117 protein-coding genes and 1 pseudogene (2 of these 118 cut by a window edge) are annotated in these 111,200 nt (G+C 74.7%); 52 read left to right on the top strand and 66 right to left on the bottom strand.

Features of this window, described 5'->3' with window-relative positions:
• The 3 genes from DQ239_RS04120 to DQ239_RS04130 all read right to left on the bottom strand — a co-directional run.
• Positions 1 to 327: the start of a streptophobe family protein gene (locus DQ239_RS04120; protein ID WP_113833018.1), read on the bottom strand. Its footprint begins 1,440 nt before the window's first position; 327 of the gene's 1,767 nt are visible here — the first part of the coding sequence; it begins with the start codon at positions 325 to 327; the stop codon falls past the left edge of the window.
• A gap of 103 nt (positions 328 to 430) precedes the next feature.
• Positions 431 to 2,110: a 2-succinyl-5-enolpyruvyl-6-hydroxy-3-cyclohexene-1-carboxylic-acid synthase gene (menD, locus tag DQ239_RS04125; RefSeq protein ID WP_113833309.1), complete on the bottom strand. Its 1,680-nt coding sequence runs from the start codon at positions 2,108 to 2,110 to the stop codon at positions 431 to 433.
• Positions 2,107 to 3,072 carry an o-succinylbenzoate synthase gene (locus tag DQ239_RS04130; RefSeq protein ID WP_113833020.1) on the bottom strand — a complete coding sequence of 322 codons (966 nt, stop codon included), beginning with the start codon at positions 3,070 to 3,072 and terminating at the stop codon, positions 2,107 to 2,109. The genes menD and DQ239_RS04130 overlap by 4 nt, the downstream gene beginning before the upstream one ends.
• 127 nt (positions 3,073 to 3,199) lie before the next feature.
• Here DQ239_RS04130 and menE point away from each other — a divergent pair, with 127 nt between their 5' ends.
• On the top strand, positions 3,200 to 4,321 hold the full coding sequence (gene menE / locus DQ239_RS04135) for an o-succinylbenzoate--CoA ligase (protein ID WP_233488722.1): 1,122 nt from the start codon (positions 3,200 to 3,202) through the stop codon (positions 4,319 to 4,321).
• A complete protein-coding gene (locus DQ239_RS04140; protein WP_113833024.1) occupies positions 4,322 to 5,194 on the top strand; it encodes a 1,4-dihydroxy-2-naphthoate polyprenyltransferase in 873 nt (290 codons plus the stop codon). It begins immediately after the preceding gene.
• A 3-nt stretch (positions 5,195 to 5,197) separates the two neighbouring features.
• On the opposite strand, the gene DQ239_RS04145 is transcribed toward DQ239_RS04140, so the two are convergent.
• Positions 5,198 to 5,524, bottom strand: a complete 327-nt coding sequence (locus tag DQ239_RS04145; RefSeq protein ID WP_113833026.1) for a DUF4229 domain-containing protein — start codon at positions 5,522 to 5,524, stop codon at positions 5,198 to 5,200.
• On the bottom strand, positions 5,517 to 5,954 hold the full coding sequence (locus DQ239_RS04150; RefSeq protein WP_113833029.1) for an Lrp/AsnC family transcriptional regulator: 438 nt from the start codon (positions 5,952 to 5,954) through the stop codon (positions 5,517 to 5,519). The genes DQ239_RS04145 and DQ239_RS04150 overlap by 8 nt, the downstream gene beginning before the upstream one ends.
• Before the next feature lie 110 nt (positions 5,955 to 6,064).
• On the opposite strand from DQ239_RS04150, the gene DQ239_RS04155 reads away from it, so the two are divergent.
• A complete protein-coding gene (locus DQ239_RS04155) occupies positions 6,065 to 6,286 on the top strand; it encodes a hypothetical protein (RefSeq protein ID WP_113833310.1) in 222 nt (73 codons plus the stop codon).
• Between the two features lie 34 nt (positions 6,287 to 6,320).
• On the opposite strand, the gene DQ239_RS04160 is transcribed toward DQ239_RS04155, so the two are convergent.
• The 15 genes from DQ239_RS04160 to DQ239_RS04230 form a co-directional block, all read right to left on the bottom strand.
• Positions 6,321 to 6,623, bottom strand: coding sequence for a hypothetical protein (locus tag DQ239_RS04160; protein ID WP_113833031.1), 303 nt, complete (start codon positions 6,621 to 6,623; stop codon positions 6,321 to 6,323).
• 126 nt (positions 6,624 to 6,749) lie between these two features.
• A complete protein-coding gene (gene ccsB, locus DQ239_RS04165; protein ID WP_113833033.1) occupies positions 6,750 to 7,721 on the bottom strand; it encodes a c-type cytochrome biogenesis protein CcsB in 972 nt (323 codons plus the stop codon).
• Positions 7,711 to 9,333 carry a cytochrome c biogenesis protein ResB gene (locus DQ239_RS04170; RefSeq protein WP_233488724.1) on the bottom strand — a complete coding sequence of 541 codons (1,623 nt, stop codon included), beginning with the start codon at positions 9,331 to 9,333 and terminating at the stop codon, positions 7,711 to 7,713. Before DQ239_RS04170 ends, ccsB begins: the two co-directional genes overlap by 11 nt.
• Complete coding sequence (locus DQ239_RS04175) at positions 9,330 to 10,145, bottom strand: cytochrome c biogenesis protein CcdA (protein WP_113833034.1); 816 nt, start codon at positions 10,143 to 10,145, stop codon at positions 9,330 to 9,332. The genes DQ239_RS04170 and DQ239_RS04175 overlap by 4 nt, the downstream gene beginning before the upstream one ends.
• A 1-nt stretch (position 10,146) precedes the next feature.
• The gene (locus DQ239_RS04180) at positions 10,147 to 10,722 is read right to left on the bottom strand and encodes a TlpA disulfide reductase family protein (RefSeq protein ID WP_113833035.1); all 576 of its coding nucleotides are present in this window, start codon (positions 10,720 to 10,722) and stop codon (positions 10,147 to 10,149) included.
• Positions 10,719 to 11,354, bottom strand: a complete 636-nt coding sequence (locus DQ239_RS04185) for a histidine phosphatase family protein (RefSeq protein WP_113833037.1) — start codon at positions 11,352 to 11,354, stop codon at positions 10,719 to 10,721. The genes DQ239_RS04180 and DQ239_RS04185 overlap by 4 nt, the downstream gene beginning before the upstream one ends.
• A gap of 73 nt (positions 11,355 to 11,427) precedes the next feature.
• Positions 11,428 to 12,798: a glutamate-1-semialdehyde 2,1-aminomutase gene (gene hemL, locus DQ239_RS04190; protein ID WP_113833039.1), complete on the bottom strand. Its 1,371-nt coding sequence runs from the start codon at positions 12,796 to 12,798 to the stop codon at positions 11,428 to 11,430.
• Positions 12,795 to 13,277, bottom strand: a complete 483-nt coding sequence (locus tag DQ239_RS04195) for a hypothetical protein (protein WP_113833041.1) — start codon at positions 13,275 to 13,277, stop codon at positions 12,795 to 12,797. The genes hemL and DQ239_RS04195 overlap by 4 nt, the downstream gene beginning before the upstream one ends.
• A 1-nt stretch (position 13,278) precedes the next feature.
• A complete protein-coding gene (hemB, locus tag DQ239_RS04200; RefSeq protein WP_113833043.1) occupies positions 13,279 to 14,280 on the bottom strand; it encodes a porphobilinogen synthase in 1,002 nt (333 codons plus the stop codon).
• Positions 14,277 to 15,821 carry a uroporphyrinogen-III synthase gene (locus DQ239_RS04205; RefSeq protein WP_113833045.1) on the bottom strand — a complete coding sequence of 515 codons (1,545 nt, stop codon included), beginning with the start codon at positions 15,819 to 15,821 and terminating at the stop codon, positions 14,277 to 14,279. The genes hemB and DQ239_RS04205 overlap by 4 nt, the downstream gene beginning before the upstream one ends.
• Positions 15,822 to 15,909: 88 nt before the next feature.
• Entirely contained in the window at positions 15,910 to 16,887 is a 978-nt protein-coding gene (gene hemC, locus DQ239_RS04210; protein ID WP_233488726.1) for a hydroxymethylbilane synthase, read from the bottom strand.
• Positions 16,884 to 18,245 carry a glutamyl-tRNA reductase gene (locus tag DQ239_RS04215; protein ID WP_113833047.1) on the bottom strand — a complete coding sequence of 454 codons (1,362 nt, stop codon included), beginning with the start codon at positions 18,243 to 18,245 and terminating at the stop codon, positions 16,884 to 16,886. The genes hemC and DQ239_RS04215 overlap by 4 nt, the downstream gene beginning before the upstream one ends.
• Positions 18,242 to 18,901: a redox-sensing transcriptional repressor Rex gene (locus tag DQ239_RS04220; protein ID WP_233488727.1), complete on the bottom strand. Its 660-nt coding sequence runs from the start codon at positions 18,899 to 18,901 to the stop codon at positions 18,242 to 18,244. Before DQ239_RS04220 ends, DQ239_RS04215 begins: the two co-directional genes overlap by 4 nt.
• Positions 18,902 to 19,147: 246 nt before the next feature.
• Positions 19,148 to 19,408, bottom strand: coding sequence for a glutaredoxin family protein (locus DQ239_RS04225; RefSeq protein WP_113833052.1), 261 nt, complete (start codon positions 19,406 to 19,408; stop codon positions 19,148 to 19,150).
• Positions 19,398 to 20,993, bottom strand: coding sequence for an AMP-binding protein (locus tag DQ239_RS04230; RefSeq protein ID WP_233488728.1), 1,596 nt, complete (start codon positions 20,991 to 20,993; stop codon positions 19,398 to 19,400). The genes DQ239_RS04225 and DQ239_RS04230 overlap by 11 nt, the downstream gene beginning before the upstream one ends.
• A 149-nt stretch (positions 20,994 to 21,142) precedes the next feature.
• On the opposite strand from DQ239_RS04230, the gene DQ239_RS04235 reads away from it, so the two are divergent.
• From DQ239_RS04235 to DQ239_RS04250, 4 genes are all read left to right on the top strand, one after another.
• Positions 21,143 to 21,928, top strand: coding sequence for a sigma-70 family RNA polymerase sigma factor (locus DQ239_RS04235; protein ID WP_113833057.1), 786 nt, complete (start codon positions 21,143 to 21,145; stop codon positions 21,926 to 21,928).
• Between the two features lie 112 nt (positions 21,929 to 22,040).
• Positions 22,041 to 23,237, top strand: coding sequence for a DUF5667 domain-containing protein (locus DQ239_RS04240; RefSeq protein WP_113833059.1), 1,197 nt, complete (start codon positions 22,041 to 22,043; stop codon positions 23,235 to 23,237).
• Positions 23,238 to 23,329: 92 nt separating this feature from the next.
• Positions 23,330 to 24,244, top strand: coding sequence for an HAD-IB family hydrolase (locus DQ239_RS04245; protein ID WP_233488729.1), 915 nt, complete (start codon positions 23,330 to 23,332; stop codon positions 24,242 to 24,244).
• A gap of 144 nt (positions 24,245 to 24,388) precedes the next feature.
• Complete coding sequence (locus DQ239_RS04250) at positions 24,389 to 25,345, top strand: DUF559 domain-containing protein (RefSeq protein ID WP_113833062.1); 957 nt, start codon at positions 24,389 to 24,391, stop codon at positions 25,343 to 25,345.
• Here DQ239_RS04250 and DQ239_RS04255 read toward each other — a convergent pair.
• From DQ239_RS04255 to DQ239_RS20275, 6 genes are all read right to left on the bottom strand, one after another.
• Positions 25,317 to 26,225, bottom strand: coding sequence for a lysophospholipid acyltransferase family protein (locus DQ239_RS04255; RefSeq protein ID WP_113833064.1), 909 nt, complete (start codon positions 26,223 to 26,225; stop codon positions 25,317 to 25,319). The genes DQ239_RS04250 and DQ239_RS04255 overlap by 29 nt on opposite strands.
• Positions 26,218 to 27,324: an NAD-dependent epimerase/dehydratase family protein gene (locus DQ239_RS04260; RefSeq protein ID WP_113833066.1), complete on the bottom strand. Its 1,107-nt coding sequence runs from the start codon at positions 27,322 to 27,324 to the stop codon at positions 26,218 to 26,220. Before DQ239_RS04260 ends, DQ239_RS04255 begins: the two co-directional genes overlap by 8 nt.
• Before the next feature lie 10 nt (positions 27,325 to 27,334).
• Complete coding sequence (locus DQ239_RS04265; protein ID WP_012854759.1) at positions 27,335 to 27,433, bottom strand: AURKAIP1/COX24 domain-containing protein; 99 nt, start codon at positions 27,431 to 27,433, stop codon at positions 27,335 to 27,337.
• Positions 27,434 to 27,716: 283 nt separating this feature from the next.
• Positions 27,717 to 28,061 carry a helix-turn-helix domain-containing protein gene (locus DQ239_RS20545; protein WP_199582610.1) on the bottom strand — a complete coding sequence of 115 codons (345 nt, stop codon included), beginning with the start codon at positions 28,059 to 28,061 and terminating at the stop codon, positions 27,717 to 27,719.
• A 334-nt stretch (positions 28,062 to 28,395) separates the two neighbouring features.
• Positions 28,396 to 29,214: a pyrroline-5-carboxylate reductase gene (gene proC / locus DQ239_RS04275; protein WP_113833068.1), complete on the bottom strand. Its 819-nt coding sequence runs from the start codon at positions 29,212 to 29,214 to the stop codon at positions 28,396 to 28,398.
• Positions 29,211 to 29,954, bottom strand: coding sequence for a hypothetical protein (locus DQ239_RS20275; protein ID WP_158544780.1), 744 nt, complete (start codon positions 29,952 to 29,954; stop codon positions 29,211 to 29,213). The genes proC and DQ239_RS20275 overlap by 4 nt, the downstream gene beginning before the upstream one ends.
• Before the next feature lie 79 nt (positions 29,955 to 30,033).
• Here DQ239_RS20275 and DQ239_RS04285 point away from each other — a divergent pair, with 79 nt between their 5' ends.
• Positions 30,034 to 30,585, top strand: coding sequence for a type 1 glutamine amidotransferase domain-containing protein (locus DQ239_RS04285; protein ID WP_233488731.1), 552 nt, complete (start codon positions 30,034 to 30,036; stop codon positions 30,583 to 30,585).
• Positions 30,586 to 30,600: 15 nt separating this feature from the next.
• Here the strand turns inward: DQ239_RS04285 and DQ239_RS04290 are convergent, their stop codons facing one another.
• Positions 30,601 to 31,536, bottom strand: a complete 936-nt coding sequence (locus tag DQ239_RS04290; protein WP_113833072.1) for a hypothetical protein — start codon at positions 31,534 to 31,536, stop codon at positions 30,601 to 30,603.
• Positions 31,536 to 32,480: a Ppx/GppA phosphatase family protein gene (locus DQ239_RS04295; protein ID WP_113833074.1), complete on the bottom strand. Its 945-nt coding sequence runs from the start codon at positions 32,478 to 32,480 to the stop codon at positions 31,536 to 31,538. The genes DQ239_RS04290 and DQ239_RS04295 overlap by 1 nt, the downstream gene beginning before the upstream one ends.
• A gap of 101 nt (positions 32,481 to 32,581) precedes the next feature.
• Between DQ239_RS04295 and DQ239_RS04300 the strand changes: the two genes are divergently transcribed.
• On the top strand, positions 32,582 to 33,385 hold the full coding sequence (locus DQ239_RS04300) for a hypothetical protein (protein WP_113833076.1): 804 nt from the start codon (positions 32,582 to 32,584) through the stop codon (positions 33,383 to 33,385).
• Here DQ239_RS04300 and DQ239_RS04305 read toward each other — a convergent pair.
• Complete coding sequence (locus tag DQ239_RS04305; protein WP_113833078.1) at positions 33,287 to 34,345, bottom strand: helix-turn-helix domain-containing protein; 1,059 nt, start codon at positions 34,343 to 34,345, stop codon at positions 33,287 to 33,289. The two genes, DQ239_RS04300 and DQ239_RS04305, sit on opposite strands and share 99 nt — an antisense overlap.
• An 81-nt stretch (positions 34,346 to 34,426) precedes the next feature.
• Here DQ239_RS04305 and DQ239_RS04310 point away from each other — a divergent pair, with 81 nt between their 5' ends.
• Complete coding sequence (locus tag DQ239_RS04310) at positions 34,427 to 34,648, top strand: hypothetical protein (RefSeq protein ID WP_113833080.1); 222 nt, start codon at positions 34,427 to 34,429, stop codon at positions 34,646 to 34,648.
• A 10-nt stretch (positions 34,649 to 34,658) separates the two neighbouring features.
• Complete coding sequence (locus DQ239_RS04315; protein ID WP_113833082.1) at positions 34,659 to 34,850, top strand: DUF3072 domain-containing protein; 192 nt, start codon at positions 34,659 to 34,661, stop codon at positions 34,848 to 34,850.
• A gap of 15 nt (positions 34,851 to 34,865) precedes the next feature.
• Here the strand turns inward: DQ239_RS04315 and DQ239_RS04320 are convergent, their stop codons facing one another.
• Together DQ239_RS04320 and DQ239_RS04325 are read right to left on the bottom strand one after the other, a co-directional pair.
• Positions 34,866 to 35,552: a response regulator transcription factor gene (locus DQ239_RS04320; protein WP_113833084.1), complete on the bottom strand. Its 687-nt coding sequence runs from the start codon at positions 35,550 to 35,552 to the stop codon at positions 34,866 to 34,868.
• Positions 35,549 to 36,754: an ATP-binding protein gene (locus DQ239_RS04325; RefSeq protein WP_113833314.1), complete on the bottom strand. Its 1,206-nt coding sequence runs from the start codon at positions 36,752 to 36,754 to the stop codon at positions 35,549 to 35,551. The genes DQ239_RS04320 and DQ239_RS04325 overlap by 4 nt, the downstream gene beginning before the upstream one ends.
• 184 nt (positions 36,755 to 36,938) lie before the next feature.
• Here DQ239_RS04325 and phoU point away from each other — a divergent pair, with 184 nt between their 5' ends.
• Complete coding sequence (gene phoU / locus DQ239_RS04330; protein WP_113833086.1) at positions 36,939 to 37,604, top strand: phosphate signaling complex protein PhoU; 666 nt, start codon at positions 36,939 to 36,941, stop codon at positions 37,602 to 37,604.
• 186 nt (positions 37,605 to 37,790) lie between these two features.
• On the opposite strand, the gene DQ239_RS04335 is transcribed toward phoU, so the two are convergent.
• The 4 genes from DQ239_RS04335 to mshA are packed head-to-tail and all read right to left on the bottom strand — an operon-like array spanning position 37,791 to position 42,007.
• Complete coding sequence (locus tag DQ239_RS04335) at positions 37,791 to 38,546, bottom strand: phosphoglyceromutase (RefSeq protein WP_113833088.1); 756 nt, start codon at positions 38,544 to 38,546, stop codon at positions 37,791 to 37,793.
• A 4-nt stretch (positions 38,547 to 38,550) separates the two neighbouring features.
• A complete protein-coding gene (locus tag DQ239_RS04340; RefSeq protein ID WP_233488733.1) occupies positions 38,551 to 40,143 on the bottom strand; it encodes an MFS transporter in 1,593 nt (530 codons plus the stop codon).
• The gene (locus DQ239_RS04345; RefSeq protein ID WP_113833090.1) at positions 40,140 to 40,673 is read right to left on the bottom strand and encodes a YbjN domain-containing protein; all 534 of its coding nucleotides are present in this window, start codon (positions 40,671 to 40,673) and stop codon (positions 40,140 to 40,142) included. Before DQ239_RS04345 ends, DQ239_RS04340 begins: the two co-directional genes overlap by 4 nt.
• Positions 40,670 to 42,007 (bottom strand): D-inositol-3-phosphate glycosyltransferase, encoded by a 1,338-nt coding sequence (mshA, locus tag DQ239_RS04350; RefSeq protein ID WP_233488735.1) that lies wholly within the window; start codon positions 42,005 to 42,007, stop codon positions 40,670 to 40,672. The genes DQ239_RS04345 and mshA overlap by 4 nt, the downstream gene beginning before the upstream one ends.
• Before the next feature lie 104 nt (positions 42,008 to 42,111).
• Here mshA and DQ239_RS04355 point away from each other — a divergent pair, with 104 nt between their 5' ends.
• The gene (locus DQ239_RS04355; RefSeq protein WP_113833092.1) at positions 42,112 to 42,918 is read left to right on the top strand and encodes an SDR family oxidoreductase; all 807 of its coding nucleotides are present in this window, start codon (positions 42,112 to 42,114) and stop codon (positions 42,916 to 42,918) included.
• A 27-nt stretch (positions 42,919 to 42,945) separates the two neighbouring features.
• Here the strand turns inward: DQ239_RS04355 and DQ239_RS04360 are convergent, their stop codons facing one another.
• Positions 42,946 to 43,992, bottom strand: a complete 1,047-nt coding sequence (locus tag DQ239_RS04360; RefSeq protein WP_113833094.1) for a UDP-N-acetylmuramate dehydrogenase — start codon at positions 43,990 to 43,992, stop codon at positions 42,946 to 42,948.
• Positions 43,993 to 44,026: 34 nt separating this feature from the next.
• Here DQ239_RS04360 and DQ239_RS04365 point away from each other — a divergent pair, with 34 nt between their 5' ends.
• Positions 44,027 to 44,935: a class I SAM-dependent methyltransferase gene (locus tag DQ239_RS04365; protein ID WP_113833097.1), complete on the top strand. Its 909-nt coding sequence runs from the start codon at positions 44,027 to 44,029 to the stop codon at positions 44,933 to 44,935.
• Here DQ239_RS04365 and DQ239_RS04370 read toward each other — a convergent pair.
• On the bottom strand, positions 44,902 to 46,167 hold the full coding sequence (locus DQ239_RS04370) for an aspartate aminotransferase family protein (protein ID WP_113833099.1): 1,266 nt from the start codon (positions 46,165 to 46,167) through the stop codon (positions 44,902 to 44,904). The genes DQ239_RS04365 and DQ239_RS04370 overlap by 34 nt on opposite strands.
• A gap of 128 nt (positions 46,168 to 46,295) precedes the next feature.
• Between DQ239_RS04370 and DQ239_RS04375 the strand changes: the two genes are divergently transcribed.
• A complete protein-coding gene (locus tag DQ239_RS04375; RefSeq protein ID WP_113833101.1) occupies positions 46,296 to 47,135 on the top strand; it encodes a fused MFS/spermidine synthase in 840 nt (279 codons plus the stop codon).
• Positions 47,136 to 47,151: 16 nt separating this feature from the next.
• On the opposite strand, the gene DQ239_RS04380 is transcribed toward DQ239_RS04375, so the two are convergent.
• The 7 genes from DQ239_RS04380 to DQ239_RS04410 all read right to left on the bottom strand — a co-directional run bounded on the left by DQ239_RS04380 (position 47,152) and on the right by DQ239_RS04410 (position 52,095).
• Positions 47,152 to 47,439, bottom strand: coding sequence for a DUF2516 family protein (locus tag DQ239_RS04380; protein WP_113833103.1), 288 nt, complete (start codon positions 47,437 to 47,439; stop codon positions 47,152 to 47,154).
• A 116-nt stretch (positions 47,440 to 47,555) separates the two neighbouring features.
• Positions 47,556 to 48,338, bottom strand: coding sequence for a hypothetical protein (locus DQ239_RS04385; protein WP_113833104.1), 783 nt, complete (start codon positions 48,336 to 48,338; stop codon positions 47,556 to 47,558).
• On the bottom strand, positions 48,335 to 48,859 hold the full coding sequence (locus tag DQ239_RS04390) for a helix-turn-helix transcriptional regulator (RefSeq protein WP_113833106.1): 525 nt from the start codon (positions 48,857 to 48,859) through the stop codon (positions 48,335 to 48,337). The genes DQ239_RS04385 and DQ239_RS04390 overlap by 4 nt, the downstream gene beginning before the upstream one ends.
• A gap of 87 nt (positions 48,860 to 48,946) precedes the next feature.
• Positions 48,947 to 49,903, bottom strand: coding sequence for an asparaginase (locus DQ239_RS04395; RefSeq protein ID WP_113833108.1), 957 nt, complete (start codon positions 49,901 to 49,903; stop codon positions 48,947 to 48,949).
• On the bottom strand, positions 49,900 to 50,457 hold the full coding sequence (locus DQ239_RS04400) for an aerial mycelium formation protein (protein WP_113833110.1): 558 nt from the start codon (positions 50,455 to 50,457) through the stop codon (positions 49,900 to 49,902). Before DQ239_RS04400 ends, DQ239_RS04395 begins: the two co-directional genes overlap by 4 nt.
• A 28-nt stretch (positions 50,458 to 50,485) precedes the next feature.
• Entirely contained in the window at positions 50,486 to 51,607 is a 1,122-nt protein-coding gene (locus DQ239_RS04405; protein WP_113833112.1) for a folate-binding protein YgfZ, read from the bottom strand.
• Complete coding sequence (locus tag DQ239_RS04410) at positions 51,604 to 52,095, bottom strand: Fur family transcriptional regulator (RefSeq protein WP_113833113.1); 492 nt, start codon at positions 52,093 to 52,095, stop codon at positions 51,604 to 51,606. Before DQ239_RS04410 ends, DQ239_RS04405 begins: the two co-directional genes overlap by 4 nt.
• Positions 52,096 to 52,133: 38 nt before the next feature.
• On the opposite strand from DQ239_RS04410, the gene DQ239_RS04415 reads away from it, so the two are divergent.
• The 3 genes from DQ239_RS04415 to DQ239_RS04425 all read left to right on the top strand — a co-directional run bounded on the left by DQ239_RS04415 (position 52,134) and on the right by DQ239_RS04425 (position 55,490).
• A complete protein-coding gene (locus DQ239_RS04415) occupies positions 52,134 to 52,982 on the top strand; it encodes an aminotransferase class IV (protein WP_113833317.1) in 849 nt (282 codons plus the stop codon).
• A 70-nt stretch (positions 52,983 to 53,052) separates the two neighbouring features.
• A complete protein-coding gene (nhaA, locus tag DQ239_RS04420; protein WP_113833114.1) occupies positions 53,053 to 54,435 on the top strand; it encodes a Na+/H+ antiporter NhaA in 1,383 nt (460 codons plus the stop codon).
• A gap of 320 nt (positions 54,436 to 54,755) precedes the next feature.
• Positions 54,756 to 55,490 carry a hypothetical protein gene (locus DQ239_RS04425; protein ID WP_233488736.1) on the top strand — a complete coding sequence of 245 codons (735 nt, stop codon included), beginning with the start codon at positions 54,756 to 54,758 and terminating at the stop codon, positions 55,488 to 55,490.
• Positions 55,491 to 55,496: 6 nt separating this feature from the next.
• Here the strand turns inward: DQ239_RS04425 and DQ239_RS04430 are convergent, their stop codons facing one another.
• The 3 genes from DQ239_RS04430 to DQ239_RS04440 form a co-directional block, all read right to left on the bottom strand.
• Positions 55,497 to 57,197 carry a DUF885 domain-containing protein gene (locus tag DQ239_RS04430; RefSeq protein ID WP_113833118.1) on the bottom strand — a complete coding sequence of 567 codons (1,701 nt, stop codon included), beginning with the start codon at positions 57,195 to 57,197 and terminating at the stop codon, positions 55,497 to 55,499.
• Positions 57,194 to 57,730, bottom strand: a complete 537-nt coding sequence (locus DQ239_RS04435; RefSeq protein WP_113833120.1) for an FABP family protein — start codon at positions 57,728 to 57,730, stop codon at positions 57,194 to 57,196. The genes DQ239_RS04430 and DQ239_RS04435 overlap by 4 nt, the downstream gene beginning before the upstream one ends.
• Positions 57,731 to 57,866: 136 nt before the next feature.
• Positions 57,867 to 58,796, bottom strand: a complete 930-nt coding sequence (locus DQ239_RS04440) for an NAD-dependent epimerase/dehydratase family protein (protein ID WP_113833121.1) — start codon at positions 58,794 to 58,796, stop codon at positions 57,867 to 57,869.
• 129 nt (positions 58,797 to 58,925) lie between these two features.
• Between DQ239_RS04440 and DQ239_RS04445 the strand changes: the two genes are divergently transcribed.
• The 4 genes from DQ239_RS04445 to DQ239_RS04460 all read left to right on the top strand — a co-directional run bounded on the left by DQ239_RS04445 (position 58,926) and on the right by DQ239_RS04460 (position 62,967).
• A complete protein-coding gene (locus tag DQ239_RS04445; protein ID WP_233488737.1) occupies positions 58,926 to 59,603 on the top strand; it encodes a TetR/AcrR family transcriptional regulator in 678 nt (225 codons plus the stop codon).
• On the top strand, positions 59,604 to 60,332 hold the full coding sequence (locus DQ239_RS04450) for a DUF4184 family protein (protein ID WP_113833125.1): 729 nt from the start codon (positions 59,604 to 59,606) through the stop codon (positions 60,330 to 60,332). It begins immediately after the preceding gene.
• Positions 60,333 to 60,485: 153 nt separating this feature from the next.
• A complete protein-coding gene (locus DQ239_RS04455) occupies positions 60,486 to 61,577 on the top strand; it encodes a right-handed parallel beta-helix repeat-containing protein (RefSeq protein WP_158544781.1) in 1,092 nt (363 codons plus the stop codon).
• A gap of 148 nt (positions 61,578 to 61,725) precedes the next feature.
• A complete protein-coding gene (locus DQ239_RS04460; RefSeq protein WP_233488738.1) occupies positions 61,726 to 62,967 on the top strand; it encodes a SpoIIE family protein phosphatase in 1,242 nt (413 codons plus the stop codon).
• 41 nt (positions 62,968 to 63,008) lie between these two features.
• On the opposite strand, the gene DQ239_RS04465 is transcribed toward DQ239_RS04460, so the two are convergent.
• The 6 genes from DQ239_RS04465 to DQ239_RS04490 all read right to left on the bottom strand — a co-directional run bounded on the left by DQ239_RS04465 (position 63,009) and on the right by DQ239_RS04490 (position 66,803).
• Positions 63,009 to 63,302 carry a DUF1416 domain-containing protein gene (locus DQ239_RS04465; protein ID WP_113833132.1) on the bottom strand — a complete coding sequence of 98 codons (294 nt, stop codon included), beginning with the start codon at positions 63,300 to 63,302 and terminating at the stop codon, positions 63,009 to 63,011.
• A gap of 8 nt (positions 63,303 to 63,310) precedes the next feature.
• Positions 63,311 to 64,138 (bottom strand): sulfurtransferase, encoded by an 828-nt coding sequence (locus tag DQ239_RS04470; protein WP_113833134.1) that lies wholly within the window; start codon positions 64,136 to 64,138, stop codon positions 63,311 to 63,313.
• A gap of 38 nt (positions 64,139 to 64,176) precedes the next feature.
• Positions 64,177 to 64,611: a DUF4395 domain-containing protein gene (locus DQ239_RS04475; protein WP_113833136.1), complete on the bottom strand. Its 435-nt coding sequence runs from the start codon at positions 64,609 to 64,611 to the stop codon at positions 64,177 to 64,179.
• 150 nt (positions 64,612 to 64,761) lie between these two features.
• Entirely contained in the window at positions 64,762 to 65,214 is a 453-nt protein-coding gene (locus tag DQ239_RS04480; protein ID WP_113833318.1) for a thioredoxin family protein, read from the bottom strand.
• Between the two features lie 37 nt (positions 65,215 to 65,251).
• On the bottom strand, positions 65,252 to 65,950 hold the full coding sequence (locus tag DQ239_RS04485) for a DUF2993 domain-containing protein (RefSeq protein ID WP_233488740.1): 699 nt from the start codon (positions 65,948 to 65,950) through the stop codon (positions 65,252 to 65,254).
• Between the two features lie 4 nt (positions 65,951 to 65,954).
• Positions 65,955 to 66,803, bottom strand: a complete 849-nt coding sequence (locus DQ239_RS04490) for a hypothetical protein (RefSeq protein WP_113833138.1) — start codon at positions 66,801 to 66,803, stop codon at positions 65,955 to 65,957.
• Between the two features lie 171 nt (positions 66,804 to 66,974).
• On the opposite strand from DQ239_RS04490, the gene DQ239_RS04495 reads away from it, so the two are divergent.
• The 7 genes from DQ239_RS04495 (at position 66,975) to DQ239_RS04525 (ending at position 73,871) form a co-directional block, all read left to right on the top strand.
• Positions 66,975 to 67,706, top strand: coding sequence for a response regulator transcription factor (locus DQ239_RS04495; protein ID WP_113833140.1), 732 nt, complete (start codon positions 66,975 to 66,977; stop codon positions 67,704 to 67,706).
• Between the two features lie 7 nt (positions 67,707 to 67,713).
• Positions 67,714 to 68,607: a mycothiol synthase gene (gene mshD / locus DQ239_RS04500; RefSeq protein WP_113833142.1), complete on the top strand. Its 894-nt coding sequence runs from the start codon at positions 67,714 to 67,716 to the stop codon at positions 68,605 to 68,607.
• Positions 68,608 to 68,810: 203 nt separating this feature from the next.
• Positions 68,811 to 69,926, top strand: coding sequence for a phosphate ABC transporter substrate-binding protein PstS (pstS, locus tag DQ239_RS04505; protein ID WP_199582613.1), 1,116 nt, complete (start codon positions 68,811 to 68,813; stop codon positions 69,924 to 69,926).
• A 104-nt stretch (positions 69,927 to 70,030) separates the two neighbouring features.
• The gene (gene pstC / locus DQ239_RS04510; protein ID WP_113833146.1) at positions 70,031 to 70,984 is read left to right on the top strand and encodes a phosphate ABC transporter permease subunit PstC; all 954 of its coding nucleotides are present in this window, start codon (positions 70,031 to 70,033) and stop codon (positions 70,982 to 70,984) included.
• Positions 70,984 to 72,060, top strand: coding sequence for a phosphate ABC transporter permease PstA (gene pstA / locus DQ239_RS04515; protein WP_113833148.1), 1,077 nt, complete (start codon positions 70,984 to 70,986; stop codon positions 72,058 to 72,060). Before pstC ends, pstA begins: the two co-directional genes overlap by 1 nt.
• 25 nt (positions 72,061 to 72,085) lie before the next feature.
• Entirely contained in the window at positions 72,086 to 72,865 is a 780-nt protein-coding gene (gene pstB, locus DQ239_RS04520) for a phosphate ABC transporter ATP-binding protein PstB (protein ID WP_113833150.1), read from the top strand.
• A 58-nt stretch (positions 72,866 to 72,923) separates the two neighbouring features.
• Positions 72,924 to 73,871, top strand: coding sequence for a GrpB family protein (locus DQ239_RS04525; RefSeq protein WP_199582616.1), 948 nt, complete (start codon positions 72,924 to 72,926; stop codon positions 73,869 to 73,871).
• A gap of 30 nt (positions 73,872 to 73,901) precedes the next feature.
• Here DQ239_RS04525 and DQ239_RS04530 read toward each other — a convergent pair whose 3' ends face one another.
• A complete protein-coding gene (locus DQ239_RS04530) occupies positions 73,902 to 75,782 on the bottom strand; it encodes an LCP family protein (protein ID WP_113833152.1) in 1,881 nt (626 codons plus the stop codon).
• A 180-nt stretch (positions 75,783 to 75,962) separates the two neighbouring features.
• Between DQ239_RS04530 and DQ239_RS04535 the strand changes: the two genes are divergently transcribed.
• Entirely contained in the window at positions 75,963 to 76,757 is a 795-nt protein-coding gene (locus DQ239_RS04535; RefSeq protein ID WP_113833321.1) for a hypothetical protein, read from the top strand.
• Between the two features lie 3 nt (positions 76,758 to 76,760).
• On the opposite strand, the gene DQ239_RS04540 is transcribed toward DQ239_RS04535, so the two are convergent.
• Both DQ239_RS04540 and DQ239_RS04545 read right to left on the bottom strand, forming a co-directional pair.
• The gene (locus DQ239_RS04540) at positions 76,761 to 77,210 is read right to left on the bottom strand and encodes a DUF2795 domain-containing protein (RefSeq protein WP_113833154.1); all 450 of its coding nucleotides are present in this window, start codon (positions 77,208 to 77,210) and stop codon (positions 76,761 to 76,763) included.
• A gap of 38 nt (positions 77,211 to 77,248) precedes the next feature.
• Positions 77,249 to 77,458 (bottom strand): DUF2945 domain-containing protein, encoded by a 210-nt coding sequence (locus DQ239_RS04545; protein WP_113833322.1) that lies wholly within the window; start codon positions 77,456 to 77,458, stop codon positions 77,249 to 77,251.
• A gap of 298 nt (positions 77,459 to 77,756) precedes the next feature.
• Here DQ239_RS04545 and DQ239_RS04550 point away from each other — a divergent pair, with 298 nt between their 5' ends.
• From DQ239_RS04550 to cysD, 8 genes are all read left to right on the top strand, one after another.
• Complete coding sequence (locus DQ239_RS04550) at positions 77,757 to 78,560, top strand: siderophore-interacting protein (RefSeq protein ID WP_233488742.1); 804 nt, start codon at positions 77,757 to 77,759, stop codon at positions 78,558 to 78,560.
• Positions 78,557 to 79,681, top strand: a complete 1,125-nt coding sequence (arsB, locus tag DQ239_RS04555) for an ACR3 family arsenite efflux transporter (protein WP_113833156.1) — start codon at positions 78,557 to 78,559, stop codon at positions 79,679 to 79,681. Before DQ239_RS04550 ends, arsB begins: the two co-directional genes overlap by 4 nt.
• A complete protein-coding gene (locus DQ239_RS04560; protein ID WP_113833158.1) occupies positions 79,678 to 80,070 on the top strand; it encodes an arsenate reductase ArsC in 393 nt (130 codons plus the stop codon). Before arsB ends, DQ239_RS04560 begins: the two co-directional genes overlap by 4 nt.
• Positions 80,071 to 80,141: 71 nt before the next feature.
• Positions 80,142 to 80,897, top strand: a complete 756-nt coding sequence (locus tag DQ239_RS04565) for a response regulator transcription factor (protein ID WP_113833160.1) — start codon at positions 80,142 to 80,144, stop codon at positions 80,895 to 80,897.
• Positions 80,894 to 82,405 carry a HAMP domain-containing sensor histidine kinase gene (locus DQ239_RS04570; RefSeq protein WP_113833162.1) on the top strand — a complete coding sequence of 504 codons (1,512 nt, stop codon included), beginning with the start codon at positions 80,894 to 80,896 and terminating at the stop codon, positions 82,403 to 82,405. Before DQ239_RS04565 ends, DQ239_RS04570 begins: the two co-directional genes overlap by 4 nt.
• Before the next feature lie 22 nt (positions 82,406 to 82,427).
• A complete protein-coding gene (locus tag DQ239_RS04575) occupies positions 82,428 to 83,138 on the top strand; it encodes a PaaI family thioesterase (RefSeq protein ID WP_113833165.1) in 711 nt (236 codons plus the stop codon).
• Positions 83,139 to 83,142: 4 nt separating this feature from the next.
• A complete protein-coding gene (locus DQ239_RS04580) occupies positions 83,143 to 83,880 on the top strand; it encodes a 3'(2'),5'-bisphosphate nucleotidase CysQ (RefSeq protein ID WP_113833167.1) in 738 nt (245 codons plus the stop codon).
• Between the two features lie 82 nt (positions 83,881 to 83,962).
• Positions 83,963 to 84,871: a sulfate adenylyltransferase subunit CysD gene (cysD, locus tag DQ239_RS04585; RefSeq protein WP_113833169.1), complete on the top strand. Its 909-nt coding sequence runs from the start codon at positions 83,963 to 83,965 to the stop codon at positions 84,869 to 84,871.
• Here cysD and DQ239_RS04590 read toward each other — a convergent pair.
• Positions 84,862 to 85,089, bottom strand: a complete 228-nt coding sequence (locus DQ239_RS04590; RefSeq protein ID WP_199582619.1) for a hypothetical protein — start codon at positions 85,087 to 85,089, stop codon at positions 84,862 to 84,864. The genes cysD and DQ239_RS04590 overlap by 10 nt on opposite strands.
• A 68-nt stretch (positions 85,090 to 85,157) precedes the next feature.
• On the opposite strand from DQ239_RS04590, the gene DQ239_RS04595 reads away from it, so the two are divergent.
• The gene (locus DQ239_RS04595; protein WP_233488744.1) at positions 85,158 to 86,471 is read left to right on the top strand and encodes a GTP-binding protein; all 1,314 of its coding nucleotides are present in this window, start codon (positions 85,158 to 85,160) and stop codon (positions 86,469 to 86,471) included.
• Positions 86,472 to 86,527: 56 nt separating this feature from the next.
• Here DQ239_RS04595 and DQ239_RS20550 read toward each other — a convergent pair whose 3' ends face one another.
• Both DQ239_RS20550 and DQ239_RS04600 read right to left on the bottom strand, forming a co-directional pair.
• Positions 86,528 to 86,695, bottom strand: a complete 168-nt coding sequence (locus DQ239_RS20550; RefSeq protein ID WP_199582622.1) for a hypothetical protein — start codon at positions 86,693 to 86,695, stop codon at positions 86,528 to 86,530.
• Between the two features lie 72 nt (positions 86,696 to 86,767).
• Positions 86,768 to 87,154, bottom strand: a complete 387-nt coding sequence (locus DQ239_RS04600; RefSeq protein ID WP_113833173.1) for an ATP-binding protein — start codon at positions 87,152 to 87,154, stop codon at positions 86,768 to 86,770.
• 187 nt (positions 87,155 to 87,341) lie between these two features.
• Between DQ239_RS04600 and DQ239_RS04605 the strand changes: the two genes are divergently transcribed.
• Entirely contained in the window at positions 87,342 to 87,746 is a 405-nt protein-coding gene (locus tag DQ239_RS04605; protein WP_113833175.1) for a hypothetical protein, read from the top strand.
• Positions 87,747 to 87,761: 15 nt separating this feature from the next.
• On the opposite strand, the gene hrpA is transcribed toward DQ239_RS04605, so the two are convergent.
• A complete protein-coding gene (gene hrpA, locus DQ239_RS04610) occupies positions 87,762 to 91,697 on the bottom strand; it encodes an ATP-dependent RNA helicase HrpA (protein ID WP_113833178.1) in 3,936 nt (1,311 codons plus the stop codon).
• 194 nt (positions 91,698 to 91,891) lie between these two features.
• Here hrpA and DQ239_RS04615 point away from each other — a divergent pair, with 194 nt between their 5' ends.
• From DQ239_RS04615 to DQ239_RS04625, 3 genes are all read left to right on the top strand, one after another.
• On the top strand, positions 91,892 to 92,404 hold the full coding sequence (locus DQ239_RS04615) for a MarR family transcriptional regulator (protein WP_199582625.1): 513 nt from the start codon (positions 91,892 to 91,894) through the stop codon (positions 92,402 to 92,404).
• Complete coding sequence (locus DQ239_RS04620) at positions 92,401 to 94,140, top strand: MDR family MFS transporter (RefSeq protein WP_113833180.1); 1,740 nt, start codon at positions 92,401 to 92,403, stop codon at positions 94,138 to 94,140. The genes DQ239_RS04615 and DQ239_RS04620 overlap by 4 nt, the downstream gene beginning before the upstream one ends.
• A gap of 123 nt (positions 94,141 to 94,263) precedes the next feature.
• A complete protein-coding gene (locus DQ239_RS04625; RefSeq protein WP_233488746.1) occupies positions 94,264 to 96,060 on the top strand; it encodes an acyl-CoA dehydrogenase in 1,797 nt (598 codons plus the stop codon).
• Between the two features lie 105 nt (positions 96,061 to 96,165).
• Here the strand turns inward: DQ239_RS04625 and DQ239_RS20280 are convergent, their stop codons facing one another.
• Positions 96,166 to 96,333 carry a hypothetical protein gene (locus DQ239_RS20280; RefSeq protein ID WP_158544782.1) on the bottom strand — a complete coding sequence of 56 codons (168 nt, stop codon included), beginning with the start codon at positions 96,331 to 96,333 and terminating at the stop codon, positions 96,166 to 96,168.
• A 263-nt stretch (positions 96,334 to 96,596) separates the two neighbouring features.
• On the opposite strand from DQ239_RS20280, the gene DQ239_RS04630 reads away from it, so the two are divergent.
• The 4 genes from DQ239_RS04630 to phaZ all read left to right on the top strand — a co-directional run bounded on the left by DQ239_RS04630 (position 96,597) and on the right by phaZ (position 101,657).
• Entirely contained in the window at positions 96,597 to 97,643 is a 1,047-nt protein-coding gene (locus DQ239_RS04630; RefSeq protein WP_113833184.1) for a YihY/virulence factor BrkB family protein, read from the top strand.
• A 245-nt stretch (positions 97,644 to 97,888) separates the two neighbouring features.
• Positions 97,889 to 99,070 carry an acyl-CoA dehydrogenase family protein gene (locus tag DQ239_RS04635; protein WP_113833186.1) on the top strand — a complete coding sequence of 394 codons (1,182 nt, stop codon included), beginning with the start codon at positions 97,889 to 97,891 and terminating at the stop codon, positions 99,068 to 99,070.
• A 72-nt stretch (positions 99,071 to 99,142) separates the two neighbouring features.
• Entirely contained in the window at positions 99,143 to 100,849 is a 1,707-nt protein-coding gene (locus DQ239_RS04640; RefSeq protein ID WP_113833188.1) for an alpha/beta fold hydrolase, read from the top strand.
• On the top strand, positions 100,833 to 101,657 hold the full coding sequence (gene phaZ / locus DQ239_RS04645; RefSeq protein WP_113833191.1) for a poly(3-hydroxyalkanoate) depolymerase: 825 nt from the start codon (positions 100,833 to 100,835) through the stop codon (positions 101,655 to 101,657). The genes DQ239_RS04640 and phaZ overlap by 17 nt, the downstream gene beginning before the upstream one ends.
• A 3-nt stretch (positions 101,658 to 101,660) precedes the next feature.
• Here the strand turns inward: phaZ and DQ239_RS21135 are convergent, their stop codons facing one another.
• Together DQ239_RS21135 and DQ239_RS21340 are read right to left on the bottom strand one after the other, a co-directional pair.
• A complete protein-coding gene (locus DQ239_RS21135; protein ID WP_255411193.1) occupies positions 101,661 to 102,206 on the bottom strand; it encodes a glycine betaine ABC transporter substrate-binding protein in 546 nt (181 codons plus the stop codon).
• Between the two features lie 142 nt (positions 102,207 to 102,348).
• Positions 102,349 to 102,729 (bottom strand): annotated as a pseudogene (locus DQ239_RS21340) (hypothetical protein); the annotation flags it as partial.
• On the opposite strand from DQ239_RS21340, the gene DQ239_RS04655 reads away from it, so the two are divergent.
• From DQ239_RS04655 to DQ239_RS04675, 5 genes are read left to right on the top strand one after another with little or no spacing between them, the layout of a single operon-like run.
• Positions 102,656 to 104,371 carry a phosphatase PAP2 family protein gene (locus DQ239_RS04655; RefSeq protein ID WP_113833193.1) on the top strand — a complete coding sequence of 572 codons (1,716 nt, stop codon included), beginning with the start codon at positions 102,656 to 102,658 and terminating at the stop codon, positions 104,369 to 104,371. The pseudogene DQ239_RS21340 and the gene DQ239_RS04655 sit on opposite strands and share 74 nt — an antisense overlap.
• Positions 104,368 to 104,937, top strand: coding sequence for a hypothetical protein (locus DQ239_RS04660; protein ID WP_233488747.1), 570 nt, complete (start codon positions 104,368 to 104,370; stop codon positions 104,935 to 104,937). Before DQ239_RS04655 ends, DQ239_RS04660 begins: the two co-directional genes overlap by 4 nt.
• On the top strand, positions 104,934 to 106,013 hold the full coding sequence (locus DQ239_RS04665; protein ID WP_113833195.1) for a lysylphosphatidylglycerol synthase transmembrane domain-containing protein: 1,080 nt from the start codon (positions 104,934 to 104,936) through the stop codon (positions 106,011 to 106,013). Before DQ239_RS04660 ends, DQ239_RS04665 begins: the two co-directional genes overlap by 4 nt.
• Positions 106,010 to 106,621 carry a phosphatase PAP2 family protein gene (locus DQ239_RS04670; protein WP_113833197.1) on the top strand — a complete coding sequence of 204 codons (612 nt, stop codon included), beginning with the start codon at positions 106,010 to 106,012 and terminating at the stop codon, positions 106,619 to 106,621. Before DQ239_RS04665 ends, DQ239_RS04670 begins: the two co-directional genes overlap by 4 nt.
• Entirely contained in the window at positions 106,621 to 107,268 is a 648-nt protein-coding gene (locus DQ239_RS04675; RefSeq protein ID WP_113833199.1) for a phosphatase PAP2 family protein, read from the top strand. The genes DQ239_RS04670 and DQ239_RS04675 overlap by 1 nt, the downstream gene beginning before the upstream one ends.
• Positions 107,269 to 107,272: 4 nt before the next feature.
• Here the strand turns inward: DQ239_RS04675 and DQ239_RS04680 are convergent, their stop codons facing one another.
• The 3 genes from DQ239_RS04680 to DQ239_RS04690 all read right to left on the bottom strand — a co-directional run.
• Positions 107,273 to 107,890, bottom strand: a complete 618-nt coding sequence (locus DQ239_RS04680) for a hypothetical protein (protein WP_113833201.1) — start codon at positions 107,888 to 107,890, stop codon at positions 107,273 to 107,275.
• Between the two features lie 294 nt (positions 107,891 to 108,184).
• The gene (locus DQ239_RS04685; RefSeq protein WP_113833203.1) at positions 108,185 to 110,866 is read right to left on the bottom strand and encodes an EAL domain-containing protein; all 2,682 of its coding nucleotides are present in this window, start codon (positions 110,864 to 110,866) and stop codon (positions 108,185 to 108,187) included.
• Positions 110,867 to 111,174: 308 nt separating this feature from the next.
• On the bottom strand, positions 111,175 to 111,200 hold the final stretch of the coding sequence (locus DQ239_RS04690) for a hypothetical protein (RefSeq protein WP_113833206.1). Its footprint extends 178 nt past the window's final position; the window shows 26 of its 204 coding nt (coding positions 179-204); the start codon falls outside the window, past its right edge; its stop codon occupies positions 111,175 to 111,177.

Below are 111,200 nucleotides of genomic sequence, written 5' to 3' on the forward strand. Positions count from 1 at the left end.
CAGCATGGCCAGCACGGAGAACCCGGCGGCCTTGAGCGCGCCCCGCCAGTCACCGCCGAGCAGGGCGTCGATCGCACCGCGCGCCGCAGGACCGCCCTGCGGCGTCGCCGACCCCCACGGGGCACCGCCCTGGCCGGGGGCCCCGTACGGGCCGCCGGCCGGCGGCCCGCCGTAGGAGGCGCCGTGCTGGACGGAGGTGGCGCCGTGCGCCTGCGGATGGGGCGCGGCCGGGGCCTGCACCGGCGCCACCGGGCTGCCGCACGAGCCGCAGAAGGCGGTGTCGGGTCCCACCGGAGCCCCGCAGGCGCCGCAGATGCGGTCCGTCATGTGTGCTCTCCCCAGAAGTGACGGCGCGCGCCGTGCTCGCGGGTCACCCTAGGGGTCCGCGCCGTCCGGGCGAGACCTCCCTGTGGACGGCGGCGCGGCGCCGTCAGCCGTGCAGGGCAGCCGCAGCGGCGGCACGGAGGTCGCGCGCGAGAGCGGCCTCCGCGCGCTGGTCGGTGCGGACGACGACCACGTGCGGTCCGCCCAGCCCCAGAGCGGCCGGCAGCTCGTCCGCCGTCGACACCCGCGTCGCGGCCCAGCCGAGCGACTCCGCCACGGCGACCAGATCGCGGCCGTGCGGCGTGCCGAACACCCGGCGGTAGCCCTCCGCGTAACGGTCCTCACCGGGCTCGAGCTGGGCGAAGATGCCGCCGCCGTCGTTGTCCGGCACCACGACGGTCAGATCGGGGACGCGCTCGCCCTCGCCGGTCAGCAGCCCGGTGAGGTCGTGCAGGAAGGTGAGGTCGCCCATCAGCGCGAACGCGGGACCGCCGTGCACGAGCGCCGCGCCGACGGCGGTGGAGATCGTGCCGTCGATGCCGGCGACCCCGCGGTTGGCCAGCACGGTCAGGTCCGCCCGCGGCACGGCGAGCCGATCGACGTCGCGCACCGGCGTCGACGACCCGAGCACCAGCAGCGCGCCGGCCGGCAGCGCGGCGACGACGTCGCGGGCCAGTCGGGCGGCGGTGAGCTCCGGCGCGGCGTCGAGCACCGCGTCGACGGTGGCCCCGGCCCGGTCGGCGGCCGCCCGCCACGAGGCGGTCCAGTCCTCGTCGGACCCGTCACCCTCGGAGCCCGCGAGGATGCGGGTCACGCGGGTGCTGCTCCGCACCGCGTCGGCCCAGCGCGGGACCGCGCTGACGGTCTCGACCGTGATCCCCGGATCGGCGAGCAGCGCGTTCACCGGCCGGGACAGCGTCGGCCGACCCACGACGACGACGTGGTCCGGGCGGTGCGCGGCCAGCCAGTCGGGAGCGCCCAGCAGGAGCACGCCGCCGCGGAGGCTGCCCGCCCAGGCGGCGCTGCTGGGCTCGGACACGACCGGCCATCGGGAGGAGCCGTCGAGTGCGGGCGCCGCGTGCGCGGGACCGTCGCCGCCGATCACCAGCGTGCGCGGGGGCAGCCGGTGAGCGGTGGCGGCGAATCCGGGCGGGGGCTGGGCCGCGGTCCACGCAGCGCCGTCGGGGCGGCCGGCCCACGGTCCGTCCAGGGCGCCGCCGTCGTCGTCCCCCGGCATGAGCGGGTCGCGCAGGGCGAGGTTGAGGTGCACCGGGCCGGGGTCGGCCGACAGCGCCCCGGTGGCGGTGATCAGCGCCCTGGCGACGACGGAGCGCCAGTAGCGGTTCTGCGCCGCCTCGCGTCCCTCCTCGGGCACGCCGACGTCGGCCGCCCACCGCACGGCACCCCCGAAGAGCTGCGCCTGCTCGATGGTCTGGTTGGCGCCGGTCGAGCGCAGCTCCGGTGGCCGGTCGGCGGTGAGCGCCAGCAGCGGCACCCCGCTGGCGTCGGCTTCCAGCACCGCCGCGTGCAGGTGCGCCGCCGCCGTTCCCGAGGTCGTGAGCACCGGCACCGGCCGGCCTGACGCCTTGGCCAGGCCCAGCGCCAGGAACGACGCCGTCCGCTCGTCGATGCGCACGTGCAGCCGCACCCGGCCGGAGCGCTCCCCGGCGGCCAGCGCCAGGGCCAGCGGCGCCGAGCGGGAGCCGGGGGCGAGCACCGCATCGGTGACGCCCCCGCGCAGCAGCTCGTCGACCACGACCCGGGCGAAGGCGGTCGAGGGGTTCATGCGGTGATCACCGCGGTCATCCGCGCGGCCCACCGCTGCTCGGTCTCCGCGTCGGCGGCCACCGCGGCCTGCCGGTCGGGCTCGGGCCGGGCGACGGGCAGGGCGCCGTCGACCGGGAGCAGCGGCGTGCTCGACACGTCCTCGGTGAACATCGCCACGGTGGCCAGGCCGCAGGCGAACGGCAGGTCCGGGAGGGCGGCGGCCAGCGCCACCCCGGCGGCGATGCCGACCGAGCTCTCCAGCGCCGACGAGACGACGCAGGGCAGGCCGTGCGCCTCGGCGACGCGCAGGGCGGCCCGCACCCCGCCCAGCGGCTGCACCTTGAGGACGACGACGTCCCCGGCCTCGCGCAGGTCGACCGCCAGCGGGTCGGCCGAGCGCCGCACCCCCTCGTCGACGGCCACCCGGACGTCGATGCGGCGGCGCAGCGCGGCCAGCTCCTCCAGCGTGGCGCACGGCTGCTCGACGTACTCCAGGCCGACGGCGGCGTCGAGCGCCCGGATGCGGGTGACGGCGGTGTCCACGTCCCAGGCCGCGTTCGCGTCGACCCTCACCGCGCCCGACGGGCCGAGGGCGTCGCGCACGGCCTCCACGCGGGCGAGGTCGTCGGCCTCGGTCTGCCCCGGCTCGGCAATCTTGACCTTGGCCGTGCGGCACCCGGACGCGGCGACGATGGCGTGCGCCCGCTCGGCGTCCACCGCGGGCACCGTGACGTTCACCGGGACCGAGTCGCGCACCGGGGCGGGCCAGCCGACGGTGGCGGCCTCCACGGCGGCGGCCCACCAGCGCCGGCTCTCCGCGACGTCGTAGTCCCAGAACGGGGAGAACTCGCCCCAGCCGGCCGGGCCGCGCAACAGCACGCCGTCGCGCACGTCGATGCCGCGGAACCGGTTGCGCAGCCGGACCGAGTAGACCCACGCGTCCGTCGACGGCCCACCGCCCGTCGCGGAGTTCGAGCTCATGGCCGACACAGTAGGAGGACCCCGCTGCCCCCCACCGCTCGCCCGCTCGCGGCGGGAGCCTGCACCGGGGCTGGACACGCCCTCTCCCGTCGGGTCCTGCCTCCCCTCCGACGTACGCTCGTCCCTCGTGGCCCGGCACCTGACCCTCGTCCCCGCGGCCGAGGTGAGCCAGGCCGACGTGCGCGCGGCGCTGGACGGCGACCGGCCGCTGGCCGTCCTCCCGGCCGGCCCGCCCGCGGCCGTCGAGGCCGCCCGCGCGGTGCTCCGGCCCGAGGTCCCCCTGGAGGAGGGCGCCGACCTCGTCGTCGTCACCTCCGGCTCCACCGGCACCGGCCGGGGCGTGCTGCTGACGGTCGACGCCCTCCGCGCGTCCGCGACGGCGACGCTGGACCGGCTCGGCGGGCCGGGCAGCTGGCTGCTCGCGCTGCCCGTCTCGGCGATCGCCGGTCTGCAGGTGCTCTGCCGCAGCGAGCTGGCCGGCCGCGAGGCGGTCGTGCTGGACAAGGGCGAGGCCCTGGCGGCGGCCCTCGCCCGGATGCCGGCCGGCGACCGCCGGTACACCGCCCTGGTGCCCACCCAGCTGGTCCGCTTCCTCGACACCGAGCCCGACGCGCTGCGCGCGTTCGACACCGTCCTGGTCGGCGGAGCCGCCACCGACCCGGCGCTGCTGTCCCGCGCCCGCGCCGACGGCGTCCGCGTCGTCACGACCTACGGCATGACCGAGACCGCGGGCGGCTGCGTCTACGACGGCACCCCGCTGGACGGCGTCCGGGTCCGCGTGACCGACGGCGGGGTGGAGCTCGCCGGCCCCGTCCTCGCCACCGGCTACCGGCTGGACCCGGCCGCCACCGCCGCCGCGTTCGAGGGCGGCTGGTTCCGCACCCGCGACGCCGGGGACCTGGACGACGCGGGCCGGCTCACCGTGCGCGGGCGGCTCGACGACGTGGTCATCAGCGGCGGAGTGAACGTCGCGCCCGCGGCGGTGGAGGCGGTGCTGCGCGAGCACGCGGGGATCGCCGACGCCGTCGTCGTGGGCCGGCCGGACCCGGAGTGGGGCCAGCGGGTCGTCGCCGCCGTCGTCCCGTCCGGTGACCGCGCCCCCGACCTGGCCGAGCTGCGTCGCTGGGTGGGCGACCGGCTGGGCGCACCGGCCGCACCCCGGCAGCTGCACGTGCTGGCCGCCGTCCCGACCCTGCACACCGGCAAGCCCGACCGCCGCGCGGTCGCCGCCCTGATCCCGGAGGTCTGAGTGGCCACCCCCGCACAGTGGCTGGCCGGTGCCCGGCCCCGCACGCTCCCGGCCGCGGTCGCGCCGGTGCTCGTCGGCACCGGCGCCGCCGCCGCGCTGGACGGGTTCCGCCCGGCCACCGCGCTCCTGGCGCTCGTGGTCGCGCTGGCGCTGCAGGTCGCGGTGAACTACGCCAACGACTACTCCGACGGCAGGCGCGGCACCGACGCCGACCGGGTCGGGCCCATGCGGCTGGTGGGCTCGGGCGCCGCGTCGCCGCGAGCGGTGCTGGTCGCCGCGATGCTCTCCTTCGCCGTCGCGGCGGTGGCCGGGCTGGTGCTGGCGGCGCTGACCAGCTGGTGGCTCGTGGCGGTGGGGGCGGTGTGCATCCTGGCCGCCTGGACCTACACCGGCGGGCCGATCCCCTACGGCTACCGGGCGCTGGGCGAGGTCTTCGTCTTCGTGTTCTTCGGGCTCGTCGCCGTCGTCGGCACCACCTACGTGCAGACCCGCACGCTGCCGGGGCTGGCCTGGGCCGTCGCCGTCCCCGTCGGGCTGCTGATCGTGGCGATCCTGGTGGTCAACAACGTGCGCGACATCGACGGCGACGCGCTCGTCGGCAAGCGCACCCTGGCGGTGCTGCTGGGCGAGGGGGGCACCCGGTGGGCGTTCGCCGGGCTGTTCGTCGTCGCGCTGCTGGTCGTGCTGGCCGTGGGCGTCGTCCGGCCCTGGGTGCTCATTACGCTGCTCGCGGTGCCACTGGGCGTGCCGCCGCTGCGGACCGTGCTGGGCGGTGGCCGCGGCCCCGCGCTCATCGCCGCCCTGGGCGGCACCGGCCGGCTCACGCTGGTGACCGGGGTGCTGCTGGCCGCCGGGCTGGCGCTCAGCGGCTGACGGTCAGGCGGGCGGCTGCTCGCCGCTGAGCCGCGAGCGCAGCTGCTCCTTCTGCGCGCGGCGGGCCAGGTTGCGGGCGACGAGCGCCTCGCTGAGCCGCTCCCGCGAGGGCCGCAGCGCGACGTAGGAGACCGGCATCGACAGCAGCAGGCCGAACAGCAGCCCGGACCAGAAGTCGAGTCCGCCGAACCACCACAGCAGCAGGGTCAGCAGGGCGAAGATGCCCAGCCGGCCGACGGTGTGCAGGACCAGCCAGGGCAGCACCTTGGGCGGCGTCGCGGTTCCTCCGGTGGGTCCGGCCGGGCTCGCCGGGGTCTCGTGCTCAGCCATGCCGGCCCTCCCACTTCGTCGACAGCACCACGGTGGTGCGGGTGCGTGCCACGCCCCTGATCCGGTTCAACGCGTTGACCGTGCCCTCGAGTGCCGGGATGTCCGCCACACGCACCTTGAGCACGTAGCCCTCGCTGCCGGCCACCCGCCAGCAGTCCTCGATGCCGGGCACCTCGCGCATCGCGGCCTCGAGGCCGGTGTCGTCGACGGAGTCGCTCTCGATCACCCCGATGAGGGCGGTGACGTCCAGGCCCACCGAGGAGGGCTCGATGACGGCGCGGTAGCCGGTGATGACGCCCGCCGCCTCCAGCTTGCCGACGCGCTCGTGCACCGCGGGCGAGGAGAGGCCGACCTGCCGGGCGAGCTCGGCGTAGCTGGCCCGGCCGTTGGCCCGCAACAGCTCGATCAGGTGCCGGTCAACGGCGTCGATGGCGTGCTCTCCGTCCTCGTGGCGGCCGGTTCCCCGGTTCGCCCGCGCAACTCGTCCGGCACCGAGTATCGCCGCGGTCGTACGCTGGGTCGGGACGAGGGGGTGTGACCATGATCTTCCTGGTGGTGCTCGTGGCGGCGATCGTCGTGATCGCGCTGGTCATGCGGGCCGCAGCCAATCCGGGCGGCCCCGGTGGAGGGCTGCGTGGCCCCCGTCCGCCCCGGCGTCCCCGGCCGCAGCGGCCCACCCGGCCGCTGGCGCCCGACGACGACCCGGAGTTCCTCCGCGAGCTCGAGCGGCGCGCCCGCAGGGACGACGGCACGCCCGCCTGATCTCCGCTCCGGCCCCGCCCGGCAGGACCGGGCGCTACGCGGCGGGGCGTGCCCCGAACAGCCGCCGCCAGCCCCGCCGGGCGGGCACGGGGGTGGTCCGCCCCGCAGGTGCGAGCACCGGATCGGCCGCGGGCTCCTGCGGGTGCGCCTCGGGCGCCGCGTCGAGGTCGCCCGGCCAGCCGACGGCTCCGCCGCCCTTACGCTCGGGCAGGGGCCAGCCCGTGCTGCCTCCGGAGTGCTCGCCGTGCGCGCCGGCGGCCGCACCGGAGCGCCGGGAGAGCGCTGCGGCGACCAGCGGGTGCACCGTCTCGTCGTCGGCCGCGGTGTGCTTACCCACGGTGACCTGCTGAGGACCTCGCTCGGGGCGCCGTCATGGCTGCATGGAAGCACGTCACCGGCGCATCCGTCACCGACACGCCGCCCCGGCCGGGCCGGGCCTCACTCTCCGTGAGCGGACGCGGCGCTACTTCCCGCCGTAGCTGTGCAGGCCGCTGGACACCAGGTTGACGAAGGTCAGGTTGAAGACCATGACGACCAGGCCCACGACGTTGACCCATGCCGCGGGGCGGCCGCGCCAGCCGGCCGTCGTCCGCGCGTGCAGGTAGCCGGCGTAGATCACCCAGGCGATGAACGACCAGGTCTCCTTCGGGTCCCAGCCCCAGAACCGGCCCCAGGCGCTCTCCGCCCAGATCGCGCCGGCGATCACCGCGAAGGTCCAGATCGGGAAGCCGAAGACGGCGGTGCGGTGCGCCAGCCGGTCGAGCACGGCCGACGACGGCAGCCGCGACACGAAGCCGGTGCCCCGCTCCTCGGCCGGCTTCGCCTCGTCCTTGCTGCGCACCAGGTACAGGACACTGGCGATGCCGCTGACCAGGAAGATGCCGAACCCGAGGATGGCGGCGGTGACGTGGATGCCGAGCCAGGCCGACCGCAGCGCGGCGACCAGGGGCGCGCCCTCGACGTAGAGGAACAGCCCGATGGCGACCATGCCCAGGACCACGGGGGCGAGCACGAAGACGCCGATGTGCCGCAACGCCGGGGAGCGCACGGCGAGCACGACGTAGGCGACGACCGAGACGAGCACGACCGCGGTCGCGAACTCGTACATGTTGCCCCAGGGGAGCCGATGCAGGGCCAGTGCGCGGCAGACCAGGACGGCGGCGTGCGCCAGGGCGGCGAGCACGGTGACGCCGATGGCCAGGGCGCCCCAGCGCTGCGCCCGGCGCTGCGCCGCCCGGTCGGCAACCTCCGCGGCGTCGTCCCCGGTGTCGACGGCGACCGAGCCGCCTCCGGCCGCGACCAGCTCGCGGGCCCGCTGCGGGCGCCGCCCGAAGGCGAGCTCCGCGCAGAAGGCGACCAGCGCGACCGAGTACAGCGCGACGGCGATCGAGAAGAAGGTGTCCGACAGGTCGAGGAGCGACTGGTCAGGAGTCACGGGGCGGGACCTCCGAGTGCGGTGCGGTGCGGGCGGCGAGCGCGGCCCTCAGGTCGTCGGTGAGGGCGGCGAAGCGGGGGGCGCTCTCGCCGCTGCCCCGCGTCAGCGAGGCCAGCGTCAGCACGGTACCGCCGCCGTCGGCAGCGGGCGCGGCCCGGGCGAAGACCCGCTCCCGGCGCAGCAGGAGCAGCGCGAGCAGCCCGGTGAGCAGCGAGATCGCCGACACCAGCACCCACACCTGGCCCGGGTCGTGCGAGTACTGCATGGCGGCGAACTCCTCGAAGCCGCCGAAGGTGATGACCGTGCCGTCCTCGAGGGTCAACGACTCCCCGACCGACAGGTTCGCCGACCCCGCCTCGACCAGCCGGCCGCGCTCGATCTGGCTGGCGTCCAGCGAGTAGACCGACTGCGGGATGCCCGAGTCCAGCCCGAGGTAGCCCTGGTAGGCGACGATCGCGACCGTCGGGTTCAGCGGCTGGGGGTTGATCGAGGTGAGGACGCCGCCCTGCACCAGCCCGGTGGGGGCGAAGAACCCCTCGAGCGCCAGCTGGGTGTCACCGCCGACGTCGGGGAGCTTGAGCGCGCCCTCGCTGGCCATCGTCTGCAGGTCCGAGGGCAGGAAGGGCACCGAGATGTCCTCGAACGTCTGCCCGTCGGGCAGGGTCACGCTGAACATCGGGCTGAAGCCGTGGCCGGTGACGTAGAGCCGGTCGCCGTCGGAGCGCAGCGGGTCGTTGACCCCGATCGTCGCCCGCCGGCCCTCCTCGCCGGGCCCGCCGTGGCGGATGTCGGCGGTGAAGGACGACGCCGTGAGGTCGGGCTCGTACTCGGCCCGGAAGTCCTCCAGCGTCACGCAGGTCGGCGACAGGTCACCGGAGTCGACCAGCGGCCCGGAGGAGTAGGTGTCGTACTGCTGGAAGGAGTTGCAGAAGCCATCGCCCTCCGTGACCAGGATGCTGCCCTCGTAGCCCCACAGCTTGCCGCCGGCCAGGCCCAGCAGGAGCGCGATCAGGGACAGGTGGAACAGCAGGTTGCCGGTCTCCTTGAGGTAGCCCTTCTCGGCGGAGAGGTCTGTGCCGCTGGACTCGGCGGAGTGGGCAGAGCCCCGGCGGACCACGCGGTAGCGCCGGACCCGCAGCTCCTCCTCCACGACGTCCAGCGCAGCCGCCGGAGCCAGCGGCGTCGACACCTGGCCGGAGTCGGGCAGCCGGAGCAGGTTGCGCGGGGCCGGCGGCGGTGCGGCGCGCAGCGCACGGGCGTGCTCGACCGCGCGCGGCACCACGCAGCCGATGAGCGAGATGAACAGCAGCAGGTAGACCGCGGCGAACCAGGGCGAGCTGAAGACGTCGAACAGGTACAGCCGGTCCAGCACCGGTGCGAGGTCCGGGTGGTCGGCGAAGTACTGGCGGACGTTGGTCTGCGACAGCGAGCGCTGGGGCAGCAGCGAGCCCGGGACGGCGGCCAGCGCCAGCAGGAAGAGCAGCACGATCGCCGTGCGCATCGCGGTGAGCCGGCGCCACCAGGCCAGCAGCCGGGCGGTCACGCGGCGGCCGGCCGAGGGGCGCGCGGGCGGCGGCGGGGCCGGGGTGGGCGCGGGCGCGGTCGTGGTCACAGCGAGCTCTCCGCGAGGCCGTTGGCCGCCAGCCAGCCCTGCAGCCAGCGCATCATGTCGGTCCACGCGCCGGTGAGCAGCAGCAGCCCGACGACGACGAGCACGGCGCCACCGAAGCGGGTCACCGCCTGCGCGTGCACCCGCAGGAAGGTCATGGCGCCGACGGCCCAGCGGGCCCCCAGCGCGACCAGGACGAACGGCACGCCGAGCCCGAGGCAGTAGGCCAGCCCGAGCAGCGCCCCACGCCCGGCGGTCGCCTCGGCGAAGGCGAGGTTCTGCACAGCGGCCAGCGTCGGACCGAGGCAGGGGGTCCAGCCCAGCCCGAAGACGACGCCCAGCAGCGGGGCGCCGGCCAGCCCGAGGGTGGGGCGCACGCTGAGCCGCTTGGTGCGCTGGAGGAGTGGCAGCCAGCCGAGGAAGCCCAGGCCGACCAGCACGGTGACCCCGCCCATCACGCGGGTGATCTCCTCGTTGTGCACGAGGAGCAGCCGGCCCAGCCCGCCGAACGCGGTGGAGATGGCGACGAAGACGGCGGTGAAGCCGAGGACGAACAGCGAGGCGCCGAGCACCATGCGGCCGCGGGGGGCGCGCTCGTCGGTGCGCACCGCCGTCGCCGTCCCGCCGGCGCCGGAGGGCGCGGCCGCCGTCGTCCGCGCTCCCGAGCCGACCAGGCCGGTGACGTAGGAGAGGTAGCCGGGGACCAGCGGCAGCACGCAGGGCGAGGCGAAGCTGATCAGCCCGACCAGCGCCGCGACCGCGGCGGCCACGAGCAGCGGGCCGTCGCTGACGAGGTCGGCGAAGGTCTCCCCCACGTCAGTCCTCCTCCGCCGTCAGCATGCCCAGCACGTCGCGCAGGTCCTGCTCCTCGACCGCTCCGGTGTACACCGCGGCGACCCGGCTCTCCCGGTCCAGCACGATCGTGGACGGGATGGCGCTGGCGGGGTAGTCCCGGAACGCCAGGGCCACCTCGCCGCGGGGGTCGGACAGCGAGGGGAACTCGATGCCGAACCGCTCCTCGAAGGCGCGGGCGAGCTGCTCGGTGTCCTTGACGTTGATGCCGAGGAACTGCACGCCCTCGTCCCGGACGTCGGCGTACACCTCCTGGAACTCCGGCGACTCCACCCGGCAGGGCCCGCACCAGGAGCCCCAGAAGTTGACGACGGCGACGTCCCCGGCGAGCTCGGCCGAGGAGAACTGGTCGCCGTCCAGCAGCGTGCCCCCGAACTCGGGGGCGGTGGCGCGCTCGTCGAGGGGGATGACCTCGCCGCGCGGGGTGCCCTCGACGAACCGGAACTCGCCGCCGTTGTTGACGTCGACGGCGTCGTCGCCCGTGCTGCAGCCGGTCAGCGCGAGCGCGCCGGCGGACAGGAGGGCCAGGAGGCGCTTCATGCGCCCGGCACCGCGTCGGAGGGGGTCGCGCCGGCGGGCTCGGCGTAGCTCAGGCCGACGAAGCGGTCGCCCTCGTAGGTCACCGAGGTGACGCTGGCCAGGGCGCACTCGCGGCGGCGGGGGTCGTGCAGGTAGCTGCGGCCCTCGAGGTGCAGCCGCACGGTCCAGATGGGCAGCTGGTGGCTGACCAGGACGGCCTCCTGGCCTCGCGCATTGTCGCGGGCGGTCTCGACCGCGGCGAGCATGCGGGCGGCGATCTCGACGTACGGCTCGCCCCACGAGGGCTGGAAGGGGTTGCGCAGCTTCCACCAGTTCCGCGGCGCGCGGAACACCCCACCGGCCCCGCCGACCACCATGCCCTCGAACGCGTTGCCCGCCTCGATCAGCCGGTCGTCGATGGCGACGGGCAGGCCGGTCGCCTCGGCGAGGGGGCGGGCGGTCTGCTGCGCGCGCTCCAGCGGGCTGGACACCAGGTGGGTGACGTCCCGCCCGGCGAACCACTCCGCGGCGGCCACCGCCATCGCCTCGCCGGTGGTCGACAGCCGGAACCCGGGCAGCCGGCCGTAGAGGACCTTGCCCGGGTTGTGGACCTCGCCGTGCCGCAGCAGGTGGACCGTCGTCCGCTCGCTCACGATGTCTCCTCGCTAGCGCTCGTCGACACCGCGAGCGGCGCTGCTGTGCTCATGCGTGAGCTCGCAAGCTCGCTCACGACGACCGCTCGCTCAGGACGGGACCGGCACCCGCGCCGTCACCGGCCGCGGCGGCCGCGCGGGCCGCCGCCGGCAGGGCCTCGAGCACGCGGTCCAGCGCCTCGCCTGCGAGCTGGGCGTTGACGAACCAGGACTCGAACGCCGACGGCGGCAGGTACACCCCGCGGGCGAGCATGGCGTGGAAGAAGGCGGTGTAGCGGGCGACGTCCTGGGTGCGGGCGTCGTCGTAGTTCCGCACCCGGCGCTCGTCGGGCACGAAGAAGACCGAGAACATGTTGCCCGCCTGCTGCACGCGGTGCGGCACCCCGGCGGCGAACAGCGCGGCGCTCGCGGCACCGCGCAGGACCGCGGCGACCTCGTCGCAGTGCGCGTAGACGTCGTCGGTGCAGTGCCGCAGCGTGCTGAGGCCGGCGGCGACCGCCACCGGGTTCCCCGACAGCGTGCCCGCCTGGTAGACCGGGCCGACCGGGGCGAGGTGGTCCATCAGGTCGGCGCGGCCGCCGAACGCCGCGGCGGGCAGCCCGCCGCCCATGACCTTGCCGAAGGTGAACAGGTCGGCGTCGACGGGGTCCAGGCCGTACCAGCCGGAGCGCGACACCCGGAACCCGGTCATGACCTCGTCCAGGATCAGCAGCGAGCCGGCGGCGGCCGTGATGCGACGCAGCGCGGCGTTGAAGCCGGGGTCGGGCGGGACCACGCCCATATTGCCCGCCGCGGCCTCGCTGATGACGCAGGCGATCTGCGGGCCGCGCTCGGCGAAGACCGCCTCGACCGCGGCGACGTCGTTGTAGGGCAGGACCACGGTGTCCGCGGCCGCCCCGGTGGTGACGCCGGGGGTGTCGGGCAGCCCGAGGGTGGCGACGCCGGACCCGGCGGCGGCCAGCAGGGCGTCGACGTGCCCGTGGTAGTTGCCGGCGAACTTCACGACCAGCGGGCGCCCCGTGACGCCGCGCGCGAGCCGCACCGCCGAGAGCACCGCCTCGGTGCCGGAGTTGACCAGCCGGACCCGCTGCACGGGCGCGACCCGCTCGCGGATCTCCTCGGCGAGCTCGATCTCGCGCTCCGTCGGCGCACCGAAGCTCAGCCCCCGGCGCGCCGCGGCGGTGACCGCCTCGACGACGGCGGGGTGCGCGTGCCCGAGGATCAGCGGGCCCCACGAGCTGACCAGGTCGACGTAGCGCCGTCCGTCGGCGTCGGTGAGCCACGGGCCCGAGCCCTCGACCATGAACCGCGGGGTACCGCCGACGGCCTGGAAGGCACGCACCGGGCTGTTGACCCCGCCCGGCGTGACGCCACGGCCGCGGGCGAAGAGCTCCGCGGAGACGGGCGCCTCGTAGGGGAAGGGTGAGCTGTCCGACGAGGTCACGACCCCAGTGTCCCTTCTCTTCCTGGACGCCCGTCGGTGGCGTCGGACACCGCGGCGAGCAGGGCGGCGCGGAGGGCGACGGGGTCCCGGGTGGGCACGAGCACGGTGTGCCCGTCGGTCAGCCGCAGCGGCAGCCCGGTGCGACCGGGCGGCAAGTCCCACCCGCCGCCGAGGACCGGCGCCCCGGCGTCCACGCCGCCCTCGACGACCGCCAGGTGCGCGGCGTCGACGTCGCGAAGCGGGACGACCTCCAGGCCGACGGCCAGCCCGTCGGGGCTCACCCGCACCGTCCAGAGCCGCCGCGCCGACACGCAGCCGATCGCCGTGGCGCCCAGGACGCCCACGATGGACACCGCCCACAGCCACAGCGGGACGTCCGGACCGGGCAGGACCAGGTCCAGGACGAGGAAGAGCCCGAGGGCCCCGGCGGCGATCCCGACCGGCCGCCAGGACCCGCCGGGCTCGACGTACTCGGCCATCTCAGCCGCGGTCGAGCCAGCGCGCGGCCTCGACCGCCCAGTAGGTGAGCACCTGCCCGGCACCCGCACGGCGGATGGCGGTCAGCGTCTCGAGGATCGCCCGCTCGCGGTCCACCCAGCCGTTGGCCGCGGCGGCCTCGAGCATCGCGTACTCGCCGCTGACCTGGTACGCGCTCACCGGCACCTGCACCGCGTCGGCGACCCGCCGCACGATGTCCAGGTAGGGCAGCGCGGGCTTGACCATGACGGCGTCGGCACCCTCGGCGAGGTCCTGCGCCACCTCGCGCAGCGCCTCGTCGGCGTTCGGCGGGTCCATCTGGTAGGTCGAGCGGTCGCCGAACTGCGGCGCACCCTCGGCCGCCTCGCGGAACGGCCCGTAGAAGCCCGAGGCGTACTTGGCGGCGTAGGCCAGGATCGGGACCTCGGTGAACGCGGCGCTGTCCAGGCCGGCGCGGATGGCCGCGACCTGCCCGTCCATCATCCCGCTGGGCGCGACGAGGTGGGCCCCCGCCTGCGCCTGGGCGATGGCCACGGCCGCGTACCGGTCCAGCGTCGGGTCGTTGTCGACGACGCCGGCGGGGGTGACCACGCCGCAGTGCCCGTGGTCGGTGTACTCGCACAGGCAGAGGTCGGCCATGAGCACCAGCGCGTCACCGAGGTCGCCGCGCAGCTGCTGCAGCGCCACGTTGACGATGCCGTCGGCGGCGTCGGCCTGCGAGCCGATCGCGTCCTTCTCGGCGGGGATGCCGAAGAGCATCAGCCCGCCGATGCCGGCCTCGGCCGCCTCGTGCGCGGCCTTGCGCAGCGAGTCCAGCGAGTGCTGGACGACGCCGGGCATCGAGCCGATCGGCACCGGCTCGGCGAGGTCCTGCTTGACGAAGACCGGCAGCACCAGGTCGGCCGGGGCCACCCGGGTCTGCGCGGTCAGCCGCCGCAACGCGGGCGTCGACCGGAGCCGCCGCCCGCGCGCGAAGCCGGGGTTCGCACCCCCGCCGCCACTCACTTGCCCTCGCCGTCCTCCGACTCGCGCAGCGACAGGGCGTACTCGGCCAGCGCGTCCACGAGGGGCGCGACGGCGGCCGTCTCGGGCTGCACGTCGACGCGCAGGCCGAACTCCTGGGCGCTGGCGGCCGTCGCGGGGCCGATCACGGCGACGACGGTCTTGGCGTGCGGCTTGCCCGCGATGCCGACCAGGTTGCGCACGGTGCTCGACGAGGTGAAGCAGACCGCGTCGAAGCCGCCGCCCTTGATCGCCTCGCGCACCGACGCGGCCGGCGGGGCCGCGCGCACGGTGCGGTAGGCGGTGACGTCGTCGACCTCCCAGCCGCGCTCGACCAGCCCGGCGGCGAGCACCTCGGTGGCGATGTCGGCGTGCGGCAGGAGCACGCGGTCGATCGGGTCGAGGACGTCGTCGTAGTCCGGGAACTCGGCGAGCAGGCCCTGGCTGGACTGCTCGCCGGCGGGCACCAGCTCGGGCACGATGCCGAACGCGCGGACCGCGTCGGCGGTCTGCTCGCCGACGCAGGCGACCTTCACGCCGGCGAAGGCGCGGGCGTCCAGGCCCAGCTCGGCGAACTTCTCGCGCACGGCCTTCACCGCGTTCACCGAGGTGAAGACGATCCAGCCGTAGCGGCCGGTGACCAGGCCCTTCACCGCGCGGTCCATCTGCGCGGGGCTGCGGGGCGGCTCGACGGCGATGGTCGGCACCTCGACCGGGACGGCGCCGTAGGCGCGCAGCCGGTCGCTCATCTCGCCGGCCTGGTCCTTGGTGCGGGGCACCAGGACGCGCCAGCCGAACAGCGGGCGGCTCTCCCACCACGACATGCGGGCGCGCTTGTCGACCGCCGCGCCGACGGTGACCACCACCGGCCCGGTCAGGGAGTCCAGGCCGGCCGCCTTCTCGGCGACCGCGGACAGCTTGGCGACGACGCTCTTCTGCGCGGTCGACGAGCCGCCGGTGGTGACGACGACCGGGGTGCTGCCCGCCAGCCCGCCCTCGACCAGGCGGCCGGCGGCGTCGGGGAGCTCCTCGACGGTGGCCCGCAGCACCAGGGTGCCGCTGGTCGCGGCGGTGGCGGCGGCCAGCGCGGCGAGGTCGACCCCGCTGCGCAGGTCGGCGGTCAGCGCCGTGCTGCCGGCGGCGACCCCCGCGAAGGCGGGGACGGCGGTGGCCGGTGCGACGCCGGGCACCACGTCGAAGCCCACGGAGGTCCGGCCGACGGCCTGCACCTCCTTCACGGCGGCGTCGTCGGTGTACGGGTCGCCGGCGATCAGCCGGACGACCACCGCGCCGCCCTTGGCCGCGGCGACGGCGCCCTTGGCGACCTCGGCCGGCTCGCCGGAGACGGGGACGAGCTCGACCCCAGGGTTAATCCCGCGGACGACGTCCTGGACGGCGGCGGGCACGTCGACGTCGACGAGCAGGTGGGCGGCCTCGGCGATCGCCGCCGTGGCGCGTGCGGTCAGCATGCCGGGGTCGCCCGGTCCTGCGCCGACGAAGACGACCCGGCCCGTGCTGCCGACGGTCTTGCGGAAGCGCGTCATCGCGTGCTCCTGATCCTGGCCCGGAGGGCCTTTGTTGCTGGGTTCTGGGGGGCGGGTGCTGCGCCCCGGAGGGACGTCGCGAGCTCGGTCACCGACCGACCGCCATGAGCTCGGCCGCGCCGCGGTCGAGCAGTTCGGCCGCGAGCCTGCGGCCCAGGGCCGCGGCGTCGTCCAGCGGGCTGCTCAGCGAGCCGCGGACGCCGTCGCTGCCGTCGATCGCGGTGACCGACGCGCGCAGGAACAGCTCGGGACCGTGCTCGCCCTCGGCCACCTCGGCGTAGGCGGCCACGGGCGCGCTGCAGCCGGCCTCGAGGGTGCCCAGGGTGGTCCGCTCGGCCAGCGCACAGGCGCGGGTGCGGAAGTCCTCGAGCCGGCCGAGCAGCTCGCGGGTGCGGGCGTCGCTGGTGCGGCACTCGACGGCCAGGGCGCCCTGCGCGGGAGCGGGCAGCACCTGGAGCGGGTCGAGCGTCTCGGTGATCACCGCGAGCCGCCCCAGCCGGGACAGCCCGGCTCTGGCCAGCACGACGGCGTCCAGGTCACCGGGGCCGGTGGCCGAGCCGGCGACGCGGCCCAGGCGGGTGTCCACGTTGCCGCGGATCGGCACGACGTCCAGGCCCAGCCCCAGCGCCCGCAGCTGGGCGACGCGGCGAGGGGCCCCGGTGCCCACGGTCGAGCCGGGGGGCAGCTCGCCGAGGGTCAGCCCGTCGCGGGCGACCAGCGCGTCGCGCGGGTCCTCCCGCGGCGGCACCGCGGCGAGGATGAGGCCGGGCGCGGGCGCCGTGGGCAGGTCCTTGTAGCTGTGCACGGCCAGGTCGATCTCGCCGGCGAGCAGCGCCTCGCGCAGCGCGGTGACGAAGACGCCGGTGCCGCCGAGCTGGGCGATGGCGGCCTGCGACCGGTCGCCGTCGGTGGTGATGTGCACCAGCTCGACCGGGGTGCCGGTGGCGGCGGTGATGGCGTCGGCCACGGTCTGCGACTGGGTGCGGGCCAGCATGCTGGCGCGGGTGCCCAGCCGGAGGACGGCGGTGCCCGACGCGGTCTCGGCCGAGGTGCGCACGGCGGTCACGCGACACCTCCGGTGCGTTCGGGGTCGGCCGTCACGGCGTCGGCCAGGCTGGTGGTCTCGGGGACGTCGGCGTCGATGCCGAGGCCGAAGAGGGCGCGCAGGGCGCCGGCGTAGTCGGTGCCCCCGGGCACGGCGGAGAGCTCCTTCACCCGGACCGTGGGCTCGTGCAGCAGCTTGTCCACGACCCGGCGGACGGTGCGCGCGATCTCGGCGCGCGAGCGCGGGTCGAGGTCGGGCAGCCGGGTGGAGAGCCGCAGCAGCTCGGCGTCGACGACGTCGGCGGCCTGGCTGCGCAGGGCCGACACGGTGGGCGCGACCGCGGCGGCCTGCTGCTCGGCGCGCAGCAGCGCGGCCTCGGCCTCGATCATCGCGTGCGCGGCCGCGATGTCGTCGGCGGCGACCCCGCCCGCGGGCGACGCGCCGGCGTCGCGGGCGGCGACCCGCTCGCCCTGGAGCAGGGCGAGGTCGACGAGGTGCACGTCGGGCAGGGCGGCCACGCCGGGGTCGACGTCGCGCGGCAGCGCCAGGTCGACGACGGCCATCGGCTGGCCCGGGCGACGGCGCATCGCGGTGGCCACCGACTCGGTGCTCACCACGACGCCCGTGGCGCCGGTGCACGAGACGAGGACGTCGGCGTCGACCAGCTCCTCCGGGGCGTCCGCGAGCTCGATGGCCCGGCCGCCCAGGGTGGTGGCCAGCCGCTGCGCCGACGCGTGGGTGCGGCTGCCGATCACGACGTCGGCACCCCGGCGGGCCAGCGTGGTCGCGGCCAGCGCGCCCATGGAACCGGCGCCCACCACGAGCGCCCGGCGGCCGGCGAGGTCGCCGATGCGGGCCTCGGCGCGGTCGAGCGCCACGGACACCAGGGAGGCCCCCGCGCGATCGATGCCGGTCTCGGAGTGCACGCGCTTGCCCACCCGCAGGGCCCGCTGGGCGATCGGGTGCAGGGCGCGGCCGACGGTGCCCTCCTCGCGGGCCAGCGCGTAGGCGGCGCGCAGCTGCCCCAGCACCTGCGTCTCGCCGACCACCATCGAGTCCAGCCCGGCGGCGACGGTGAACAGGTGGGTGACGGCCTGGTCCTCGTAGTGGACCGTGACGTAAGGAGAGAGCTCCTCGACCGAGGCGCCGGCCTGGCGCGCGAGGACGCGGCTCACGTCGGTGACGCCGCCGTGGAATCGCTCGACCTCGGCGAAGACCTCGATGCGGTTGCAGGTCGCGAGCACCAGGGCCTCGGCGACGTGGTCGCCGTCGACCAGCTCGTGCAGGGCCTTGACCCGGTCGTCGTGGGTCATCGCGAACTGCTCCAGCAGCGCGACCGGCGCGGTCCGGTGGCTGATGCCGACTGCCAGCAGGCTCATGCCGACTCCCCCACCTCGGCGGGCACCCGCTGCTGGCCGAGGAAGGCCAGCACCTGGAGCTCCACCGACAGGTCCACCTTGCGGACGTCGACCCCGGCCGGAGCCGCGAGCGTCACGGGCGCAAAGTTCAGGATGCTGCCCACCCCCGCTGCGGCGAGGCGATCGCAGATGCCCTGCGCCACCTCGGCCGGCGTCGTGATGACCCCGATCGACGCGCCGGTCGCCGCGACGACGTCCTCCAGCTCGTCCAGGGGGCGGACCTGCAGCTCGCCGATCCGCTGGCCGATGCGGGCGGGCGAGGCGTCGAACAGCCCGACGAACTCGAAGCCGCGGGTGCCGAAGCCGGCGTAGTCGGCCAGCGCCGACCCCAGGTTGCCGATGCCGACCAGGACGCAGGCCCGGGCACGACCCACGCCCAGGACGCGGGTGAGCCGGTCGCGCAGCAGGTCGACGTCGTAGCCCACGCCCCGCACGCCGCACGGGCCCAGGTGGGAGAGGTCCTTGCGCAGGCCGGCCGGGTTCACGCCGGCGGCCGAGGCGAGCTCACCGGAGGAGACGGTGCTCCGGCCGCCGTCGGCGAGCGTGGCGAGCACCCGGAGGTACACGGCCAGGCGCGCGACGGTGGCCTCCGGGATGGACCGGGGCCGCGGCTGCATCAACGGGCTCTCCACAGCGGCCGCGCCCGGGGCCGGCAGCAGCCGGGCGGTGCGACGACACGCAGAACGACGACGACAAGGTTCGGTGGCGCGGGCACCGGGGTACCCGCGGTCGCCACGGTAGCCGCTTGTGAACGCCGGAACAAAGTCCGCGACGCGGTCACACCGCGCTGACCGGCCCGAACGGGTGGCGCTGTGTCCGAGACCACGCCGGGGAGGCCCCCGCGCCGGCCGTCCCCGCCTCGGTCAGCCGCCCCCGAGGCCCAGGTCGCGGCGCAGCCGGGGCACGTCGACGGTGAAGTAGGAGTGCTCGCGACCGTCGAGCAGGACCACGGGCACGCGGTCGCCGAACTCCGCCTGCAGCTCGGGGTCGGCGTCCACGTCGACCGCCTCCGGCTGGAGCCCGGCCTCGGCGGCGATCCGCTCCAGGGTCTCGGCGGCCACCTCGCACAGGTGGCAGCCGGCCCGGGTCATGAGCCGCAGCCGCGGGGCGCCCTCACCGGTCATCGGCGTCCTCGTCGGTCGCGGCGCCGGTCAGACCCAGCTCGCGCAGCCGGGCGCGGCTCACCTTGCCGGTCAGCGAGTGCGGGAGGCTCGGCAGGAAGTGCACCGAGGTGGGCACCTTGTAGCGGGCCAGGGAGCCGGCGGCGTGCTCGCGGAGCTCCTCGACGGTGAGCTGCCGGCCCGGCTCCAGGGCCACCACCGCGCGCACCGCGGCGCCCGTGCGCGGGTCGGGGACGCCGATGACGGCGCTCTCCGCGACCGCCGGGTGGGTGTCGAGCACCCGCTCCACCTCGGCCGGGTAGACGTTGAAGCCGCTCACCAGGATCAGGTCGCTGCGGCGGTCGACCAGGTGCAGGTCGCCCTCGACGTCCCGGTAGGCGAGGTCGCCGGTGCCCAGCCAGCCGTCGGCGTCGGGGCCGTCGGCACCGTCGGGCCAGTAGCCGGAGAACAGGTTGGGCCCGCGGATCCACAGCTCGCCGGGTCCCTCACCGGGCAGGTCGTCGTGGCCGTCCTCCTCGGTGCCCGCGGCCCGCTCCCCGTTTCCGGGGGCGGCGTCCGCGACGTCGGCCGGGTCCGCCGTGTCGGCGGTGTCGCGCAGGGCGACCTCGATGCCCGGCAGCGCTCCGCCGATGCAGTCGGGCTTGGGCCGGCCGGTGGCCAGGGTGCTGGCGACGACGGGCGCGGCCTCGGTGAGCCCGTAGCCCTCCCACACGGTGACGGCGGCCCGCTCGCGCATCGCCGTCCACACCTCCTCGGGCAGCGGGGCCGCTCCGGAGGAGGCCAGCCGGACCGCCGCGAAGGCGCGGCGGAGGTCGGCGTCGCTGCCGGCGGCGTCGGCCACGGCCAGCCAGGCCTGGTACATCGGCGGCGCCCCGGGGACCGCGGAGACGTGCTCCTCGGTCATGACGGCGAGCGTGCCGCGCGGGTCGAAGGTCTCCTCCAGCACGGCGCACGCGCCGGTGGCGGCGACCAGGCCGAAGCCGGCGTTGAGGCCGTAGACGTGGAACAGCGGCAGCACGAGGAGGACGCGGTCGTCCGGGCGCACCGGCGGCGGCTCCATCGCCAGGCACTGCTCCTGGTTGGCCCGCAGCGCACCGGAGGTCAGCATGGCGCCGCGCGGGCGGCCGGTCGTGCCGCTGGTGTAGCAGAGGAAGGCCAGCTCGGCGGGGTCGTCGGCGACCGCGGGCGGCGCGCCGTCGGCCTCGGGCGCGCCCGGGCAGACCGGCACCCCGGCGATCTCGTCGCGCTCCGCCGGTGCCACGAGCAGCGCGGCGCCGGAGTCGGTGAGGACGTACTCGAGCTCGGGCTCGGTGTAGGCGGTGTTGACCGGCACCACCACGAGCCCCGCGCGCAGCGCCCCGAGCACCGCGCGCAGCCATGGCAGGCCGTTGGGCAGCTGCACGGCCACGCGGTCGCCGGGCGCCAGGTCGCGCGCCGCGTACCCCGCGGCGGCGCGGTCGACGGCGGCGTCGAGCTCCGACCAGGTCAGCCGCTCTTCACGGGTGACGACGGCCGGTGCGTCGGGCCGCTGACGGGCCGCGGACCGCACGAGCGCGGCCAGGGACCTCCCTGCCTCCTGGTCCGACACATCTCCTCCGGTGGGCGGCTGGCGTGGACGGGCAGGGGCGATGTTGTCACCATGGGGCCAGCCCCGCAGCTCACGCGCCCTGAGCGCGCTCCGCGTCGGGGAGGAGACGGTCCAGGAACGGCGGGCCGACGAGGAGGTCATCGCCCGCAATGCCGCACCCTCTCGACGCCGAGGAGTCGGCGCCCGCCGCTGCCCGGCGTCCGCGGCCGAGCCCGCGACCCCGGCCGACACCGTTCCCGCGCGCCAGCGCCGAGGCGGTCGCCACCGAGGCCCCCGTCGAGCGCGGCGCCGCGGCCGACGCCGTCGTGCCGGAGCCCCCCGAGCCGAACGTCGCCGCCGAGGTCGTTCTCCCCGACGACGGGCAGGCCGCTCCCCCGCCCCCCGCCGAGGGGCCGGACGTGTGGGAGTGGGTGCGGCGGACGCAGGAGGGCGACGCCGAGGCGTTCGGCCAGCTCTACGACCACTACGTCACGCTGGTCTACCGGTACGTCTACAACCGGGTCGGCGACCGCGCGACCGCCGAGGACGTGACCAGCGAGACCTTCGTCCGCGCGCTGCGCCGGATCGACTCGCTCAGCTTCCAGGGCCGCGACGTCGGCGCCTGGCTGGTCACGATCGCGCGCAACATCGTCCTGGACCACGTGAAGAGCAGCCGGTACCGGCTGGAGGTCGCGACCGCGGACATGCGCGACGCCGACCGGGCCACCGACGGCCCCGAGGACGCCGTCGTCGCCCACCTCACCAACCGCGAGCTGCTGGCCTGCGTGCAGCAGCTGGGCAGCGAGCAGCAGGAGTGCATCGTGCTGCGGTTCATCCACGGCCTCTCGGTGGCCGAGACCGCCGCGATCATGGGCAAGAAGGACGGCGCCATCAAGGCTCTGCAGCACCGGGCGGTGCGCCGGCTGGCCGGCCTGCTCCCGGAGGGCGTGCGATGAGCGCGACTCCTCGCCCCGGGGCCGTATCTCCGCATCGGGCATCCTCGTTGGGCCGGGGGCGAGGGAGCGTGCCGACGACCGGCGGCCCCGCCCGAGCGACCGGAGGAACCCCGTGACCACGCACGACAGCGATGCGGCGCCGTTCCGCGGTGCTGCGCGTCGTGGGGACGAGCAGGACGCCCGGGTCGTCACGATGCTGCAGGACCTGGCGCCACGGCTCGACGTCGAGCCCGACCCGGAGTACCGGCGCGCCGCCCGCCAGCGGCTGGTGGCGATGGCCGCCGTCCGCACCCCCGAGCCCGTCCGCCCCTCCGCGCTGCGCCGCCTGCTGGCCGCCCGCGCGGTCGACGCGCCCGCGGGCCGGTGGCGCACCCGGGCCACCGCCGGGCTGGCCGGCGCCGCGTTGACCGTCACCTCGGTGGCCACCCTCGTGGCCCTGGCCACCGGTGCGGGCCCGGGCGACGTCCTCTACGGCGTCAAGCGGGGCACCGAGCAGACGCAGCTGGCGCTGGCCGGCGACTCCCGCGGCCGGGCGCTGCTGGACCTCGCCCGCACCCGCCTCGAGGAGCTCGACGACGTCGATGGCGACACCGGGCTGGTCCGCTCGACGCTCGCGACGATGGACGACCAGACCACCGAGGGCGCCTCCTGGTACCTGGCGCGGGCGGTGGACACCGCCGACCCCGCACCCCTGGACACGCTGTCCCGCTGGGCCGGCGCCCAGTCCGCGCGGCTGGACGCGGCGGGCGCCGACGTCCCGGCCGGCGCGACGGACGACGTCGCGGCGTCGCTCGACCTGCTGGACGCCCTCACCGAACGCGCCGACGGGCTGCGCACGGCCCTCGACTGCCCCGGGGATCCGGTGCTGACCGGCACCGACCGGTTCGGTCCCGTGCCCGGGGAGTGCGGTCCCCCGGTCCAGGCCGTGACGCCGCCCGGGTCCCCGGCCCCGGTCGAGCCGGCGCCGGAGGGCACGCCGCCGCAGGCGGTCCCGACCACCCCGGGCGACCCGGCCACGCCCGGCGACCCGGCCACGCCCGCGGACCCGGGCGCCGAGCAGCCGGGGCAGGGCCCCCTGCCGCCGCAGACCCCCGGGCTCCCGGTCCCCCCGACGGCGACCACCCCCGAGCTCGACCTGCCCGGGGGTCTTCCGGACCTGCCCCTGCCCACCGTGCCCTCCGGCACGTCCGGGCCACCGGCCGTCCCCGCTCCGCCGCCGACCGGCACCGACGACTCGCTGCTCGAGGTGCCGTTGGACGAGAACGGCTGCGTGGAGGTGCCGCCCCTGGTCCGGATCGGCACGTGCTGAGCGGCCGCATCGCCCGCGCCCACGCGCCCGACTAGGGTCGCTTCCGTCGGTGACCCGCCCACGTGGGCGGGCCGGATCCAGGGAGGACGCCCGTGCCGCGACTGCCCCTCCGCAGCCGCAAGGACGTCGGTTCCACGCCCAGCGAGGAGGACAGCCGGGCCCACGTGGCCGGTGCCGCGTCCGCCGCGGCCGCCGAGGTCGCACCGCCGCCGGCCGTCCGGCCCGACCCCAGCGCCGCGGCCTTCTTCGACGTCGACAACACGATGATGATGGGCGCCTCGCTCTTCTGGTTCGCCCGTGGCCTGGCCGCCCGCAAGTACTTCTCCACCCGTGACATGGCCGGCTTCGTCTGGCAGCAGGCCAAGTTCCGCATCGGCGGCAACGAGGGCAACCCCGACGACATGCTGACCATCCGGGAGAACGCGCTGGCGTTCGTCGCCGGGCGCGAGGTCTCGGAGATCGTCCGGCACAGCGAGGAGATCTACGACGAGCTGATGGCCGACCGGATCTGGGCCGGCACGCGGGCGCTGGCCCAGCAGCACCTGGACAACGGGCAGCGCGTCTGGCTGGTCACCGCCACCCCCGTCGAGCTCGCCTCGATCATCGCCCAGCGGCTCGGGCTCACCGGGGCGCTGGGCACGGTCGCCGAGGTGGTCGACGGGCGCTACACGGGCCGGCTCGTGGGCGAGCTGATGCACGGCCCGGCCAAGGCGGAGGCGGTGCTGGCGCTGGCCGAGCGCGAGGGGCTGGACCTCACCCGCTGCGCCGCCTACAGCGATTCCGCGAACGACCTGCCGATGCTCTCCCTCTGCGGCACGGCGGTCGCCGTCAACCCCGACACCGAGCTGCGGTCGGTCGCGAAGGCCCGCGGCTGGACCGTCCGCGACTTCCGCACCGGCCGCAAGGCCGCGAAGATCGGCGTCCCCACCGTGGCGGCTGCGGCCCTGTCCGGCGGGATCGTCGGCGGCACGCTCGCCCTCCGCCGCCGCAACAAGCTCCCCTGGTGACCTGACCCCGGGAGCCGCCCCGACCTGGTGCGCGGATGCGTCATCCCGGGCCGCCGTCTGACACATCGGCGCACCCGGTCGGCCGCCGTCCACAGATGTGACGGACGCTGACCGCAGCAGCCCGCTTTCCTCGACGCTGGCGGCATGGTCCACAACCCGACCGAGCTGGTGGGCGAGGCCGGATGGATCACCGGCCCCGAACTGCTCGACGCGGTCAGCAGGAGCACGGTGCAGCGCTGGATCTCCACCGGCGCGCTCATCCGGCTGGCGCCCGCCCTGTTCGCACTGCCCGCGTCCGCTCCGGACTGGCGGGTGCGGGCCGCAGCTGCGGTGCACGGACGGGACGCGATCACCAGTCATGTGACCGCGCTGGCCCTCTGGGATCTGCTCGAGCACCCGCCGGGGCCGGTCCACGTCACGGTGCCCCGCGGCTCGAGCGGGCGAGGCTCACCGGGGGTGGTGGTGCACCGGACACCGGCGCGGCTCACGAGCATGCAGGCCGGCGGGGTGGCCAGCAGCCCGCCGGCCCGCGCGATCGTCGAGAGCTGGGGGACGACGACGCGTGCACACCGGGCGGAGATCCGGGCCGCCGCCATCACCGCCGTCCGGCGCCGCCTCTGCACGCCACGGGAGCTCTCCCGCGAGCTGGACCGCCACATCCGTCTGCCCGGTCGTGCGGAGCTGCGTTCCCTCGTCGACCTGCTGCTCGCCGGGTGCCGGAGCGAGCTGGAGATATGGGGGTGCCTGCGGGTGCTCCGCGCACCCGGGATGCCGGCGTTCACCCTGCAGCTGCCGGTCACCGTGGCGGGCCGGACGTTCCTCCTCGACGCCGCCTGCGAGGAGTCGATGCTGGCGGTCGAGATGGACGGCGCCGCCTGGCACGGCTCGCAGACCCAGCGCGAGGCCGACATCCGGCGGGACGGCCTGGTCGCGACCATCGGCTGGCAGACGCTCCGGTACAGCTACCGGCGGCTGACCGAGTCACCGGCGGGATGCCGACGAGAGTTCCTCGCCGTCCACACTGCCCGCGTGCAGCTGCTCGGTACCGACCGGGTGGGCGCGGCGGCGGGCGTCAGCCGAAGACGCCCTTGCGCTGCATGAGCAGGCGGTAGAGGGACTGCTGGATGTTCTCGCGCACCTGGTCGGTCAGGTTGAAGACCAGCATCGGGTCCTCCGCAGCGGCCGGACCGTAGGACGCCGTCTCGATCGGCTCCCCGAACGCGATCAGCCACTTCGACGGCAGCGGCACCAGGCCGAGCGGGCCCAGCAGCGGGAACGTCGGCGTGATCGGGAAGTAGGGCAGCCCGAGCAGGCGCGCGGCCGTCCGGGCGTTGCCCAGCATCGGGTAGATCTCCTCGGCGCCGACGATCGCGCACGGGATGATCGGGGCCCCGGTGCGCAGGGCGGCGCTGACGAAACCGCCCCGGCCGAACCGCTGCAGGGTGTACCGCTCGGAGAACGGCTTCCCGATGCCCTTGAAGCCCTCGGGGAAGACGCCGACGAGCTCGCCCTCGGTGAGCAGCCGCTCGGCGTCCTCGTTGCAGGCCAGCGTGGTGCCGAGCTTGCGGGACAGCGACCCGATGAACGGGACGTCGAACACCAGGTCTGCGCCCAGCAGCCGCAGCCGCCGGTGCGCGGGGTGCTCGTCGTGCAGCGCCACCGTGGTCATGAGCGCGTCGACCGGCAGCGTGCCGGAGTGGTTCGCGACCACCAGCCCGCCGCCGCTGCTCGGCACGTTCTCCAGCCCCAGGGCGTCGACCCGGAACCACTTCTCGTAGAACGGCCGCAGGATCGGCAGCAGGACGTGGTCGGTCAGGTCGGGGTCGAAGCCGAACTCGTCGGTCTCGTACTCACCGGTGACCCGGCGGCGCAGGAACTCCACCGCCTCGAGGAGGTGGTCCTCCCAGCCGGGCGGCGGCGTCGGCGGGACGAACGGCTCGTCGTCGTCGGGCCGCAGCGGGATGACGCGGGCCTCAGGCATCCTGCACCGCCCGCAGTCCGGTAGTCGGGGGCGCCGGCTTCCACCGCTCGCCGAGGGCCGCGGCAGCGTCACCGGCCCGGCCGAGCACCGTGCGCAGCCGCGTGGACGCCGTCCCCACCAGGCGCGGCGAGACCACCGGCGGCACCGTCCGCGCGTAGTCGGCCAGCGCCTCCTCGGTGGTGTAGCGCGGCACGAGCCCGAACTCGGTGCGCAGCACGGTGGTGTCGACGACGCGGCCGAAGTTGAGGAAGCGCATCTGCTCGGGCGAGTAGTCGACGAAGCCGAAGCGGCGCGAGATGCGGCCCACCGAGCCCAGCGCAGGGGTGGGCAGCGGGGCCTCGATGCGGCCCAGCCGCCGGATGGCCTGCGAGAGCAGCAACGTGCCTTCACCCCCCACGTTCACGGTGCCCGTCCAGTCGCCGGTCGTGGCGCGCACGAGGACGGCCAGGGCGTCGTCCTCGTGCAGCAGCTGGACACGGGCGTCGTACCCCATCGCCGTCGGGACCACGGGCATCCGCAGGAACCCGGTGAGCAGCGAGTCGATCCGCGGCCCGATGAAGTTGGTGAACCGGAGCACGGCGACGTCGACGTCGGGACGCCGGCGGGCGAAGGAGCGGACGTAGCCCTCGATGTCGACGCTGTCCTTGGCGAAGCCGCCGGAGGGGACCAGCCGCGCCTGCATCTTCTCGGTGAAGACCGCGGGGTCGCGCGGCGAGGCGCCGTAGACGGCCGTCGTCGACTTGAGCACGAACCGGCGCACCGACGGCGCTGCCTGGCACGCGGCCAGCAGCTGCATCGTGCCGATGACGTTGAGTTCCTTCATCGGTGCGCGCCCGCCGGAGCCGGCGGGGGTCGAGCTGATGTTCATGTGCACGACGGTGTCGACCGACGCCGCCGCGATGACCTTGCCGATGAGCGGGTTGCGGATGTCGGCCCGCACGAACTCGGTGCGCCCGAGCGTGCGAAGCATCTCCGGGGACGGCGGGACCGTGTCCACGCCGATGACCCGGCCGATCGAGGGGTCCGCCGCGAGCTCGGCCGCCAGCGCTCCACCCAGCCACCGGCTCACACCGGTGACGAGGACGACCGCGGGCGGCACGAGCGTCAGCTCACTTCTTGTTGCGACGCTGGACGCGCGTCTTCTTCAGCAGCTTGCGGTGCTTCTTCTTCGCCATCCGCTTGCGCCGCTTCTTGATGACAGAACCCACGTGGTGCTCCCGACTTCGTCCGCAGATGATCAGCCCGTACGCGACAGCGGGGCCCTACCCCGTGTCGCTCGGCGACCGAGCGTACCCGAGCCACCCCATCACACCGTCGCCCTCCGGGCGACACCGCGGCCACGTGCCGGCCGGGCGACACCGCGGCCACGTGCCGGCTCCCTCCGGGCAACACCGCGGCCACGTGCCGGCTCCCGTCGGGTGGAGCCGGCCTTCGGCCCCGTCCGGAGGCTCACCCCGAGCGTGCGAGGGGTGAGAGGGACGGGGTCCTTTCTCAGGCGATGTCGGTGTAGGCGTCGCGCAGGTAGTCCTGCACGGCGCGCTCCGGGACGCGGAACGAGCGGCCGACGCGGACGGCGGAGAGGTCGCCGGCGTGGACGAGGCGGTACACGGTCATCTTGGAGACGCGCATCATCGCGGCGACCTCGGCGACGGTCAGGAAGGTGACGGCGGCGCGGGGGGCCGGGACGCTCGGGCGGCCCAGGGGCATGGCGGCCGGGTGGGCGGCGGGCACGGGGCGGGCCACGGCGGAGGCCTGCATCGGACGGCCCATCGGACGCTGGGCGGGCACACCCGGGCGGACGACGGTGGCGGCGTGGTGGCGCTGGGGCATGGTCATGTCTTCGTCTCCGGACCTAGCTCGCGTCGTGGCGCCGGCTTCCCCACCGGCAACTGAACACGCACGTGCTGCAACAGAGCGTAAGGGGACTGGCGTGACAGGAGCGATGGATGAATCGAACAGACGGACCGATCCGTCCTGGGCACATCTGCATATATGTCGACCGATCGACAAGGGGATCAGCGTGTCATCCGAACGGGTGACGAGAAGACAACGCAGCGTGCTGGACCCGGGCCCCTTCGAGCATTACCGTGTTCGCCCGCTTGCACGGAGTGAGCACGGGGAGACGACAGGCGGATCAGCGGTCCCTGCGCCGTCAGTGGACCCGTAGGCCTCAGTCGCGCCGGGCGCCCAGCTCCAGCGAGCGCGCGTGCGCGGCCGCCACGGCCGCCACCATCGCCGCCCGCACCTGGTGCCGGTCGAGCTCGGCGATGGCGGCGACCGTCGTCCCGCCCGGGCTGCTCACCGCCGCCCGCAACGTCTGTGCGTCGTCCCCGGAGTCGCGCAGCATCACCGCCGCCCCCAGCGCCGTCTGCACGATCAGGTCCGTGGACAGCTCCCGGGACAGGCCGAGCTCCACACCGGCGTCGACCATGGCCTCGACGAGGTAGAAGAAGTAGGCCGGCCCGCTGCCCGACAGCGCGGTGACGGCGTCCTGCTGCTCCTCGGGCACCCGTCGCACCCGGCCGACGGCGGCCAGCAGCTCCTCCGCCTCGTCCAGGTGCGCGTCGGCCGCGTGAGCACCCGCCGAGAGGACGCTCATCCCCTCGTCCACCAGGGCCGGCGTGTTCGGCATGACCCGCACGACGGGGACCCCGGGGGCCAGCGCCGCCTCGATCCGGGCGGTGGTCACGCCCGCCGCGACCGAGATGACGAGGTGGTCGCGGTCCAGGTGCGGGGCCAGCAGCCCCAGCAGGCCGTCGACGTCCTGGGGCTTGACCGCGAGCAGGACGACGCGGGCCCGGGCGGCCGCCCCGGGCAGGTCGGCCAGGTCCACGCCGTACCGCTCCGCCAGCTGCGCCCCGCGCTCGGCGCTGCGCTCGCACACCACGACGTCGTCCGGCCCGCTGCGCCGGACGATTCCCGCCAGCAGCGCCTCCCCCATCCGGCCACCGCCGACGACGGCCAGGCCGCGGCGCCCCGGAGCGCTCACCGGGCGCCCCCGGGGCGCCCCACGAGCGCGGCCACGGCCCCGGGCCCGGACACGACGGCCACCCGCACCGTCGCGCCGGCGGCCGCCAGCTGCTGCTGCTCCGCGGTTCGGACTCTCCAGGGCATGACGTGCTCCCAGCTGTCGGGCGTGCGGCCGCGCCAGGCCGCTCGCTCTCCGGTGATGGCGATCAGTCGCGGATCGGCCGTGGCGACGGCGGGGCGGCCGTCCCCGGCGAGGAGGACGTCGACGCAGCGGACGAAGGCCAGCCGCGCCGCCCGGCGCGAGCCGGCCCGCAGCCGCACCCGCCGGCCGGCGAGGAACCGGCAGCGCGCCTCCGCGGAGGGCTCGTCCAACCGGACGACGACCCGCGCGTCGGGGTGGTCGTCCAGCAGCGGGTCCACCGCGTCGGCCGCGCCGTCGAACACCACCCCCAACCCCACCGCGGCGGCGCCAGCGGCGACCTCGCGGGCCCGGGCCGGCCGCGCCACGGGCACCGTGAGCTCGCAGTCCCCCGGCGCTCCCGTGGCCCGCACCCGGTCGACCAGCTCCGCCGGCCAGGCGTCGTCCGCACTGCCCGGCCGGTGCTCGAGCGCCACGGGGTGCCCGTCGGCCGCCAGCGCGGCGGCCACGCGGAGGCCGTCCTCGACCCGCACCCCGGCCACCAGCCGGCCGGCGAGCAGGCGGGCCACCAGGGGGTGCTCCACCGCCCGCTGCGCCGGGGGACGGGGCGGTACGGACACGACCGAACCGTAGTGGGCCGGTGTGTGTGCCGTCGGAGCCCCGGGTAGCGGCGCCGACATGGCAGGAGAACTGGACGGGATGAGAGTGGCGGTCCTGGCGACCGACGGCGTCGAGCAGGTCGAGCTGGAGCGGCCGTGGCAGACGCTCGAGGACGCCGGCGCCGAGCCGGAGCTGGTGTCGCTGGAGCCGGGCAGCATCACCGCCTACGAGCACATCGACAAGGGCGCCACCAAGAAGGTCGACACCACGGTCGCCGACGCCGACCCCGACGACTACGCCGCGCTCGTCCTGCCGGGCGGGGTGATCAACGGTGACTTCGTGCGGGCCGATGCCGACGCCGTCGCGTTCGTCAAGGCGTTCTTCGAGGCGGGCAAGCCGGTGGCGGCGATCTGCCACGCGCCGTGGGTGCTGGCGGAGGCCGACGTCCTCCGTGGCCGGCGGATGACGTCGTGGCCGTCGCTGCAGACCGACCTGCGCAACGCCGGTGCGACGTGGGTCGACGAGGAGGTCGTGGTCGACGGGAACCTGATCACCAGCCGCAACCCCGACGACCTGGAGGCCTTCGGCGCGGCGATCGTCGAGGAGTTCGCGAAGTCCGAGGACGACGAGGCGGTCGACGCGACCGCGTGACCGCCGCCCCGCGGCTCAGCGCGTGGCGAGCAGCTGGGCCGCGGGGACGATGGTGAGCAGGGTGCCGGCGAAGACCAGGAGGGCGAGCAGGCGGGGGCCGACGGGTTCGGCCCCCTGCCGCTGCCGCCACATGCCCACCCCGGCGACCAGGCCGGTGACGGCGAGCGGGACGAGCAGCAGCGCGACGTAGGCGGCCATCTCCCACAGCAGCGTGGCGGCGAAGAACACGCCGATGCCCACGACCAGGGCGATGACGAGCTCGCCGACGAAGCGCAGCCAGGCCAGCGGGCTGGCCTCGCCGTCCAGGTCGTCGACCTCGGCCCGCACCACCGGGATCGGGCCGGTGGAGGTCATCTCGTCGCGCGGTGCCGCCCGCTGCGCGGAACGGGGCGCACGGACGCCGGTGCGGCCGGTGTCGCGGTCGACGGAGCGGTCGGCGACCCGGCCGGTGTCCCGGCCGACGGAGCGGTCGGCCACCCGGCCGGTGTCCCGGCCGGTGACGCGCTCGGCGAGCCGGTCGCCGCGCAGGGCGCCCAGGGGGATGTCGGGGAGCGGGGCTGACGGGTGCGGCACCCCCGGGGAGCGGTCGGGCCGGAGCCCGGGGATCGCGGCGGTGGAGGGGCCGGCCACCGCACGGCGGTCCTCGGAGGGGCGGACCGGCGGGAAACCGGCGGGGGCGGCCGACCGCGAGGGGCCGGGCGGGCGGGAGCCGTTGCGGGTCGCCCCGGAGCGGGCCGCGGCACCGGCCTCCTGCTCCGCCACGTCACCGCGCCGGCGACCGAAGGGCCGGTCGGCAGGGGGCTGCGCGTCGGGCCGGCGCTGCCGGACGGGCTCCTCGGGTTCGTCCCAGCGGCGGCGCTTGGCCGCCCGCGAGGTGTCGATCCCGGCCTCGCGCAGGATCTCCGCGAGCGGGCGCCCGCCGGTGTCCGGGTTCCAGTCCGGCTCGGCCATCACGCTCCCTCCAACGAGTCGAGCCTGCGCAGGATCACTCCCTCGCGCAGGGCCCACGGGCAGATCCGCACGAACGGTACGTCCAACAGGCGCATGGACGCGGCAGCGACAGTCGCTCCTGCAGGAACCTGGTGCGCGCGGGCCGCCGAGACGCCCGGCAGCTCGGCCAGCGCACCGGACTCGATGCGGGAGACGAAGCGCGCCACCTGGTCCAGCCCGGTCAGCGAGAGCTGCCGCGGCGTCCGGATGCCGGCCGACGACGGCGCCGCACCGCTGAGCCGCGCCAGGGTGCGGAAGGTCTTGCTGGTCGCGGCGACCAGATCGGGGGCGCCGGCCTTCTTCAGCTTCGCGACCGCGGGCTCCAGGAGCGCGGTGGCGTGCGCGTCGAGCTCCTCGAGCGCGGCCAGGTCGGGGCGGCCGCCCGCCAGCGCGTCGGGGAGGTAGCGGCGGGTCATCCGCCCGGCCCCCAGGGGGAGCGACAGCGCCACGTCGGGGAGCTCGTCGATGCCGACGGCCATCTCCAGCGAGCCGCCGCCGATGTCCAGCACGAGCAGCCGGCCGGCGCTCCAGCCGAACCAGCGGCGCACCGCCAGGAAGGTCAGCCGGGCCTCGTCCTCGCCGGTGAGCACCTGCAGCTCCACCCCGGTGGACTGCCGGACGCGGTCGAGCACCTCCTCGCCGTTGCGCGCCTCCCGGACCGCCGAGGTGGCCAGCGCCATGAAGTCGTCGCAGCCCTGCTTCTCCGCCTGGTCGCAGGCCTCCTGCACGGCCTGGAGCAGGGCCTTCTCCCCCACGCGCGACAGCACGTCGTCCGGGCCGACGTGCTCGGCGAGGCGCAACGGCCACCGGTCGTCGTGCATCGGCGTCGGGTGCGCACCGCGGTGGGCGTCGACGACGAGGAGGTGCACCGTGTTGGAACCGACGTCGAGAACACCCAGCCGCATGGGGGCCAGTCTGCCCGGCCGCCTCCCGGGGCTCACGTCGGGCGCGGTGGCCCCCTTCAGAGGCTCACGTCGAGTGCGGGTGCGTCTCCTAGGCTGGGCGAGTGCCCGACGCCCCGCCGCCCGAGGTGGACCTCGACTTCGCGCGGGAGTGGGTGGAGTTCCCCGACCCCGCCGACCCCGACCACGTCGTCCGGGCCGACCTGACCTGGTTGTCGTCGGCGTGGACGTGCATCTTCGGTCGCGGCTGCGCCGGCGTCGTCGAGGGGCGGCCCGACGACGGGTGCTGCAGCCACGGCGCCTTCTTCACCGACGAGGACGACCTCGCACGGGTGACCGCCGCGGTCGCGGACCTGACCGACGAGCAGTGGCAGCTGGCCCCGGTCGGTCGCGGCGCCTGGACCGAGGAGGACGACGCCGACGACGCCGAGGAGGGCGCCCGTTCGCTGCGCACCCGCACGGTGGACGGGGCCTGCGTCTTCCTCAACCGGCCCGGCTTCCCCGGCGGGAGCGGGTGCGCCCTGCACCGGATGGCGCTGGACCACGACCTGCACCCGCTCACGACCAAGCCCGACGTCTGCTGGCAGCTGCCCGTGCGCCGCGAGCAGGAGCACGTCGACCGTCCCGACGGCACCCGCGTGCTCGTGGACACCGTGGGCGAGTTCGACCGCCGGGGCTGGGGCCCGGGCGGGCACGACCTGCACTGGTGGTGCACCGGGGCGCCGGCCGCGCACGTCTCCCCCGAGCCCCTCGTCGAGACCTACGCCGCGGAGCTGATCGCGCTCGTGGGGGCCCCGGCCTACGCCGAGCTACGCCGGCTCACCGAGCTGCGCCTCGACCAGGGGTTGATCGCGCCCCACCCCGCCAGCCCGGTGCCCGTCCAGCTGCACCGGCGCCGCCCCACCTGACCGGAAGGTCTGGCGGTAGGCGCGGGGGGAGACCCCGCGGCGGCGCGCGAACTGCTCGCGCAGGCCGGCCGCCGTCCCGAAGCCGACCAGCCGGGCGATCTCCTCCACCGGGGCGTCGCTCTCCTCCAACAGCGTCTCGGCCGCCGACAGCCGCTGGGCGAGCAGCCACGCGTGCGGAGTGGTGCCGGTCGTGGCCTTGAACCGCCGCGCGAACGTGCGCGGGCTCATGAGCGCCCGGCGGGCCAGGATCTCCACGCTCAGGTCGTCGGCGAGGTGTCGGCCGGCCCACTCCAGGACGACGCCGAGCAGGTCGTCCTCGCAGCGGGCCACCGGTGCGTCGATGAACTGCGCCTGCCCGCCGTCGCGGTGCGGCGGCACGATCATCTCCCGGGCCAGCGCGTTGGAGGCGCCGGCGCCCCACTCCCGGCGCACCAGGTGCAGCAGGGTGTCGACGCCGGCAGCGGTGCCCGCCCCGGTGAGGATCCGGCCGTTGTCGACGTAGAGCACCCCGGCGTCGACCTCGATCTCCGGGAAGCGGGCGGCGAGCTCACCGGCCCACCGCCAGTGCGTGGTCACCCGCCGGCCGTCGAGCAGCCCCGCCGCGGCCAGCACGAAGACGCCCGTGCAGGAGCTGATCAAGGTTGCGCCGCGGGCGTGCGCGGCGCGCAGCGCCCCGATCAGGGCGTCCGAGGGGACGTGGTCGAAGAGCTCCCACGCGGTGATCAGCACGATGTCGGACCGGTCGAGGCGGTCCAGGCCGTGCTCGACCAGCACCCCGAGGCCGGTGTCGGTCCGCAGGATCCCGGGCGTCTCCGCGACCACCGCGAAGTCGAACCGCGGCAGCCCCAGGTGCCGGCGGTCGTAGGCGAACACCTCGTGACAGACGCCGAGGCCGAAGCTGCCGATGAGCCCGTCAGCGACGACGGCGCTGACGACGAGAGGGCGGTCGGGCAGCGTCATGGCGGCATGATGGCAGAAAACCTGCGGCCACGGTCACTCCTGCCACTCGTCCGGGCGCAGGACCGCGCGCAGGCTGCCCGCATGATGCTGATCACCTGCCCGACCACCCGGGCCCGCGTGCTGGTGTCACTCGACGCCGTCCGCTCGGTCACGAACCATCCCGACGCGATCGCGGTCCGGGTGAGCTGCCCGGTGTGCGGCGAGGTGCACGTGCACCGCACCGGCCGCCGTCTCGAGGAGGCTCGGCGCAGCGCCGCCCTCGAGATCGCCGTTCGACGAGCGCAGACGCCGACCTCGGCCTAGAGTCGAACACATGAGCGAATCGCAGCAGTCCGACCCCACCGCCGAGAAGGACCCGTCGACCTGGGTGACCGGTGACGAGCCGGCCACCGGCGCGCAGAAGAGCTACCTGGAGACCCTGTCCCGGAACACCGACGAGGACGTCGACACCGAGAACCTCACCAAGGCCGAGGCCTCGGAGAAAATCGACGAGCTCAAGAGCTAGCCGGGACGTCCGTCATCACGCGTCGAGCTTGTAGCCCAGGCCCCGCACGGTCAGCAGGAATGTCGGGCTCGCGGGGTCGGGCTCGAGCTTGGCCCGCAGCCGTTTGACGTGGACGTCGAGGGTCTTGGTGTCGCCCACGTAGTCCGATCCCCACACCCGGTCGATCAGCTGGGCGCGCGTGAGCACCCGGCCGGCGTTGCGGAGCAGGAACTCGAGCAGGTCGAACTCCTTGAGCGGGAGGGCGACCGGCTCGCCGTCGATGGTGACGACGTGCCGCTCGACGTCCATGCGGACCGGACCGGCCTCCAGCACCGCCTCGGACGACGCCGTCTCGCCCGACTCGCCCCGGCGCCGGAGCACCGCGCGGATGCGGGCGACCAGCTCGCGGGCGGAGTACGGCTTGGTGACGTAGTCGTCCGCGCCGAGCTCCAGGCCGACGACCTTGTCGATCTCGCCGTCCTTCGCGGTCAGCATGATGATGGGGACGCCGCTGCGCGCACGCAGCTGCCGGCAGACCTCGGTGCCGGGCAGCCCGGGCAGCATGAGGTCCAGCAGCACGATGTCCGCGCCGCCTCGGTCGAACTCGGCCAGCGCGTCCGGGCCGGTGGGGGCGACGACGGCGTCGAAGCCCTCCCGGCGGAGCATGTAGGACAGCGCGTCGGAGAAGGACTCCTCGTCCTCCACGACCAGGACGCGGGTCATGGGGTCCCCTTTCCGGGGTCGGCGGCGAGGGCGTCGCCGGCAGATTCCTGCGTGGTCTCGGGAGGGGCGGCGGCGAGCGGGATGCGGAGGGTGAAGGTGGAGCCGAGGCCTTCCTCGCTCCACACCGACACCGAGCCGCCGTGGTTGCTCGCGACGTGCTTGACGATGGCCAGGCCCAGCCCCGTGCCGCCGGTGCTGCTGGCCCGCGACTGGTCCACCCGGTAGAAGCGCTCGAACACCCGCTGGCGGTCCTGGCGCGGGATGCCGATCCCGCTGTCGGTGACGGTGATCTCGGCGAACCCCGACCGCGCCCGGGCGGCGACGGCGATGCGCGACTGCCCCGTGCTGTACGCGACCGCGTTGGCCAGCAGGTTCGTGACGGCGGTGACGAGCTGGTTCTCCACGCCGCGCACCACCAGGCCGGGCTGCCCGCCGACGGCGATGTCGAGCTCCTTGGCCCGGGCGGCGGTGCGGGTGCGGTCGGCCGCCTCGGCCAGCACCTGGTCGACCGGCACGGGGACCAGCTCGGGCAGGGGCTCACCGCCCTGCAGCCGCGACAGGTCGATCAGCTCCCGGACCAGGCGGCCGAGGCGGTCGGCCTCGTGGGCGATCCGGGCCGCGAAGCGCTGCACGGCCTCGGGGTCGTCGGCCGCGCCCTCGATGGCCTCGGCCAGCAGCGACAGCGCGCCGACCGGCGTCTTCAGCTCGTGACCGACGTTGGCGACGAAGTCGCGGCGCACCGCCTCGGTGCGCCGGGTCTCGGTGACGTCCGCCAGCACCAGCGCGACCGGGCCGGGCGGCTGGACGGTGCCGCTGTCCAGGCGGACCCCGTGCACGCTCATCATCCGCGGGCCGGTGCCGACGAGGTTGCCGGGCAGCCGCACGTCGGCACGCCGACTGCCGGCCGAGCGCACCGCCTGGACCAGCTCCAGCAGGTCCGGCACGAGCAACCGGGTGGCGCGCACGATGCCGAGCGCGCGGGCGGCCGGGTTGGCCAGCAGCACGGCGTCGTCGGCGTCGACGACGAGCACCGCCGGGTCCATCAGGTCGAGCAGCCGGCGGGCCATCACCGCCTCCGGCGGGGGGACGACCTGCGGGTCGACCGCGGGCCCGTCGACGTCGCGGCGGGAGCCGAGCACGATCGTGAGGGCCACGATCCCCCCCAGGACCAGGCCCACCACCAGCGCGACCGACGCACTCACGCTGCCGATGCTAGGTGCCGCCGGTGCCCGGTCCGGCTCGAACACCTGATCGGGGCCCCGGACGAGGGAGTGTTCACGCCGGCGTAGGTCCGCGTTCACCTCCAGGAGGCCGGGCACCCCCGGTACCGGCCTACTGTCGGGCAGGATCGTCGCGGCGAGGCGCCGTGACACCGGGGAGGACGACGTGCGCGACAGCTACCACGAGGAACTCGACGACATCCGCGGGTGCCTGGTCGAGATGGCCAACTCCGTGGGCTCGCAGATGAGCACGGCCACGACCGCGCTGCTGGACGCCGACGTCGCCCTCGCCGACCTGGTCATCGCGGGGGACGAGCAGATCGACGCCACCCGGGAGAGCATCGACCAGCGCTGCTTCACCCTGCTGGCCCGTCAGCAGCCGGTCGCGACCGACCTGCGCACCATCGTCGTCGCCACCCGCATCGCCAGCGACCTCGAGCGCATGGGCGACCTCGCCGAGCACATCGCCAAGGTGGCGCGGATGCGCTTCCCCGACCACGCCGTCCCGCAGGAGGTGCGCCCGGCGTTCCTCGAGGCCGGGCACGTCGCGGAGATGCTGGTGACCAAGGCCGCCACCGTCATCGGCACGCAGAACGTCGACAAGGCCCGCGAGCTGGAGACCGACGACGACGCGATGGACCGCATCCACCGCGGGCTGTTCCGCGAGCTGCTGGCCGACAGCTGGCCCTACGGCGTCGAGACCGCGATCGACGTGACGCTGCTGGGCCGCTACTACGAGCGCTTCGCCGACCACGCCGTCAGCGTCGCGCGCCGGGTCGTCTACCTGGTCACCGGCGAGCGCCACGTACCCGAGGCCAGCACCCCGATCTGAGCTTGCGCGGTTGCGCGGCCGTCCACGTCACGAGCCCGCTGAGGGGTGGACGACCGCGCAACGAGACGCCTCGCGCGCTCGACCGCGCCGGGTGGCGGCGAAGCTCGCGGTCGACCGCGCACCCGGCTGCCACACCCCGAGGTCGAGGTCCGGCCGCGGGGTCGGCGATGGCCTGCGGCGTCCGGCCTACTTCTTGCCCTGGTTCTTGACGGCCTCGATGGCGGCGGCCGCGGCCTCCGGGTCGAGGTACTCGCCGCCGGTCTTCAGCGGGCGCAGGTCGTCGTCCAGGTCGTAGCGCAGCGGCACGCCGGTCGGGATGTTGAGGCCGACGACCTCGTCGTCCCCCATGTCGTCGAGGTGCTTCACCAGCGCCCGCAGGCTGTTGCCGTGGGCGGCGACGAGCACGGTCTTCCCCGCGCGCAGGTCCGGCACGATCGCGTCGTACCAGTAGGGGAGCATCCGGACGACGACGTCCTTCAGGCACTCGGTCGCCGGGCGCGCCTCGGGCGGGAGGAACGAGTAGCGCGCGTCGCCGTCCTGGGAGAACTCGCTACCGGCCTCGATCGGCGGCGGCGGGGTGTCGTAGGAGCGGCGCCAGATCATGAACTGCTCCTCGCCGTACTCGGCGAGGGTGGCCGCCTTGTCCTTGCCCTGGAGCGCGCCGTAGTGCCGCTCGTTGAGCCGCCAGGAGCGCCGCACCGGGATCCACTGCCGGTCGGCCTCGCCCAGCGCCAGCTCGGCGGTGCTGATCGCCCGCTTGAGCAGCGAGGTGTGCAGGACGTCGGGCAGCAGGCCGTGCTCGGCGAGCAGCTGCCCGCCGCGGGCGGCCTCGGCGCGCCCCTTCTCCGACAGCGGGACGTCGACCCAGCCGGTGAACAGGTTGGCCTTGTTCCACTCGCTCTCGCCGTGGCGGAGCAGCACGAGGGTTCCCGTAGAAGTCACGGCGTCATCCTGCCCGACCGGTGCCCGCGCCCGTCGGGGCCGTCACCCGATCGCGACGTCCCGGCAGCCACACCAGCACGACGACGACCGCGATCGCGCCGGCGGCCGCCGTGCCCACCGCGGTGACGTGCATGGCGTCGACGAAGGCCTCGCGGGCCGGCTCCACCAGCCCGGCCGCTGCCGCCGCGGCCTCCGGGTCGTCCCCGGCCTGCACCCGGCCCACCGCCGCGAGGGTGCCGACGATGGACTCCCCCGCCTGCTCGCGGACGTCGGCCGGCAGCACGTCGGTGGCATCGCCGAGGTTCGCGGTGTAGACCCCGGCCAGCACCGAGCCGAGGATCGCCACCCCCAGCGCGCCGCCCACCTGCCGGACGGAGTTGTTCACCGCCGCGCCCGCGCCGGCCTTCTCGCGGGGGACGACGGACATGATCGACTCCGTCGCCGGGGCCATCACCATGCCCATGCCCGTGCCCTGGACCGAGAGGATCACGATCAGCAGCCAGGCGGGCGAGTCGGCGTCCAGCAGCTGGAAGCCGAGGAACGACGAGGTGATGAGCGCGAACCCGACGGCGCAGACCGCCTTGGCGCCGTACCGCTCGGCCAGCACGGAGCTGCGCGGCCCCATGATCGCCATGCCCAGCGCGACCGGGATGAGCGTCGCGCCGGCCTGCAGCGGGCTGTAGCCCAGCACGCCCTGCAGGTAGAAGACGACGTAGAAGGTCGCCCCCAGCAGCGCGAAAAAGTTCAGCCCCAGCGCGCCCGCGGCGGCGGAGAAGGCGGGGTTGCGGAAGAGCGAGACGTCCAGCGCCGGGTGCGTCGAGCGCCGTTGCAGCTGGACGAACAGGGCGAGCAGCGCGATCCCGCCGAGCAATGGGACCAGCACGCCCGGCGTCGTCCAGCCGGCACCCTCGCCGCCGCGGATGATGCCGTAGACCAGCCCGGCCAGCGCCACGATCGACAGCAGCACGCCCGGGACGTCGAGGCGGCCGGGTGCCGGGTCCTTCGACTCGGGGACGATCGTCAGCACCCCGATGATGCCGAGGAGGGCCACCGGCACCCCGACGAGGAACACCGCGCCCCACCAGAAGTGCTCGAGGACGGCGCCTCCGGCCAGCGGCCCGCCGGCGACGGCGATGCCCGCGGTGCCCGCCCAGACGCCGATCGCGCGCCCACGCTCCGGGCCGGGGAAGACGTTGGTGATGACGGCGAGCGTCGTGGGCTGGACCGCGGCACCCCCGACGCCCATGAGCGCCCGGTAGGCGATCAGCTCGGCCGGGCTGTCGCTCAGCGCGGCGAGCACCGAGCCCAGCGCGAAGACCGACAGGCCGATGATGAGCACCCGGCGCCGGCCGATGCGGTCGCCGATGACGCCCCAGGAGAACAGCAGCCCGGCGAACACGAGGATGTAGGCGTCCACCGCCCACTGCAGCTCCGCCTGGGTGGCGCCGAGATCGCGCTGCAGCGTCGGCAGGGCGACGTTGAGGATCGTGTTGCCCATGATCACCACGAGCAGGCACACCGTCATGGTGGCCAGCACCCACCAGCGGCGGGCGTAGCCGACGGGGGCGTCCTCGGCCGTGGTGCTGTCCGTCGTCACTCCTCGCCGGTCGTGCCGTCGGCGGCGCGGCGGCGGGGGTCGGCGAAGGCGGCGAACGCCTCCAGGTTGCGCAGCGACTCCCCTCGCTTGACCCGCCAGTCCCACTCGCGGCGGATCGAGGTGCCGAAGCCGATCTCCAGCATGGTGTTGAAGTGGTCGTCGGCGTAGCTGAGCACCGATCCGAGGATGCGGTCGAGCTCCTCCGGCGTCACCGCGGCGTGCGGCAGCCGGCCGGTCAGGTAGACGTCACCGACGTTGTCGATGGAGTACGAGACCCCGTACATGCGGGCATTGTGCTGCAGCAGGAAGGTCCACAGCTGCTCGCGGTTCTCGTCGGGCTGGCGGCAGACGAACGCCTCCACCCGCAGCGCGTGCTCGCCGACGCTGAGCCCGCACACCGTCTTGAGCTTCTTGGTGCCGGGCAGATCGACCAGCCAGATGCCCGGGCCCGGGTGCTCGTGAACCAGCTCGGCCTCGCGCAGGGTCTGGTCGATGACCGCGTCGAGCTCCGCCACCGAGCGCCTGGTCATCGCGCCACCTGGACGCCGGGCAGCACACGCAGCGGGCCGAGCAGCCGCTCGTGCGGGAGGCGGGCCGGGGCGGCGGCCATGTCGCGGGCCGCCGCGGCGTAGGCGTCGACGAGGGCGTCGGCGGTGCGGTCCCAGGAGAAGCGGGCCGCGTGCCGGCGCGCACCGACGGCGAGCAGCTCGCGCCGGGCGAGCACCGCGCGGACCGCGGCCGCGTAGTCGCCCGCATCGCGCCCGGCCACCAGCACCCCGGAGACGCCGTCGCGCACCGCCGTCAGCAGGCCGCCCACGGCGGCGGCCACCACGGGCGTGCCGCAGGCCTGGGACTCCAGCGCCACGAGGCCGAAGGACTCGTTGTGGCTGGGGACGACGGTCACGTCCGCGGCGCGGTAGTGGTCGGCGAGCCGCTCGGGCGGCTGCGGCGGGAAGAACGTGACGACGTCGGCGATGCCGAGGGTGGTGGCCAGCTGCTGCAGCTGCTCGGGGGCGTCGAGCCCGGAGCCGCTGGGGGCGCCGACGACGTGGACACGCAGGCGACGGCGCAGCGACGGGTCGTCGGCCAGCAGCCGGGCGGCGGTGTGCAACAGGACGTCGGGCGCCTTGAGCGGCTGGATGCGGCCGACGAACAGCAGCACGATCGCGTCCTGCGGCATGCCGACGGCGCGGCGGGCGGCGCTCCGGTCGCCGGGCGAGAACCGCTCGAGGTCGACGCCGGGCGGGACGACGAGGGTGCGGGCCGGGTCGGCGCCGTAGAGGCGGACCAGCTGGCGGGCCTCCTCGTCGGTGTTCGCGATGAGCCGGTCGGCCTCGGCCACCACCTGCTCCTCGCCGATGACGCGGGCCCGCGGCTCCGGGCGGTCCCCGGCGGCCAGCGCCTCGTTCTTGACCTTGGCGAGGGTGTGCGCGGTGTGGATCAGCGGCACGCTCCACCGGTCCCGCGCCAGCCAGCCGACCTGGCCGGAGAGCCAGTAGTGCGAGTGGACGACGTCGTAGAAGCCCGGCTCGTGCTGGGCCTCCTCGCGCAGGACGGCGGCGGTGAACGCGCACAGCTGGGCCGGCAGCTCCTCCTTGCCCAGCCCCTCGAACGGTCCCGCGCTGACGTGCCGGACGGTGACGCCCGGGCTCATCTCGACCACGGGCGGCAGGTCGCTGGAGGTGGCGCGGGTGAAGATGTCGACCTCGATGCCGCGGGCGGCCAGCCGCCGCGAGGCCTCGACGATGTAGACGTTCATGCCGCCCGCGTCGCCGGCGCCGGGCTGGTCGAGCGGGCTGGTGTGCACCGAGAGCGTCGCCACCCGCCGCGGCATGCCGCTGCGGAACGAGCGGGGAGCGGGCACGCGCGACCTCCCGCTCTCCGTGTGTCGTGGTCAGGGCTTCCGGCGGTGGAACGCACGCGCACCCCCGCCTGCTTCCCATCCTGCATCAGGGCCAGGATGACCACATGTCAGGTGTGCCACCTCTCACCCGGTCCGGTTCCCCCCAGCAGCCCGGGGCGGGGCGCACCGCCGTCGTCACCGGTGCCTCCAGCGGCATCGGCGCGGCCACGGCGACCCGGCTGGCCGCCGAGGGTTTCGACGTCGTGCTGGGTGCGCGGCGGATGGACCGGCTGAGCGAGCTGGCCGACGCGATCGGGGCGCGGGCGCTGCCGCTGGACGTCACCGACCAGGCGTCGGTCGAGGCGTTCGCGGCCGCCCTGGACCGGGTGGACGTGCTGGTCAACAACGCCGGCGGGGCGTTCGACGGCAACCCGGTGGCCGAGGCCGACCTCGACTCCTGGGCCCGCACCTACGAGGTGAACGTGCTCGGCACCGTGCGGCTGACCAAGGCGCTCCTCCCGGCGCTGATCGCCTCGGGCGCCGGGGACGTGCTGTTCGTCGGCTCGACCGCGGGCCTGGTCACCTACGAGAACGGGAGCTCCTACACGGCGGCCAAGCACGGCGAGCACGCCCTCGCCGGGGCGCTGCGGCTGGAGCTGGTCGGACAGCACGTGCGGGTCATCGAGATTGCGCCCGGGATGGTGCACACCGAGGAGTTCTCGCTCAACCGGCTGGGCTCGCAGGAGCGCGCGGACGCCGTCTACCAGGGCGTGCGCGAGCCGCTGGTCGCCGACGACGTCGCGGACTGCATCGCCTGGGCGCTCACCCGCCCGCACCACGTGAACGTCGACCTCATGATCGTGCGCCCCCGCGCCCAGGCCGCCCAGCACAAAGTCGATCGTCGTCCTCCGGACGACACCGCGGCCAGGTAGCTCCTCACGTCGGACGGAGCGTGTCCGTCACGCCTGCGCGGACCCCTCCGGGGCCCACTCGGCGCGACCAGGCACCACTGCGGTGGGTTCGCGCTCGAGCGTCACGCCGAACCGCTCCCGCACGGTGGCGATGATCCGGTCGGCGAAGGCGAGCAGCTCGGCGGCGGTCGCGCCGTCCTCGGTGGTAAGCGCGAGGCTGTGCCGCGACGACGTCCCCACGTGCCCCTCGCGGGTGCCGCGGCCGAAGCCGGCGTGCTGCACGAGCCAGGCCGCGCTGAGCTTGACCTGCCCCTCCCCGGCCGGCCAACTCGGGCAGCCCTCGACGGCGCGCTCGGCCGGGACGATCGGGTTGGTGAAGAACGATCCGGCGCTGCGCGAGTCCGGGTCGGCGGGGTCCCAGACCATCCCCTTGCCGCGGCGCAGCCCGAGCACCGCCTCGCGGACCTCGCCCAGCGGGGCGCGCTCCCCGATCTCGACGCCGAGCGTGCGGGCCAGCTCCGCGTAGCCCACCGGCCGGGACAGCGGTCCGGCGTCCAGGGCGAACTCCACCTCGAGGACGACGAAGCGCCCGGGCTCCCGCTTGAGCCGGCTGTCGCGGTAGGCGAACCCGCACTCCGCCGGGGTCAGCAGCTGCTCGCGCTTCTCGGCGCGGTCGAACACGCGGACGGCGGTGATCGTCTGCGCGACCTCCTGGCCGTAGGCCCCGACGTTCTGCACGGGCGTGGCACCGGTCGAGCCGGGGATCCCCGACAGCGCCTCCACGCCGGCCAGCTCCTCGGCGACGGTGCGGGCGACCAGCCCGTCCCAGTCCTCCCCCGCCTGCACGGTCAGCCGGTCGCCGTCCCGGCGGATGCCGCGGGTGCGGACGGCGACGACGTCGCCGGGCCAGCCCTCGTCGGGCGCGACCACGTTGGAGCCGCCGCCGAGCAGCAGCAGGGGGCGCCCGGACTCGTCGGCGTCGCGGACGGCGGCGACCAGCTCCTCGGCCGTCGCCACCTCCAGCAACCGCTCGATCGGGCCGCCCACGGCGAGGGTGGTGAGGTCCGCCAGCCGGACGTCGCGTCGAACCTGCACGGCCCCACGCTAGCGCGGACTACGCTCCTCACCGGTGAGCGAGGCGGGCAGCGAGCACAAGAAGCGGGCGTCGCTGTCACCGCAGCCCCGGCGCAAGGCACCCCGGCTGGCCGCCGGACGGGCGCGCGCACTCGGGCTGCCGACGCGGGGCACCACCAACGCCAACCGGCTGCGCCGGGTCGACCGCTGGCTGCTGGCCACCCAGCTGCCGCGGCTGCGGGACTCCCCCCGCCCGCTGGTCGTCGACCTCGGCTACGGCGCCTCCGCCGTCACCACGCTCGAGCTGGTCGAGCGGCTGGGCCCCGAGGTGGAGGGGCTGGAGGTCGTCGGGCTGGAGATCGACCCGGAGCGGGTCGCCGCGGTCGCCGCCGACCGGGACCCGCCGCGCGTCGACTTCCGCGTGGGCGGCTTCGAGCTGGCCGGCCTGCAGCCGCTGCTGGTGCGCGCGTTCAACGTGCTGCGCCAGTACGACGAGGAGTCCGCCGCCCGCGCCTGGGACACCATGCGCGCCGGCCTGGCGCCCGGCGGGTTGGTCGTCGAGGGCACCTGCGACGAGTGGGGACGGCGCGCGGCGTGGGTCGCCCTGGACGCCGACGGGCCGCTCACGCTCACGCTGTCGGTGCGGGTCTCCGACATCGACCGGCCCTCCGACCTCGCCGAGCGGCTGCCCAAGGCGCTCATCCACCACAACGTGCCCGGTCAGCCGGTGCACGACTTCCTGCAGGCCTTCGACGCCGCCTGGGCCACCGCGGCCGGGATGTCGGCGTTCGGGCCGCGGCAGCGCTGGGTCGCCGCCGTCGAGGCGCTGGCCGAGCAGGGCTGGCCGCTGGTCGGCTCGTCCCGGCGGTGGCGGCACGGCGAGGTCACCGTGCGCTGGTCAGCCGTCGCCCCGGTCCAGCCGCCCCCCGGTCAGACGGAGCGGTCCGGGAGGGCGGCGCCGTAGACGGCGTCGCCGCTGACGGACGTCGCCCCGCCGCGGGCGCGGTCCACGGCGACGGCCAGCGCCGCGAGGAACTCGTCGGCCACGCGGACGTGGAAGGGCGACACCATCAGGTGCAGCCCGCCCGGCTGCCGGTTGGGGTACCAGCCCTGCTCGGCGAGGGCGTCGGCCACGACCGCCATGTCGAGGACGTCGCTGCCGAACTGGAAGACGCACAGGTCCGGCGTCGACGTGACGGACAGCCCGTCGATCGCCTCGACCCCGGCCATCAGCCGGCGGGTGGCGTCACGCACCTTGGTGGCCTGGCGCAGGAAGCCGTCCTCGCCCAGGTACCGCAGCGCCGCCCACGCGCCGGCGATCGGCGGGGCGGGCCGCGTGCCTGCGGCGGTCGGCGAGCCGTAGCGCCCGCCACCCCACGCGCCGTCGTCGAACCACCACTGCGTCCGGTACTGGGCGACGTCGCGGTGCAGCAGGACGCTGGCGCCCTTGAAGGCGTAGCCGTACTTGTGCAGGTCGGCGCTGATGCTCGTCACGCCCTCGACGCGGAAGTCCCAGGGCGGCACCGGCTCGCCCAGCCGCTCCCAGAAGGGCAGCATCATGCCGCCCAGGCAGGCGTCCACGTGGCAGAGCACGCCCGCCTCCCGGGCGACCGCCGCGACCTCCTCCACCGGGTCGATGACGCCGTAGGGGTAGCAGGGCGCGCTGGCCACGACCATCGCGGTCTCCGGGCCGACGGCGGCGCGCAGCTCCTCGACGACGAGCCGGTAGCCCTCGTCGACCGGCACCCGGACCTGCCGCACGCCGAGCAGGTGGCAGGCCTTCGCGAACGCCGGGTGCGCGGTGACGGCGGTGACCAGCACCGGGTCGGCGATGCCCTTCCCACGGGCGGTCTCGCGCGCCACCAGCACGGACAGGAAGATCGACTCGGTGCCGCCGCTGGTGAGCCCGCCCGCGCCGGGAGTGCCGTGCAGCAGGCCGGCCACCATGTCGGCCGTCTCGCGCTCGAGCCGGGCCAGGCTGGGGAACCGCACCGGGTTGAGGGCGTTCTCCGCCAGGTACTCGCGGCTGACGTCGGCCAGCAGCTCCTCGAGCTCGTCGTCGTCCGGGTGGAAGATCAGCCCGAAGATGCGGCCGTTGCGCCAGTCGGCGTCGTCGTGCCGGTTGGCGCGCAGCTCGGCGAGCACGGCGGAGGCGGGCAGGCCGTCGGCGGGCAGTTCCGGCGGTGCGGCGGACACGGTGCCTCCCGGGTGTGCCGGCGGTTCCCTCCGCCGTCCGGCCGGACCCTATCCACCGCGGCCCGCGGGCGGCCGGCCGCCCGCCGTTAGGGTCGGCCGGTGAGGATCGTCGCGGTGGGCGGGAGCTGATGCGGACCCCGCCCGGGCCGCTCCCCGTCGCCGGCGGTACCGCCGAGCTGCTGGCCGACGCCGACCGCGACGGGTCGTGGGTGCTGATGGTGGACGGCACACCCCAGTCGCACGTGGACCTCGAGGACCCCACCCACCTGGAGTTCGAGTACGTCCGCCGGATGGGCCACGTGCTCGACCTGGCCGCGCCCGCGGGCGCTGCGCTCGACGTGGTGCACCTCGGGGGTGGCGCGCTGACGCTGCCCCGGTACGTCGCCGTCACGCGGCCCGGGTCCCGGCAGCGCGTGGTGGAGATCGACCAGCCGCTCACCGACCTCGTCCGCGAGCACCTGCCGCTGCCCCGCAACGCCCGGATCCGCGTGCGGGCCGGCGACGCGCGGGCCGCGCTCACCACGCTGCACCCGGCGAGCGCGGACGCCGTCGTCACGGACGTGTTCGCGGGCGCCCGAACCCCGGCCCACCTGACCACCGTCGAGTTCGCCCGCGAGGTGGCCCGCGTGCTGCGGCCCGGCGGGGTCTACGCGGCCAACGTGGCCGACGGGCCGCCGCTGCGGTTCGCCCGCAGCCAGGTCGCCACCCTCCGGCAGGTGTTCGCCCACGTCTGCCTGCTGGCCGAGCCGGGCACGATGCGCGGCCGGCGGTTCGGCAACCTGGTGGCGGTGGCCTCGGACGCCGAGCTGCCGCTGGCCGGGCTGACCCGGGCGTGCGCCCGCGACCCGATGCCCTCGCGGGTGGTCGACGGGGAGGACCTGGAGCGCTTCGTGGGCCGGGCGCAACCGGTCACGGACACCGACGCCGAGCCCTCACCCGAGCCGCCGGAGGGCGTCTTCGCCCGCTGAGGCCGGAGCGGTCAGCTCACCAGGTGTTGCCGCGCGGCAGCCCCCGGACGGCGGGGCGCACGTCCACCAGGTAGACCACCGCGGCGATGACCGCCGGCAGGCCCAGCAGCGCGATGGGGTTCTGGGTGAGGAAGATGATGATGGCGGCCAGGGCGGTGATCGCGACCCAGGCGGGCTTGGTCAGCTTGCCGGTGGCGACGAACGCGCCCGCCGGGCGGACCAGCGAGTCGGCGAAGGCCCACACGGTGAGCCCCTGGGCAGCGAGGTACAGCAGCAGGAACAACAGCCCCTCGAACTCCGCCATGGTCCGAGCCTACCCGCCGGAACGCCCCGCCCCGCCGCGTTCGGCGCCCACCCCGGACGCGACAGGGCCCCGGAGCGCTCGCGCAGCTCCGGGGCCCTGGTTCGTGGGGTGGTGCGTCAGCCGTTGCGCTTGGCCGGCACAGCCGTCGGTTCGGTCCGCTTCGCGGTCCGGGCCCGGGTGACGCGCGCCGTCGTCGTCTTGCTCGCCGACGTGCGGGCGGCACTGTTCTTCTTACCGGTCGCCTTCTTGGCGGGCTTCGGCGCCTCCACGGCGTCCTCCAGCTCATCCTTGGCGGCCTCGGCGGCGGCGTCGACCGACTTCTCGGCCTGGGCGGCGACCTTGGTGGCCTTGGCGGCGGTCTTCTGCACGACCGAGGTCACCTCGTTGGAGGCCTCGACGACCGCCTCGGCGGTCTCCTCGAGGATGTCGTCCAGGGTGTCCTCGACGGCGTCCACGGCGCTCTCGGCGCGACGGACGACGCGGCGGAAGCCGGGCTGGCGGCGCAGGTCCTCGACGACCTCGGCACCGCGCTCGGCCAGGGTCTCCAGGGTTGCGGTCGCCTGGGTGCGGGCGAGCTCGGCGTACCCGGCGACGGTGCTGCGCAGGGCCTCGGGCCGGACGGCCACGGCCAGCTGGTGCGCGGTGGTGCGGGCGTTGTCGACGGCCTCGGTGGCCCGGGTGCGGGCCTCGCGGACGGCGAGGTCGGCCTGGACCTGCGCCTCGCCCGGCAGGGCCTCGGCCTTGCTGCGGAACTGGCCGAGGACGGTGCGGGCCTGCTCCAGGGCGAGGTCACCGGCGCCGACGACGGCGAGGATCGGGGTGCGGGCCTGCTCGGCCAGCGTGCGGCCCTGGGCCACGGCGAGCTCGCCGTACTGCTTCACGGTCTGGGTGGTGCTCATGCGGACTCCTTCGAGGGGTGGGAGGACGGGGAGTTGCCGGGTGCTACCTGCGGTGCGGTGCTGGCGCGGTGCTCGCGGACGTAGGTCTCGTAGAGCTCCAGCAGCACGGCCTTATGCCGTTCGGACAGCGCGTCGTCCGAGCGGATCGCCGCCACGGTGTCCGGGTTCCCGGAACGCCGGTCGAGGATCCCCGCCTGCTCGTAGAGCGATTCGGCCGAGATCTTCAGGCCCCGGGCGATCGAGGCGAGGATCTCCGCCGACGGCTTGCGGAGGCCCCGCTCCACCTGGGACAGGTAGGGGTTGCTGACGCCGGCGCTGCGGGCCAGCTCCCGCAGGGACACCTGGGCGGCACTGCGCTGCTCGCGGATGTAGTTGCCCACCTGCGAGCCGACCGCGGTGACGTTGCTCGTCGAGGCGCTCGTGGCCTCGGCGACCGACTCCGCCACGCTGCCGGCGACCCGGTCCACCTTGCCGCGGACCGTGTTCACCTGCTCACGGACGAACTCTCCCGGTGTCTGCACGTATCCGACCCTAGGCGCCGGTGCTAGCTCCTGCAAGCGGAGCTGCTAGCACGGCGGTGAGGGCATCGTCACACCTGTCGCCGCAGGTCAGGAGGTGAGGAAGGCGGCCGGGCGGACCGCACCCACCACACCCTCGCCGCCGCTCACCGGCTGCTGCAACCAGGGCGCGAGCCGGTCGTCGGGCAGCCCGAGTCGACGGAGCCCCGCGGCGAGCGCCGGCATCCGGCCCCGGTCGCCACCGTCGTCCAGCTTGAGGGCCACGGCCCCGGCGCCGGGGACGGCGGCCACGTGCACGCCGTCGGCACCGCCCTTGACCAAGAGCCCCGGGACGGCCGCCATCAGCTCGGTGTCGTCGCGGCCGGTGCCGGCCACGAACCACGGCTCGGCCCGCATGGCGTCGGCCACGGCACGCCCGGGTGTGCCCGGCTCGGCCTGGACGAGCGAGAGGACGCCGCGGGCCAGCGCGGTCGGCGAGAGGGCGTGCTGCGGAGCACCGCACCCGTCGACGACGACGGCGGACACCGGCTCCTCGCCGGCCTCGCCCAGCCGCTCCTCGATCGCCTGCTGGAGCGGGTGGTCGCGGTCCAGGTAGCCCTCGACGGGCCAGCCGGCCGCCACGCAGGCGGCGAGCATGGCCGCGTGCTTGCCCGAGCAGTTCATGGCCAGCCGCTCGGGCGCCCGGCCCTCGACCAGCCACGCGGCGCGGGTCGGCTCGTGCCCCGGCAGCGCCGGCGGGCAGCCCAGGTGCTCGGGGGTCAGGCGGGCCGACTCGAGGATCGCCGCGGCGCGCTCCCGGTGGCCGTCCTCACCGGTGTGCGAGCCGGCACCGATGGCCAGCTCGGCGGCGGAGCGGGGCTGCCAGCCGGCCGCGAGCAGCGCGGTGGCCTGCACCGGCTTGTTCGACGAGCGCGGCAGCGTCGGCCGGTCCACGGCGCCCGCGGCCAGCAGCACCTCGCCGTCGGCACCGAGCACCACCAGCGACCCGCGGTGCACCGACTCCAGGAACCCCGACCGCTCGACCTCGACCAGGACGGGGTTGCTCAACGCCCCTCGTCGGCGAGCAAGGCGGCGACGTCGGCCTCGCCGTCGCGGTACCGGCGGCCGAGCTCCGCGGCCAGGGCGTCCATGACCTGCTGCACGCCCCGGCGCCGCTCCGAGAGCCCCACCTCGGCCTCGGCGAGCGCGCGGGCGGCCCGCTCCAGCTCGCTGTCGGTCAGCTCGGTGATCGACGACAGATCCACCCCGGGGGTCAGCCCGTTCACCCACGACTCGTAGGCGTCGGGGTTGGCCGGCTGCACCGTCTGGTGCCGGCCCAGGCCGTGGGCCGGCCCGCGGCCCTTCTCGGCCAGGATCTCGGGCAGCAGCTCGACCAGCGACCGGCCGTCGTCCTCGGCCCGGCGCTGCAGCTCGCGGCGCACGATGTCCAGCCGTCCCTGCAGCAGGCGCCGGGTGTAGGAGAGGTTGACCTCCTCCTGCTCGGCGCGGCGGCGCAGGGTGCGCACCTCGGCCATGGGGCGCCGGGTGGCGTCCTCCAGGAACGCCGGCTCCAGCAGCGCGTCGACGGCGGCACCGCCGGCGGGACTGGTCTTGGGGCTCACGGTGCGTCCTCCATCGGTCGTCGTCTCGTCACGCCCGGGGCATCGTCGCAGACCGGACCGCCCGGATCCGGTCCCGCGCCGCCGCCCGGGTGTCGTCCAGCTCCGCGACGGCGTCGTCGGGGTCGATCGCGGCGACCGATCCGCCCACGGTCAGGGCGGCGTCCTGCGCCACCGACTGCTTGACCAGCGCCAGCGCGACGACGCCCAGCTCGTGGTGCCGGACGACCGTGCCGACCCGGCCGACCTCGCGGGCGCCGGCCAGGACCGGGGCACCCGGCTCGGCCAGGTCCTCGCTCACGCCGTCCAGGTGCAGCAGCACCAGCCGGCGCGGCGGCCGGCCCAGGTTGTGCACCCGGGCGACGGTCTCCTGGCCGCGGTAGCAGCCCTTGTCCAGGTGGACGGCGCTGGTGAGCCACTCGAGCTCGTTGGGGATGGTGCGGTGGTCGCTGTCCCGCCCGAGCCGGGGACGGCGGGCCTCGACGCGCAGCGCCTCGTATGCCTGGATCCCGGCGAGCCGCGCCCCGGCCGCGAGCACCCGGTCGGCGACGGCGTCGACGGACTCCCGTGGCACGACCAGGTCGACGACGAGCGCCGTGCCGTCGCCGATCGGCCGCATGCGGCGCACGAACCCGCCGTCGGGCAGGGCTGCGACCGCGTACTCCTCGGCGGGGGCGGGCAGCCCGGCGGCGCCCAGCACGTCCAGCGCCCGCGGACCGACGAGGGAGAGCACCGCCCACTGCGCGGTCAGCAGCTGCGGCTCGACCCGGAGCAGGAAGCGCATCTTCTCCAGGAACGCGTGCAGCGCGGCGCCGGTGCCGGGCTCCACGTCGGCCCACGTCGTCCCGTCGAGCTCGGCGAGGACCAGGTGGTGCTCCACGTGCCCCTGCGGGGACAGGACGAGCGCCTCGCTGCCGGTGGCGTCGCCCAGCCGGTCGAGGTGCTGACTGGTGAGACTGTGCAGCCAGGAGAGCCGGTCGGCGCCGGGGACGGCGAGGACGTCGCGGTCGCTGCGGTCCACCAGACCCGCGCCCTCGGCGAGCAGCCGCTGCTCCCGGAGCGGCTCCCCGTAGTGGGCCGCCACCGCGACGGCGGCGTCGGCCGGGTCCTCGACGGCGACGGCGCCCGGGCGGGACAGCAGGGTGGAACTCATGGGGTCTCCGATGCTCGTTCGCGGCACGCGCGGCACGTCCCGGACAGGGCGACGTGCCCCACGTCGACGGTGAAACCCAGATCGGCGGCCAGACGTTCCGCGGCGCTGTCCAGGACGTCGGGCGCGACCGAGGCGATCTCCCCGCAGGAGGCGCACACGACGTGCACGTGGGGGTGCTCGGAGGCGTGGTAGACCGGCGCCCCCTTGCCGAGGTGGGTGTGCCACACCAGGCCCAGCCGCTCGAGCAGCTCCAGGTTGCGGTAGACCGTCGACGCGTCCGGCGCCGAGCCCTCGGCGCCGGCCTCCGCGCGCAGCCGGGCGCCGATCGCCTCCGGCGTGGCGTGCTCCAGGGCCTCGACGGCCGCCAGCACCCGGCGCCGCTGCGCGGTCAGCCGGAGGCCGCGGGCGCGCAGCCGCTCGGCCAGCGGGGCGCCGCCGTCGCCGGTCACGCCGACGGCGGCGTGCCCTGCATCGTGGTCGTGCCCCATGACGCGACCCTATGCCCGGCATCGGGCAGGCTGGGGCGGTGATCGAGCAGCGCAGCGTGGCCATCTGGCGGGACGGCGCCGCCGTGGCCGTCCCCGCCGACGAGCCCGTCCTGACCGCGGCCGACCAGGGGCTGGTGCGCGGCGACGGCGTCTTCGAGTCCGTGGCCGTGGTCGACCGGGGGACGCCGCACCTGGCCCCGCACCTCGCGCGGCTGCAGCGGTCGGCCGCCCTGCTGGAGCTCGCGCACCCCGGGGACGACGTCTGGCACGCCCTCGTCGACGCGGTGCTGGCGGACTGGCCGGCGGGCACCGAGGGCGTAATCCGCCTGCTGCTCACCCGGGGGCCCGGCGGGGACGCACCCCCGACGGCCCTCGCCCTGGTCGCGCCGGTGCCCGCGGAGACCGTCCGGCAGCGGACCTCCGGCATCTCGGTGGTCAGCCTCTCCCTCGGCGTCCCGGCCGACCTGCGCGCGCAGGCGCCGTGGCTGCTGGGCGGGGCCAAGACGCTGTCCTACGCGGTCAACATGGCCGCCTACCGGCACGCGCACCGGCTCGGCGCCGACGACGTCGTCCTCACCTCGCTCGAGGGCCAGCTCCTGGAGGGGCCGACGTCGACGGTCGTCTGGGCGGCCGGCGGCACCCTGCACACCCCGCCGGTCGAGACCGGCATCCTGCCCGGCACCACCGTGGCCCGGCTGTTCGAGCGGGCGGAGGAGGCCGGCTGGCCCACCGCACGCACGCGCGGCACCGTCGACGACCTGCACGCCGCGGACGCCGTGTGGCTGCTCTCCGGGGTGCGCGGCGCCGCCACGGTGCACACGCTGGACGGAGTGCGGCGCGCCGACGCCGGTTTCAGCGGACGGGTGCAGGAGCTGCTGTCCCGCTAGCCTGACCTGCGGTGCGCCGGGAAGTCTGGTCGGCAACGTCTCTGCCGACCCCTCCCCAGGAGCCGCCCCCGTGCCCAGCACCAGCTCGACCCGCCTCCTCGCCCGCGGCTCGTGGCCCGAGGCCCAGCGGATCGCGGCGGTCCTGCGCAAGGAGACCGTCGGCGGCACGCTGCTGCTCGTCGGCGCGGCCGTCGCGCTGGTGTGGGCCAACTCGCCCTGGGCGGCGAGCTACGAGGCCCTCCGCGACACGCGGGTCGGGCCGTCGGCGCTGCACCTGGACCTGACGCTCGGGACCTGGGCGGCCGACGGGCTGCTGGCGATCTTCTTCTTCGTCGCGGGGCTGGAGCTCAAGCGGGAGTTCGTCGCCGGCGACCTGCGCGAGCCGCGGCGCGCGGTCCTGCCCGTCGCCGCGGCGGTCGGCGGGATGGCGGTGCCGGCGCTGCTCTTCGTGCTGCTCAACCTGGGGGGCGGCGAGGGGGCGCTCGGGGGCTGGGCGATCCCGTCGGCCACCGACATCGCCTTCGCCCTCGCCGTGCTGGCGGTGATCAGCACCCACCTGCCCACGGCGCTGCGCACGTTCCTGCTCACCCTGGCCGTCGTCGACGACCTGCTGGCCATCGTGGTCATCGCGATCTTCTACACCGACGACCTCTCCCCCGTGCACCTCCTGCTGGCCGTCCTGCCGCTGGCGGTGTTCGGCGTGCTGGTCCAGAAGCGCATCCGTTCGTCGGGGTGGTGGGGCGGGCGGGCAGCAGGGTGGCTGCTGCTGCCGCTGGCCGTGCTCACCTGGGTGCTCATGCACGAGTCGGGCGTGCACGCGACGGTCGCCGGCGTGCTGCTGGCGTTCACCGTGCCCGTCGTGCGCAGCGAGGCGGCCGGTGGACCCGACGCGGGGCCGGGGCTGGCGGAGCACCTCGAGCACCGTCTGCGGCCTCTGTCGGCCGGGTTCGCCGTCCCGGTGTTCGCCTTCTTTTCGGCCGGGGTCGCCGTGGGCGGCCTCTCCGGGCTCGGCGAGTCCCTGGGCGACAGCATCGCCCTCGGCATCGTGGTGGGACTCGTCGCCGGCAAGACGATCGGCATCACCGGCGCCACCTGGCTGGTCTCCCGATTCACCCGCGCGCAGCTCGACGAGAACCTGGGCTGGCCCGACGTCGTCGGCCTCGCCGTCCTCGGCGGCATGGGGTTCACCGTGTCGCTGCTCATCACCGAGCTGGCCTACGGCGCGGAGAGCGAGAGCTACGACTCCGCCAAGGTCGGCATCCTGGCCGGCACGGTGCTCGCCGCCGTGCTGGCCGCGGCCATCCTGCGGCTGCGCAACCGCCGCTACCGCCAGATCGCCGCGCAGGAGCGGCTCGACGTCGACGAGGACGGCATCCCCGACGTCTACGAGGCCCGGGAGGACGTCGGCCCGCCCCCGGCGGCGCGGCGCCGTCCGCCGTTCGCCGACAGCTGACCTTTTCGGTTGCCGGGTCGTCTCGCGCCGACGTACCGTCGTCGTACACGAGAGAGGAGGTGGTCCGTAACTTTGCTGAGCTACAGGACTCGTGAGGTGGCTGTCCGCTAGCCGCCGTCCAGATGGGCCGCCCGTTCAGACGACAGTCCGAACGACGGCAGATCGCCCGTCCGTCGTACGGCGGCGAGCGAGAACCGGACAGTCACCCGACCCCCGGGCCGCCGACATTTGTCCAGTCGGCCCGCGTGCAGCTCCCTCTCCGGAGGACAGCGCCGCGGAACAGCCCGGGGGTTGTCCGTTTTCCAGGTACTTTGCGCTGCATGCACCTGGGCGGCCTGCCGGTCGAGACCGACGTCTCCTGCGGCGTCTGGATCTCCGCCGCCCGCCGACGCGGCGATCCGGCCACCGTGGCGGCCCTCCTCCCTGCCACGTTCGCGGCCTACGCCCGGGTGTTCCACCCCGCGGTCCGCTACGACGGGGACGACGACATCGAGGTCAGCTGGGCCGAGGTGGCCGCCTACAACGGCACCACCGCCCACCCGCTCATGCAGTGGCACACGATCACCGGCAGCTGGGACGCCCAGCCCTCCGAGCACCAGGCCGAGTTCTGGGACGACGGCCCCGCGGAGGGGCACCTGCCCGTGGCGGTGGCCGCCCGGCTCGCCGCCGTCCTGAGCCGGCACACCGCGACGCCCGGGGACTGCATCCTCGGCCGGTGGGACGGCTTCGGCTTCGACCTCCCCGATCCCGAGCAGCCGCCCCGGCTGCTGCTGCGCGGCAACCACGACGTCGTCCTGGTCCGCGGCGCCGTCACCGACGCCGTCCGCAACCTCGCGCCCGAGCCGCACGAGCAGAGCGCCAACCTCTGGTGGCCGGGCGACCGCGCCTGGTGCGTCGTCACCGACATCGACCTGACCAGCACCTACGTGGGCGGGTCGGCCGACTGCATCGCCCAGGTGCTGCGCACGCCCGGGCTGGAGGCCATGACCGCCGCCCCGGAGGATTCCATCGCGCTCACAGCCGACACGCGCAACCCGCAGCCCCGCGCGCGCTGAGCGCGTTCAGAGCGCGGCGAGCTCGTCCTCGAGGTCGTCGAGGCCCAGCGAGCCCTGGGACAGCGCGGCCATGTGCCACGCCTTGAGGTCGAACGCCTCCCCGCGGGCCTGCCGCGCCTTCTCCCGCCCGGCCAGCCAGGCCCGCTCGCCCAGCTTGTAGCCGATCGCCTGCCCGGGGATGCCCAGGTAGCGCACCAGCTCGCTGTCGAGGAAGGCCAGCGAGGCGCCCGAGTTCTCGCCCAGGAAGGCCCGGGCCAGGTCCGGCGTCCACGGCTGCCCGCGGTGCTCGGCCAGCGCGCCCTCGGCGTCGTCCGGGATCGGCAGCTGCAGGTGCATGCCGATGTCGATGACCACCCGCACCGAGCGCAGCTGCTGGGCGTCGAGGAAGCCCAGCCGGGTGCCCGGGTCGCCGAAGTAGCCCAGCTCGTCCATGAACCGCTCGGCGTACAGGGCCCAGCCCTCGACGTTGGCGCTCACCGAGCCCACCGAGGTCTGGTAGGTGGAGAGCTGCTGGGCGACGTAGGCCCACTGGGCCAGCTGCAGGTGGTGGCCGGGAACGCCCTCGTGGTACCAGATGGACACCAGGTCCCACAGCGGGAAGCGGGTGCGGCCCAGCGTCGGCAGCCAGGTGCGGCCCGGCCGGGAGAAGTCCTGCGCCGGGCGCGTGTAGTACGGCGCGGCCGCGCTGCCCGGCGGGGCGATCATCGCCTCCACCCGGCGCAGCGGCTCGGCGAGGTCGAAGTGCGTGCCGTCCAGCTCGGCGATCGCCTCGTCCATCATCGACTGCAGGCGGGCGCGGATCTCCTCGACGCCCTCGACGGCCGGCCCGCTGGTGGCCAGCAGCCGCATGGCCTCCATGGGCGTCGCGCCGGCCTGCACCCGGTCGGCCTCGGTGCGCTGCTCGGCCAGGATCCGCTTGTGCTCGGCCCAGCCCCAGGCGTAGGCCTCCTCGAGCCCCCGGTCCGGCCCCAGGTCCGAGCCGGTCCAGCGGCGCACCGCCATGGCGTACCGGTCGCGGCCGACGGCGTCGGGCACCCCCTCGGTGCGCGGGCCGTACTCGTCGCGCAGGTGGTCGCGGATGTCGGCCACGGCGGCGTCGGCGGCCGCGGCGGCGGCGAGCAGCTCGGGCTGCAGCGCCTCGGGCCCCGAGGCGACGAACGAGGTGAAGAACGGGCCGGCCAGCCACTCGTCGAGCTGCTCGACGACGGTGCGCACCTGGCGCGGCGCGACGAGCAGGTCGCGGCGCACCGCCTCTTCGAGCGTCTCCCGGTAGCCGCGGTAGGCCTTGGGGACCCGGGCGATGCGGCGGGCGATGACGGCCCAGTCCTCGTCGGTGGCCGTCGGCATGAGGGTGAACACCTGGCGGACCGCGTGGATGGGGCTGAACAGGATGTTCAGCGAGCGGAAGCCCTCCCCCGCCCAGTGCGCGTCCAGCTCGGCGGAGAGCCGCTCGCGGAGCAGCCGGGCGCACCGCCGCTCCACCGGGTCGTCGTCCAGTGCCGGGTCCTCCGCCAGCACGCGGTCGAGCTCGGCCAGGGTGTCGCGGATCAGCGACACCTCGTCCTCCAGCCCCTGCGGGGAGAGGTCGGGCAGCCGGTCGTCGCCCGGTCGGGCGCCCAGCGAGGTGGCGAGGATCGGGTCGAGCTCGCAGGCGGCCGCGACGTAGGCGTCCGCCACCTGCCTCGGGGTGGCCGGCGCGTCGCTCATCGGATCCTCTCCAGCCGGGCGGACATCGTGGGCCGCAGCTCCCCGCCCCCGACGGCGCGGTCGACGGCGTACATGAGCGCGCCCTCGACGATGCCGTAGAGGCGGACCGCGCGGGTCACCTCGGGAGCGTCGGGCGTGCGGGCCACGACGTCGGTGGCCAGCTCCCAGCTCGTCGTCGTGCGGGCGGCGCCGACGTAGATCTCCAGCACGCCGTCCGCGCCGGCCACGATCAGCTCGACGTCGTCACCGTCGCCGCGGGGGCGCCAGAACCCGGTCTCCCGGACGTCGGGGCCGACGATCTTCCCGTCGTCGGTGAGCCGCCAGGTGCGCGAGTCGTAGGCGAGGAAGCCGCGCCCGTCGTGGCTGAACCGCACCCACTGGCCGAACCGGTGGTCGCCGCCCGTGCCCGCCGCCTGGCCCTCACCGTGCCACTCCCCCAGCAGCGGCAGGACCGACAGCAGCTGGTCGGAGACCTCCGGTCCGCTGCGGACGTCGACGGTGTCGGGGACGGGCAGCTCCGTCGGCGCGCTCATCGCCGGCCCGCCTTCGGGCGACGCGACAACCGGACGGCGCCGTAGCCGCAGGAGAGCGCGGCCAGCGCCGTCAGGGCGACCAGGACCCAGGCAGCAACCATGCCGGCCACGGTAGTGACGGGCAGGCCCCGTGGCCTCAGGCGGGCTCGCGGACCCCGGCGACCGTCGCGCGCACCACGTCGTCCCACGGGGTGGCGGTCAGCCCGAAGGCGGCCGTGGTGGCCCGGGCGTCGGAGACGTACTCCTGGTCCCACTGGTGCCGGACGGCCACGACCTCCCGCATCATCGGGACGGCGACGCCGACCGCCCGCAGCACCGGCCACGGGAGGCCGCTGACCCGCGCCGCGGGCGCGCCCATCGCCGCGGCGAGATCGGTCAGCGCCTGCCGCTGGCTGCGCGGGGCGGTGGTGGGCACGTGCCAGGCGCGGCCCAGCGCGCGCTCGTCGGTGCCGAGCGTGGCCAGCGTGGCGGCGACGTCGGGCAGGTAGGCCCAGCTGCGGGCGACGTCGGGGTCCCCCACGACCCAGGCCCGCCGCCCGGCCCGCAGCGCCGGCAGCTGCCGGTTCAGGTGGGACTGGCCGGCGGGGACCTGCGGACCCACGAAGTCCGCGGCGCGGGCCTCGGTGATCCGCACCCGGCCGGCCTCGTGCGCGGCCAGCGCGTCGGCCCACATGCGGTTGCGGACCCGGCCCTTGACGTCGGTGGCGGCGAGCGGCGTATCCGTGGTCATCGGAGCCGAGGGCCGCCCGTAGCCGTAGAGGTTGCCCATGGTCACCAGGACGGCGCCGGTGCGCTCCGCCGCGGTGAGCAGCGCCGCGGCGACGGGGGGCCAGTCGGTCGGCCAGCGGTGGTAGGCGGGGTTCACCGCGTTGTAGAGGACGGCGGCACCCCTGGCCGCACGGGTCAGGGCCTCGGCGTCCGCGGCGTCGACGACGCGGTGCTCGACGGCGGCGGTGGACGTGCCCCCGCTGCGCGACAGCACCACCACGGTGCGGCCGCGGACGACCAGCTCCTCGGCGGTCGTGGTGCCGACGGGCCCCTTGCCCACGATGACGTGCAGTGCCATGGCTCGCTCCCTGCTGTCTGGCGAGAGCGGCGCTCTCGCTCGGGAGCGATGCTCCGACGCTTGGCACACGACTGTCAAGAGCAATGCTCTCGGTTGCGACCTGTGCTCTCGAAAGGCATCCTCGACCACGTGACCACCGCACGGGAGCGCGTCCGCGCCGAGCTGACCGCGGAGATCACCGACGCTGCACGCCGCCAGCTGGCCGAGGTCGGAGCCGCCGCCCTCTCGCTGCGCGCCGTCGCCCGCGAGGTCGGGCTGGTCTCCTCGGCGGTCTACCGCTACTTCCCCAGCCGCGACGAGCTGCTGACCCGGCTGATCATCGACGGCTACGACGCCCTGGGCGCGGCCGCCGAGGCCGCCGACCGCCCGGGCGAGGCTCCACGGGTTCGCTGGCTGGCGGTGTGCCGCGCGGTCCGGGCGTGGGCGCTGGCCCATCCGCACGAGTACGCCCTGCTCTACGGCTCCCCCGTGCCCGGCTACTCGGCGCCGCGGGACACCGTGCCGGCCGCGTCCCGGGTCGCCGTCGTGCTCGGCCGGATCCTCGGTGACGCCGCGCGGTCCGGCCTGCTGCCGGCAGCGAGCGGCGACCGGGATCCCTCGCTGGTCAGCGACGACGCGGCGGCCGTCCTCGGCGGGGACCACCCGGCCATCGACGACACCGTGCGGGTGCGGGCGCTGATGGCCTGGAGCGCCGTGTACGGCACGGTCAGCTTCGAGCTGTTCGGCCACTTCGTCGGGTCGGTCGAGGACGGCGACCGGTACTTCGACCGCGCCATGACCGAGCTCGCCGCGCTGATCGGGCTCTGAGTGCCGTTCACCCCGAGCCACGCGGCGGCGGTGCTGCCCTTCCTCCGGACGCCGCTGCCCGCCTCCGCGCTGGTCGCCGGCAGCGTCGCTCCCGACCTGCCCTACTACCTTCCGGGTGACCTGTCGTGGGAGACGCACTCCGCGCTCGCCGTCGTCACCACCGACCTGCTGCTCGGCGGGATCGCCTGGGCGGTGTGGCACGCGCTGCTGGCCGAGCCCGCGCTGGCGTGGGCACCGGGTGGCGTCCGGGCGCGGCTGAGCGGCGTCCCCCTCGGGCCGGCCGTGCGCGTCCGCTCCGTGCGCGGTCTCGCCTGGACCGTCCTCGCGCTCGTCGTCGGCGCCGCCACCCATGTGCTGTGGGACGAGTTCACCCACGCCGGCCGCTGGGGCACCGACCACCTGCCGGCGCTCGCCCGGATGTGGGGCCCGGTCGAGGGCTATCGGTGGGCCCAGTACGCCAGCAGCGTCGTCGGCGCCGCGATCCTGCTCGTCTGGCTGGTGCGCTGGTGGCGCCGTTCCCCGCGGGCACCGCTCCCGGACCGGCCCGCGGCCTGGCCGGTCTGGTCGGGGATCGCCGGGGCAGGGCTGCTGGCGGGCATCGCCGGGGCCCTCACCGCGGCCGACATCCGCAGGGCCGCCTGGCTGGGAGCCACGTGGGGTGGCGGTGCCGCAATCGCGGCGACCGCCCTGCTCGCCGTCGCCTGGCAGGTCCGCCGCCGCCGCCCCTGACCCCCCGGCTGGGGGTTCTGCGCCGGCGCCGCCCGAGGGCAGGCTGCCCTCCTCAGCGGCGGCGGCGGCGGATACGGACGTCCGCCGGCCGGGGGGGCCGGCGCCCGGGACACGGGAGCACCCATGCAGAGGAACAGGGCACGAACACTGGCCGTGGCGTCCGCCGCCACGCTGATCGCCCTCGGCACCGCCGGTCCGGCCGCCGCGCACGGCGGGGACGACGGGCACGGCGGGCACGGCAAGAACCCCGCTCCACCCCTCGCCAGCATCCAGGACGCGGTGGACGCCGCCCAGCCGGGCGACACCATCCACATCCCGCCGGGGACCTACCGCGAGTCGGTGACCATCCACGAGGACGGCATCTCGCTCCGAGGGGACAAGGTGGTCATCGTCCCGCCCGCCACTCCGGAGCCGACGCCCTGCGACGACGACGACGTGGCCCGGGTGTCGGGGATCTGCATCATCGACGACGTCGTGTTCTCCGACGACGCGCCGCCGGTGGTCAACGACGCGGTGCGCGGGGTCAGCATCCGCGGCGTGACGGTGCAGGGCTTCTCCGGTGACGGCCTGGTCGCCTTGGGCACGGAGGACCTCAGCGTCCGGGACAGCAGGTTCGAGGACAACCGGGGCTACGGCGCGGCCAGCTTCGTCACGCACCGGACGACGTTCGAGGACAACGTCTCCGTCGGCAATGACGAGGCGGGCTTCTACGTCGGCGACAGCCCCGACTCCCGAGCGGACGTGCGGGGCAACTACTCCGCCGGCAACGAGTTCGGCTTCTTCTTCCGCAACGCGAGCAACGGCGAGGCGCGGGGCAACGTGGCCGAGGGCAACTGCTTCGGCGTGCTGATCCTCGCCGGCGCTCCCGGCCCGGCGACGGACTGGCTGATCCGCGACAACAAGGTGATCGCGAACAACAAGGAGTGCCCGGCCCGCCCGGCGGAGGGCATCCCGGCACTCAGCGGCGCCGGCATCGTGCTGTTCGGCGCCCAGGACGTCCACGTCCGCGACAACAAGGTGCGGGGCCACAGCTCCGATCCGGCGTTCGAGAGCGTCGCCCAGGGCGGCATCGTGGCGCTTCCCGGCTTCCCCGGACCCGAGGGCGCCCCGGGCATCGAGCCCAGCGGCACGGTCGAGGACAACAAGGTGCGCGACAACACGCCGTTCGACCTCGTCGCCGGCGGCACCGTCCTCTTCGAGGACAACCGGTGCGACACCTCCAACCCACCAGGCCGCTGCGACTGAGGCCTGACACCACACGGCGCCCGCTCCGGTCACCGGCCGGGGCGGGCGCCGTCGTCGGCCCCCACCGCCGTCCCCGGCCCGGCCCCCGCTTCCCCTCTAGGCTGGAGGTGCCCGGCCGGCCGGTCGGCACGGTGGAGCGGAGGTGGGCGTGCGGACCCCCGAGGAGGAGCTCGCACGCGTCGTCGCCCGCTACGAGTGGGTGCTGGCCAACGTCGCCGACGGCATCTACGGCCTGGACGCCCAGGGCCGCGTCGAGTTCGTGAACCCCTCCGCCCTCCGCATCACCGGCTACCCGCTGGAGGAGCAGCGCGCCGCCGACCAGCACCAGCTGCTGCACCACCACCGCCTCGACGGCTCGCCCTACCCGCGGCACCAGTGCCCGGTGTGGCTGGCCCTGCGCACCGGCCGGACGGTCACCGCCGACGACGAGGTGTTCTGGCGCAAGGACGGGACAGCGGTACCGGTCGGGCTGATCGCGGTGCCGACCGTGGAGAACGGCGCCGTGACCGGCGTCATCGTCTCCTTCCGCGACCTCACCGACCAGCGCGAGGCCGAGCAGCGGGCGGCGGAGATCGACCGCCTGGCCCGGCAGGCCGCCACCTCGCGAGCCCTGGCCGACCGGCTGCAGCAGGCGTTGCTGACCCCGCCACCGGAGCCCGACCACCTGCACGTCGTGGTCCGCTACCAGCCGGCCGGCCACGAGGCCCAGGTCGGCGGCGACTGGTACGACGCGTTCCTGCAGCCCGACGGTGCCACGATGATCGTCATCGGCGACGTCGTGGGCCACGGCAGCGACGCCGCTGCGGCCATGGGGCAGCTCCGCGGGCTGCTGCGGTCGCTGGCCTACGACAACGACGAGACCCCGGCGGCGACGCTGAGCCGGACCGACCGGGCCGCCCAGGGCCTCGCCGTCGCGACGCTGGCCACCGCCATCCTGGCCCGCGTGGAGCGCCACCCCGACGTCCCGGTGCTCGGCCGCCGCGTCCTCCGCTGGAGCAACGCCGGCCACGTGCCCCCGCTGCTGCTCTCGCCCGACGGCAGCTCACGGGTGCTGGAGACCGCGCCGGACCGGATGCTGGGTGTCGACCCGACGGCGCCGAGGCACGACCACACCGTCGACCTGGAGCCCGGGGACACCCTGTTCCTGGTCACCGACGGGCTCGTCGAGCGCCGGGGCTCGGACCTGGACGAGGGCATGGCCCGGCTGCAGGAGGCCGTACGCGATCTCGCCGGAGAGCCCCTGGACACGTTGCTGGACACGGTCCTGGAACGGCTGGTGCCGGTCGCGGGCCAGGACGACGTCGCCGTCGTCGCCGTGCGCGCCTACCCCGAGGACCGACCGCGACCACCCGAGGCCGGCCCGAACGTCCTCCCGCCCGGGGTGGAGTGACGACAGCGCCCGCCCGGCGGATACCGGACGGGCGCTGGCGCTCACTCGATGACGATGGTCGTCTCGTTCAGCCCGACCTCGGCGTCGAGGACGCGCTCGCCCTTGCCGACGGCGGCCAGCGACCGGACCTTCCACTTCCCAGGGGCGGCGAAGAACCGGAACTCACCCTCGGGGCTGGTCACCACCTCGGCAGTGAACTCGTCGGTGCCGTCCAGCAGCCGGACGTAGGCACCGGCCACCGGGGCGCCGTCGTGCCAGACCGACCCCTGGATCACCGTCTGCGTGCTCAGGTCGATGCCCGCGAGGGCACCACCCTGCTTGGGGGCTCCGCACATGGGTCAGCTCACTTCTCGATCGGGACGCCGACGAGCGAGCCGTACTCGACCCAGCTGCCGTCGTAGTTCTTGACGTTCTTCTTGCCGAGCAGCTCGCTGAGCACGAACCAGGTGTGGCTCGAGCGCTCGCCGATCCGGCAGTAGGCGATGGTCTCCCGGCTGTCGTCGAAGCCCTGCTCGCCGTAGAGCTCGGTGAGCTGCTCGTCGCTCTTGAAGGTGCCGTCCTCGTTGGCGGCCTTGCTCCACGGGATGTTGATCGCGGTGGGCACGTGGCCGGCGCGCTGCGACTGCTCCTGCGGGAGGTGCGCCGGCGCGAGGATCTTGCCGGAGAACTCGTCGGGGCTGCGCACGTCGACGAGGTTCTTGTTGCCGATCGCGGCGACGACCTCGTCGCGGAACGCGCGGATGGAGAGGTCGGGCTCGCTGGCCACGTACTGCGTGGCGGGCCGCTGCACGGCGTCCTTGGACAGCGGGCGGCCGTCGAGCTCCCACTTCTTGCGGCCGCCGTCCATCAGCTTGACGTCGCGGTGGCCGTAGATCTTGAAGTACCAGTACGCGTAGGCGGCGAACCAGTTGTTGTTGCCGCCGTACAGCACGACGGTGTCGTCGTTGCTGATGCCGCGGGAGGAGAGCAGCGCCTCGAACGCGCTCTTGTCGAGGTAGTCGCGGCGCAGCGGGTCCTGCAGGTCCTGCTTCCAGTCGAGCTTGACGGCGCCCTCGATGTGGCCGCCGTCGTAGGCGCTGGTGTCCTCGTCCACCTCGACGAGGACGATGCCGGGCTGGCCCAGGTTCTCCTGGACCCAGTCGACGGTGACGAGCACGTCGTTGCGGCTCATGGGTAGCTCCCTTGGTCGGTGGTTCGGTGGTCGGTCGGTCAGGCGGTGCGGGCGGGCAGCGCCCGCCGGGCGATCAGGTACAGCTCGCAGCCGAGGCAGAAGCCCGTGGCCGCGTTGAGCAGGGCCGCCACGAGCGCGAGACCCGTGGCGACGGCGCCGGGCAGGGGGGCGCCGAGCAGGTAGCCGGCGGCCCCGACGACGGTGAACAGCAGGCCGACGAGCTGGGCGAACCGCGGCGGCGCCTCGGGCTCGCGCTCCCGCACCGGGCCCAGCCGCGGCGCGACGAGGGTGCGGAACAGCAGACCGTAGGGGGCCGAGCGGAGACCCGCGAACGCGCCGATCGCGAACACGACCGCCTGGGCCGCGACCAGCCAGCCGCTGCCGGTGAGCAGCGCGACGGCGAGGACGACGGAGGTGAGCGCCGCGGCGAACCGCGGCGCACGCACGTCGATCTGCGGGGATGGTGCAGTCATCGCGGATGAGGACCTTCGGACGGCGGACAGGGCGCGTCTGGTCGGTCGGGTGCCGACCTCAGGAGGTCGGACAGAGGCAGCTGCCGACGCGGCACAGGTCGACTGTGCGGCGCGAGGTCAGCAGGATGCCCACGGCGCGAGGGTAGCCGATCATCGGGACACCCCTGCATGAGCGTCCACCAGGGCGGTCAGCTCGTCCGGCCGCGGGGCGCCGCTGCTGCGCGCGACGACGGCCCCGGAGCGGTCGAGGTAGAACAGGGTCGGGGTGCGGCGGACGTCGAGCGCGCGCACCTCGTCGAGGTGGCTCTCGGCGTCCACCTGGACCACGGCCAGGCCCGGCCGGGTGGTCTGCAGCTGCGCGAGCCGGGCCTTGGTCGCCCGGCAGGGACCGCAGAACGCGGTGGAGAACTGGACGACGGTGAGGTCGGCCTCCCCCGGGCGCACGCCGAGGCGCGCGAAGGCCGCCGACTCCGAGGGCGCGGTCACCTGCTCCTCCTCCGGGGACCGGGGCCGCACGGCGCCGTCCCGCGTGCGCTGCCACCACGCCGCGGCCGCCGTGACGACCAGTGCCACGGCGAGGACGACGATCCCGATCGTGCTCATCGACCGCACAAGCCGGTCGGGGCGGCCGGCTATTCCGTCACCGGGCGGTGAGCACCGCGTCCGTCGCCTCCACCTGCACCTCCACGCCCTCGGCTCCGGGCGTGACGCTGGTCAGCTGCAGGCCGAGGGGCAGCTCCGGCACGGTGTAGCGCAGGTCCAGCAGGTCGCTGACCCGGTCCACCAGGAAGTCGGGGATGTCCACACCGGCTCCCGCGGCGTCCTCGACGTCGACGACCAGCTGGTCGCCGTCCAGGGTCACGGTCCCGGCGGCCGAGACGGGCAGCGTCAGGCCGAGGACCTCGACGGTCCGGCCGATCCGCAGCCCGTCGCCCTCCCGGGTGACCGTGGCGTCGCTGCCCAGCTCCGCCGCCAGGAGGTCGTAGGCCAGCGTCGCGGTGCCGTCGATGTCCTCCACCGGCACCTCCTGCACCGACCCGGACAGCACCGTCCTCAGGGGCACGTGCACGCCGCGCAGCGAGACGTCGGCCCGGGTCCCCGCGGGCTGGCCCAGCTCGTCGGCGTCGAGCGCGACCCGCACGTCCTCGTACCGTCCGGCGACCACCTGGGTGAGGAACGGGAAGCCGGTGATGTCGACCTCCGGGGTGCCCACGAGGCCGCCCTTGCCGGCCAGCTGGTCGGCGACCCGGTCCTCCGCGATGCCCACGGCCACCCGGTCGGCCAGCAGCGTGAGACCGGCGAGCAGGAGGAGGACGACGAGGAGCGCCCTCACGGGCATGCCGTCACAGCGTGGCCTGCAGCGCCAGGACGACCGGCGCGCAGGCGGCGAGGGGCAGGGCCACCTGCACGACCGGCAGCACCCACCGGGAGAACCGCGGCTCGCCGGCCGGGTCGTCGTCCTCGGCGGTGGCGCCGACGACGACGTAGCTGGCGACCAGCGCGGTCAGCGCCGCCACCCCGGCCACCACGGCCCCGTGGACCAGGGCGCGCCGCTCGTCGAGCACGTCGCCGGCCAGACCCGCGGCCAGGACGGCCACGCCGGTCCCGGCGAGCACGGCGAGGACGGCGCCGACGAGCCCGCGCGGAACGCCGTCGGCCAGCTGCGGCCGGGGCAGGAGCCAGTCCACGAGGTGCCCCACCACCAGCGCCGTGCCGACGGCGAGCAGCGCCACCAGGGCGCGCTCGGAGCCCTCGTCCGTCCGCCCGAGCAGCAGCAGCGCGGCCAGCGCGGCCACGGCGACGAGCAGCAGCACGACGACCGACAGCAAGGCCACCAGTTCCTGCCGGGGACGGCGGACCATCTGCTGCACCACCACCGCCAGGAACCCGACGCCGATGACGGCCAGCAGCTCGCCCAGCTCCGGGTCCCGGGGCAGCACGAGGGCGAGGTCCGCGGCGACCGCGGCCCCGGCGCCCACGGCCAGCGAGCCGGCGAACCCCTGGGCCCCGGTGACCAGCACCCAGCACAGGACGAGCCCCAGCTGCAGCACGAGCACGGCGGCCAGCCGACCGGTCTGGCCCAGCAGCTCCGGGAGGCCCACGAGCAGCGCGACCGCGAGGACCGCGACGGCCGCCGCGGGCAGGTGGTGCTCCCGCGCGCTCAGGCGGGAGATCGGCGCGGCGGTGCTCACGGTCCCGATGGTGGCAGACGCGAGGCCTCCGGGAGCTCACCGCCGCGAGAGGGTTGCGGGTCGTGGCCTGCCCGGCAGGGGGCTCGTCGGTTATCGTGCAGTCTCACCTCGACAGCGTCGTCGACTGCTGCCACGGCTGCGCGTCGTGGGAACCATGCGAGGAGACGACAGATGCGACTGGTCCTCATGACCTCGGCGCGGCAGGCGACGACGGAGGTGCTGCCCGCGCTGGGCCTGCTCGGGCACCAGGTGCGCGTGGTGGCCCCGGAGCTCTCGAGCCTCCTCGACGGGGACTCCGGCGACGTCGTCCTGGTCGACGCCCGTCACGACCTCATCCGTGCCCGCACGCTGTGCGGCCTGCTCTCCTCCACGGGCGTGGCCGCCGCGCTGGTCGCCGTCCTCTCCGAGGGCGGCCTGGTGGCGCTGTCGGCGGACTGGGGCGTGGACGACGTCCTGCTCGACACCGCGGGTCCCGCCGAGGTCGACGCCCGGCTGAAGTGGGCCACCGCCCGCCGGCTGGCCGCCACCGCCCCCGCCGACGGCGCCGACAAGGGCGTCACCCAGGCCGGCGAGCTGGTCATCGACGAGCACAGCTACTCGGCGAAGCTGCGCGGCCGTCCGCTCGACCTCACCTACAAGGAGTTCGAGCTGCTGAAGTACCTCGCGCAGCACCCCGGCCGGGTCTTCTCCCGCGCCCAGCTGCTGCAGGAGATCTGGGGCTACGACTACTTCGGGGGCACCCGCACCGTCGACGTCCACGTGCGCCGGCTGCGCGCGAAGCTCGGCACCGAGCACGAGGCGCTCATCGGCACCGTGCGCAACGTCGGCTACAAGCTGGACCAGCAGGTCGCCGACGCCACGGCCCGGACCCCGCAGGTGGAGAGCGACGCCGAGCTGGTCTGATGGGGCGGTGAGCCCCGAGCCCCGCCCGGACGTCGACGCCGTCCTGTCGTTGCTGCGCGCCGCCGCGGCCGCCGACGGGGTCCGCCCGGTGTCGGAGGAGACCGAGCTGCGGCTGCAGCACGGCACCGGGGACGGCGCCGACCTGGTGGTGCACGACGCCGGCACGCTGGCCGGCTACGCCCGCTACGACGACGGCGTGGCCGAACTGGTCGTGCACCCGGCGTTCCGCCGGCGCGGGCACGGGCGCGCGCTGCTGCGGCAGCTGCTGGACCTGGCCGGCGACCGGCCGCTGGACGTCTGGGCGCACGGCGACCTGCCCGGTTCGGCGGAGCTGCTGGCGCCGCACGGCTTCACCCGGGCCCGCGTGCTGCTCCAGATGCGCCGCCCGCTGGCCGGCGTCGAGGCCGATCCCCGCCCCGACCTGCCGGACGACGTCCGGGTGCTGCCCTTCCGCCCGGGCCGCGACGAGGAGGCCTGGCTGGCGGTCAACGCCCGCGCCTTCGACTGGCACCCCGAGCAGGGGCGCATGACGGCGGCCGACCTGGCGCTGCGCGAGGGCGAGCCGTGGTTCGACCCCGCGGGCTTCCTGATGGCCTGGCGCGGGGATCCGGACGCCGACGGCACGCTCCTGGGCTCGCACTGGACGAAGGTGCACCCCGCCGGGGACGCCGGCCCGGACCCCGTGGGCGAGGTCTACGTGCTGGGCATCGACCCCGACGCCCAGGGCCTGCGACTGGGCGGCGCGCTCACCGATCTCGGGCTGGCCCACCTGCGCCGGCAGGGCCTGGGCTCGGTGCTCCTCTACGTCGAGGAGGACAACGAGGCCGCCGTGCGCCTCTACGAACGCCGCGGTTTCGCCCGGTACGCCGTCGACGTCTCCTGGCGGCGCGGAGCGGCCTGACGCCCCCGCCCGGACGAGGTCGCGCGGCCGTTCACCCGTCGGACGTATGACGGCCGCCACAGCGGTGCCCAGACCTCGATGGGCGTTCACCGTGCGTTCACCGAGGAACCCGGATGCGGCCACCTCGGCTGCCTACCGTCCCCTCTCGTAGGTCACACAACGCTGCCCGGAACGGGTCCGGGCCGCTGTCGAGAGGCACTGGGTTGAAGCTCAGCAGCAAGCCCCGCGCGACCGCCCTGGCGCTCGCGCTCTCCGGATCTCTCGCGCTGGCCGCATGCGGCGCGTCCAACGAGACCGACTCCGGCGGCACCGGGAGCGGCAGCGGCGAGGGCGCCGAGCTCAGCGGCAACCTCGTCGGCGCGGGCGCGAGCAGCCAGCAGTCCGCGATGGAGGCCTGGCAGGCGGGTTTCCAGGGCGAGTTCCCCGACGTCCAGTTCAGCTACGACCCGGCCGGTTCGGGCGCGGGCCGCGAGCAGTTCATCGACGGCTCCGCCGACTTCGCCGGCTCGGACGCGGCCCTCGACGAGGAGGAGCTGACCGCCGCGGAGGAGCGCTGCGCGGGCGGGGAGATCTTCGAGCTGCCCAACTACATCTCGCCGATCGCCGTCGTCTACAACCTCGAGGGCGTCGACGAGCTGAACCTGACCCCGGAGACCATCGCCGGCATCTTCAGCGGCGCGATCACGACCTGGAACGACCCGGCCATCGCCGCGGACAACCCGGACGCGACCCTGCCGGGGACGACGATCACCCCCGTGCACCGCGGCGACGACTCGGGCACCACGGAGAACTTCACCGACTACCTGCACCAGGCCGCCGGTGACGTGTGGACCGCCGAGCCCGACGGCGTCTGGCCGCTCCAGGGCGGCGAGGCCGCCAACGGCACCTCCGGCGTCGTCGAGGTCGTGACCAGCACCGACGGTGCGGTGACGTACGCCGACGCGAGCCGCGCCGGTGACCTCGGCGTGGCCAGCGTCGCGGTCGGCGAGGACTTCGTCGCCCCCAGCGCCGAGGCCGCCGCTGCCGTCGTCGAGAACTCCCCGGCCGTCGAAGGGCGCGGCGAGCACGACTTCGCCATCGAGGTCAACCGCGTGACCGAGGGGTCCGGCGAGTACCCGATCGTGCTGGTCAGCTACCACATCGGCTGCATCGGGTACGACGACCAGGAGACCGCCGACAACGTGAAGGCGTTCATGAACTACGTCATCAGCGAGGACGGCCAGGCGGCCGCCGCGGAGAACGCCGGCAACGCCGAGATCTCCGACTCGCTGCGCGAGCAGGCTCAGGGCGCGGTCGACGCCATCACCGCCGCCGGCTGACACCGACGCGCCACGATGGCCCGGGACGTCCTGACGGCGTCCCGGGCCATCGCACCGCCCGCACCCGGGCACATGCACCCACGAACGACATCCACGGAGTAGCGGTGACCGCCACGAAGGCCCCGACCGAACGCCCGGCGAAGCAGGGCGCGGTACGCCGCCCGGGCGACCGCATCTTCGCCGGCAGCGCCAAGGGCTCCGGCATCTTCATCCTGGTCGTCCTGGCGGGAGTCGCCGCCTTCCTGATCAGCGAGGCCATCCCCGCGCTGACCGCCCCCGCCGAGGACATCCCCGGCGGTGAGGGACTGGCCAGCTACATCGGGCCGCTCGTCCTCGGCACGCTGCTGGCCGCGGTCATCGCGCTCGTGGTCGCCACCCCGCTCGCCGTCGGCATCGCGCTGTTCGTCACGTACTACGCCCCACGGCGGATCGCGGCCGCGCTGGGCTACGTCATCGACCTGCTGGCCGCCATCCCCAGCGTCGTCTACGGCTTCTGGGGGCTGGCCGTCATGGCGCCCGCGCTCGTCCCGTTCCACGAGTGGGCGGCGGAGCACCTGAGCTGGCTCCCCTTCTTCGCCGGCCCGACGTCGGCCAGCGGCCGGACCATGCTCACCGTCGGGCTGGTACTCGGCGTCATGATCCTGCCGATCATCTCCGCCATCGCCCGCGAGGTGTTCAGCCAGGCGCCGGCGCTGCACCGCGAGGCGGCGCTCGCCCTGGGCGCCACCCGCTGGGAGATGATCCGGATGGCGGTGCTGCCCTACGGCAAGTCCGGCGTCATCGCCGGCGCGATGCTGGGCCTGGGCCGGGCGCTCGGCGAGACGATGGCCGTGGCGATCATCCTCTCCGGCGGTGCGGGTGCCACGGTCAACCTGATCAGCAGCTCCAACCCGTCCACGATCGCGTCCAACATCGCGCTGCGGTTCCCCGAGGCCACCGGCGTCGGCGTCAACACGCTCATCGCCAGCGGCCTGGTGCTCTTCGTCATCACCCTCGCCGTCAACATGCTCGCCCGGTGGATCGTGAACCGGCGCGCCGACTTCTCCGGAGCCAACTGATGAGCACCGCCACCCGGTCAGCGTCCGGGACCTCCGCGCCGCAGGACACCGTCCGCGTCGAGCGGCGGCTCTCGCGGTCGGCCACCGTCGGGCTCTACCTGGCCGGCATCGCGCTCGGCGCCGGGTTGTCGGCTCTCACCGGGTTCGCCGTCACCTCGACCGTCGTCTACGGCGTGATCCTCGGGACGCTGGCGGTCTACGTCACGTCGCGCGCCGTCGAGGGCCGCCGCAAGGCCACCGACCGCCTGGTGACCTGCCTGGTCACCACGGCTTTCGGGATCGCCATGGTCCCGCTGGTGTCGCTGGTGTGGACCGTGCTCAGCAAGGGCCTCGCGCGGCTGGACGGCGACTTCTTCGGGATGTCGATGTTCCGGATCGTCGGCGAGGGCGGCGGCGCCTACCACGCCATCCTCGGCACGGTCATCATCACGCTGCTGGCGACGGCGATCTCGGTGCCGATCGGCCTGCTGACCGCCATCTACCTGGTGGAGTACGGCACCGGCCGGCTCAAGCGCGGCATCACGTTCTTCGTCGACGTCATGACCGGCATCCCGTCGATCGTCGCCGGCCTCTTCGCCTTCGCCCTGTTCACGCTGCTGTTCGGCAACGACTTCCGCGCCGGGGTGATGGGCGCGGTGGCCCTCTCGGTGCTGATGATCCCGGTGGTCGTCCGGTCTTGCGAGGAGGTCCTCAAGCTCGTGCCGAACGAGCTGCGGGAGGCCAGCTACGCCCTCGGCGTCCCGAAGTGGCGCACGGTCGTGAAGGTCGTCCTGCCCACCGCCATCGCGGGCCTGGGCACCGGCGTCACGCTGGCCATCGCGCGGGTCGTCGGCGAGACCGCCCCCCTGCTCATCACCGTCGGCCTCATCACCGGCACCAACCTGAACCCGTTCGACGGGCGCATGGCGACCCTGCCGGTCTTCGCCTTCTACCAGCTGACCCAGCCCGGCACCGCGACGCAGGCGTTCCTCGACCGGGCCTGGACGGCGGCCCTCGTCCTCATCATCCTGGTCATGGCGCTCAACGTCGTCGCCCGCCTGATCAGCCGCTTCTTCGCTCCCAAGACCGGTCGCTGACCGGCCCCGCTCAGGAGGACATCACGTGGCCAAGCGCATCGAGGTCTCCGACCTCAACATCTACTACGGCAACTTCCTCGCCGTGCAGGGCGTCAACACCTCCATCGAGCCGCGCAGCATCACCGCGCTCATCGGCCCCTCGGGCTGCGGGAAGTCGACCTTCCTCCGCTCGCTGAACCGGATGCACGAGGTGCTGCCGGGCGCCCGCGTCGAGGGCAAGGTCGTCATGGACGGCCAGGACCTCTACGGATCCGACGTCGACCCGGTCAACGTGCGCCGGCAGATCGGCATGGTCTTCCAGCGCCCGAACCCGTTCCCGACGATGTCCATCTACGACAACGTCATCGCCGGCAACCGGCTGAACAACACCAAGATGAAGAAGTCCGAGAGCGACGACCTCGTGGAGAAGTCGCTGCGCGGCGCCAACCTCTGGAACGAGGTGAAGGACCGCCTCGACCGCCCAGGCTCCAGCCTCTCCGGCGGCCAGCAGCAGCGGCTGTGCATCGCCCGCGCCATCGCCGTCGAGCCCGACGTGCTGCTGATGGACGAGCCGTGCTCAGCGCTGGACCCGATCTCCACGCTGGCCATCGAGGACCTGATGGCCGAGCTCAAGGAGCGGTTCACCATCGTGATCGTCACCCACAACATGCAGCAGGCCGCGCGGGTGAGCGAGTCCACCGGGTTCTTCAACCTCAACGGCGTCGGGCAGCCCGGCCGGCTGATCGAGTTCAACCCGACCGAGAAGATCTTCAGCAACCCCGACCAGAAGGCGACCGAGGACTACATCTCCGGCCGCTTCGGCTGACAGGAAACGCTCGCCTGTACGGCAGCACGTGGGCGGGAGTGCGTGCCAGGCTGTGCCCGTGCTGCGCGTCGGCGGGCTGTCCACCGAGCCCCTCGCCGAGGCGGCTGCCGACAGCCTGCGGAGCCACGGGATCGAGGTGTGCTGCGACCGCAGCGCGCCGGTGGCTCTCGCAATCGCGGTCAGCACGACCGCCGGCGAAGCCGGCGCCGACGCGGCCGACGTCGTCCTCGTCGCGGAGGACCGGCAGACGGCAGCCGAGGCAGCACGCCGGCTGTACCGGACTCGCCTGGCGCCGTGGGCGCAGTCCCTGGCCTCGGCACGGCCGGACGTGACCGCACCCCCGCACCTGCTCGCGCACGACCCCGGCTGGGCCGTCACGGCGGACCGGCGCATCCGGGCGCTGCGGCAGGCGCTGGCCGGCCTGGACGCGGCCGACCGACTGAGCCTGCGGCGCATCGACCACATCGGCTCCACCGCCGTTCCGGGCCTGGACGCCAAACCGTTCCTGGACCTTCAGGTCACCCTCGACCGGCTGCCCGACCCCGCCGCCCTCGCCGCGGCACTGGCGCCCCTCGGTTGGGCGCCGGCCGTCGGGGCGCGGCCGGACTCGCCGGGCGTGCACCGCGATCTCCGCCACGACGACGACACAGCCCCCGATGAGGTGTTCACCAAACGGCTGCTCGTCGCGCCGGACCCGGTCCGGCCGGCCATCCTGCACGTCCGCCTGACCGCTTCGCCCTTCGCTCGCCGGGTGGTTCGCTTCCGTGACCACCTGCGCGCCGACCCACGACTGCGGCGCGGCTACGAGCGGATGAAGCGGGCGGCGGCCGCTGCGCACGCCGACGACGAGGACTACGACGACTACACCCGCGACAAGGGCAGCTGGCTGGCCCACGCCTACCGGGACGTGGACGCCCGAGCGGGTGGCGAGGATCCCTGGCCGCTCGACCCGGGACGGCCGGACCCTCGAGGTCCCGGAGGTCAGCCCGCAGTGGGCAGGCGGTGACCTGCCCGACCCAGCTGTCGAGCGCGCCGTTCAGCAGCGGACGGCGGCCGCCTCCGAGAGGGCCGCTGCCGTGTCGGCCTCCGCCTCCGGCTCCGGCGCAGGGGCGGGGGCCGGGGGCGGCACGGGGACCACCGACTCGTAGCCGGGGCCGATGACCAGCTGCACGGTCTCGCCGATCGCGTCGCTCCCCTGCAGCACCGCACCGGGGACGGCGGCGGCGACGGTGCGCGCCTGCGCCACCATGGCCGGCCCGTGCCGCACCACGGACTGGCTGACGGTGCCCTCGGCGTTGCCGACCGCCCCCACGCCGAAGCCCACACCCCGCAGCTCGTCGGCCACGGTGGCGGCCAGCCCGCGGGTGCCGGTCCCGTTGAGCACGTCGACGACCACCCCGCCCGGCGCCACGAGCTCGGTGCCCGGGTCCGGGGCGACGGCGGCCTCCGCGGGGGGCGTCTCCCCGGGCTCCTCCGGCGCCGCGTCGCTCTCGGTGGCGAAGCCGTCCGGGACGCGGCTGCCGTCGATCACGGCGTCGAACAGGGTGCGGGTGCCGGCCCCGTCGAGCAGCACGAAGGCCTCCTCCCCGCCGGCCGGGACGTGACCCACCTGGGCGACCGGCAGGGCGGTGCGCACCACGGCGTCCCCGGAGACGCTGCCGAGGGAGGTCGCGAGCGCCCGGAGGTCCCCGAGCGTCGTCTGCTCGTCGACCGTCAGGGCGTCGGCGGCGCGGCTGAGGAAGCGGGCCAGCGCGCTCGGGTCCAGCAGGGTGTCCCGCGACATCGCCGCGCGCAGCGTGGAGGTGAGCAGCCGCTGGGTGCGCTCGGCCACCGCCGTGCCGGTCGCGTCGCTCCCCTCGCCCCCGGGCCGCAGGTAGCCGGTCGCCGCCTCGCCGGAGAGCTCCGACGCACCGGCCGGCGGGGGGTCCGCGGCCGCCGCCGTCGCCCGCGAGGGCACGACGCACATCGGGACGCCGCCGAGCGCGTCGACCATGTCGGGCAGCCGGGCAAGGTCCACCTCGAGGTAGTGGTCGACCTGGACGCCGGACAGCTGCTGCACCGCGCGCACCATGCAGGAGGGGCCGCCGTCGAGCAGCGAGCGGGCGAACGCCTCGGTCGTGGGTGCGCGCAGATCGCCGTCGGCCGAGCGGCACTCCGGGCTGTCGACCAGCGCCGAGGGCGGGAAGCCCACCAGCGCGGCGCGCTCGCCGTCGTCCGACACGGACGCCAGCAGGGTCGCCACCGAGGCGGGCCCCTCCTGACCGGGGACGTCGGTGCCGACGACGAGGTAGGTCTCCGAGGTCTCCTGCAGCTGGGCGGCGAGGATCTCGGGACCGTCGGTGGCCAGCGCGTCGACCCGGCCGATCTTCTGGTCGACGTAGAAGTAGAGGCCCAGGTGGTAGAGCAGCACCACGCCGGCGACGGCCGCGAGCGCCACGCCCGCACGCAGCAGCCGCCGCCGGCCGGGGCTCAGCTCGCGTCGCGCGGGGCGGGGCGGGCGCACCCGCGTGCTGCCGGTGCGGACCGGCGGGGGAACGGTGCCGGGCAGGGGCGGGATCGGGCCGCTGCGCCGTGACGGCCGGGCGTCGGGCCGCCAGTCGGCGGGCGCTCCGGGGACCGGGGGGAGGCCGGGGCGGGCGGCGCCGGGCACGGGCGGCAGCCCGGCCTGGGACGGAGGCGGCGGTGTCGTGCTGCCCGGCGGCACCGGCGGCAGCCCGTTGCGCACACCGGGCGGGGGCGCGAACGGTGCCGAGGGCTGCCCGCCCTGGCGGCGCGCGGCGCGCCGACCGCCCGTGGTGCTGCCCGGACGGGCCAGCAGCTGCTCGACGGTGAGCGGCTCCGCTGCGCCGCGCTCTCGCCGGGAGCCGTCGGGAACGCCGCGGGCACCCGCGTAGTCGGCCGTCGGCTCGTCCCCCACCGGTGTCGACACCTCTGTTCGTGGTCTGGCTCAGGTCCCGCCCGGGGGCGGCAGCCCTCCACGATACGGATGCCGGGCGGTTCGACCGCCCGACGCGCGCAACGCAGCGGGCCCGGCTGCCCCATCCGATGGGGTGCCACCGAGGTGTACGCGACCGGGGACGTGCGTAGCGTGCTGGAGGTGAGACTGCCCTCGATCCCCGGCCCCTCCGACGTCGTCGCCGCCGTCACCGGTGCGCGCGACGGGGTCGCCGACGCCCTGGCGCTGGTCCCGCGGGCCGCCTCGGTGCTGGGCCGGGTGGAGGAGCTGCTCGACCAGGTGTCGTCGCTGCTGGCCCGGGTCGACGGCGTGGTGGACCGCGCCGACGCGCTGATCGCGGGGGTCGCCCGTACCAACGACAAGGCCGATTCGGCGATCGAGGCGGTGGACCGCACCAACGACAAGGCCGACGCCGCCATCGATGCGGTGGGCCGCACGAACGACAAGGCCGACGCCGCGATCGAGGCCGTCGACAGCACGAACACCAAGGCGGACGCGGCCATCGAGGCCGTCGGGCGGACCAACGACAGGGCCGACGCCGCCATCGGCGAGGTCGAGGGGACGTCGTCCCGCGCGGACGCCCTCGTCGGCCGAGCGGAGGGCATGGTCGGCCGGGTGGAGCCGATCGTCGACGACTACACGCCGGTGCTCACCGCGCTCGCCCCGTCGATGCGCCGGCTGGCCGCGAGCCTCGAGCCGCACGAGGTCGAGGCCATGGTCACCCTGATCGACCGGCTGCCCCAGCTCATCACGCACCTGGACGAGGACATCCTGCCGGTCCTCGAGTCCCTCGGGGACGTCGGCCCGAACCTGGCCGACCTGGTCGACACGGTCCAGGACATGCGCCAGGTCGTGAAGGGCTTCCCGGGCTCTCGCCTCTTCCGCCGCCGTGGGGCGGAGGAGATCGCCGAGGAGGAAGCCCGGGACGGGCAGTAGCGCTCAGTCGCCGGCGCCGGGGCCGGTCTCCGTCGGGTAGCCCAGCGCGCGGACGACGTCGCCGATGCGCTCGTAGACGTCACCCTCGGGCAGCCTCTCCAGCTCGGCCGCGACGGCGTCGGGAGCGCGGTGGTCGCGCGCCGCCTCGACCAGCCCGGCGCCGGTGCTCGGGAAGTCCGCGCGGTCCAGCCACCGGGCCAGCTCGGCGCGGGCGGCCACCGCACCGGCGTCCATGCCCACCGGCGTCCCGCCGACCAGCGTGCCGGTCGGGTCGGCGGTCAGGTCCGGCTCCCCCTCGGCGGTGGGCTCGACCTCGCGCCATTCCTCGGAGCGGGTGGCCCGCTCCCCCTTGAGCATCCCCTGGATCTCGTGCTCGAGCTCCTCGTCGACCCGGGGGTTGTGCTTCGTGCTCCGTGCGCTGACGCCGGCGAAGGCGTCATCGGACTCGGTCACGTCGTCTCCTGTCTGTTGCCCCGGCGGTGCCGGGGAGATCAGTCCTTGTGCAGCGCGGAGGGCTTGTGCACCGCGGTGCCGCCGCTCTTCTCGCTCTTGACCTCGTACTGCGGGTCGTCCTTGCTGGCCTTCACCTTCCGGCCGGCCGCTTCCGTGTCCGAGGTGATCTTCCGTTGGACGGTGCCCTCGGCCTCGCCCCCGTGGCTCTTCCAGGTGACGTGGTCACCCTTCGTGAACTCGTCTGCCATGACCGGCTCCTCGCGTTCGTGGACGGTGCTGGGCTGCTCGTGCCCGCCGCGGGTCTGCGACACACATGCGCCGGCGCGCCCGCTCGATCACCCGTTCGGGACGCAGGCTCACCCGTGCGGGCGCTGTCACGGCGTCCGCGGTCACCTAGCGTGGTCATCGACGGAGAACGCGCCGTCGCCGCGTGCAGGCAGGCCGATCGCCCCTCACGCTGCGTGACGCGCGCCGTCCGCGATCGCCGGCCCGGTCGACCCCATTCCCCCGGGGACGGCCGGGTCGGCCCCGCACTAACCTCCAGGCGTGTCCTCCCCCGCCGGCCCACCCCTGGACGGACCCCTGGACGACGGCCTGCGTGCCGTCGACGTCCTCACCGTCGCCGCGGTCACCGACGTCACGCCCTCGGTCCGCCGGGTACTGCTCACCGGGCACCCGGACGCCGTCGCCGCCGCCGGGCCCACGGTCAACCTGCTCGTGCCGCGGGTGGGCGACGCCGAGCCCAGCTGGCCGCGCATCCAGCGCGACGGCCGCATCGTGTGGCCGCAGGGCAGCCACGGGGTCGCGCTGCGCAGCTACACCGCACGCCGCCAGGACCCCGCGGCCGGGGAGATCGAGATCGACTTCGTGCTGCACGGCGACGGCCCGGCCGCCGCCTGGGCCGCTGCCGCCGCTCCCGGCTCGCTGCTCGCCGTCGCGGGCGCGGCGTCCCTGGCCGAGCGCCCGGCCGGCTGGCTGCTGCTGGCCGGTGACGAGACCGCGCTGCCGGCCATCAGCCGGCTGCTGGCCGGCGCCGACCCGGGGACGACGGGCGTCGCGATCCTCGAGGTCGCGGGCCCGGAGGAGGAGCAGCCGCTCGCCGCACCGCCAGGGATCGCGGTGCACTGGCTGCACCGGAACGGCACGCCCCCGGGCGAGGGAACGCTGCTGGTGGATGCCGTGGCCGCTCTCGAGCCGCCGGCCACCGATGACGTGTTCGCCTGGGTCGGCGCGGAGTCCGCCGCCGTCCGCGCCATCCGGGCGGACCTGCGCGGCCGGTGGGGGCTGGGGCGCGCCCAGCACCACGCGATCGGCTACTGGCGGCGCGGGCGCGCCATGGCGCCCGCGTGAGCGACGCCGTCCGGGAGACGGCCCGCTCCGACGTCCCCGCCGACGCACCCGTCCTGCAGCGGCTGTCGACGCCGGACAGGTTCCTGCCGGTCTGGATCCTGGCGGCGATGGCACTGGGACTGGCGCTCGGCCGGTGGGTCCCGGGTCTGGACGACGCCCTGTCCGCCGTCGAGATCGGCGACGTGAGTCTGCCGATCGCGGTCGGGCTGCTGCTGATGATGTACCCGGTGCTGGCCAAGGTCCGGTACTCCGAACTCGACCGCGTGACCGGCGACCGGCGACTGCTCCTCGCCAGCCTGGCGCTCAACTGGCTCGTCGGTCCGGCGCTGATGTTCGCGCTGGCCTGGGCGCTGCTGCCCGACCAGGGGGATTACCGGACCGGCCTGGTCATCGTCGGGCTGGCGCGCTGCATCGCCATGGTCCTGATCTGGAACGACCTCTCCTGCGGCGACCGCGAGGCCGCCGCCGTCCTGGTGGCCCTCAACTCGGTCTTCCAGATCGTCGCCTTCGCCGCGCTGGGCTTGTTCTACCTGCAGGTGCTGCCCGGCTGGCTCGGTCTGCCCACGACGTCGGCCGAGTTCAGCGTCGGCGCGATCGTCGTGTCGGTGCTGGTCTTCCTCGGCATCCCGCTGGTCGCCGGCTGCCTCACCCGGTCCATCGGCGAGCGGCGCCGCGGCCACGCCTGGTACGAGGGCACGTTCCTGCCCCGCATCGGCCCGGTCGCCCTCTACGGCCTGCTCGTCACGATCGTCATGCTCTTCGCGCTGCAGGGCGACGCCCTCACGTCGAACCCGTGGGACGTCGCCCGCATCGCACTGCCGCTGCTGGCGTACTTCGCGCTCATGTTCGGCGGTTCCTTCCTCCTGGGCATGCGGCTGGGCCTCGGCTACGCCAGGACCGCGACGCTCGCCTTCACCGCCGCGGGCAACAACTTCGAGCTGGCCATCGCGGTCGCGATCGGCACCTTCGGCGTCACCAGCGGTCAGGCGCTGGCCGGCGTCGTCGGCCCGCTCATCGAGGTGCCCGTGCTGGTGGCGCTCGTGCACGTCTCCCTCCGGGCGGCCCGGCGCTGGTTCCCGGGCGATCCCACCGTCCCCGCGACCCTGCGGAGTGCCCGATGACCCCCAGCGTCCTGTTCGTCTGCGTCCACAACGCCGGCCGCTCGCAGATGGCCGCGGGCTGGCTGCGGCACCTGGCCGGGTACGCCGTCGAGGTCCGCTCCGCCGGGTCCCTGCCCGGGGACCAGGTCAACCCGGCCGCCGTCCAGGCCATGGCCGAGGTCGGGATCGACATCTCCGACCAGCGACCGAAGGTGCTCACCACCGACGCCGTCGAGGCCTCCGACGTCGTCATCACCATGGGCTGCGGTGACGCCTGCCCGGTCTTCCCCGGCACGCGCTACCTGGACTGGCAGCTGGACGACCCCGCCGGCCGAGGGGTCGAGGCGGTGCGCCCCATCCGCGACGAGATCGAGGCGCGCGTCCGCGGCCTGCTCGCGGAGCTCCGCTGACGCGCAGCCGTCCAGCCGATTCACAGGTAGCGTCCAGAACGACCTCAGCAGGCACCGGCACGCTCCTTGTCATGACGGCACCCGCGCGCAGCACCGGAGGATCCGTGCCCGGCAGTTCGCAGACCCGCGCACCCGAGGCGCGACTGCTCGTGGTCGACGACGAGCCCAACATCCGCGAGCTGCTCTCGGCGAGCCTGCGCTACGCGGGCTTCGAGGTGGCCACGGCCGCCGACGGCCAGCAGGCGCTCGCCCTGGCGGAGTCCTTCCGGCCCGACCTGCTCGTGCTGGACGTGATGATGCCCGGGCTCGACGGCTTCGGCGTCGTCCGCCGGATGCGGGAGTCCGGACGGCGCACCCCGGTCGTCTTCCTGACCGCGCGGGACGCGGCCGAGGACAAGGTGTCCGGGCTGACCCTCGGCGGCGACGACTACGTGACCAAGCCGTTCAGCCTCGACGAGGTGATCGCCCGCATCCGCGCGGTGCTGCGGCGCACCACCGGCGCCCAGCAGGCGGCCGAGGCGCCGCGGCTGACCTTCGCCGACATCGAGCTGGACGAGGAGAGCCACGAGGTCATCAAGGCGGGCACGCTGATCAGCCTGTCGCCGACGGAGTTCAAGCTGCTGCGGTACCTGATGGCCAACGCCGGGCGGGTGCTGTCGAAGGCGCAGATCCTCGACCACGTGTGGAACTACGACTTCAACGGCGAGGCGAACGTCGTCGAGTCCTACATCTCCTACCTGCGCCGCAAGATCGACACGACCGAACCCCGCCTGCTGCACACCATCCGGGGGGTCGGCTACACGCTCCGCCTGCCGCGGGGAGCATGACCGCAGCCGCTCCGACCCCGGTCCGCAGCGGCCACGTGCCGCTGCGGGTCACCCTCGTCGCCCTGCTCGTCGCGCTGGTCGCCCTGGCCCTGCTCGCGACCGGGTTCGCCACGACGTCCCTGCTGCGCGACTACCTCACCGACGAGCAGGACGACGCCCTGCGGTCGGCGGTCAGCCAGGTGGGCGTGCAGGAGTACCGGGCGTGCCGCGAGGGCGGGTACTCGTCACCGGGACCGCGCGCTGCGTACTACGGGTGCTACGGCCCCGGCGCGGACGAGGTGGTGGACCTCCAGGGTCCCCGGGACCCGGACGCCATCCCCGACGTCGACCCGTCGCGCATGGACGCCGGCAACTACCGGCACGACGCCGTCACGGTCCGCGCCGAGGACGGGACGAGCTGGCGGCTCATGACCGGCCAGCTCCCTGACGGCTACACCCTGGTCGTCGGCATCGACCTGGAGGACGACGAGAAGGCGATCAGCCGGCTCGTGCGCATCGAGGTGATCGTCGGCCTCGCCGTCCTCGCTCTGCTCGGCGTCGCGGGGTACCTGCTGGTCCGCAACAGCCTGCGCCCGCTGGCCGAGGTCGAGCGCACCGCCCGGGCGATCGCCGCGGGCGACCTCTCCCAGCGCGTGCCCGAGGGCGACCAGCGCACCGAGGTGGGCCGGCTGTCCACCGCGCTCAACGGCATGCTGGCCCGCATCGAGAGCGCGTTCCGCGCGCAGCAGGCGTCCGAGGCCGAGGCCCGCGGCTCCGAGGAGAAGATGCGCCGCTTCGTCGCCGACGCCAGCCACGAACTGCGCACCCCCCTGACGTCGATCCGCGGGTTCGCCGAGCTCTACCGGCAGGGCGCCGTCGGCTCCGACGAGGAGGTCGCGCGGCTGATGTCCCGCATCGAGGCCGAGGGCTCCCGGATGGGCGTCCTGGTGGAGGACCTCCTCCTGCTCGCCCGGCTCGACCAGCGCCGTCCGCTCTCCCTCACCCCGGTCGACCTCGCGGCCCTCGCGGGTGACGCCGTCCACGACGCCCGCGCCGTGCAGCCCGACCGGCCGATCACCCTGCACCTGGACGAGTCGCTCACCGACGTCCCCGTCGTGATCGGCGACGAGGGCCGGCTGCGCCAGGTGATCGGCAACCTGGTGACCAACGCCCTCACCCACACCCCGCCGGGCACGCGGGTCAACGTCTCCATCGGCCAGGACGGCGACGGCGACGTGCTGCTGCTGCGGGTGAGCGACGAGGGGCCGGGCATGGACGCCGCCGACGCGGCACGGGCCTTCGAGCGGTTCTACCGGGCCGACACCTCGCGCACCCGCAGCGGCGAGGGCGCCGAGGCGGGTGGGAGCGGACTCGGGCTGGCCATCGTCGCCTCGCTGGTCCAGGCGCACGGCGGCACGATCGCGCTGGACACCGCACCGGGCCGCGGCGCCACCTTCACCGTCGGGCTGCACCGCGGCGGGCCACCGGCCGGCAGCGCCGCGGACGGGACCGCCGACCGGCCCGGCTGAGGCCGCCTGTCACCATTCGGACGTGACTCCGAACGACAGCGGCGCCGCGCCGGACCCCGAGCTGCTGACCGCGACGACCGAGCTGGGCGACGCCCTCCGCGAGCTGATCGAGACCTCGGTGGTCACCACCGCGGCCGCCGGTGACGTCGCGGCCGCGGCCGAGCTGGTCCGCGCCGCCACCGCCCGCATCGGCGCCGGCCGGCGCCCCGCCTCGCAGCTGCCCCGCCTGGACGACCCGTCGGAGGGCCGCCGGGTGTTCAACCCCGTCACCGGCATCGCCAACCCGATGGCGCCGCCGCTCGTGGTGCGCACCGACGGCGACGGCGTCGTCGCCGAGGCCACCCTGGGGCTGGCCTACGAGGGCCCGCCGAGCTTCGTGCACGGCGGGATGAGCGCGCTGTTCATGGACCAGATGCTGGGCAGCGCCGCCGGTGCCGCGGGCCTGTGGGGCATGACCGCCCACCTCGAGCTGGACTACCGCGGGCCCCTGCCGCTGGAGACGCCGCTGGTGCTGCGCGCCCGGGTGGAGTCGCACGAGGGCCGGAAGGCCTTCATCACCGGGACCATCGCGCGCGCCGCCGAGCCGGACACGGTCCTCGTCGAGGCGCGCGGGCTGTTCGTGATGCCCCGCCCCGAGAAGCAGGCTGCCTACTTCGGGGCCATCACCGACGCGAGCGGCAACTCCGCACCGCCGCGCCGTCCCGGTGACGCCACCGCGCTGCGGCTGGCCTGACCCCGTGGACGACGTCGCCGTCGCCGCCTCCGCCGCCCGAGCTGCCGCCCGCGTGCTCCTGGCGCTGCGGGCCGACGGCGCACTGACCGGCCGCGCCCTCGGCGACGCCGGCGACGCGGCCGCGCAGGAGGCGATCAGCGCCGTCCTGGCCGCCGAGCGCCCGGGGGACGCCGTGCTCAGCGAGGAGGCCGCCGACGACGAGCGCCGGCTGTCGGCCGACCGCGTGTGGATCGTCGACCCCCTCGACGGCACCCGCGAGTACGGCGAGGCCGGTCGCACGGACTGGGCGGTGCACGTGGCGCTGTGGGCCGGGGGCGAGCTGGGCGCGTCCGCCGTCGCCCTGCCGGCGCTGGACCAGGTGCTGGTCACCGACCCCGCGCCGGCCCCGCCCGCGCGCCGGGACGGACCGGTCCGCATCGCGGTCAGCCGCACCCGCCCGCCGGCGGAGGCCGATGCCGTCGCCTCCGCCCTGGGCGGCGAGCTCGTGCCGATGGGATCGGCCGGCTACAAGGTGCTGGCCGTGGTGCGCGGCGAGGTCGACGCCTACGTGCACTCCGGCGGCATGTACCAGTGGGACTCCGCGGCACCCGTCGCCGTCGCCCGCGCCACCGGCCTGGCGACGTCCCGGATCGACGGCACGCCGCTGGTCTACAACTCAGCCGGGCTCTCCCTGCCGGACCTGGTCGTCTGCCGCCCGGAGCTGGCAGGACCCATCCTGGCTGCGGCCCGCGCGGGGCGATAGCGGACACTGGGGGAATCCGCACCGCTCCGATGGGGTTGGTGCCCAGGACGTGCCAGTCCCCGAACCCCGGAGTTCTCACCCCGTGACCACGCCCGACTACCGGCTCAGCCAGCTGGAGACGCTGGAAGCCGAGTCCATCCACGTGATCCGCGAGGTCGTCGCCGAGCTGGAGCGGCCGGTGCTGCTCTTCTCCGGCGGCAAGGACTCCATCGTGATGCTGGAGCTGGCCCGCAAGGCCTTCGCCCCGGCCCGCATCCCGTTCCCGGTGATGCACGTGGACACCGGCCTGAACTTCCCCGACGTCCTGGAGTTCCGCGACAAGCGCGTCGCCGAGCTGGGCGTGGAGCTGGTCGTGGCCTCGGTGCCCGACGCCATCGCCGCCGGCACCGTCAAGGAGGAGCCCAACGGCTCCCGCAACCGGATACAGACGCCGGTGCTGCTCGACGCGGTCGAGGAGCACGGCTTCACCGCGCTGTTCGGCGGCGCCCGGCGGGACGAGGACAAGGCGCGGGCCAAGGAGCGGATGTTCTCCTTCCGCGACGAGTTCGGCCAGTGGGACCCGAAGAACCAGCGGCCCGAGCTGTGGGACCTCTACAACGGCCGGATCCACCTCGGTGAGTCGATCCGCATCTTCCCGCTGTCGAACTGGACCGAGCTCGACATCTGGCAGTACATCCTCCGCGAGGAGATCGCGATCCCGTCGCTGTACCTGGCGCAGGAGCGCGAGGTCGTGGAGCGCCAGGGGATGCTCTACGCGGTCAACGAGTTCATCCGGCCGCGCGACGGCGAGCAGGTGCGCCGCGAGACCGTCCGCTACCGCACCGTCGGCGACGCCAACCTCACCGCCGCCGTGCGGTCGGAGGCCACCACCGTCGAGGAGGTCATCGCCGAGATCGCGGTGACCCGCATGACCGAGCGCGGGGCGACGCGCGGTGACGACAAGGTCAGCGACGCCGCCATGGAGGACCGGAAGAAGGAGGGCTACTTCTGATGGCCCGCCAGACGCCGGAGGCGGCGGCGCCGGAGCAGCAGCAGGACGCGGACCACGGCGGCGAGCAGCAGCAGCCCGGTGGTCCAGCCCACGCGCTCGGCCACGACCGGCGACGACGGACCGAACAGCCCGCTGACCCACGCGCCCGCCGCGTAGCCCACGGCGTAGCCGAGGACGACGACCAGCAGCGCGGGCGCGGCCACCGCGAACACGAACATGCGCACCTCTCCCGGGGTCTGCGCCCCAGGGTGCGCCGCCCCGCCGTCCGCTGCCAGGAGATCGACCGATGACCCCCGTTGATGTGCCCGTCGACCTGCACTCCGCGGCCGCGGAGCAGGCCCACGACATCGCCGTCGCCCGCAAGGACATCCTCCGGATCGCCACGGCCGGCTCGGTCGACGACGGCAAGAGCACGCTGATCGGCCGGCTGCTGTACGACAGCAAGGCCGTCTTCGAGGACCAGTACGAGGCGGTCGAGCGCGCCAGCAAGGGCGACTACGTCGACCTCGCGCTGCTCACCGACGGCCTGCGCGCCGAGCGCGAGCAGGGCATCACCATCGACGTCGCCTACCGGTACTTCTCCACGCCGCGGCGCACGTTCATCCTCGCCGACACCCCCGGGCACGTGCAGTACACGCGCAACATGGTCACCGGCGCCTCGACCGCGGACCTCGCCATCGTGCTCGTCGACGCCCGCAAGGGGATGCTCGAGCAGAGCCGGCGGCACGCCTTCCTCGCCTCGCTGCTGCGGGTGCCGCACCTGGTCGTGGCGGTCAACAAGATGGACCTCGTCGACTGGTCGGAGGTGGCCTACGAGTCCATCCGCGAGGAGTTCACCGCGTTCACCGCGAAGCTGAACATCCCGGACCTGACCGTCGTCCCCATCTCGGCGCTCAACGGCGACAACGTGGTCACCCGCTCGGAGAACACGCCCTGGTACGGGGGCTCCTCGCTGCTGCACCACCTCGAGCACGTGCACGTGGCCAGCGACCGCAACCTGGTCGACACCCGATTCCCGGTGCAGTACGTGATCCGGCCGCAGTCCGACGCCCACCACGACTACCGCGGCTACGCCGGCACCGTCGCCAGCGGCGTCCTGCGCCCCGGCGACGAGGTGCAGGTGCTGCCCAGCGGGCTCACCACGACGATCGCCGGCATCGACGGCCCGCGCGGGCCGGTCGACGAGGCGTTCCCGCCCATGTCGGTGACCGTGCGGCTGGCCGACGACCTCGACGTGTCCCGCGGCGACCTCATCTGCCGGCCGGCGAACGCCCCGCAGGTCACGCAGGACCTCGACGCGCTGGTCTGCTGGATGACCGACGAGCCGCTGCGCCCGCGCCAGCGCCTGGCGATCAAGCACACCACCCGCTCGGTGCGCGGCATGGTGAAGGACGTCGCATACCGGCTCGACGTCAACTCGCTGCACCGCGATCCCGACGCCACCGAGCTCGGCCTCAACGACATCGGCCGGGTGAAGCTCCGCACGACCCAGCCGCTGTTCGTGGACGACTACGCCCGCAACCGCGCGACCGGGCGGTTCATCCTCGTGGACGAGGCGACCAACGCCACCGTCGGCGCGGGGATGCTCGTCGCCCCCTGAACGCGAACGGTCCCGGCAACCCCCTGAGGGGCTGCCGGGACCGGATGCGTGGGTGCTCAGGCCTCGCTGGTCGGAGCGGGCGCCTGGGACGGGTCGCCGTCCCAGTCCTTGCCCGCCACGTCGGCGTGCTCGGAGGCGCTGTCGGTCTGCTCGGCGACGGTCTTGATCATCTCCTCGTCGGAGATGCCCTCGCCCGCGGCAGAAGTCTTGTTCGGCTCGCTCATCGCCGTCCTTCCTCTCGGTCGTGTGCCCCCGACCCGTCCCCGATCGGGGACGACGGCAAACCAGCCGCCTCGTCACATCCCCGGTGGCCGGAGGTCGCACCACACGCGCTTGCCGCCGCGGTGGTCCTCGACGCCCCAGCGGTCGGCGATCTCCTCCACCATCCGCATGCCCCGGCCACGCGGCTGGTCCATGGACAGTTCCCGCACGACCGGCCGGATCGCCGACCCGTCCACGACGGCGATGCGCAGCCAGTCGTCGGCGGCCGAGATCTCCAGCGTCAGCTCGGACCGGCCCTCGACGTGGTCGATCACGTTCGAGACCAGCTCGGTGACCAGCGCGCCGTCCTCCGGGTCGTGCGGGAGGCGCCAGACCTGCATGAGCTCCAGGAGCAGGCGACGCGCGGTACGCACGCTGCGCGGCATCGGAGGGAGATCGAGGACGGCATTGCGGCTGGACATGGCTTCCGATCTGCGGCTGGTCGCGGCCGGGTGCGGGGGTCAGCCGACTGCGTTGCGCACAACAAACCACGATCGTCCGGATCACGCAAGGGCCATTGCGTGTCATGGTCATTGCATGCAACGGCCCTTGCACGAAACGGCTGTTCAGGTAAATTGTGGGCGACCTGTCCGCCGTGAAAGAGGTCTGATGCCCACCGAGGCCGGAGCGACTCCGCCCCAGGACGCGGCCGACCGCGCCCTGGCCGACCTGGTCACCGAGATCGACCGCTGCGTCGACGAGCTGCGGCAGGCCCGGGCCCGGGCCGAGACGCTGAGCCGGTACCGGCGGGACGGCGAGGCGTGGGTCGACGTGGTGACCAGCGAGGCCCGGCCGCTGATCGTCGAGCGCATCTCCACCGTGCTCGCGACCCTCTCGGCCGCCGGGCACCGGTGGCGCCGCGAGCAGGCGGCGGCGCTGCAGGCTGAGCAGATCAGCATCAACCGGATCGCCGCCCTCTTCGGCGTCACCCGGCAGCGCATCTCCGCGCTGCTCCGCGAGACCGACCAGACCGAGCAGGCCGACGGGACCGACCGTGCCGACCCGGCCGGCTGAGCACCGGCGCGGACCTCAGATCAGCGCGTCGATGGCCTTGTAGACGCGCTGCTCGCTGATCGGGCGCGGCGTGCCGATGCCCTGCGCGAAGAGCCCTACACGCAGCTCCTCGATCATCCAGCGCACCCGGACCACCGGGTCGTCCGGCGCCCCGGTGGAGGGCACCTGCGCCCGCAGCTGCTCGTACTCGGCGGTCACCGCCGCCACCTGCGCGGTCCACAGCTCGTCGCGGACGGCGTTGGCGGGCAGCTTCTCCAACCGGTACGCCATGGCCCGCAGGTAGCGGACGAGGTCGGGCAGCCGGCGCCGGCCGGCCGCGGCGACGAAGCCCCGGTGCAGCAGGCCGGTCATCTGGCGGCGCAGGTCGGCGATCGCCGCCTCGGGCACCCGGCGGGCCGGGGCCGCCCCGATGGCGACGGCGACCTCGCGCGCCTGGGTCAGCACCGCCTCCACCTTCTGCACGGCGTCCACGGTCAGCGGGTGCAGCTCCCGCTTCGCCGTCGCGACCAGCGCGTCGAAGGCCGCCTGGTCGCGCGGCGGGCCTCCGGCGGCGGCGATCAGCTCCGTGGCGACGGCGTCGACGCAGTCGTCGACCAGCGCCGGGATCTCCCCGTCGGGGTTGAACTGCAGGGCCAGCCGGGTGCGCGGGCCCAGGCTCTTCACCACCTGCTTGGTCGGTGAGCCGGCGACGAGCACCAGCAGCCGCCGCGCGCCCCGCCAGGTCAGCCGGGTGGCCTCCACCTCGGTGGGGACGACCCGCACACCGACCGTCTCACCCTCGTCGACCAGCGCGGGGTAGGCGGTGACCAGGTGGTCACCGCGGCGCACCTCCACCGTCCGCGGCAGCGTGCCGACGTCCCAGGTGGTCATCCGGCTGCGCTCGACCGACGCCGCCGCGGCGGCCAGCGTGGCCCGCGCCTGCGGCGCCACCTGCGCCTTGAGCGCGGCGAGGTCCTTGCCGGTGGCCAGCGGCCGCTGCTGGTCGTCCAGCACCCGGAAGGTGGCCCGCAGGTGGTCGGGCACCTGGCCGGGCTGCCACGCGTCCGGCGGGACGACGACGCCCGCGGCGCGGCGCAGCTCGCGCTCCAGAGCGGGCAGCAGCGGCTCGCCGGGGTCGATCTGCAGCAGCACCTGGCGCACGCGGTCCGGGATGGGCACCAGCGCCCGGCGGGTCTGCTTGGGCAGGGTGCGCAGCAGCGCGGTGACCAGCTCCTCGCGCAGCCCGGGCACGGTGAAGGAGAGCGACGTGTCCGACGTCCGCTGGGCCACCGCGTCCAGCACGCCCAGCGGCACGTCGACGGTGACGCCGTCCTGCGGGGTGCCGGGGGCGAACGCGTACGACAGGGGCAGGGTGAGCCCCTGCGAGAGCGGCACCTCGTCGGGGAAGTCCTCCACCCGGATCTGACCGGCCGCCGCGGCGTTGGTCAGCATCTCCGGCGTGAAGGTGAGCAGGTCCGGCGTCCGGTGCCGGGCCTGCTTCCACCACTTGTCGAAGTGCCGGGTGGAGACGACGTCGGCCGGGATGCGGGCGTCGTAGAGCTCGAACAGCGTCTCGTCGTCCACGGCGATGTCCCGGCGACGGGCGCGCTCCTCCAGCTGGGCGACCTGCTCGATCGCCCGCTGGTTGTCCGCCCAGAAGCGGTGGTGCGACGTCCACTCCCCCTGCACGAGGGCGTGCCGGATGAACAGCTCGCGGGAGACCTCCGGGTCGATCGAGCCGTACTGCACCCGCCGGCCGACGACGATGGGCAGCCCGTACAGCGTGACCCGCTCGGTGGCGACGACGGAGCCGCGCCGGGCGTCCCACCGGGGCTCGGAGTACTGGCGCTTGACCAGGTGGTCGGCCAGCTTCTCGACCGTCTCCGGGTCGATCCGCGCGACCGTGCGGGCGAACAGCCGGCTGGTCTCCACGAGCTCCGCGGCGACCACCCAGCGCGGGGGCTTCTTCGCCAGCGGCGTCCCCGGTGCCAGCACGAAGCGGGTGTTGCGGGTGCCCAGGTACTCGCGTCCGGGCCGCCCCGGCTTGCCGTCCCGGTTCTTCGCGGGCTCGGCCTGCATGCCGATGTGCGATAGCAGCCCGGACAGCAGCGAGGCGGTGATGCCCCGCTCGTCGGGCTCGATCGCCGGCCCGCCCAGGTCCATGCCCAGCCGCCGCGCGGTCCCGCGGAGCTGGCCGTGCAGGTCCTGCCACTCGCGGATGCGGAGGTAGTGCAGGAACTCCCGCTTCACCGTGCGGCGGAACTGGTTGCCGCTCAAGGCCTCCTGCTGCTCGCCGAGGTAGCGCCACAGGTTGAGCAGGGCCAGGAAGTCGGAGTTCTCGTCGGCGAACCGGCGGTGCAGCTCGTCGGCGGCCTGCTGGTGCTCGGTCGGGCGCTCGCGCGGGTCCTGGATGGTCAACCCGGCGGCGATGACCAGGACCTCCTCCAGCACGCCGCGCCGGTCCGCCTCGACCACCATGCGGGCGATGCGAGGGTCCAGGGGCAGCGCCGCCAGCGACCGGCCGGTCGGCGTCAGGTTCCCGCCCTGGTCGAGGGCGCCCAGCTCCTCCAACAGCGCCAGGCCGTCGGCGACGGCGCGGCGGTCCGGCGGGTCGACGAACGGGAAGTCCTCGACCGCGCCGAGGTCCAGCGCGGCCATCTGCAGCAGCACCGACGCGAGGTTGGTGCGCAGGATCTCCGGATCGGTGAACTCCGGCCGGGCCTCGAAGTCGGCTTCGGTGTAGAGCCGGATCGCGATGCCCGGTCCCAGCCGCCCGCACCGGCCCGACCGCTGCCGCGCCGAGGCCTGGCTGACCGGCTCGATCGGCAGCCGCTGGACCTTGGTGCGATGGCTGTACCGGGAGATCCGCGCGGTGCCCGGGTCGATGACGTAGCGGATGCCCGGCACGGTCAGCGACGTCTCGGCGACGTTGGTGGCCAGCACGATCCGCCGTCCCGAGTGCGGGGCGAAGACCTTGTGCTGGTCGGCGGCCGACAGCCGCGAGTAGAGCGGGACCACCTCGGTGTTGCGGAGCTCGCGGTCCGCCAGCGCGTCCTGGGTGTCCCGGATCTCCCGCTCACCGGCGAGGAACACCAGGATGTCGCCCGGCCCCTCGGCGGTGAGCTCGTCGACCGCGTCGAGGATCGCGGTCACCTGGTCGCGGTCCTCGTCGGCCTCCGGATCGTCGGGGTCGACCACCGGGCGGTAGCGCACCTCCACGGGGTAGGTGCGCCCGCTCACCTCCACGACCGGGGCGCCGCTGAAGTGGGCGGCCACCCGCTCGACGTCGATCGTCGCCGAGGTGATGACCAGCTTCAGGTCCGGGCGCCGCGGCAGGATCTGCGCGAGGTAGCCCAGCAGGAAGTCGATGTTGAGGCTCCGCTCGTGGGCCTCGTCCAGGATGATCGTGTCGTACTGGCGCAGCAGCCGGTCGCGCTGGATCTCGGCCAGCAGCACGCCGTCGGTCATCAGCTTGACCAGCGTCGAGTCCGACACCTGGTCGGTGAAGCGCATCTTGAAGCCGACGACCTCGCCGAGCGGGGTGTCGAGCTCCTCGGCGATGCGCTCGGCCACGCTGCGGGCCGCGATCCGCCGGGGCTGGGTGTGCCCGATCCGGCCGCGGACGCCCCGGCCCAGCTCCAGGGCGATCTTGGGCAGCTGCGTCGTCTTGCCCGAGCCCGTCTCGCCCGCCACCACGACGACCTGGTGGTCCCGCAGGGCGGCCGCGATGTCGTCGCGCCGGGCGCTGACCGGGAGGTCCTCGGGGTAGGAGATGACCGGCCCGGCCGCCCGCCGGCGGGCGATGCGCTGCTCGGCGGCGGCGACCTCGGCGGCGATCCGCTCGCGCTGCCGCTCCCGCGCGCCGGCGTCCCGGGTCGTGCGGAGGCCGTCGAGGCGCCGGCGCAGCCGGTGCTCGTCGGCGATCGTCAGGGTCGCGAGGCGCGCGCGGAGATCGTCGTGCGGAGAACTCACCGGGCGCTCGCGTTCCTCTCGGGGTGTCAGGGGTACTCGGCGGCCACGCGCCACCGGACATCAGGATCCCATCGGCGGCCCGGTCGTCCGCATCCGTCGTGAGGATCACATCGGTGCAGCGTGCAACTGATTGCTTGCATCTACCAACTGCTTCTACGCTGCATCCGTTCCCGTTGTGCAACCGAAGGACTGTCGTGTCCGTTCCCGCCGGCCGCTCGCCGCGCGTCCCCGCGCCGCGCGGGCCCTCGGTGGAGACGTTGTCGGAGCAGCTGCCGCGCTTCCTGCGGCTCGTCACCGCGGCCAAGGTGCACTTCGCCTCCGACACCCGTGACCGGGCCGCCCTCGTGCTGCTCCACCCGCTCGTCCGCCTCGGTCCGCTGCGCCAGGGCGCGCTCGCCGAGCACCTCAAGGCCGACCCCTCCACCGTCAGCCGGCACGTCGCCGCCCTGGTCGATGAGGGCCTGGTGCGGCGGGTGGCCGACGAGTCCGACGGCCGGGCCACCCGGCTGGTCGTCACCGACGCCGGCCTGGCCGCGCTGGAGCAGCTCGGCCGTGACCGCGCCGCCGTCCTGGAGCGCGTCACCACGGACTGGACCGAGGACGACCTCGCCACCTTCACCGGCCTGCTCGGCCGGTTCCTCGACGACCTCGCCGCCGCCCTGCCGGGCGACGCGGCCACCGCAGCCCCACCAGGAGTCCTCCGATGAGCCAGACCACCGCAGCCGCCCGGAAGGGCCGCGACGCCGGAGGGCCCGGGGCCGACGGCTCGTTCAGCCACCGGCAGATCGTCACGATCCTCGTCGGCCTCATGGTCGCGATGTTCCTGGCGGCGCTCGACCAGACCGTCGTCTCCACCGCGATCCGCACGATCGCCGACGACCTGCAGGGCTACGACCTCCAGGCCTGGGCGACGACGGCGTTCCTGATCACCTCGACGATCGCGACGCCGCTGTACGGGAAGCTCTCCGACATCTACGGCCCGCGGCCGTTCTACCTGTTCGCGATCGGCATCTTCGTCGTCGGCTCGGTGCTGTGCGGCATGGCCCAGTCGATGTACCAGCTGGCCGCGTTCCGGGCGGTGCAGGGGATCGGCGCCGGTGGCCTCATGTCGCTGGCCTTCGTGATCATCGGCAGCATCGTCCCGCCGCGGGAGCGCTCGCGGTACCAGGGCTACTTCATGGCCGTGTTCGGTTCCTCGAGCGTGCTCGGGCCCGTGATCGGCGGGTTCTTCGCCGGCCAGTCCGCGCTGCTGGGCGTCGAGGGCTGGCGCTGGATCTTCTACATCAACGTGCCGCTGGGCGTCGTCGCCTTCGCGACCATCTGGCGGGTGCTGCACCTGCCGCACGAGCGCCGCGAGCACCGCATCGACTGGCCCGGCGCCCTGGCGCTGGTCACGTTCCTCGTGCCGCTGCTCGTCGTCGCCGAGCAGGGCCGGACCTGGGGCTGGACGTCCGGCCGGGCGCTGGTCTGCTACGCCATCGGCGCCGTCGGCTTCCTGCTGTTCCTGGCGGCCGAGCGGGCCTACCGGGACGACGCCCTGCTGCCGCTGCGGCTGCTCGGCAACCGCACCGTCACCGTGAGCGCGATCGGCTCGGTCGTCATGGGCGCCGGCATGTTCGGCGGATTGCTGCTGCTGCCCCAGTACCTGCAGATCGTGCACGGCTCCAGCCCCACCGTGGCCGGACTGCAGATGACGCCGCTGGTGGTCGGCATCATGGCCGGCGGCATCATCTCCGGCACCACGATCTCGCGGACCGGTCGGTACAAGACGTTCCCGCTCGTCGGCGTCGCGCTGATGGTGGTCGCGCTGGTGTCCCTGTCGCTGGTCGTCAAGGCCGACACCTCGGTGTGGCAGATGGTGCCGTTCATGCTGATGCTGGGCCTGGGCCTGGGCTTCAACTTCCAGCCGGTCATCCTCGCCGTGCAGAACGCCGTCTCCCCACGCGAGATCGGGGTGGCGACGTCGTCGGTCACCTTCTTCCGCCAGATGGGCGGCACGATCGGCACCGCCGCCTTCCTGTCCGTGCTGTTCACCCGGCTGCCGAGCGACATCGGGAACGCCATCGGCGCCAGCACCGACCCGCGGGTGCAGCAGGCGGTGCAGAGCGGGCAGCTGCAGGGCGGGGGCGACCTCTCCGACACCTCGTTCATCCAGCAGCTGCCCGACTTCCTCGCCCAGCCGTTCAAGGTGGGCTTCTCGGACACGATCGACCTGGTCCTGCTCATCGCGGCCTGCGTCGTCGCGATCGGGTTCTTCGTCTTCCTGTTCCTGCCGCAGCTGACGCTGGGCGAGAAGTCGGGCCTCCAGGCCTTGCAGGAGTCCCGGGAGTCGGCGGTTCCCGACCAGGACGACGCCGGCCAGCAGGCGATGCAGGGGGCGGGCGCCGCCGCTCCGACGTCCACCCCGCCGCCGGCCGCCCGCCCGGGCGACACCCCGCGCTGAGCGTTCATCCGTCTGGTCGCGCCGAGTGGGCCCCGGAGGGGTCCGCGCAGGCGCGACGGACACGCTCATGCCGATCGGGACGGCTCGTGGCCGCGGTGTCGTCCGGAGGACGACAATGTGATGGTGCCCGGTTCCTCGCTCATCCTGTCCCGCCGTGACCTCGACTTCCTGCTGCACGAGTGGCTCGACGTCGAGGCGCTGACGAAGCGCCCCCGGTTCACCGAGCACTCGCGGGAGACGTTCGACGCGGTGCTGGACCTCGCCGCCCAGGTGGCCGCCGACCACTTCGCGCCGCACAACCGCACCGCCGACGAGAACGAGCCGCGGATGGTCGACGGCCGCGTCGTGCTCGTCCCCGAGGTCGCGCGGGCGCTCTCCGTCTTCGCGGAGACCGGGCTGATGGCCGGTTCCTTCGACGAGGAGTTCGGCGGGATGCAGCTGCCGCACACCGTCGGGCAGGCCGTCCTCGCCTGGTTCCAGGCGGCCAACATCGGCACGTCGGCCTATCCGTTCCTCACCATGGCCAACGCCCGGCTGCTCCTCGCGCACGGCAGCCGCGAGCAGATCGACACCTTCGTCGCGCCCATGGTCGAGGGCCGCTGGTTCGGCACGATGGCGCTGTCCGAGCCGCAGGCGGGCTCCTCGCTCGCCGACATCACCACGAGGGCCGAGCGCCAGGACGACGGCAGCTACCGGCTCACCGGCAACAAGATGTGGATCTCCGGCGGCGACCACGAGCTGACCGAGAACATCGTCCACCTGGTGCTGGCCAAGGTCCCGGGCGGTCCGGCCGGCGTGAAGGGCATCTCGCTGTTCGTCGTCCCCAAGTTCCTGGTGGAGGACGACGGCACGCTCGGGGAGCGCAACGACGTCGTCCTGGCCGGGCTCAACCACAAGATGGGCTACCGGGGGACGACGAACACGCTGCTCAACTTCGGCGAGGGCGTGCACACACCCGGCGGCCGCGCCGGAGCGGTCGGCTACCTCGTGGGCGAGGAGAACCGCGGCCTCACCTACATGTTCCACATGATGAACGAGGCGCGGATCGGCGTCGGGGTCGGCGCGTCGGTGCTCGGCATCACCGGCTACCTGCACGCGCTGGACTACGCGCGCACCCGCACGCAGGGCCGCCCCGCCGGCGCCAAGGACCCCGCCTCCCCCATGGTGCCGCTCGTCGAGCACCCGGACGTCCGCCGGATGCTCCTGGCCGCCAAGAGCTACGCCGAGGGCGGGCTGGCGCTGGGGCTGTACTGCGCGCGGCTGGTCGACGAGGAGCAGACGGCCGACACCGCCGAGGAGCGGGACCGGGCGCACCTCCTGCTCGACACCCTCACGCCGATCGCCAAGGCGTGGCCGTCGCAGTGGGGGCTGGCCGCCAACGACCTGGCCATCCAGGTGCACGGCGGCTACGGCTACACCCGCGACTACCCGGTCGAGCAGTTCTACCGGGACAACCGGCTCAACCCGATCCACGAGGGCACGCAGGGCATCCAGTCCCTCGACCTGCTGGGCCGCAAGGTGCTGCAGCAGGGCGGTGCGGGCCTCGTGCTGCTGACGGAGACGATCACCGCGACGACGGCGCGGGCCGCGGGCACGGAGTGGGCGGGGTTCGCCGCCGACCTCGACGCGGCGCTCGGCCGGCTGGGGTCGGTCACCGCGACGGTGTGGGGCACCGGCGACCCCGACCTGGCGCTGGCCAACTCGCACGTCTACCTGGAGGCGGCGGGCCACGTCGTCGTCGCCTGGCTGTGGCTGGAGCAGGCGCTGGCCACGGGGAGCGGCACGGGGGCCTTCTACGACGGCAAGCGCGCCGCGGCCCGCTACTTCTGGCGCTGGGAGCTGCCCCGCACCGGCGCGCAGTTCGACCTGCTCGCCGCGCTGGACCGCACGGTGCTCGACGTCGACCCCGCCGTCCTGTGACATGACAGCGCCCCGCCCTCCGAAGGAGGACGGGGCGTCGGAGTCGGCTCCGCTGCAGGGGCCCGCCGCGAGCGTGCGAGCGGTGGGGGGCAGCGGGGTCCTTTCTCAGGCAGCTCGCCCTGCCCCCACCGGCTCCGGGCTGGCGTGCCGGGCACCGGCGGTGCCCTCGGCGCGCTCGCGCTCGTAGCGGGCGGTGGACTGCATGCCCATGGCGACCACCAGGGCGGTCAGAACCAGGAAGCCGATCAGCGTCACGGCCGGCCACATCACCATCGTTGTTCTCTCCCCACAGCTTCCAGCCCGCCGTCGGGTCAGGGACGGCGGCACGTTCTCGAGGGGCTCTGTCCCCCGTCCCGGCGCATTCCAATCGTCGAATCGTGAACTTCCCCTGACCGTGTGTGACGAGCGTCATGGACCGGCTCCCGGCCATCTCCGTTTCGCAACGGCGCGCGGGGGGCGGCATGGAACCGGACGGCCCGGGGAACTCCCCTCCCCGATCGAGGGCTCCGCGCCTTTCCCCCGACCCGGAGGACTCCATGACCCGACCCACCGGCTCGTCCAGCAACGCGAGCCACTCCACCAGCGAGGCGCGCTCCGAGGGCAACCGCCGCTCGGCCGACCCCGCGCCGGACAACGACGTGATCAGCGGCACGCGCGCCGACTTCGCGCCCGTCGGCGCCGACCCGAAGCCCACCACGGGCGGCACGATCAAGCGCACGCTCAAGGAGTTCAGCGAGGACAACCTCACCGACTGGGCAGCTGCGCTCACGTACTACGGCGTCCTGGCGCTGTTCCCCGCCCTCATCGCCCTGCTCTCCATCGTGGGCCTGATCATGGACCCGCGGGAGATGACCGACGCCCTGACCGCGGTCCTGCCGCAGGGCGCGGCGGACACCGTCGGACCCGTCGTCGACCAGCTGGCCAGCAACCGGGCCGCCGGGCTGGGCCTGATCCTCGGTCTCGCCGGCGCCATCTGGTCGGCGTCGGGCTACGTCGGCGCGTTCACCCGGGCGGCCAACGTCGTCTACGAGACGCCCGAAGGCCGGAAGGTCTGGAAGCTCAAGCCGCTCCAGCTGCTGATCACCCTCATCGGCGTGCTGTCCGCCGCCGTGATCGCCGCCATGGTCGTGCTCAGCGGCCCGATCGTGGAGGCCGTCGGCCAGGGCATCGGCCTGGGCGACACCGCCATCGACATCTGGAACATCGCGAAGTGGCCGGTCATCGTGGTGCTGGTCGCGCTGATGATCGCCGTCCTGTACTACGCGACGCCGAACGTGCGGCTGCGCGGCTTCAAGTGGGTCAGCCCCGGGGCCGGCGTGGCGATCCTGGTCTGGGGCATCGCCTCGGCGCTGTTCGCCTTCTACGTGGGCAACTTCGGCAGCTACAACAAGACCTACGGCGCCCTGGCCGGCGTGATCATCTTCCTGATCTGGTTCTGGCTGACGAACGTCGCGCTGCTCTTCGGCATCGAGCTGGACGCCGAGATCGAGCGGACCAAGGAGCTGAAGGAGGGCGTGCCGAGGGCGGACAAGGAGATCCAGCTCGACGCCCGCGAGGACCCGAAGGACAAGCAGACCACCTGATCGCTGGATGACCGCCCGCTGAAGGCCCTCTCCCCACCCGGGAGGGGGCCTTCAGCGCGTCCTCGACTGCGCGGGCTTGCCCAACTGCGGGGAAGTCGGCCTTCCTCCGGCGGCGCGGAGGCCACTGTGCCTGCAGTTGGGCGGCCGGAGGCCCGATGGGGTGCACGGCCATACGTCACGTTGCCGGGGCCGCTCCTCGGGTAGGGGTCCCCGACGACCACCGACTGCAGGGAGACACGGAACAGATGAGCGACGCCCCGCCGGTGACCTCGGACTTCTACGACCTCGAGGCGCTGCTGCCCGACGACGAGCGGGCGCTCCTGCACCGGGTGCGGGCGTTCATGGACACCCAGGTCGAGCCGGTCATCAACGAGTACTGGACCCGCGGGGAGTTCCCGCACGAGCTCGTCCCGGGCCTGGCCGAGCTGGGCATCGCCGGCAACCCCTACAGCGGCTACGGCTGCCCCGGCCGCTCGTCGCTGTTCGACGGCATGGTCGCCATGGAGCTCTCCCGCGGCGACGCCTCCATCTCCACCTTCATGGGGGTGCACGGCGGCCTGGCGATGGGCTCGATCTACCTGTGCGGCTCCGAGGAGCAGAAGGAGCGCTGGCTCCCGGCCATGGCGCGCATGGAGCTCATCGGCGCGTTCGGCCTCACCGAACCCGAGGCGGGGTCCGACATCGCCCGCGGCGCGCAGACCACCGCCCGGCGCGAGGGCGACACCTGGATCCTCAACGGCGAGAAGAAGTGGATCGGCAACGCCAGCTTCGCCGACCTCGTCATCATCTGGGCCAAGGACGAGGACTCCGACCAGGTGCTCGGCTTCGTCGTCGAGAAGGGGACGCCGGGCTTCTCCGCCGTGGACCTCAAGGACAAGATCGCGCTGCGGGTGGTGCAGAACGCGCTGATCACCCTCAAGGACGTGCGCGTGCCCGAGGCCAACCGGCTGCAGGAGGCGCGCAGCTTCCGGGACACCGCGAAGGTGCTCAAGATGACCCGGGCCGGGGTCGCCTGGTCGTCGGTCGGCTGCTCGCGCGGCGCCTACGAGCACGCGCTGCGCTACGCCACCGAGCGCGAGCAGTTCGGCCAGCCCATCGCCGAGTTCCAGCTCGTCCAGGACCTGCTGGTGCGGATGCTGGGCAACATCACCGCCTCGGCGGCCATGTGCGCCCGCCTCTCCCAGCTCCAGGACGCCGACGCGATGACCGACGAGCAGGCGTCGCTGGCGAAGGCGTTCTGCACCATGCGGATGCGCGAGACCGTCGGCTACGCCCGCGAGCTGATGGGCGGCAACGGCATCCTGCTGAAGAACCACGTGGGCCGCTTCGCCGCGGACGCGGAGGCCATCTACTCCTACGAGGGCACCCGCGAGGTGAACACCCTCATCGTCGGTCGCGCCGTCACCGGGAGCAGCGCGATCGTCTGACCTGCGTCTCCTGCCGGACCGCGGTGCGTGTGCTCTAGTGAGCTGAGTCACACCTGCCGCGGAGGAAACGCGATGACCACGACGGCACGACAGGCAGACGTTCCCGACGCCGCCGCCGAGGGGGCGCTCGGGCTGGACATGGTGCTGGTGGACGCCGCCCGGGGGCCGTTGCGCCGCCTCGTGCCCCCGGCCGGCACGGCGCTGCGCTTCGGCGCCGCGCTGGCCCGCCGGCCGGGCACGGTCGCCCGCCGGACCGGTGAGCTGGCCGCCGAGCTGAGCCGGATCACCGTGGGCCGCTCGGAGCTGGCACCGGGCACGAAGGACAAGCGGTTCGCCGACCCCGCGTGGTCGGGCAACCCGCTGCTGCGCCGGGCGATGCAGACCCACCTGGCCACGGCCCGCACCACCTGGGAACTGATCGAGGACGCCGACCTCGACTGGCAGGACGACGAGCGGATCCGCTTCACCGCGACCAACCTCGTCGACGCCCTGGCGCCGTCCAACGTGCCGGTGCTCAACCCGCTGGGCTGGAAGGCGCTGATCGACACCGGGGGCCGCAACGTGGTGCAGGGGCTGCGGCGCATGGCGGCCGATCTCGCCGCCCCGCCGCGGGTGCCCTCGATGGTGGAACCGGACGCCTTCACCGTCGGCGAGGACCTCGCCGTCACCCCGGGCGCGGTCGTGTTCCGCACCGACGTGTTCGAGCTGATCCGCTACCGGCCGACGACGGACACCGTGCGCGAGGTGCCACTGCTGATCGTCCCGCCGACGATAAACAAGTACTACATCACCGACCTCGCGCCGGGCCGCAGCATCGTCGAGCACTACCTGGCCGCCGGTCAGCAGGTCTTCATGATCTCCTGGCGGAACCCCGACGCCCGGCACGCCGACTGGGACCTGGACACCTACGGGCAGGCGCTGCTGGACGCGATGGACGCCGTGGAGCAGGCGTCGGGCAGCCGGCGCGTGGCGCTCCAGGCCTTCTGCTCGGGCGGCATCATCGCCGCCATGGTACTCGCCCACCTGGCCGCGACCGGCCGCCAGGACCGGGTGAGTGCGGCCAGCTTCGCCGTCACCGTCCTCGACTGGTCGCGGGCGGGCACCGTCTCGGCGCTGATGGACGAGGAGTCGGTGCGCGCGGCGACCGAGCGGTCGCGCCAGAAGGGCTACCTGGACGGCGCCCAGCTGGCCGAGGTGTTCGCCTGGCTGCGCCCCAACGACCTGATCTGGAACTACTGGGTCAACAACTACCTGCAGGGCAAGCCGCCGCCCAACTTCGACATCCTGTTCTGGAACGCCGACACGACCCGGATGAGCGCCGGGCTGCACCGGGACTTCATCGACGTCGCCCTGGGCAACCAGCTGACCGAGCCCGGCGCCGCGACGATGCTGGGCACCCCGGTGGACCTGTCCACGGTCACCGTCGACAGCTACGTCACGGCGGGGATCGCCGACCACCTCTGCCCGTGGCAGGCGTGCTACCGGAGCACCCAGCTGCTGGGCGGGGACAGCCGGTTCATCTTGTCCACCAGCGGCCACATCGCCTCGCTGGTGAACCCGCCGGGGAACCCGAAGTCCACCTTCCAGGTCGCCGACAAGACCCCGCCCGACGCCGACGAGTGGCTCGCCTCGGCCCGTACCGAGAAGGGCTCCTGGTGGCCGGACTTCACCGCCTGGCTCGGCGAGCGGTGCGGGGACGAGGTACCGGCCCCCACCGACCTCGGCGGCGGGCTGGAGGTCCTGGGCGACGCGCCGGGAACGTATGTCTTCGACAAGTAACCGCGAGCGGGTCCGGTCGGTCACCGCGTTCGGCCGCACGCTGCGGACGTCGGTCCGCCCCGGCACCGACGCTGGCGTGCCGCCGTTGCTGCTGATGAACGGGATCGGCGCGAGCCTCGAGGTGCTGCAGCCCTTCGTCGACGCGCTGGACCGGCGGCGCACCGTCATCCGCTTCGACGTCCCCGGCGTGGGCGGGTCCCCTCTCCCCGTGGTGCCCTACACCCTGGCCACGTTCGGCCCCGTCGTCGTCGGCATGCTCGACCGCCTGAGCGTCCCGGGGCAGGTCGACGTCCTGGGGCTGAGCTGGGGCGGCGCCCTGGCGCAGCACGTCGCCGTCCAGCACCGGCGCCGCTGCCGCCGGCTGGTGCTCGCGGCGACGGGGACGGGTGCCCTCATGGTGCCGGCCCACCCCCGGGTGCTCGGCCGGATGCTCACGCCCCGCAGGCACCGGGACCCGGACTACGCGCGCCGCATCGCCGGGCAGATCTACGGCGGCACGATGCGCGACGCCCCGGAGCGGGCGGCCCGGGCGCTGCACGCCGAGACCCGCCTCGGCCCGCGGCGCGGCTACTACTACCAGCTGGCCGCGAGCACCGGCTGGAGCAGCCTGCCGTTCCTGCGGCTGATCCGGCAGCCGACGCTGGTGCTGGCCGGGGACGACGACCCCATCGTGCCCACGGTCAACGCCCGGCTCATGGCCCGGCTGATCCCCGACGCCCGGCTGCATCTCTACCGCGGCGGCCACATCGCGCTGGTCACCGAGGCGGCCGAGCTCGCACCGGTCGTGGAGGAGTTCCTCGACGCCTGACCGCTACTGGGTGTCCCACCAGGACGCCGCCGCCTGCGCCGGGGTCCGGCCGTCCAGCTCCACCGCGCGGTTGAGCTCGACCAGGTCACGGGTGGTCAGCCGGGCGCTGGTCCGGTCCAGCGCCGCGCGCAGCCGCTGCCCCCAGCGGTCACCGGCCGCGGCCCGCAGCATCGGCACCACCTGTTCCCGCGGCTGCAGCGCGCCGTCGTCGGCCAGCAGCACGACGGGGGCGACGGCGAGCCGGGCGTCGGTCGTCTCGAGCATGCCGACGTCGACCTGCCCGGAGAGCAGCCCCTCCAGCGTCGCGGCCCGCGTGGGCATGCCGAGCACCTCCCGGAAGCGCATGCCGTAGACCCGCTCGAGGCCGAGCAGGCAGAACGGGCGGTCCGGGCACTCCGGTGGCCCTCCGAAGGCGAGCTGCGGGGTCAGCGGGGCGAGGTCGGACAGCGTGCGGACGCCGTGCTCGGCGGCGAAGGCGCGGGTGACGACGAAGCCGTTCTGGTCCTCGGCCGCCGCAGGATCCAGGACGTCGACCCCGCGCCCGCCCATCGTGCGGCTGAGCAGCGCGTGGATCTCCTCGGGCGTGGCCGGCGGGCGGGGGAACCCCGGGCGGGCGAACGACAGCGCCGTCCCCAGGGTAGTCCACGACGACGTCGACGACGCCCTGCTGCAGCGCCGGCGACACGACCTCGCGGGTGCCGATGCCGTGCAGCACCGAGACCGGCAGGCCCTCGCGCCGGACGGCCTCGGCGTAGACCTCGACCAGGATCTGGTTCTCGGGGAAGTCGTAGGAGGCGAACCGCACGGTGGAGGGCGGGGCGGTCGGCTGCTCGGCGGCGCTGCCGCACGCGGCGAGCAGGAGCACCAGCACGGCGAGCAGCGCCGTCCGTGCCCGCATCACGCCACCTCCCGCTCCGCGCGGAGAGAGGTCACCGTAGAACGGACGCGGGACGAAAGGGGATGGTCGCGGTCCCGCCCGGCGGGCACCATTGCCCGGCATGGCGCCGGTGCCGCAGGCACTGCCTTCAGCGGGCACGGCGGGTCCGTCCGTCCGTCCGGGCCCGCCGGCCATCGCGCGCGTCCGCCGCCGGCGCCGTCCGTCCGGGGAGCCGCCCGCGCTGCCCCGCCAGCTGCGCGCCTCCGGCAAGTGGTGGCTCGGGCTCAGCGTCGCCGTGGTGCTGGCCTGGGTGGTCGTCGTCGTCACCGGAACCATCCGCTACTTCGACGTGGCCGACACGAGGGTCCTGCAGGCCTTCGCCGAGCTCCGCTCCCCGCTGGCCACCGACGTCGCGCAGGTCGCGGGTCTGCTGGCCACCGAGCGGGCGCTGCACGTCATGTGGCTGACCAACCTCGTGCTGCTCGTGGCGTTCCGGCGGTGGCGGCACCTGTTCGTCTGGTTCGGAGTGGTCCTGGTCGTGGTGAACGTGGCCGCGGTGATGGCCACGACCCTGCAGCGGCCGCGGCCGTTCGAAGTGGAGCTGCTCGGAGCGTGGTCGGGGTTCTCGATGCCGTCGCTGCCGATGACGGTGCTGGCCGCGTTCCTGGTCAGCACGGTCTACGCACTGGTGCCCCCGGGCTCGAAGCGCACGGTCGGCAAGTGGGTGGTCTGCGGGCTGCTGGTGATCACCGCGCTCTCCCGGCTGTACCTGGCCCAGGACCACCCCTCGGGCATCGTCGCGGGCGTGGTGCTCGGGGTGGCCGCGCCGCTGGCGGCCTTCCGGCTGCTCACTCCCAACTCGGTCTACCCGGTGCGCTACAGCCGCGGCCGGCCGGCGCACCTGGACGTCTCCGGCGAGCGCGGCGACGCGATCATCCGGGCGCTGCAGGACCAGCTGGGCCTGCTCGCCACCGCCGTCAAGCCATTCGCCCTCGAGGGGTCCGGGGGGTCGACGCCGCTGAGGATCACCGTCAAGGCGCACTCCTCGGCGCCCGACGACGAGAGCTACGTCTTCGGCAAGCTGTACGCGATCACCCACGTGCGGTCCGACCGCTGGTACAAGCTCGGCCGCGCGCTGCTGTACGGGCGGCTGGAGGACGAGAAGCCGTTCCACAGCGTCCGCCGGCTCGTGCAGTACGAGGACTACATCCTCCGGCTGTTCTGGGAGGCCTCGCTGCCGGTGCCGCACCCGCTCGGGATCGTGGAGATCACCCCGGAGCGGGAGTACCTGCTGGTCACCGAGTTCATCGCGGGCGCGACGGAGGCCGGCGAGGCCGAGATCGACGACTCGATCATCGACCAGGGGCTGGCCGCCGTGCGCCGGATGTGGGACATCGGCATGGCGCACCGCGACATCAAGCCGGCGAACCTGCTGGTGCGCGGGGGCGACCTGTTCCTCATCGACTCCGCGTTCGCCGAGGTGCGGCCCAGCCCGTGGCGGCAGGCGGTCGACCTGGCCAACATGATGCTGGTTCTCGCGCTGCGCACCGACGCGCAGCGGGTCTACGCCCGCGCCCGCCGGCAGTTCTCCGACGAGGAGATCGCCGAGGCCTTCGCCGCGACGCGCGGGCTGACCATGCCCAGCCAGCTGCGCCGGATGCTCCGCCAGCAGGGGCGCGACCTGCACGCCGACTTCCTCCGGCTGCTGCCCTTCCAGCTGCCGCCGGTGCACATCCAGCGCTGGACCTGGCGGCGGGCCGGGCTCACCGTCTTCACCGTCGCCGCCGCCGCGGTGGCCGCCGTCGTCACCGTCGGGCTCATCGGGTCGCCGCTGTGAGGCGCCGGCCCGGCGCGGTGCTCCCGCTGCTGCTCCTGCTGCTGCTCGCCGGGTGCGTGCGGCCGGTGGTGCTGGACTCCGAGGTGGTCGCCTGCCGCGAGGGGGACGACGGCACGCCGGCGAACGGAGTGGTGCTGCTGGCCCAGTCGGTGCCGTCGGCGAGCTGGGTGCCGTGCCTCGAGGTCATCCCACTCGGCTGGGACGTCGCCGGCCTCGAGGCGACCGACGAGGAGGCGCGCTTCTGGCTGGACTCCAACCGCGACGGCGTGCGCGCCGTGGAGATCCGGCTGGACGCGAGCTGCGACACCGCGGGCGCCACGCAGATCCCCAGCGACCGCGAGGGGATGCAGCGGTGGGAGCGGGTCGAGCAGGTGACCCCGGAGTACGTGGGCACCCGCTACTACCTCTTCACCGGAGGCTGCATCAGCGTGGTCTTCCGGCTCTCCGGGGAGAACCGGGCGGAGCCGCTGGGCTTCGCCACCCAAGGACTGGGCGCCGTCCCGCGGGACGCGGTCCGCGCCGCCGTCCGCGAGCAGACCGACGGCCGCCTGGAGCTCGACCCGTGACCGGGACCGCGCGGCCGGCGCACCGGCGCGGCCGCCGGGCGCTGGGCGGGCTGCTCTCCGTGGCCCTCGTCGCGGGCGTCTTCTTCTGGTTCCTGCCGCAGTTCACCAGCCTGTCGGCCGTCTGTTCCTCGGTGCGCGCGATGAGCTGGCTCGAGCTCACCGTGCTGGCCGTGGCCGCGGGCTGGAACCTGGCCACCTACCAGTTCGTGATGGTCGCGACGACGCCCGGGCTGCGGCTGCGGCAGGCGTTCGTCTCCACCGAGACGACGACGGCGGTCTCCAACACGGTGATCGGTGGCGCGGCCATCTCCCTGGGGCTGACCTACGCGATGAACTCGTCCTGGGGCTTCTCGCGGTCGCGCACCTCGGTGGCCCTGCTGGTCTCGGGGTTGTGGAACAACTTCGCCAAGCTGGGCCTCCCGGTGCTCGCTCTGGCCCTCCTCGCGCTGAGCGCGCCGCCGAGCGCCGGCCGGATCACCGCCGGGCTGCTCGGGCTGCTGGCCCTGGTCGCCTCCGTCGTCCTGCTGGGCGCGCTGCTGCGCAGCCGGGAGGGCGCCGAGCGGATCGGCCGCGTCGCCGGCCGGGTGGCCTCGGCGCTGCGCCGCCCGCTCGGGCGCGGCCCGGTGACCGGCTGGGAGCGGGCGACGACGAAGTTCCGCGACCGGACGGCGCTGCTGCTGCGGGCCCGCTGGCACTGGATCACCCTCGCCACGCTGGTCAGCCACCTGTCGCTGTTCCTCGTCCTGCTGCTGTGCCTGCGTTTCGTCGGGGTGGACGGCGACCAGGTGAGCGTCGTCGAGGCGCTGGCCGTGTTCGCCTTCGCCCGGCTGCTGACCGCCGTCCCGTTCACCCCGGGCGGGCTCGGGGTCATCGAGCTGGCGCTGATCACCGGCATGGCGGCCGCGGGCGGGCCCCGGGCGAACGTGGCCGCGGCGGTGCTGGTGTTCCGGGCGCTGACCTACGTGCTGCCCATCCCGATCGGCCTGGGCACCTACCTGTTCTGGCGGCACAACCGCTCCTGGCGGCGAGAGCCCAACTCGGCGCCGCGCACCGCGCTGGTGCCGGAGTCGGTGTGACCAGCACGGCGCCCGCGGTCCGCCGGGGGCGCGCGGAGGTGGCCCTGCTGGCCGGCGGGCTGGTGCTGCTGGGCCTCGCCGCGCTGCCGGTCGACGCGGCCCGGGTGGGCGGCGGGGAGGCGGCGGTCTACCGCGTGCTCAACGGCACCGACGTGCTGCCCTTCGCCCTCGTCTGGCCGGTCATGCAGCTGGGCAACCTGCTCGTCGTCCCGGCCACGGCGCTGCTCGCGCTGGCGCTGCGCCGGGTGCGCCTGGCGGCGAGCCTGCTGGTGGCCGGGCTCGCCGCCTACTGGCTGGCCAAGGTGGTCAAGGGCCTGGTGCCGCGCGGCCGCCCCGCCGGGCTGCTCGAGGACGTCGTCATCCGCGGCGCCGAGGCGCACGGCCGGGGCTTCCCCTCCGGGCACGCCGCCGTGGTGGCCGCGCTGCTCGCCGTGGCCTGGCCCGCGCTCGGCCCGCGCGGACGGATCGTCTGCAGCGCGCTGGCGGCCGCCGTCGTCCTCAGCCGGGTGTACGTGGGGGCGTACCTGCCTCTGGACGTCGTCGCCGGCGCGGGGCTGGGGCTGGCTGCCGCGGGCGCCACCCGGCTCGCGCTGGGGCGGTCCGCCTGATGCTGGTCGACGCGCGACGGGGGCTGGTGGTCAGCGGTCTGCTGCTGGGCGGCGCGGTCCTGGTGGGGACCCTGGTCGTCCTGCCGGCCACCCGGCCGGGGGTGCAGGCGGTCGACGACGCCGTCTGGCGGTGGGCCGGGGACGTGCAGAACGGGCCCACGACCTGGCTGGCCGAGGCGTTCGCGGTGCTGGGGAGCGCGTACGTCAACTGGCCGCTGCGCATCGCCGCGCTGCTGCTCATCGCGTGGCGCCAGCACTGGCTGCGGCTGGCCGCCTTCGCGCTCGCCGTCGTCACCAGCGAGCTGTTCATCGGGCCGGTAAAGGACGCCGTGGACCGACCGCGCCCGCCCGGCGCGCTGATCGAGACCACGGCGGCGTCGTTCCCGTCCGGGCACGCCATCGCCGGCACGGTCACCGCCGTCGGACTGGTGCTCGTCCTCGCCCCGCCGGGGCCCGCGCGCTGGCGCTGGGAGGTGCGCGCGGCCCTGTTCGGCGCGGCGATGGCGATGTCGCGGGTCTACCTGCGGGCGCACTGGCTGTCGGACACCGTGGCGGGCGCGCTGCTCGGTGCCGGCCTCGCGCTCGGCGTCCCCGCCCTGTTCATGGCCGTGCGCGAACGGGTCCAGCGGCTCCCGCCGGTGCGCTGACCGCTCACACCTCCCGGCGGACGACGACGGCCCCGCCCCAGGCCTCGGGCGCGAGGCCGCGGATGGCCAGCACCTCGGCCAGGGCGCGGTTCATCGCCTGCTGCACGGCGGAGTCGGCCATGGCGCCGTGCACCTGGTCCACGCTCATCCGATCGTGCTGGCGCCACGCGACGACCACGCCGTCGAGGTCCGGCGTCGGCGTCAGGCACGCGCCGCCCAGCGCCCCGCCCGCGCCGGTGGCGTCGTGCAGCGGGATCCCCGCCTCGTTCAGCGCCGCCGTCACCTCGACCACGAGGGTGGTCAGCGGGTCCTCCTCCGCCAGCAGCGGCGCCCAGTCCTCGGGCAGCCGGTCCAGCTGGGCGGTGAGGTGGTCCAGCCACGCCCACTCCTGCGGCGAGGGCTGCCGGCGCAGCGTCCCGTCCGCTCGGCGGGCACCGTAGGCCGGGCGCGCCGCCGCGCCGTCGGCGAGGGCCGCGCCCGACCAGCCGGCCGCGGCACGGTCGGGGAAGGGCCCGGCGAGCACCCGGCCGGGGACGTCGTCCCCGCCGTCGACCAGCCACCAGCCGACGACGCCGTTGTCGGCGACGACTCCACTACCGGGCAAGCCACCCATGACGCTCATCGCAGTTCCATCCATCCATGGAGGTCCCGACCCCGGGGAAGTGAGGCGGGCACCGCGTCGCCGGCCGTGGCGGCGCGATGGAGGAACGGTAGGTGCTCGCGGCGCCGACACGACGCCGCGGCGGCGCGTTCCGGAGGCCGTGTGTCCGGATCGTTGCGGAGACCGCCGCGGGAGCCGGTGACCCGCCTCGGGCAGGGGTCACATGTCGACACGGCCCGCCGCCCGGAGCGTGCGCCCGCCCGGGAAGGCGGTGGTCAGGCCGGCGATCTCGGGCCGTGCGCGGCGCGTCGCCGGTCAGACGGTGCCGGCGGTCTCGGGCCGGCGCAGCAGCGCGCCGGCCGCGGTGGCCGGCATCGGCCGGTGCAGCAGGTAGCCCTGGGCCTGGTCGCAGTCCTGCGCCTCGAGCCAGGCCAGCTGGTCGGACTCCTCGACGCCCTCGGCCACCACGGTCAGCCCGAAGGTGTGCGCCGCCCGGATCATCAGCGCCACGAGCTCGCGGTGGGCGGGCTCGGTGGAGGCCACGAAGCTCCGGTCGATCTTCAGCGTGTCGACGGGCATGTGCCGCAGCTGGCCGATCGAGGTGTAGCCGGTGCCGAAGTCGTCGATGGCGATGCTCACGCCCAGGGCGCGCAGCTCGGTCAGGTGCTCGTAGGCGAGCGGGTCGTCGACCAGCACCGTCTCGGTGACCTCGAGGACGAGCAGCTCCGGGGGCAGCCCCGAGGAGGCCAGCGCGTCGGCGACGTCGGTGATCACCCGCGGGTCGGCCAGGTGGCGCCCGGAGATGTTCACCGCGATCGTCGGGTCCGGCTCACCCGGCGCGGCCGGCGACTCGGCCCGCCACTGCGCGAGCTGGCGGGTGGCGGCGTGCAGCATCCACCGGTCGACGTCGCCGATCAGGCGGGAGCCCTCGGCGACGGGGATGAACTGGTCCGGCGGGACGAACCCGACGCCCGGCCGCTCCCAGCGGATGAGCGCCTCGTACCCCGTGACCCGGCCGGTCGCGACGTCGACGACGGGCTGGTAGGCGACCTGCATCTCGCCGTCGGCCAGGCCGGAGGCGATCGCTGCCTCCAGCTCGGCGCGCTGGTTGAGCTGCAGGCGCAGGACCTCGTCGAACATCTCGGCGCGGCCCCGGCCGTGCGCCTTGGCGCGGTAGGCGGCGGTGTCGGCCTCGGCGAAGAGGGCGTCGGCGTCCGTGCCGCCGTCCCGGCTGACGGCCACCCCGATGCTGGCGCCGATCCGGACGCGGGTGCGACCGACCGCGATCGGCTCGCTGACCGTCGCGACCAGGCGGTGGGCCAGCTCGAGCAGGCCGTGCTCGTCGTCCACCTGCTCGACGAGCACCACGAACTCGTCGCCGCCGAGCCGGCAGACGACGTCCCCGGGGCGGACGCCGGAGGAGAGCCGGCGGGCGACCTGGCGCAGCACCTCGTCACCGGCGGCGTGCCCGTGCCCGTCGTTGACGGCCTTGAAGCCGTCGAGGTCGACGAAGAGCAGGCCGGTCATCTCACCGGAGCGCCGGCCGCGGTGCAGAGCCGCGGTCACCAGCGTGACGGCCTGGGCGCGGTTGGGCAGCTCGGTGAGCGCGTCGTGCGTGGCCTGGTGGGCCAGCGCGAACTGCAGCTCCTCGCGCTGGCGGACCGAGTGCACGATCTGCCGGACCGAGGCGTGCACGACCTCGCCGAGCGGGCCCGGCAGCGGCTGGTCGAGCAGGGCGTCGTCCAGGTCGCCGCGGGCGACGGCGTGGGCCTGGTCCTGGATGCGGCGCAGGCCGGCGACGGCGGAGCGGAGGGCGGCGGACACGGTGCGCACCTCGCGCGGGCCGGCCACCTCGACCTCCACCAGGGAGCCCTCGCTGATCTCGGTGGCCTGCCCGGCGAGCTGTCGGAGCGACCGCGCGACGCTGCGTCCGAGGACCACGGCGCCCACGAGGGATCCTGCGAGCAGGCCGGCACCCAGGATCAGGACCGCCTGCAGGGCACCGTGCGCGCGCTCGCGGTCCTGCGCCACGAGCTCCCGGCTCTCCTCGACGGCCGAGTCCACGAGTCCGGCCAGGGCGACGCCGCGCTCCTGCGTGCCCGTCATCACCTTCAGGACGTCCGCGATGATCCCGGCGGTCGGCCTCGTGTCGCTGCTGTCGGCGAAGCCTGCGGAGAACAGGGCGTCGACCTCCGCGACGGCCGGGGTCGCGTCGATCGCCTCCCACTGGGTGCGGAGCGAGGCCTGCGAGAGGTTCCGCATCTCGTTCCGGGCGTCGACGTAGTCGAGCCAGGCGGTCTGCCACGCGCCGCGCGCGCCGATGAGGCTGTCGTCGCTGGGGATGAAGAGCGAGCCGAGGTACAGCGGGGCCTGCCGGCTGGCGATCTGGGCCAGGTGTGCGACCGCTTGGACGTCCTGGATCGATCGCAGCGTGACGGCGGGCATGCCCTCGGACATCGAGGCCGCGGCCACCGACTCCTGGGCGGTCATGAGGTTGTTCGAGACCGCGAGAAAGCCGTAGTAGATCTTCTCGATGTCGAGCTCGTCGAGGGCGTCCGGGGCCCGCAGCTCGGCGAGGTCCGCGGTTGCCTGCCGCGCCGTCTCGACCGCGATGGAGCCGGCCTGGATGCGGGTCAGGGCGTCGTCGATCACCCCGCGGATCTCCACTGCCTGCTCCGCCGCGCTGGCACGCTGCGCGTCGAGCACTTGCTGCGGAACGTGGAGGCTGGCCAGGACCTCCGGGCTCTCCATCGCGCGGACCGACAACATCGGGAGGATCTCCTGCTCCACCCCCCGCCGGGCGACGTCGAGCAGCGCGAGGGTGCGCACGGCCGACTCGGCGCGCTCGGCGCCGGCCGCCTCGGCGGCGCGGGCCTGCGCGGCCGTGGTGGCGAGCACGGCCACGCCGATCAGGGGCAGCAGCACGAGGGCCGTGAGGTACCGCCACAGGGGCGCACCGCGTCGCCGGCCCTGCTCGGTCGTCCGGAGGAATCGCACGGTTGCGTATCGGGAGCTTTCGCCGGCTCCTTGAGCGGGCGTTTCCCCCGTGCTGGGGACACGGCGCCGGTGGTCGACAGGAAGCTGCCAGCTCGCCGGTCAGGAACTGTCAGACCCTCGCGCGAGGCTTCCGGTACACCGCAGCACCGAGGAGAGTTGGTTCCGAGATGCCCGTACGTCCCGACCGGTCAGCGATCGTCCACCCGCCCGTGTCCGCCCCACGTCTGCCGGGGCGGCTGCGCATCCGCCGGGCGCTCGTGGTCCCGCCGGCGCCGGGCAGCTCGCGCGACTGACCTCCCGCGCCGGCGTCAGCGGGAGTTCTGCTGCCGGCGCG

Origin of the sequence: Blastococcus sp. TF02-09 (assembly GCF_003319105.1) — a bacterium.
In the GTDB taxonomy this organism is placed as follows: domain Bacteria; phylum Actinomycetota; class Actinomycetes; order Mycobacteriales; family Geodermatophilaceae; genus Blastococcus.

Coding starts and splice junctions, on each gene's coding strand:
- menD (WP_113833309.1), bottom strand. CDS start 2,110: ATGAACCCCTCGACCGCCTTCGCCCGGGTCGTGGTCGACGAGCTGCTG.
- DQ239_RS04130 (WP_113833020.1), bottom strand. CDS start 3,072: ATGAGCTCGAACTCCGCGACGGGCGGTGGGCCGTCGACGGACGCGTGG.
- DQ239_RS04145 (WP_113833026.1), bottom strand. CDS start 5,524: ATGGCTGAGCACGAGACCCCGGCGAGCCCGGCCGGACCCACCGGAGGA.
- DQ239_RS04155 (WP_113833310.1), top strand. CDS start 6,065: ATGATCTTCCTGGTGGTGCTCGTGGCGGCGATCGTCGTGATCGCGCTG.
- DQ239_RS04180 (WP_113833035.1), bottom strand. CDS start 10,722: ATGAAGCGCCTCCTGGCCCTCCTGTCCGCCGGCGCGCTCGCGCTGACC.
- DQ239_RS04195 (WP_113833041.1), bottom strand. CDS start 13,277: ATGGCCGAGTACGTCGAGCCCGGCGGGTCCTGGCGGCCGGTCGGGATC.
- DQ239_RS04205 (WP_113833045.1), bottom strand. CDS start 15,821: ATGACGCGCTTCCGCAAGACCGTCGGCAGCACGGGCCGGGTCGTCTTC.
- DQ239_RS04215 (WP_113833047.1), bottom strand. CDS start 18,245: ATGAGCCTGCTGGCAGTCGGCATCAGCCACCGGACCGCGCCGGTCGCG.
- DQ239_RS04220 (WP_233488727.1), bottom strand. CDS start 18,901: ATGCAGCCGCGGCCCCGGTCCATCCCGGAGGCCACCGTCGCGCGCCTG.
- DQ239_RS04225 (WP_113833052.1), bottom strand. CDS start 19,408: ATGACCGGTGAGGGCGCCCCGCGGCTGCGGCTCATGACCCGGGCCGGC.
- DQ239_RS04235 (WP_113833057.1), top strand. CDS start 21,143: ATGCCGCACCCTCTCGACGCCGAGGAGTCGGCGCCCGCCGCTGCCCGG.
- DQ239_RS04250 (WP_113833062.1), top strand. CDS start 24,389: ATGGTCCACAACCCGACCGAGCTGGTGGGCGAGGCCGGATGGATCACC.
- DQ239_RS04255 (WP_113833064.1), bottom strand. CDS start 26,225: ATGCCTGAGGCCCGCGTCATCCCGCTGCGGCCCGACGACGACGAGCCG.
- DQ239_RS20545 (WP_199582610.1), bottom strand. CDS start 28,061: ATGACCATGCCCCAGCGCCACCACGCCGCCACCGTCGTCCGCCCGGGT.
- DQ239_RS04285 (WP_233488731.1), top strand. CDS start 30,034: ATGAGAGTGGCGGTCCTGGCGACCGACGGCGTCGAGCAGGTCGAGCTG.
- DQ239_RS04290 (WP_113833072.1), bottom strand. CDS start 31,536: ATGGCCGAGCCGGACTGGAACCCGGACACCGGCGGGCGCCCGCTCGCG.
- DQ239_RS04295 (WP_113833074.1), bottom strand. CDS start 32,480: ATGCGGCTGGGTGTTCTCGACGTCGGTTCCAACACGGTGCACCTCCTC.
- DQ239_RS04305 (WP_113833078.1), bottom strand. CDS start 34,345: ATGACGCTGCCCGACCGCCCTCTCGTCGTCAGCGCCGTCGTCGCTGAC.
- DQ239_RS04310 (WP_113833080.1), top strand. CDS start 34,427: ATGATGCTGATCACCTGCCCGACCACCCGGGCCCGCGTGCTGGTGTCA.
- DQ239_RS04315 (WP_113833082.1), top strand. CDS start 34,659: ATGAGCGAATCGCAGCAGTCCGACCCCACCGCCGAGAAGGACCCGTCG.
- DQ239_RS04320 (WP_113833084.1), bottom strand. CDS start 35,552: ATGACCCGCGTCCTGGTCGTGGAGGACGAGGAGTCCTTCTCCGACGCG.
- DQ239_RS04345 (WP_113833090.1), bottom strand. CDS start 40,673: ATGACCAGGCGCTCGGTGGCGGAGCTCGACGCGGTCATCGACCAGACC.
- DQ239_RS04355 (WP_113833092.1), top strand. CDS start 42,112: ATGTCAGGTGTGCCACCTCTCACCCGGTCCGGTTCCCCCCAGCAGCCC.
- DQ239_RS04375 (WP_113833101.1), top strand. CDS start 46,296: ATGCGGACCCCGCCCGGGCCGCTCCCCGTCGCCGGCGGTACCGCCGAG.
- DQ239_RS04380 (WP_113833103.1), bottom strand. CDS start 47,439: ATGGCGGAGTTCGAGGGGCTGTTGTTCCTGCTGCTGTACCTCGCTGCC.
- DQ239_RS04385 (WP_113833104.1), bottom strand. CDS start 48,338: ATGAGCACCACCCAGACCGTGAAGCAGTACGGCGAGCTCGCCGTGGCC.
- DQ239_RS04405 (WP_113833112.1), bottom strand. CDS start 51,607: ATGAGTTCCACCCTGCTGTCCCGCCCGGGCGCCGTCGCCGTCGAGGAC.
- DQ239_RS04410 (WP_113833113.1), bottom strand. CDS start 52,095: ATGGGGCACGACCACGATGCAGGGCACGCCGCCGTCGGCGTGACCGGC.
- DQ239_RS04425 (WP_233488736.1), top strand. CDS start 54,756: ATGCACCTGGGCGGCCTGCCGGTCGAGACCGACGTCTCCTGCGGCGTC.
- DQ239_RS04430 (WP_113833118.1), bottom strand. CDS start 57,197: ATGAGCGACGCGCCGGCCACCCCGAGGCAGGTGGCGGACGCCTACGTC.
- DQ239_RS04435 (WP_113833120.1), bottom strand. CDS start 57,730: ATGAGCGCGCCGACGGAGCTGCCCGTCCCCGACACCGTCGACGTCCGC.
- DQ239_RS04440 (WP_113833121.1), bottom strand. CDS start 58,796: ATGGCACTGCACGTCATCGTGGGCAAGGGGCCCGTCGGCACCACGACC.
- DQ239_RS04465 (WP_113833132.1), bottom strand. CDS start 63,302: ATGTGCGGAGCCCCCAAGCAGGGTGGTGCCCTCGCGGGCATCGACCTG.
- DQ239_RS04470 (WP_113833134.1), bottom strand. CDS start 64,138: ATGAGCCGCAACGACGTGCTCGTCACCGTCGACTGGGTCCAGGAGAAC.
- DQ239_RS04475 (WP_113833136.1), bottom strand. CDS start 64,611: ATGACTGCACCATCCCCGCAGATCGACGTGCGTGCGCCGCGGTTCGCC.
- DQ239_RS04480 (WP_113833318.1), bottom strand. CDS start 65,214: ATGAGCACGATCGGGATCGTCGTCCTCGCCGTGGCACTGGTCGTCACG.
- DQ239_RS04485 (WP_233488740.1), bottom strand. CDS start 65,950: ATGCCCGTGAGGGCGCTCCTCGTCGTCCTCCTCCTGCTCGCCGGTCTC.
- DQ239_RS04495 (WP_113833140.1), top strand. CDS start 66,975: ATGCGACTGGTCCTCATGACCTCGGCGCGGCAGGCGACGACGGAGGTG.
- pstA (WP_113833148.1), top strand. CDS start 70,984: ATGAGCACCGCCACCCGGTCAGCGTCCGGGACCTCCGCGCCGCAGGAC.
- DQ239_RS04545 (WP_113833322.1), bottom strand. CDS start 77,458: ATGGCAGACGAGTTCACGAAGGGTGACCACGTCACCTGGAAGAGCCAC.
- DQ239_RS04560 (WP_113833158.1), top strand. CDS start 79,678: ATGACCCCCAGCGTCCTGTTCGTCTGCGTCCACAACGCCGGCCGCTCG.
- DQ239_RS04565 (WP_113833160.1), top strand. CDS start 80,142: ATGACGGCACCCGCGCGCAGCACCGGAGGATCCGTGCCCGGCAGTTCG.
- DQ239_RS04570 (WP_113833162.1), top strand. CDS start 80,894: ATGACCGCAGCCGCTCCGACCCCGGTCCGCAGCGGCCACGTGCCGCTG.
- DQ239_RS04590 (WP_199582619.1), bottom strand. CDS start 85,089: ATGTTCGTGTTCGCGGTGGCCGCGCCCGCGCTGCTGGTCGTCGTCCTC.
- DQ239_RS04595 (WP_233488744.1), top strand. CDS start 85,158: ATGACCCCCGTTGATGTGCCCGTCGACCTGCACTCCGCGGCCGCGGAG.
- DQ239_RS20550 (WP_199582622.1), bottom strand. CDS start 86,695: ATGAGCGAGCCGAACAAGACTTCTGCCGCGGGCGAGGGCATCTCCGAC.
- DQ239_RS04600 (WP_113833173.1), bottom strand. CDS start 87,154: ATGTCCAGCCGCAATGCCGTCCTCGATCTCCCTCCGATGCCGCGCAGC.
- DQ239_RS04605 (WP_113833175.1), top strand. CDS start 87,342: ATGCCCACCGAGGCCGGAGCGACTCCGCCCCAGGACGCGGCCGACCGC.
- DQ239_RS04620 (WP_113833180.1), top strand. CDS start 92,401: ATGAGCCAGACCACCGCAGCCGCCCGGAAGGGCCGCGACGCCGGAGGG.
- DQ239_RS20280 (WP_158544782.1), bottom strand. CDS start 96,333: ATGGTGATGTGGCCGGCCGTGACGCTGATCGGCTTCCTGGTTCTGACC.
- DQ239_RS04630 (WP_113833184.1), top strand. CDS start 96,597: ATGACCCGACCCACCGGCTCGTCCAGCAACGCGAGCCACTCCACCAGC.
- DQ239_RS04635 (WP_113833186.1), top strand. CDS start 97,889: ATGAGCGACGCCCCGCCGGTGACCTCGGACTTCTACGACCTCGAGGCG.
- DQ239_RS04640 (WP_113833188.1), top strand. CDS start 99,143: ATGACCACGACGGCACGACAGGCAGACGTTCCCGACGCCGCCGCCGAG.
- phaZ (WP_113833191.1), top strand. CDS start 100,833: ATGTCTTCGACAAGTAACCGCGAGCGGGTCCGGTCGGTCACCGCGTTC.
- DQ239_RS21135 (WP_255411193.1), bottom strand. CDS start 102,206: ATGGGCGGGCGCGGGGTCGACGTCCTGGATCCTGCGGCGGCCGAGGAC.
- DQ239_RS04655 (WP_113833193.1), top strand. CDS start 102,656: ATGGCGCCGGTGCCGCAGGCACTGCCTTCAGCGGGCACGGCGGGTCCG.
- DQ239_RS04675 (WP_113833199.1), top strand. CDS start 106,621: ATGCTGGTCGACGCGCGACGGGGGCTGGTGGTCAGCGGTCTGCTGCTG.
- DQ239_RS04680 (WP_113833201.1), bottom strand. CDS start 107,890: ATGAGCGTCATGGGTGGCTTGCCCGGTAGTGGAGTCGTCGCCGACAAC.